Here is a 110,018-nt window from a genome sequence, read left to right on the forward strand (position 1 = left end):
GGCCGAGTTCGAGGGCAACCGGATCAAGCTGGGCCCGGTCGAACCGACCACCGAGGAATCCGTGGCTCCGGGCGCGATCCTGGTGCGGCGCAAGGAAGTCCTTGTCGGTACCGGAACGAGCCCGGTGCGTCTCGGCGAGGTGCAGGCCCCGGGGAAACGCCGGATGGCGGCGACCGATTGGGCGAGGGGAGCGCGGATCGCCGAGGGCAGCGCGTTCGACGGCGGCGCGGGTGAAGCGGAGGCCGGTCGGTGACCGCCCCGCGCGAATCAGGGACGAATCGAGTGGGAAGTCGAGCCGAGGGCAGCGCATGACACGAGAACAGCGGAAGCCGGGCGGGCGCGGACCGAGCGGGCCACCACCCCGGCCGAAGACTCCGCGCACCCCGCCGGCGAAGGATCCCGCGCGGCAGGCGGCGTTCGATACCCTGCGCGCGATCACCGAGCGGGACGCCTACGCGAACCTGGCCCTGCCCGCCCTGCTCGCCGAACGGCGGATCAGCGGCCGGGACGCGGCCCTGGCCACCGAGCTGTGCTACGGGACCGCGCGCGCGGTCGGTCTGCTGGACACCGTCATCGCCGCCTGCGCCAACCGGCCGCTGTCCACATTGGACACCGCGGTGCTCGACGGGCTGCGGCTCGGCGCGTATCAGTTGCTGCGCACCAGGATTCCCTCGCATGCCGCGGTCTCGTCCACTGTGGACCTGATCCGCGCCGAGGCGGGTTCGCGCTCCAGCGGGTTCGTCAACGCCGTACTGCGCAAGATCGCGGACAAGGACGAGGCCACCTGGCTCGACGAGCTCGCGCCCGCGGACAAGATCGAGGCACTCGCCCTGCGCACCGCGCACCCGAAGTGGATCGCGCGTGCCTTCGGTGCCGCGCTCGGGGACGGTGGCGCGGAACTGGAGGCGGCACTGCGGGCCGACGACGAGCGGCCCTCGGTGCACCTGACCGCGCGGCCCGGGGAGATCTCGGCCGACGAGCTCGCCGCGATCAGCGCGGGAGAACCCGCTCCGTACTCGCCCTACGGGGTGCACCTGGACTCCGGGGATCCCGGTGAGCTGGAACCGGTCCGCGAGCGGCTGGCCCACGTGCAGGACGAAGGCAGCCAGCTGTGCGCACTCGCGCTGCACCGCGCGGAACTCGACCAGGACGGCGGGCGCTGGCTCGACCTGTGCGCCGGGCCGGGCGGCAAGGCGGCGCTGCTCGGCGCGCTCGCCGGCACCGAGGGCGCCCGGCTGGACGCGGTCGAGCAGTCCGCGAAGCGTGCCGGGCTCGTCCGCCAGGCCTGCGAGGGGCTGCCGGTCACCGTGCACGTCGCGGATGGACGCGATCCCGGTCTCGAACCCGGTTACGACCGGGTGCTGGTGGATGCCCCGTGCACCGGTCTCGGCGCGCTGCGGCGCAGGCCCGAGGCCCGCTGGCGGCGTGATCCCTCGGATGTCAGCGAACTGACCCAGCTGCAGCGCGAACTGCTCGGTACCGCGCTCGGCCTGGTCCGGCCTGGCGGCGTGGTCGCCTACGTGGTCTGCAGTCCGCATCTGCCGGAGACGGTCGGCGTGGTCGCGGACGCGCTGCGTCGCAACCCCGAGGTGTCCGCGCTGGACGCCAGGGAGCTGTTCCCCGGGGTGCCCGATCTCGGTCCGGGACCGTACGTGCAGCTGTGGCCGCACCGGCACGGCACGGACGCGATGTTCTGCGCGGTACTGCGCCGCGGGGACGCGCGATGACCACCGAGAGCCCCGGGGAGAGCAACGGGCTGCGCCGGGAGCTGTCCGCGCGGCAGATCTCCATGATCGCCCTCGGCGGGATCATCGGAACCGGCCTGTTCCTCGGCTCCGGTCTCGCGATCGGGATCGGCGGCCCCTCGGTGATCATCGCCTACATCGGGGCCGGTGCCATCGCGCTCGCGCTCACCTACGCCCTCGCGGAGATGGTGTCCACCCATCCGGACGCGGGCGGCTTCGGCGCCATCGCGCAGCGGTATCTCGGTCCGCTCGCCGGTTTCGTGCAGCGCTGGATCTACTGGGCTGCGCAGGTGGTCAACCTGGGCAGCGAGGCGGTCGCCACCGGGCTCTACGTCCGGTTCTGGTTCCCGCAGCTGCCGCTGTGGGTGCCGGTGCTGGTGTTCTCCGTGGTGATGCTGGCGATCAACGCCGCGGCGGTGCGGTTCTTCGGCGAGACCGAGTACTGGTTCGCACTGATCAAGGTGCTGACCATCGTGGTGTTCGTGCTGCTCGGCGCCTGCTACGTGATCTTCGGTCTGCCCGATCGTTCCGCGGTCGGGTTCGGGCACCTCACCGACGACGGCGGGTTCTTCCCGAACGGGGCGGGCAGCCTCTGGCTCGCGCTGACCGTGGTGACCTTTTCCTACATCGGCACCGAGGCGGTCGCGGTCACCGCGGCCGAATCGCGCGATCCGCGGCGCACCGTGCCCCGCGCCGCGCGGTCCATGGTGCTGCGGCTGATCGTGTTCTACGTGCTCGCCACCGCGGTCGTGGTCACGGTGGTGCCCTGGCGCACCGCGGCCGGAGCGGGGGAGGCGGTGCGCCAGTCCCCGTTCGTCACGGTGTTCGCCGACGCCGGGATCCCGGTCGCCGCGGGCATCATGAACTTCGTGGTGCTCACCGCGGCGCTCTCGGCGATGAACACGAACCTCTACATCACCTCCCGGATGGCGCATTCGCTGGCCAGGGACGGCTTCGCACCGAAGGCCTTCGCCAGGACCACGCGGCACGGTGTCCCGCTGCCCGCGCTCGGTTTCTCCGCTGCCGGGCTCCTCGTGGCCTGCCTGATCTCCTTTCTGGACGCGGAGAACGCCTTCGCCGTGCTGCTCGGGCTCGCGCTGTTCGGCGCACTGGTGACCTGGCTGCTGATCTTCGCCAGCCACGTGGCTTTCCGCCGCGCGAACACCGAACGTCCTCCGGTGCGCCTCTGGGGTGCGCCGTTCACCACGGTGTTCCCCGCGCTCGTGCTCCTCGGGGTACTCGTGACCACGGCCTTCACCGACCAGTTCGGCACCGCGTGGAAGGCCGGGGTTCCGGTGCTGGTGCTGCTCGTGCTCGCCTATCTCGTGGTGCGGCGCAGGCGCGCGACCCGGTCCGGGAGCGGTGGATGATCACGGTCGTCTCGCTCGGCGGCACCATCGCCATGACCCCGAGCAGCACCGGCGGGGTCACCCCGGGCCTCGGGGCGGCCGATCTGGTCGCCGCGGTTCCCGAGCTCACGGACTTCGAGCTGACCGTGCGCAGCCTGCGTTCGCTGCCCAGTGCCTCGCTCGGCTTCGCCGATCTCGCCGAGCTGCACGCCGTCGTGGAGGCCGAACTGGCCGCCGGGGCCGAGGGCGTGGTGGTCACCCAGGGCACGGACACCCTCGAGGAGACCGCCTTCTTCCTGGATCTGACCGTGCGTGCGGACGCCCCGGTCGTGGTGACCGGCGCGATGCGGCCCCCGGCCTCGCCCGGCGCGGACGGCCCGGCGAACCTGCTCGGCGCGGTCCGGCTCGCGGCCAGTCCGAGCGCCCGCGGGCTCGGTACGCTCGTGCTGTTCTCCGACGAGGTGCACGCCGCCCGGCTGGTGCGCAAGACGCACACCGCATCTACCGGGGCCTTCGAATCGCCCGGATTCGGTCCGTTGGGACTACTGGTGGAGCAGGAGCCGCGACTGCTCACCACACCCGGCCCGCGCGCCCGGTTCCCGATCGGCTCCCGGCTCGAGGACGTACGGGTCTGCGTGGTTCCGATGGCGCTCGGCGAGGACGGGGAACTGCTCTACGGCGTGGACTCGCGGTTTTCCGGTCTCGTGCTCGCCGGGGTCGGCGCGGGGCACGTGCCCGAACAGGTCGTCCCGGTGCTCGCCGAGCTCGCGGGCACCATGCCGGTCGTGCTCGCCTCCCGGGCCGGTGCGGGCTCGATGCTGACCCGGACCTACGGGTATCCCGGATCGGAACGGGACCTGATCGCGCGCGGGCTGATCCCCTCCGGGTTCCTGGACCCCTACAAGGCGCGGATCCTGCTGCACCTGCTGCTCGCCGACGGCGCGGACCGGGAACGCCTCCGCGCCGCCTTCGCCGGTTTCAGCTGAGGTTCGGACGGGTTCACGGGGCCAGCGAGTGCGCGTACACCCAGCCCCGCCGGGTGCACGAGACCAGCCGGAATCCGAGCGCGGCGTTGATCGCCAGCATCGGGGCGTTGCCCGCGTCGTTCTCCGTCTCCACCTCGCCGACCTCGGGGTGCGCGCGGGCGATCCGCTCGAGCATCGCGATCTTGAGCAGCGCGCCGATCCCGTTCCCGCGATGACTGGGCAGCACGACCGTGGTGAGCTGCTCGGCCCGCCGGGTTCCGGTGAACACGACCAGTTCGGCGTACCCGACGATGGCCCCGGTCCGCGTCTCGATCGCCGCGGCAGTGTGCAGCACGTTGCCCTGTTTGGCCACCCGGTTGGGCAGCATCGCGAGCGCCTTCGCCGGATCGTGCAGCACCCCGGGAAGACCGCCGGAGGGCATGTCCCCGCTGTCCCGTTTGGCGGCCAGCATCGCGGGGCCCAGATCCTCGGGCGGGATACCGCGCCATTCGCGCACCGTGTAGCCGGGTACCTCCTTGGCCCGCGGCAGCGCGGCGGGCAGTCGCAGCCGCAGCCGGTTCACCGCCGAGTCGGTGCGGAAACCGTGTGCCGTGAAGAACCCGGCCGCCGGGGTTCCGTCCGTCGCGGTGCCGAACAGCTGGGAGTACCGGTGGCGGTAGGCGCCCTCCGCGCAGGTGCGCAGCAGTTCGGTGCCGATTCCGGTCCTGCGGTGCGCGGGCGCCACATCCAGGGCGACATCCGCTTCGGTGGCCATGCGCAGTGCCGCGGCACCGGCCGGACGGCCCGACAGGAAGGCGAGGTAGTGCTGTTCGCGGGCCGGGGGAGGAGCGGGCTCACCGAGCGCGAAGCCGGCGAGCAGTTCCCGTTCGATCGGACCGGGCGCGAGTATTTCCTCGATACGGCACGGGATCCGCTCCGCTGCCGTCATCGCCCCTCCAGAACACCTTCGCGCCCCATCGACGGGTGCGCACCGCAGGAACCGTAGTGCACGCCCCGTGACACACCGCGTCCGGTTGCCGGGTTCCCAGGATGTGAACGGGGAAATGCCGGTTCGCGGGCGCCGGTTCTGCAGGCCATGAGCACCGCGACGGAGAACTTCACCGAGGACTGGCGCGCCTGGCACACCGCGCGCGAACGCGAACTGGCGGCCGCACACGGCTGGCTGTCCATCACCCGCCTGGAATGGCTCGGTACCGAGCCGACCAGGTTTCCCGGCCTTCCGGGTACCTGGTGGTACTCCGGGGACACCGGACATGTGCGCGCCGAGCCCGGAGACGGCCTCGACCTCGTCGGCGAGCAGACCTACCGGCTCGGGGCGACCGCGCCGGGCGAGCTGATCGGCTGGGGCGAGCGCCGGATCGAGCTCGCCCACCGCGGCGCGGCGTACAACATCCGGGTGCACGATCCGGAAGCACCGGTGCTGCGCGACTTTCGCGGGGTGCCCGCCTACGAGCCGGACCCGGAGTGGGTGATCGAGGCCGAGTTCCTGCCGTTCGACCAGCCGAGGCCGGTGACGGTCGGCGCGGTCGTGGAAGGGCTCGCGCACGTGTACACCTCGCCAGGAGAGGTGCGCTTCTCGTACGGCGGTGCGCGCCACACGCTCACCGCGTTCAACGGCAAACACGGCGGACTCTCCATCCTGTTCACCGACGAGACCAGTGGGGTGACCACCTATCCGGCGAACCGCAGCCTGCCTGCCGCGCCGCCGCGGGAGGGCACCGTGATCCTGGACTTCAATCGCGCGGTGAACCTGCCCTGCGCGTTCATCGACCTGGCCACCTGCCCACTGCCGCCGCAGGGCAATCACCTCGGCTTCGCGGTGACCGCGGGAGAGAAGATCCCGCACGAGCGAGCCGGTTGACGACACGAGGGGCAGGGCCTGACCGCACACCTGTTCGATAGGAGTTAAGCTTGCCCCGTGTCGACCACACGCGCCGAACGGCTGGTCAACCTCGTGATCTGCCTGCTCGCGACCCGGCAGTACCTCCCGGCGGAGCGCATCCGCGGGCTGGTTGCCGGTTACGGGGACGCGCCGAGTGACGAGGCGTTCTCCCGCATGTTCGAACGCGACAAGGCGGAACTGCGTGACCTCGGCGTTCCGCTGGAGACCGGCCGCAATTCGATCATCGACCCGAGCGACGGGTACCGCATCGCCCGGCGCGACTACGAACTCAGCGATATCGAGCTCGAACCGGACGAGGCGGCGGCCGTCGCCCTCGCCGCGCGCCTGTGGGACTCCCCGCAGCTGACCGGCGCCGCTTCCGGGGCACTGCGCAAGCTGCGCGCCGCCGGGGTGGATGTCGAGGACGGCAGCGGGGCGGTGCAGCCCAAGGTGCGCACGAACGAGCCGTCCTTCGCGCCGCTGCTCGCCGCGGTCAACGAACGCAAGGCAGTCCGGTTCCCCTACCGCAGGCCGGGTTCCACCGAACCGGCGGTGCGCTCCGTGGAGCCCTGGGGCGTGGTGTCCTGGCGCGGCAGGTGGTACGTGGTCGGCCACGACCGGGACCGGAACGCGGCGCGCTGCTTCCGCCTCTCCCGCGTCGTCGGGGAGGTGCGCACGGTCGGCCGGGCCGGTGCGGTGGTCCGCCCGGACGGGGTGAACCTGCTCGACTACGTCACCGAGACCGATCCCGAACCCGTGCCGGTGAGCGTCTGGGTCGCCGAGGGCAGGGCGCACGGGGTCCGGCGCAAGGGCAACTCGCGCGGGCAGCGCACGATCGGCGGACGGGACGGCGAGGTGTTCGAACTCGAGCTCGCCCACCTGGAGTCCTCGGCGGACTGGCTCGCCGGGCACGGCCCGGATGTGCTGGTGCTCGAGCCGGAGACGCTGCGCAAGAACGTGGTCAACCGCTGGCTCGCCGCGGTCGGAGGGAAACGGTGACGGCCACGAGCGACCGGGTGCCCCGGTTGCTCGCCCTCGTGCCGTACTTCCTGGCCCGCCCGGGCATCGAGCTCGCCGAGGCCGCGCGCGACTTCGACGTGACCCCGCGGCAACTGCGCAGGGACCTCGAGCTGCTCTGGATGTGCGGTCTGCCCGGATACGGCCCCGGTGACCTGATCGACCTCTCGTTCGAGGGGGACACGGTCACGGTCACCTTCGACGCCGGGATCCGCCGCCCGCTCAAGCTCACCGCGGCCGAGGCCACCGCACTGCTGGTGGCGTTGCGCGCGCTCGCCGAGACCCCGGGGGTCACCGACACCGACGCGGTACGCAGGGCACTGGCCAAGATCGAGACCGCCGCGGGCGGGGCCGAGGCTCCGGTGGTGGTCGGGCTCACCGAGACCAGGGGAGTCGACGAGCAGGTGCGTGCCACCGTGCGTGAGGGCCTGGACGCCGGGCGTGCGCTCTGGATCCGCTACTACACGGTCGCCCGCGACGAGATCAGCGATCGCACGGTCGACCCGATGCGGCTGCTGCTCGTCGAGGGCCGCAGCTACCTGGAGGCCTGGTGCCGTAGTGCCGAGGGGGTGCGGCTGTTCCGGCTGGACCGCATCGACGAGGTACGGGTGCTGGACGAGGCCTCGGCGCCCCCGGCGGATGCGGAGCCGACCGATCTGTCCGACGGGCTGTTCCGGCCGAATCCGGCGCAGCCGGTGGCCACCCTGCTCATCGGGCCGGAGGCGCGCTGGGTCGCGGAGTATTACCCGGTCGAGGACCTGGTCGAACTGGAGGACGGTTCGGCTCGGGTGCGGATGCGGTACGCGGACGAATCCTGGATGGTGCGCCTGCTGCTCTCGGTCGCCGGGGATGTGCGGGTCGAGGCGCCGGAACAGTTGGCGGCGGCGGTGGTGCGGCGCGCGGGTGAGGCGCTCGAACTGGCCGAACTGGAGTCGGTACGGTGAACGGTACGAACGCGACGAGCGAGTGAGGAGCCGAGCAGGTTGACGGAGTCATTCCTGGTTCCCGCCCTGGTCGCGGCGGGTGGCCTGGTGCTGCTGGTGGTCGTGGCGGTCTGGCTCCTGGTGCTCGTGCGCCGGTTCACCATGATCGTGCGGTACAGCAGGGGCCGGTTCGATGGAAGGTCCCAGGCGCTGCGTGCGGAGGTAACAGGCGTGCGAAGCGCGATTGACCAGCGGAGGACGAACGGCTCCTTCCGGTTCACCGATCGAGGACGAGCGCGTACCATCACGAGTGCGCAAGAGTGAGGAGTGGGCATGTTCAGTGGTCTGCAAGGTTGGCACATCATCGTGATCGTGGTCGCGATCGTCCTCTTGTTCGGCGCCAAGCGCCTGCCGGATGCCGCCAAGGGCATCGGCAAGTCGCTGCGCATCTTCAAGTCGGAGACCAAGGCCATGCGTGAGCAGGACGGCGAGGCGGGCGCGGACGCCACGGCCCCGGCCGCCGAACAGCTGCCCTCGGCCCAGCCGAACGTCGCACCGCAGCAGCAGTACGCGGCCCCGCAGCAGAACACCGCCGCCCAGGCGGAACAGGTGTCGCAGCAGGCGCCCCAGCAGTCCGGCCAGGCACAGCCCTCGGCCGAAGCCAAGTAAACCTCAGCGGTGGATACCTCGGCGTTCCGTCCACGAGGCGGTCGCAAGGAGGCGCGCGAGCGGCGCAGCAGGCGGAAGAACCCCGACGGCTCGATGACGCTCGTCGAGCACCTCTACGAGCTGCGCTACCGGTTGAGCATGGCGCTGCTCGCGGCGCTGGCCGGTGCGATCGTGTGCTGCCTGTGGTTCAACTTCACCATCGGCTCGCTGCCGACGCTGTCCGACATCGTGATGCACCCGTATTGCAGCGGCACCACGAACACGCTGCTCGATCAGGTCGGCGGCAAGGGCTCGAAGGACTGCGGCCTGCTGCAGACCAAGCCGTTCGAGGCGTTCTCGGTGCTGCTCAAGGTCGGCATCACCACTGGTGTCGTGCTGACCAGCCCGCTGTGGCTGCACCAGGTGTGGGCGTTCATCACCCCCGGCCTGCGCAAGCGGGAGCGCCGCTTCGGCGTCAGCTTCGTGGCGTTCGGCTCGGTGCTGTTTGTGCTCGGCGCGGTCGTCGCCTACTTCGTGCTCCCGGAAGCCCTGCGGGTGCTCACCAACGTCGCGGGCACCGGGATGGTCACCGCGTTCTCGGCGAGCGACTACGTCGGCTTCCTGATCAACCTGCTGGTCATCTTCGGGATCAGTTTCGAGCTCCCGCTCGTCGTGGTGATGCTCAACTTCGCGGGCGTGCTGCGCTACGAGAAGATCAAGCGCTGGCGGCGCGGCATCTTCTTCGCGATCGTGATCTTCTCCGCACTGGTCACCCCGGGTTCGGATGCCCTGTCCATGGTGGTGCTCGGTGCGGCGCTGTGCGTGCTGTTCGAGCTCGCCGTGCAGATCTCGCGCATGCACGACAAGCGCCTGGCCAAACGGCGCAAGGACGAGGGCTGGGACCTCGAGGACCCGGACACCGCATCGCCACTGGACCACACCCCGGAACCGGTGCTGAGCGAACCGGCTCAGCCCGCCCCGGCACCGATCGCGCTCGCCGAACCGGCCCAGGAGCCGCCGCCGCGCAACCGCTGGTACGACGACGCGACCTGATATGACAGCCTTGACGCGTGGCTGAACCCGTTTCGACCCGCACTCCCGCCGAATCGTTCAGTGCCGCCCGGGAGCGCACGGCGAATCCGAAGCTCGCCGAGTTCTCCGGCCTGCTGTCCTTCGAGCTCGATCCCTTCCAGGCGCAGGCCTGCCGTGCCCTGGAGGGTGGGCACGGTGTGCTCGTCTGCGCCCCGACCGGCGCGGGCAAGACCGTGGTCGGCGAGTTCGCGGTGCACCTCGCGCTCACCGGCGGTGGCAAGTGCTTCTACACCACGCCGATCAAGGCACTGTCCAACCAGAAGTTCGCCGACCTCGTCGAACGCTACGGCGCGGACAACGTCGGTCTGCTCACCGGTGACTCGAGCGTGCGCTCGGATGCCCCGATCGTCGTGATGACGACCGAGGTGCTGCGCAACATGCTCTACGCGGGCTCGCCGACGCTCATCGGGCTCGAATACGTGGTCATGGACGAGGTGCACTACCTCGCCGACCGGTTCCGCGGCGCGGTGTGGGAAGAGGTCATCCTGCACCTGCCCGACGATGTGCGGCTGGTCAGCCTGTCCGCGACCGTGTCCAACGCCGAGGAGTTCGGTGAGTGGCTGGTCGAGGTGCGCGGGGACACCGCGGTCGTGGTGGACGAGCACCGCCCGGTGCCGCTGTGGCAGCACATGATGCTCGGCTCCGAGCTGATGGACCTGTTCGGCGGCAAGGAGGGCAAGGACGGCACCGGCATCAACCCCCGGCTCAAGCGGCGCGCCGAGGAACTGGGCAGGCGGTTCCCGCAGTTCGACCGGCGCGGACCGAAGGACAGGGGAAGGCGCCCGCCGCGGTTCCGCCCGCCGAGCAGGGTGGAAGTGCTCAACCGGCTGGACGCGGACGGGCTGTTGCCGGCGATCGTGTTCGTGTTCTCCCGTGCGGGCTGCGACGCCGCGGTGGACATGTGTGTGCGCGCGGGCCTGCGGCTGACCACGAATGCCGAGGGGGCCCAGATCCGCGAGATCGTCGAACGGCACACCCGCGACCTGCCCAAGGCCGACCTGCAGGTGCTCGGCTTCTGGGAGTGGTCGGCCGCACTGGAACGCGGGGTCGCCGCGCACCACGCCGGGCTGCTTCCCGCGTTCAAGGAAGCCGTCGAGGAACTGTTCGTCCGCGGGCTGGTCAAGGCGGTGTTCGCGACCGAGACCCTGGCCCTGGGCATCAACATGCCCGCCCGCACCGTGGTGCTCGAGCGGCTGGTGAAGTACAACGGCGAGGCGCACGTCGAGCTGACCCCGGGGGAGTACACCCAGCTCACCGGGCGGGCCGGGCGCCGCGGTATCGACGTGGAGGGGCACGCCGTCGTGCTGTGGCAGCCCGGCATGGACCCCAAACAGGTCGCCGGGTTGGCCTCCACCCGTACCTATCCGCTGCGTTCCTCCTTCCGGCCCGGTTACAACATGGCGATCAACCTGGTCGCCGCGTTCGGCGCGGACGCCGCCCGCGAACTGCTCGAACAGTCCTTCGCCCAGTTCCAGACCGACCGCTCGGTGGTCGGCATGGCGCGCAGGGTGGAGCGCAACAAGGAAGCGCTCGAGGGCTATGCCGAGGCCATGCACTGTCACCTCGGGGATTTCGCCGAATACGCGGAACTGCGGGCCCGGCTCGGCGAGCGGGAGAAGGCGCTGGCCCGCGGTGACCGGGGTACCCGCCGCGCGGAGGCCCTCGCCTCACTGGAACGGCTGCGCAAGGGCGATGTGATCGTGGTGCCCTCGGGCAGGCGTGCCGGGCTCGCGGTGGTCGTGGATCCCGGGCTGCACCCGAACAAGGAACCGCACCCGGTCGTGGTCACCGAATCCCGCTGGGGCGGCCAGCTCTCCTCGGCGGACTTCACCGAACCGGTCGAGGCCCTGGACCGGATCCGGCTGCCCAAACAGGTCAACTGGCGTTCGCCGCAGGTGCGCAAGGACGTCGCGGCGAGCCTGCGCAACAGCGACGCCCGGCCGCCGAAACGCGGCAGGTCCCGCTCGCGTGCCGCGGACGACGCGGAACTCGCCGAGCTGCGTGCGGCCCTGCGCGCGCACCCCTGCCACGGTTGCGCGGATCGGGAGACGCACGCGCGCTGGGCCGAACGTCATCGCAAACTGCGCGCCGAGACCGCGAGCCTGGAGTCCAAGGTGGCGGGCAAGACGCATTCGCTGGCCCGTTCCTTCGACCGGATCCGCGCCCTGCTCGCCGAACGCGGTTATCTCGCCAAGGGCCCGGAAGGCGAGCAGGTGGTCACCGAGCACGGCAACCGGCTGGCCCGGCTGTACTCCGAATCGGACCTGCTCGCCGCCGAGTGCCTGCGCGAGGGTGCCTGGGAAGGGCTCGGTCCCGAGGAGCTCGCCGCGGTCGTCTCGGTGCTCGTGTTCGAGGCGCGCCGCGACTCGCCGGTCGCCGCGCGGGTACCGGCTGGCGCGGTCCAGGAGGCCATCGAGGCCACCAACCGGGTGTGGTCCCGGCTCGAGGCGGACGAACGGCGGCACAAGCTGGATCGCACCCGGGAACCGGACGCGGGCTTCGCGTGGCCGGTGTTCCGCTGGGCGCGCGGGGAAACCCTGGAACAGGTGCTCTCCTCCGCGGAGGCGAACGGCCAGGATCTGCTCGCCGGGGACTTCGTGCGCTGGTGCCGCCAGGTGATCGACATGCTCGACCAGATCGATTCGGTGCTGGGCCGCGAGGATCCGCTCGGGGCGAACGCGCACCGTGCGGTGCGGGCGATCCGCCGTGGTGTGGTGGAACTCGGGACCTGACGGAGACGGGGTTCCCGGTGTGATTTGATCGCTGGCACACTCGGAGTGCAGCGGTGCAGAAGGGCGCGAGATGACGAATCCGTACGGGCCTCAGGGCGGTCAGATTCCCCCCTGGGACCGGCAACCGCCGCAAGGCGGCGGACAACAACCACAGCAACCGTACGGACAGCCGCAGCCCGGTTACGCCCAGCCCGGATATCCCCAGTCCGGTCAGCCGCAGCAGTACCCCGGCTACGGACCGGCGCCGCAGCCCGGACCACCCCAGCAGCCGCCACAACCGCAGCAGCCCTACGGCCAGCCACCGCAGGGACACGGCCAGCCCGGCGGGTTCGGTTCCCCTCATCCGTACGCCCCGCCGCCGCAACAGCAACCACAGCCACCGCAGCAGCCCTACGGTCCGCAGTACGGGCAGCAGCAGTATGCCCAACAGCAGTACCTCCAGCAGCGTTACCCGCAGCAGCAGTTCGGCCAGGGCGGGCAGCCTCCGTTCGGCCAGCAGCCGAAACCCAAGGGGAACACCAGGATCTGGGGACTCGTCACCCTCGTCGTGGTGGTCATCGCGGTGCTCGCGGTGTTGCTGTTCGCCTGGCCGGGCTGGCTGAACACCAAGGTGTTCGACAAGGCGAAGATGGAGCAGGACGTGCAGTCGGTGCTCGTCGACAAGTACAAGATCGACGGCGCCAAGGATGTCAGCTGCCCGGGGGACCAGGCGGTGGAGCAGGGCAACACCTTCGACTGCCAGGTCACGGTGAACGGCGACCAGAAGAAGGTCACCATCAAGGTCAGCGATGCGGGCAGCGCCACCTACGACGTCTCGCAGCCGCACTAGCACCGGCTAATTCCATCGCGCCCGATCGTCCGATTCGGGCAGGATGAGCGTATGCACGAGGTTCGCGTACTCCACCCCGATCAGCACCGCGCCGCCACCGACGTCTTCCTCGACACGCTGCACGAACGCCCGGTCGAGGACCGGATGTGGGAACACCACGCGGAAGCGTTCGAACCGGGGCGGATGCTCGGCGCCTACGCGGACGGGGAGCTGGTCGCGACCGCCGGTTCGTTCCCTTCCGCGGTGCGGGTCCCGGGCGGGGCGAGCGTGCCGATGGCCGCGGTCACGAACGTCGGGGTGCGCGCGGACCATACCCGCAAGGGCGTGCTCACCTCGCTGAAACGCAGCCTGTTCGGCGAGCTTCGGGAACCGGTCGCGGGACTGCACGCGAGCGAGGCCGGGATCTACGGGCGGTTCGGGTATGGCATCGCCACCCGCTCGATCACGGTGACCGTGGACCGGAACAAGGCCCGCACCAAGAACCCCGGCACCGTGCGGATGGTGCCCGTGGAGGAGGCGGCGAAGCTGCTTCCCGAACTGCACGAGCGGATCGGGTTCGCGCGCGCCGGGGCGATGCACCGCCCGGCGGGCTGGTGGACGGGCATGGCCGCGGAACGCGAGCAGCGTGGTAAGCACACGGTGGTGGTGCACCGGAACGCGGAGGGTACCGAGGACGGCTACGTCATGTACGGCATCCACCGCCCCGGCGAGCAGCGCGAACTCACCGTGAAGGAATTCTGGGCCGCCACCCCGGACACCTATGCCGAGCTGTGGCGCTACATCCTTTCGGTGGACCTCGTCGGTACGGTCGTCGCGCCCGACCGGCCCCGCGATGAGCCGCTCGACCTGCTGCTCGAGGACCCACGCGCGGCGCGGATCACCAACTCCTTGGACGAACTGTGGCTCCGGCTGCTGGATGTGCCCGCCGCGCTCGCCGCACGAACCTACGGCCCGGGTTCGGTGGTGCTCGGGGTACACGACGAATTCCTCCCGGAGAACTCCGGCAGCTATCGGATCGGCGCGGAGGGCGCCATGCGGGTCGAGGAGGACCCGGAGCTGCGCTGCGATGTGCGGGACCTCGCCACGCTCTACCTCGGCGACCGGAGCCCATCGGAGCTCGCCTTCGCCGGACGCCTGACGGGACCGGACGAGGCGATCGGTCGCGCGGACGCCGTGTTACGCACCGAGCGGCCGCCGTGGTCCGGAACGGATTTCTGAGCCGATGCGCCAACGGGTCATCGGGCTGCTCGGCGGAATGAGCTGGGAGAGCAGCGCGGAGTACTACCGGCTGCTCAACGAGCTCGTCGCCGCCCGGCTCGGCGGGCTGCACTCGGCTCGGTGCGTGCTGGCCTCGCTGGATTTCGCCGAAGTGGAACGGATGCAGGCCGATGGGGACTGGGCGGCCGCCGGTGAACTGCTCGCCGGGGCGGCACGCGGCCTCGAAGCGGCGGGCGCGGAGTTCCTGCTGGTGTGCACCAACACGATGCACAAGGTCGCGGACGTGGTGCAGGCCGCGGTCTCGATCCCGTTGCTGCACCTGGCCGACGCGACCGCCGAGGCGGTGCACGCGGCGGGGATCGGCACGGTCGGTCTGCTGGGCACCGCGTTCACCATGGAGCAGGACTTCTACCGGGAACGACTCGAACGACAGGGACTGAGCGTGCTGCTGCCCGGCGCGCGGGACCGGGCCGAGGTGCACCGGGTGATCTACGAGGAACTCTGCCGTGGCCGGGTCCTGGCCGAATCCCGGGCCTACTACCGCACTGTCATCGAACGGCTCACCGAAGCCGGGGCACAGGGCGTCATCCTCGGCTGCACCGAGATCGAACTGCTCATCACCCAGTCGGACAGCCCGATTCCGGTGTTCCCGACGACCAGATTGCACGCCGAGGCGGCGGTGCGCCGAGCGCTCGAATAGCTCCGGTTCACCGCACGGGGCGGCGTCGACGACCGCGGCGAGCACGGCAACCCGCCGCGCGCGGAATCAGCTCGCGAGCGCGGCCGGTGCCTCGGGCACCGCGGGCGCCAGGCGCGGCGGACGTTCGGCCATCTCCACCCGGTCGCGTCCGTGCCGCTTCGCGGAGAGCAGTGCCCCGTCGGCACGCCGCAACAGCTCGGGCAACGGGCTGTGGAACGCGCCGGTGTGCGTGGCCATACCGATCGAAGCGGTCAGTCCCTCGACGATCACCGGTTCGCCATCGGTGTCCAGCGCGGTGACCGGGGTGACCCGCAACTGGTGCCGGATACGGTGCGCGACCGAACATCCCTGGGTGGCGTCTCCCGGGAGCAACACGAGGAACTCGTCCCCGCCGTAGCGCCCGACGATATCGCCGCGCCGTACTCCTTTCGCGATACCGGCCGCGGCCGTTCGCAGTATCTGATCCCCGGCCAGATGGCCGTACGTATCGTTGATCTCCTTGAACCGGTCCAAGTCGATGATCAGCAGCACCTGAGGGAGAGCGCGGCGGTCGGCGAGCAGCCGCTCGGCCCGGTCCTCCCATCCCCACCGGTCGAGCAGGCCGGTCAGCCGGTCGATATTCCGTCCCTCGAATGCTTGACCGCAGTATTGACAGTGCTGTTGCGACACCGGGACCACCTCCGCTTCACTGCTTGCCACGCAGCGTTCCATCGAGCGACGACGAATCGCGGTCACTGCGCGGACAGAAGCCTGTTTCCGCAGGAAGGCACCCTTGACTAGGGGGTGAACGGCTGACAATGTCGAACGATCAGCCCTGGGTGGTACGCGCCGTACCCAGCGTATCCTCGCCGGGTTTGGGAGTGGGACGATGGCGGGTGTTGAATTCCGGATTCTCGGTGACCTCGAGGTGTCCTTCGACGGTGAACCCGCCGCGTTCGGTGGTCCCAAACTCCGGATTCTGCTCGCCACCTTGCTGCTCGAATGGAACCGCACGGTACGCCTCGCCGATCTGACCGAGCGCCTGTGGCATCCGGAACCGCCCGGATCGGCCCGGACCACGGTACAGACCTACGTGCAGCGGCTGCGGCGCCTACTGGACACCCCGGAGCGGCTAGTGACCGTCGGCAACGGTTATCGCATCCTCGCCGAGCAGTACGAGCTGGACCTCGCCCGCTTTCGGGCGGCGGTCGCGCGGGCACAGCAGCTGAGTGTTCCGGCCGAGAAGGCCGAGCTGCTGCGGGAAGCACTGAACCAGTGGCGTGGCCGCCCACTGGCGAACATCCACTCCGAGGTGATCCAGACCGTCGACGTGCCCCGGCTCGAGGAGGAATGGCTCGACACCGCGCAGCAGCGGTTCGACGTGGAGCTCCAACTCGGCAGGCACCTCGACGTGGTCCGCGAGCTGCAGACACTGGCCGGGGCACATCCGACGCGGGAGGATCTGCACGGTCAGTGGATGCTCGCGCTGTACCGGTCCGGGCGGCAGGCGGAAGCGCTCGGTGTGTTCCACCAGATCAGGAATGTGCTCGCCGAACAGCTCGGGATCGACCCGAACAAGGATCTGCAACGGCTCTATCAGCGGATTCTCAACGAGGACCCGGGCATCGACCGGCCGGTCGTGCACGAGACGATCCTGGCTCCGAGTATCGCGGTGCCCCGCGAACTGCCCGCCGATATCGGTGACTTCGTCGGACGCGAGGACATCGAGGCCCGGCTGATCACCGCACTGAGTTCCGAGCTGCGGTCGATGTTCGCGATCTCCGGTCAGCCCGGAATCGGGAAGACCGCCTTCGCCGTGCACATCGCCCACGAGGTGGGCAAACATTTCCCGGACGGGCAGCTCTACGCCAACCTCGAAGGGTATTCGGCCACCCAGCCCGTCACCGCGGTCCAGGTGCTCGCCCGGTTCGTGGTGGCCCTCGGCGTCTCCGCGCATCAGGTGCCCGTCGGCCGTGAGGAACTCCTCGCGCTGTACCGGACCCTGCTCGCCGACCGGCGCGTGCTCGTCGTGCTGGACAATGCCGCCGATCCGAGCCAGGTACGGCCGCTGCTGCCGACCGCGGGAGGGAGCGCGGCGATCGTCACCAGCCGTAACCAGTTGCGCGGCCTGACGGCCTTGCAGGGAGTGCACGCCGTTCATCTCGAGGTGCTCAGCGCCGAGCAGGGGCTGGCACTGCTGTCCGGGATACTCGGGGAACAACGGGTGCGGGCCGAACGGGACGAGGCCGCCGAGCTCGTCGAACTGTGCGGGTTTCTTCCGCTGGCCATTCGGATCGCCGCGGCCAATCTGTATTCGCGCGCCCATGAGTCGATCCACGCCTACATCCGCGAGCTGAACGGACCCGGACGGCTCGCCTCGTTCGACATCGAGGGAGATGAAGAGGCGACCCTGCGCGCGGCCTTCGATCTGTCCTACTCGAATCTCGCACCCCGCGCGGCGCGGGTGTTCCGGTTGCTGGGCGCGCTACCGGGGCAGGACTTCACCATCGAGGTGGCCGCCGCTTTCCTCGGCTCGCCCTTCCCGGATACCGCGCGGCTCCTCGATCACCTGGTGGCGGCGAGCCTGGTGAGCCACCACAGCTCCGGCAGGCTCTGGATGCACGATCTCATCCGGCTCTACGCGATCGAACGATGCGAGCAGGAGGAATCGGCGGCCGAGCTCATCAAGGCGCGCGGCCGACTCGTGGACTTCTACTTCCGCAAGACATCCGCCGCTGCCGAACTGACCCAGCCGATGCGCGCACGACTGCCGCCATCCTCGGATGAGATACAACCGGAAACCGAGTTCGCGGATGCGCAGGATGCGATGGCGTGGTTCGACGCGGAATGCACCAACATGATCGTGACGATCCAACAGCTTCGCGACACGGGGCACCGAGGACAGGTGATCAGGCTGGCTGAAGCGATCCGGCCGGTTCTGATTACCAACATGCGACATCTGCCCGAGGCGTTGGGCGCGTATCGCGCCCTGTTGCAATCGGCGATCGAGGCGGACGACGTACACACCGAGGCGGCGATGCACCACGCGATCGGTGCACTGCTGGAACGAAGCCTGGAACACGCTCCGGCGATTCACCACTTCACCAGGGAACTGCGTGCACACCGAATCGATGGATCCTTGGCGAGCCAAGCGCGGGCGTTGATCAGCCTGGGCAACGTGCTCTACATGACGGGAGAACTCGAGCGAGCCGGCGCTTGTCTCAGCGAGGGAGTCAAGCTCGCCGAACAGGCCGGGGAAGAATTCCTGCTCTCGTTCGGAAGGTTGAACCAAGCGGCCGTGGAATCCCGGCATGGACGGCTGGATGCGGCCGAGCAGGCAGCGCGCGAGGCGATCACGATCAACGAACACTCCGCGGCGCGAGCGACAGCGGATGATCCGCGCCGGATTCTCGGCGAGGTTCTGGTGCAGCGCGGCGCCTACCGGGAAGCGATCGCGGAGCTCGGGCTGGCTCTCGATTCCCTGCGGGCCACGCTCTCGCCGTATTGCCAGGCATTGACCCAATGTCAGCTGGCGCTCGCGCACAACGCGATCGGCGAGGTGGTGACTGCGCAACGGTATGCCCAAGAGGCTTTCGAGACCGCCCGCGAGGAGGAAGCACTCGACGAAGAAGCGGAAGCCTTGGTTTCGCTGGTTTCCGTGGATCCGGACATGGCTTGGCAGGCTCGCCACGACGCCCTCGAACACGCGGTGCAGCTGTGCCGCAGGGTGGATCATCGCTATATGGAGGCGACGGCCCTGTACGAACTCGCCGAGCTGCACGTAGGGATGGGGGAACACGGTCACGCCAGGATGCGGGCCGAGCACAGCATGAGGATCAGCGAAGAATTCGGTTACCAGGTGCTGCACGGCCGGGCCGAGCTCGTGCTGGCGCGGGCAGAACTGGCCGCGGGTACGGCCGGTACAGCGATCGAGCATGCCGAGCGCGCCGCAGAGGCACTCGCACCTACCGGTGCGGTGGTGGATCATGCGCACAGCCTGACCGTGCTCGGCACCGCGAAGCGGGCGCTGGGTGCCGAGCAGGACGCTCGAGATTCCTGGCAGCACGCCCTTCGATGTTTGGCGGACACGGACCTGCCGGACGGAGCGGAATCGGTGGTTGCGCTCTACTCGCTGCTCGATACCAATTCGGCGTGAGAATGCGATTCCGCTCCGAGGTGGATTATCGTTCCCGGTCGGGCGTACAGCAGCTGGTCCGAGGGAACACTGGCGAGTTCTTCGTCGCTGGTGAAGGTGCGGTATCCGGCGAAAAGATCGTGCAGTTCCATGGTGGGCTCCGTCCAATGCGAACAGATTCCATCGTGTCATGTTCGGGCGGCGATACCAATCAGCTCTCCGTGAGCTGCGGTTCGCGCGGTGTGCCGCTGAGCTGCCACACGGCCGGGAGTGCCAGCATGCCCAGGCAGGAGACCCCGACCAGCACGGCGGCGCCGATCAGTGTGGTGCGGGTGCCGACTCCGGCTGCGATGGGACCGGCAAGGGCCTGACCGAGCGGAGTGAGACCGAGTGAGACCAGCCAGTCGTAGGACATCACCCGGGACAGCGACTGGGCCGGAATCCGCTGCTGCACGGTAGTCTGCCAGAGCGCGTTCAGCACGGTGAGCCCGCCGTACATGAACCCGGCGGCCACCGCGATCACCGGAGCGGTCACCGGGACGGCGAGCAGCGCGGGCGGGACGCAGCCGAGGGCCAGCGCGAGGTTCCCCACGACCAGCGGGCGCCGCGGGCGGATACGCAGCGCCACGAACGCACCGATCAGCCCGCCGACGGCCGCCCCCTGCGCGATCATGCCCCAGGAAACCTGACCGCCGAGCATCGTCACCGCCACGAGCGGGCCGAGCGTCTGGTACGCCGAGCGGGCCAGGTTCCAGCAGGAATGCGCGATCAGGTTCGTCCAGTACCAGGTGTGCCGCCAGAGCTCGCGCCAGCCCTGGCGCAGTTCGGTCCAGAATCCGGCGCGTTCGGCGGGGACGTGCGCGACCCGCAACAGTGCGAGGGTGCCGAGGCTGATCGCGTAGGTGACCGCGTTGGCCAGCATCGCCCATCCCGCACCGACCGTCACCGCGAGTGTGGTGGCGATGGCGGGCCCGAGCACGATGCCGATCTGTTTGGAGAGCCCGAGCAGCGCGTTCGCCGAGGGCAGCTGAGTGGTCGCGACCGTGGCGGGCACGATCGCGTCCGAGGCGGGCCAGAAGAAGGCGTTCGCCGTTCCGGCACAGGCCGCGAAGATCATCAGATGCGGGATGTGCACCCCGCTGACCAGCAGTTCGGTGCCCATCGCCGTCTGGGCGGCGAGGTTGAGCACATCGGCGGAGAACATCACCCAGCGCCGGGGCAGCCGGTCCGCCCAGACCCCGCCGACCAGCAGCAGGACCAGTTGCGGAACCGCTTCCGCGGCCAGCACCAGGCCGAGGTCCGCCGCCGATCCGGTGCCCTTGATGATCGCCAGGGTCAGCGCGACGGGCAGGATCCCGTCGCCGAGCAGGGACATGGAACGGCCGATCCACAGCAGGAGGAACTTGCGGTTGCCGAGTGGCCCGGCGATTTCCCGCAGTCTTCCCACCATTCCCCCTGTTCGGCGTTGGCTCTGCAGTGTACGAGTCCGGTTACCGACGGAAGCCGGCTCCGGGAATTATGTTGCACATCACAACTCTGGGGAAGAGGTGTTCCGGTGCGGGCTGACGGGATCGATGCCGTATTCCAGCAGCGTCGCCGCCACGGTCTCCGCGCGAGTCCGGTCCGGTTCGCTGCGGGCGTGCCGGAGCAGCCCATCGGCGACGGCCAGGCAGCGATGGGTGCCGAAACCGCGGCCCGCGGCGTCCGCGAGTGGTTCCCAGGCCATCGCCAGTCCCGGTGCGAGCCGGTGCGCGAACAACGAGGTCTGCGTGCCGGTCCACGGGCCCGCGAGCGCGACGACATCGGCGAGTACGGTCCGCGCGGCCGGTCCGAGGTACAGCACGAGCGCGTCCCGGCGTGGCGACAGGCTCCGGGCCGAGACGACCTTGGCGCGATAGGGCACCGAACGTTCCTCGAGTGCGCCGAGCAGCGTCCGCCAAGCCGAGACGGTGTGTTCCGGATCGGTCAGGTGCGCGTAGACCCGCAGTAGGTGTTCACCGGTGAGGCCATGGCCACGGGAACCGTCCACGAGGAGGTACCCCGGTGAGCGGCGCGGACGGCAGGCTCCGATGCCGATGGTGACGGTGCCCGCATCGGGCCTTCCCCGCAGCGCGGCGGCGGGCACCCGGACCCGGACCCCGTCCAGCCACACGGTGAGCTCCTCCGGGGTGGCGGCAACGAGTCGCGCGTCCCGCCGGGTTTCCGCATGGGGCACGGCGGCACGCAGTTCCCGTTCGAACCCCGCGTCCGGTTCCGGGGGGTCGGTGTTCGCCGCTCCGGTGTGCCAGCGCGCGTAGAACTCCCCGGCCAGGACGGTACGCAGGTCCTCGGTGCTCGCGGCCACGAGCATCCGGCCGCCGACTCGGGCGCGGGGCGGATCGAGGTGCACCGTCTCGAGGGCCGCGGCGAGCCCGGGGGAGAGGATCAGCGGCACAGCCCCACCGCCTCGGTGAGGTCGGCGGGGGACAGCAGTGCCACGCGGCCGATCCCTACGGCGGCCCGCTCGACCGGATGCAGGCGGGCCCGGGAACGGGCGATCGCGAGCACCCGGTCGATCTGGTGCCAGCCCGCGAATGCCACCGAGCGGCGCGCGAGCTTCTCGTCGGCCCCGGTGCGGGCGGACCGGTAGGTAGACCAGAACTCCGCAACCAGGGGCCGGGTGCTCCCGAAGTCCGCGATCCCGGCCGCCGCTCCCGATCCGATCTTCCGCGCCGAGCGGTACAGCCATTCGCCGAGGAACGCGCCGATATCGCGGGCTGGATCGGTGCGACAGGCCTGATCCCAGTCGGCCAGCCAGATTCCTCCCGCGCCGAGCAGGAGCTGATCCAGCCGGAGATCCGCGTGACACGGCACCGGTGCGACCGCGCGTGCCTCCTCGGCCAGCCGGGTTGCCGCGGCCGCGAGCTCCCCGTCCCCGTGCAGTATCCCGAGCAGCTCCAGCTCTGCCCCGCTCGCTTCGAGGAAAGCGGGCAGCGTGACGGACTCGAGGAGCGCGACCGGCGGATGCGGCTGTTCGGCGGGCCGCAGTGGGCAGTCCCCGGCGACCGGGGCGCCGTGCAGCAGGGCGAGGATCCGGCCGAGCTCGGCCGCCGCGGGAACGTCGAAGCTGCCCTGCTCGGCCGCGCGCAACCCGTCGACGGTGCCGCGCAGGTGCGCGAACACGATGAGCGATTCCCGTGTATCCCAGCCGAGGCAGCGCGGCCGGGGCAGGTCCGGCAGGGTGACGGCGAACCGTTCGAAGGCCACCGCACGCGCGAACACCGCCGGATCGGTGATGTGTTTGACGAAGACTGGCGCACCCTGGCGGGTGACTCCGGTGATGGCGCGCCAGCGTCCCCGGTGCTCGGTCACCGATTCGCGGCGCAACGGACCCAGTCCGAGGCGCTCGAGCAGCGAGTCGGTCACCTGGAGCTCGGTCCGCACAGCCGCAGGCTAGTCCCGGGCGGGCCTGCGCGTCAGCCGTTGAGCGCGGCGATCAACCGGTCCACGCTGCCGCCGAGGTTCCACCGCTGCTGGAGCTCGCGCAGGGCCGCTTCGTCGGCGGGCCCATCCGGCACGGCGTCCGATGTGGACAGTTCGACCCCGGCATCCGCGGCGACCGCGACTACCTTCGGGGCCACCGCGAGGTAGTCGCCCGCGTCGAGGAAACGCTGCCGCATCTTCGCGGTGAACGGGGAACCGGGATCGGCGGCCAGTTCGATGAGCGCTTGCAGGCTGCCGTGCTCGGTGATGAGTTTCGCCGCGGTCTTCTCACCGATCCCGGCGACACCGGGCAGGCCGTCCGAGGGGTCCCCGCGCATGATGGACATGTCCAGATACGCCTTGCCGGTGCCGTGCTCGGGGAGGCCGTACTTCGCCGCCAGCGCCTGCTCGTCCAGGGTTTCGGCCTTCGCCCAGCCGCGCCCGTTGTAGATCACCCGGACCCGGGTGGGTTCGGCGCGCACCAGCTGGAACAGGTCCCGGTCCCCGGTGATCACCTCGACCGGATCGGTGCTCTCGGCCGTGGTGAGTGTGCCGATCACGTCGTCCGCCTCGAATCCCGCCGCCTCACCGGTCGCGATGCCCGCCGCGGCGAGCACGTCCAGGATGATCGGCACCTGCGGGCCGAGCGTGTCCGGCACCTCCTCCTCGGCGCCGCCGGAGCCCTCCGCGACCCGGTGCGCCTTGTAGGAGGGCAGCAGATCGACCCGGAACTGCGGGCGCCAGTCCGCGTCCAGACAGGCGACGAGCCGTTTGGGGCGCCGATCGGTGAGCACCCGGGCCACCGTGTCGGTGAACCCGCGCACCGCGTTCACCGAGGTGCCGTCGGGGGCGGTGAGCGAGTCCGGCTGCGCGAAGTAGGCGCGGAAATACAGGCTCGCGGAGTCGAGCAGGACCAGGGGAGCGTTCACCCGGCGCAGTCTACCCAGCGCCGGGGCCCGGTTCCCGGTTCGCGTGTCCGGCCGCGGGAGCACCGGCGACCCGGCGTTCGCCGCCGTTGCGCTCCTGCCAGTACGCGTAGACCGCCACGGCGGCCTCGCGGGGCTCGTAACGCATCGGCAGCCGGCGCTCGCCGTACTCCTTGGCGAACTCGGCATAGAAGGTACCCAGTTCGAAGTACTTGCGGTCGTCGACGTAGTGCGGTTCGTAGGACTCGCGGGTGGTGAGGAAGACGACCTCGTCCGGGGAGCAGTAGTACAGCGAGCCGAGGCACATCGGGCACGGGTGCGCCAGCACGTAGATCGTGGTGCCGGTCAGGTGCTCGGTGCCGAGCCGGGTGCACGCCGCGCGGATGGCGAGGATCTCGGCGTGCGCGGTCGGATCGCTGGTCTGGGCGACCTGGTTGGCGCTCTCCGCGAGCACGGCGCCGTCCTTGGCGATGACGGTCGCGAACGGGCGGCCGCCCTCGGTGACGTTCTGCCTGGCGAGGTCGATGGTGCGCTGGACGAAGTCCACGGAAGTCCTCCGGATGCCGGGTTCTGCTGGGGGAACCCTAGCGAGACCAACCACAAAGAAGTGTTTGCAAATGAGCCTTTGCGGTCGTACGGTCTTCCGCATGAACGAACGCTGGGTATCCCTCGACGCCAAACGACTCCGGGCCATGGGGCATCCGCTTCGGCTGCGCCTGCTCGGGCTGCTGCGCATGGACGGCCCGTCCACGGCGACCGCGCTCGGCCGCCGGATCGGGGAGAACTCGGCGAACACGAGCTGGCATCTGCGCCAACTCGCCGAGGCGGGCATGGTCGTGGAGGACACCGAGCGGGGCAACCGCAGGGAGCGCTGGTGGGCAGCGGCGCACGAGGTCACCACGATGGATGTGGAACAGCTCGCCGCCGATCCGGAGCTGGCGGGTTCGGTCGGTGCCTACCTGCACGCGGCGAACGCGCTGCACTACGAGTGGATGGGCAACTTCATCAGCGAGCTGCCGAGCTGGCCGCAGGAATGGCAGCGGGCGAGCGAGCTCTCCGACCGCCGGATGTTCCTGAGCGCCGAACAGGCCGAGGAACTCACCGAGCGGATGGCCGAACTGATCGAGTCGTACCACCGCGAGCCCGAACCGGGGGACGCGGAGGTGCACGTGCAGTGGCGACTGGCCCCGCTGCGCGGGTACCAGCCATGAGACCCGCGGTGGCCGGGCTCGCCGCAGCCGCGGGGATCTCCGGGCTCGGCACGGGCATCACCGCGGTCGCGCTCCCGTGGTTCGTGCTGGAGACCACCGGGCGCGGCACCGATCTGGGTCTGGTGCTGCTCGCCGAGACGGCAGGCATCGTGTTCGTGAACGCCTTCGCGGGCCCGCTGATCGACCGGCTCGGGCCACGCCGGTGCGCGGTGCTGTTCGACCTGCTCGCCTGCGTGGTCGTCCTCGCGGTTCCGATACTGCACCAGGGGGACCTGCTCAGCCTGCCGCTGCTGGTCGCGCTCGCCCTGTGCCTCGGCCTTTCCAGGGGCCCGGCGGACGCGGCCCGTGCGGTCCTCATCCCGGACATCGCGAGCCGGGCGCGCGTCCGGGTGGAGCGGGTGACCACGGGTTTCGACGCCCCGCTGCAGGGCGGCCGCGCACTGGGCGCCCCGGTCGCGGCCGCGCTCATCGCGGCGAGCGGGGCACCGGCCGCGCTGTACGCGGACGCGGCCAGTTTCGTGCTGTCCTCGCTGATCACCCTTGCCACGATCGCCGAGGTGCGCCGCGTCCGGGCGGGGGAGCCGTACCTGCGCCAGCTCCGCGCCGGGATCGCCTTTCTGCACCGGGACCGGCTGCTGCGCTCGATCCTGTACGCCGTCATGGTGATGAACGCGCTCAACGCGGGATTCAGCTCGACCCTGCTGATCGCGTACGGCAAGCAGGTGCTGCATTCGGCGACCGCGGTGTCGGTGATCCTCGCCGTCTCCGGGGCGTCCCTGATCCTGGGCTCGGTGCTGTTCTCCACGTTCGGGCTCGGACTGCGGCGCTGGCCGGTGGTGACCTTCTGCTACCTGCTCTGGTTCGCCCCGCGCATGGTGGTGTTCCTGTTCCCCGTCCCGCTGTGGGTGCTGGTGCTCGTGGTGGGCACCGCGATGCTGCTGTTCGGCCCGCTCAACCCGATCTACGACGCGGTGAAGGCCGAACGGGTGCCACCGGAGCTGCGCGCCAGGGTGTTCGGCGCGATCGGCGCGGCCGCCATGTTCGGGGTGCCGCTCGGGCAGGGAATCGCCGGTGTGCTGATGGACGGAATCGGCCTGCTGCCCGCGATCGCGGCATTCGCCGGATTCGGTGCGGTGATGTCCTTGTCTCCCTTGGTGTTCCGCGCATGGCGGGACCTGGACCGGGCACCGCTTACCGCTACAGTGGGCGGATGACGCGTTTGCAGCGGGCACGTGAGGCGGCACGGGAGCGCGGCGTGGACGCGCTGCTGGTCACCCCGGGGCCCGACCTCCGGTACCTGATCGGCGCCGGCGGGGAATCGCACGAGCGGCTGACCTGCCTGGTGCTCCCGGTCGACCGGGACCCGGTGCTGGTCGTGCCGAAGCTGGAGCACGCCGGCTACGGCGAACTCCCGGTCGCGACCCGTACCTGGATCGACGGCGAGGACCCGCACGCACTGGTCGCCGACCTCACCGGGAACGCGGCGACGGTGGCGCTCGCCGATGCGATGCCCGCCATGCACGTGCTCCCGCTCGGGCAGCGGCTCCCGGCCGCGCGCCAGGTGCTCGCCGCGCCGATCCTGCGGGAGCTGCGCATGCGCAAGGACGAGACCGAGATCGCCGAACTGGCCTCGGTCGGCGCCGCGATCGACCGGGTGCACGCGCGGGTTCCCGAGGTGCTGCGGGCCGGGCGCACCGAGGCCGAGGTCGGCGCGGACATCGAGGCGCTGATCGTGGCCGAGGGACACGAATCCGCGGCCTTCGTGATCGTGGGATCCGGGCCCAACGGAGCCAGCCCGCACCACGAGGTCTCGCAGCGGCGCATCGAACACGGCGATTTCGTGGTCGTGGACATCGGCGGGCCGAACCCGGCCGGGTACAACTCCGACTCCACCCGCACCTACGTGGTCGGTGAGCCCGCCCCCGAACGGGCCGAGATCTACGAGGTGCTGCGGCGCGCCCAGCAGGCCGCCGTGGACGCGGTCCGTCCCGGGGCCACCGCGGAATCGATCGACGCCGCGGCCCGTTCGATCATCGCCGAGGCGGGTCACGGGGAACGGTTCATCCACCGCACCGGCCACGGGATCGGGCTCGACGTGCACGAGGAGCCCTACATCGTCGAGGGCAACGGACTGGAACTCGCCGAGGGAATGGCCTTCTCGGTGGAGCCCGGCGTGTACTTCGCGGGCGAGTGGGGCGCACGGATCGAGGACATCGTCCTGGTCACCGCCGACGGGGTCCGCCCACTGAATACGCAACCACACGAACTGGTGGCGGTATGACCGAACTCGAACCGACCGACGCGGCGATCGTTCGGGCGCTCACCGAGGACGGCAGGCGCTCGTTCACCGAACTGGCCGAGCACGTCGGCCTCTCGGTTTCCGCGGTGCACCAGCGGGTGCGCAGGCTCGAACAGCGCGGAGTGCTGCGTGGCTACACCGCGCGGGTGGATCCCGAACAGCTCGGGATGCCGATGACCGCGCTGATCTCGCTGACCCCGTTCGACCCGTCCGCTCCGGACGACTACCCGAAACGGCTGGAGCACCTCAGCCAGATCGAGTCCTGCTACTCGGTCGCGGGCGACGAGTCCTACATCCTGCTGGTCCGGGTCGCCTCGCCCGGTGGCCTCGAAGAGCTGCTGCAGCAGATCAGGGCGGCCGCGAACGTCTCGACCCGGACCACCGTGGTGCTCTCCACGCCGTACGAGCACCGCTCACCGGCCGTCTAACCCGAGCGCAGCGCGTACAGCGCGATCCCGGAGGCCACCGAGACGTTCAGCGAGTCCTTGGTGCCGTGCATCGGGATCTCCAGCAACTCGTCGCAGCTGGCGCGCAATTTCACCGGGATCCCGTGCACTTCCTCGCCGAGCAGCAGCGCGAGCTTGGCCGGTGGCCGATAGCCGGCGAGGTTCACCGCACGGTCGTCCACCTCGAGTCCCGCGATCGTGTAGCCCTCGGCACGCAACTCGGCCAGCAGCGCGCTGATCCCGGGATGGTGCAGGCAGCGCACCGTTTCCTCGGCACCGAGCGCGGACTTGTGGATCTTGTGCCCGAGCCGGGAGATCAGCTCCGGTGACCGGGTGTCGTCCCGCTGCCGGGGATAGGGCGTGTACCCGGTGCAGTACACGGTGTGCACCGCGAACACATCCGCGGTACGCAGCAGGGCACCGACGTTGTACGCCGAGCGCATGTTGTGCGCGATGACGACGAGCTCGGTGCGCTCCGGGTACTCAGTCATCGGCTGGTTGGGGCTGCAGTGTCCTGTCCTCGCCCGCGACGCAGGCCGCCTTGCGGTCGGTACCCGAGACGAACGCAGACAGGCAGCGAGCGAAGGCGGCGTGCCCGGCGGCGTTCGGGTGGAACGAGGACGCGATGGCGTGGTCCGCCCTGGCCAGGACCCGCAGGTCGGTCCAGTCGACCTTGAGCCGGTTGAACCATTCGCCGTCCGGTTTCTGTTTGGGCCCGTTGTCGTTCATGGTCCCGCTGCACGCCTCGTGCCCGAAACCGGCGCGGGACATGTCCAGATAACGGGCACCGACCGCGTCCGCCGCCCGGCGCAGTCCACCGTCGAGGGAACCGACACCCTTGCCGCGCACCCAGTTCAGGTCCGGTCCGGTGAACGGGCAGCCGTTGAGATTGCGCAGCTGCTCGCGCGCGTCCGGGCCGACCGGGGCCGCATAGGACTGCACGATCAGCTGATAGGCGTCGTCCCGGTAACCGGCTTTGTGCATGACATCCCGGACACCGCGCAGCGCGCCGGTCACCTTCGGCACCATCGCGTCCACCCGGGATTTCCACTCACCGCCGAATCCTTCCGAGCACGGGGAGCCGAAGAGGCTGGCCTCGATGCACTTGGCGAGCAGCCCGGAGAAATCCGGCGCGTCATTGGCCCCGACGGTCACCACGATCGCCCCGACCGGGTGCTGTTTGGCGATCTTCGCGAGCTCGGCGGTCTGCGGGGGCTCCCGGTACCGGCCGCCCTTGGTGATGTCCGAGGAACGTGCACCCGAGCAGGCCAGGTTGTAGCGGAACGGGTAGCCATCGATCCGGGTCCGCAGCACCTCAGCCACCGTCGAGCGGTGGCAGAAGTTGCCGTCCTTGCCGTCGGTGTCCGCCGTGTAGGAGCCCGCCCCCTCACCGGAGGCCACACTGTCCCCGAGTGCGACGATCGCCTTCGGCACCGGTGGCGGAGCCGGTCTGCCGGGTCCACCGGTGCCGAGCCAGACGGCCCCGGTCACCACGATCGCGATGACGACGACGCCCAGTACCGTCCATTTCCACCATCGCGCGCGCATCGTCGCTCAGTCTACGCAGCCCGTGGCCGCCGCCGACCGTTCGGCTGCGAAGATCACCGTGTGGTGCAACCGAAAACGACCCTGCTCACCGGCGGACACATCTACACTCCCGGCGACCCGGACGCGACCGCGATGGCGATCACCGGGGACACCGTGGTGTGGATCGGCCAGGACGGACCGGCCCGTGCCCTCTATCCGGATGCCGAGCACCGTGATCTCGACGGCGCGTTCGTCGCCCCGGCCTTCGTGGACGCGCACGTGCACGCGACCGCGACCGGGTTGCTCACCGAGGGAGTGGACCTGCGCGCGGCCGGCTCGGCGCAGGACTGTCTCGCGCTGCTGCGTGCCGCGGCCGCCGGAGTGCCGGAGGGCGGTGTGCTGTGGGCGCACGGCTGGGATGAGAGCGGCTGGCCGGGCCAGCGGATCCCGAGCCGGGCCGAACTGGACGAAGCGGTCGGGCACACGGCCGTGTACGCATCCCGGATCGACGCGCATTCGGCGCTGGTGTCCGGGGCCCTGCTCGCGGCCGCTCCGGATGTTCGCGAGTCGGAAGGCTGGTCGGACGGGGGACCGGTGACCAAGGCCGCCCATCACGCCGCCCGCGCGCACGCCATCGGCGCGCTGAGCGGACCGCAGCGCGAGCGGGCGCAGCGGGCCTTCCTCGCCGAGGCCGCGGCACAGGGGATCGCCGCCGTGCACGAATGTTCCGGTCCGGAGATCGCCGGACGGTCCGACCTGGCCGCGCTGCTCGAACTCGGTGCCGGCCCGGAGTTCCCGGATGTCACCGGCTACTGGGGACAGCGCTCGGTCGCGCTTCCCGAAGGGGCGCACGGGCTCGGCGGCGACCTGTTCGTGGACGGGGCACTCGGTTCGCGCACCGCGGCGCTGCGCGAGCCCTACACCGACGCCCCGGACTCACGCGGCACCCGCTACCTGGACGCCGAACAGATCGCCGAGCACCTCGTCGACTGCACGCGGTCCCGTATCCAGGCGGGTTTCCACGTGATCGGGGACGCGGCGCTCGAGGAGATCCTCGCCGGGTTCGCGCTGGCCAGGGAACGCATCGAGGGCGTCGCCATGCGCAGGCACCGGCTCGAACACCTGGAGATGGCCGGGGCCGAGCAGATCGCCGCGCTCGCGGAGCTCGGGGTGGTCGCCTCGGTGCAGCCGCTGTTCGACCGGGCATGGGGCGGCGACTCCGGGATGTACACCCAGCGGCTCGGTGCCGACCGGGCAGCGGCGATGAACCCGTTCGCCGCACTCGCCGCTGCCGGGGTGATCCTGGCCTTCGGATCGGACAGCCCGGTCACCCCGATGCGGCCGTGGGAGGCGGTGCGCGCGGCCGTGCACCACCGGACACCGGGTTCGGGCATCTCACCGCGCGCCGCGTTCGCCGCGCACACCAGGGGCGGCTGGCGCGCGGCCGGGGTGGACGACGGGGTCACCGGAACCCTGGTTCCCGGTGCACCCGCGACCTACGCCGTCTGGGAGGTCGAGGAACTGGTGAGCGCACCCGCCGATGAACGCGTACAGCGCTGGTCGACCGATCCGCGCGCCCGGGTGCCCGCACTGCCCTCGCTCGCCGCGGACGCCGCGCCGCCACGCTGCCTGGCCACCGTGCTGCGCGGAACCGCCATTCATGCCTAGCGCTTGTTCCTGGCCAGCACCAGATCGGGAATGAAGCCGTGCTTGTAGAGCCGGTGGTTGCGCGCGTCCCTGGCGAACATCATCGCCACCCAGACGCCGCCGATCACCACGATCGCGGGCAGGTAGAACAGGAACGGGAACGAACCCGGGAGCAGCAGCAGGAGAAAGCCGGGGGAGCACTGGATGAACGAGTGCAGGGCATGCCGGAGCAACCAGGTGCGGCAGGTCAGATCGTGCAGCACCCACTGGGCGTGTTTCGGTATCGTGCCGCCGAACGCGTAGTACAACCACGGCAGCACGCCGGGACGGCCACCGGTCATGAGTCGATGGTAGTGCCGACCGTACAGTTCTGGGCATGGCGATCACCGCCGAGAATCCCGTCGAAGACCGTTCCCCGGCCGGCCGCAGGCCCCGGCTGTGGTGGGCGCTGCGGATGCTGCTCAGCCTTCTCGCCGGCGCCCTGGTCACCGTGTCCGCCCCGCCGCGAGACCTGTGGTGGCTCGCCCCGATCGGGGTCGCGCTGTTGTGCCTGGTGCTGGACGGCAGGCGGGCGCGCAGCGGGTTCGGTTACGGGCTGCTGTTCGGACTCGGCTGGACCCTGCCGCTGCTGACGTGGTTGTGGGACTTCCTCGGACCGGGCGGGTTCGGGCCGTGGCCATGGCTCGGTGTGGCGCTGATCGAATCGGTGCTGTTCGCGGCCCCGTGCGCAGTCGCGGCGCTGGTGTCCCGGCTGCGGCTGGCCCCGGTGTGGATCGCCGCGACCTTCGTGCTCGGTGAACTGCTGCGGGACACCCTGCCGTTCGGTGGGTTCCCCTGGGCGCGGCTGGCGTTCACTCAGCCATCCGGGCCGCTGCTGCCGCTGGCCTCGCTCGCGGGTGCGCCGCTGCTGAGCTTCGCGGTCGCCCTGCTCGGTGCCTCGCTGGCCAGGCTGGCGCTGCTGCGCCGCACCCCGCGACGCCTGGTACTGCCCGCGGCCGCCTTCGTACTGCCGCTGGTGCTCGGCCTCGCCCTGTGGCCGACCATCGGCAACCCGGAACCGGGCGGCACGGTGCGCGCCATGGCCATCCAGGGCAGCGGTCCGAACATCGGCATCAACCTGAACTACGCGGGCAACGTGCTGTGGCGGCGCACCGTCGAGCAGACCGAGCGCACCGAACAGGACATCGCCAAGGGCAGGACACCCCGCCCGGATGTGGTGGTCGTGCCGGAGACCGTGGTCTCGGTGAACGGAACCGGCGCCGCCGATCTGTACCCGGTCGAATCGCTGGGGAAGGCGCTCGGTGCGCCGACCGTGATCGGTGTGGCGATGAATCCGGAACAGGGCAAGCCGAAGAACAGCACGCTCGGCATCGATCCGGAACACGGGCTCACCGGCCAGTACGTCAAACAACACCTGGTGCCGTTCGGCGAGAAGGTCCCGCTGTACTGGCTCGCCAAGTACGTGACCCCGTTCCTGGACGAGATGGCGCAGCTGCAGGCGGGGGACAAGCCCGGTGTGCTGCCCGCGGGCGCGGCCCGGGTCGGTATCGCTTCCTGCTACGACCTCGGCTACGACGACGTACTGCGCGGTGCGGCCAACTCCGGGGCGAACCTGCTCGCGGTGCCCACGAACAATGCCTGGTACGGCTTCAGCGAGATGCCCTACCAGCAGGAGGCGATGGCCCGGATCCGCGCGGTGGAGCACGACCGGTCCGTCGTGGTGGCCGCGACAACCGGGACGAGCGCGATCATTCGCCCGAATGGGGACGTCGTACACCAGACCGGACTGTTCACCCCAGCCACGATCTCGGCCGAGGTGCCGCTCCGCACACACATCACACTGGCGGATACCCTGGGCCCTTGGCCGGAGTGGGTGCTGGCCGCCGTCGGGCTCGCCGGACTGATTCCCGGTATCCGCTCTCGGCGCACCCGGAAGGGAGCCCCGGCCGCCGAACTGACGTGACAGCGAAAGGGAGACGGTGATGGGCGAGTCGGGGGCTGCTCGAGGCGATGCCGTGCTTGTCGTGATTCCCACCTACAACGAGCGGGACACCATCGGCGCCGTTCTCGAGCGGTTGCACACCGCCAACCCGGACGTCGACGCGCTGATCGTGGACGACGGCAGCCCGGACGGGACGGGGGAGCTCGCCGACAAGCTGGCGGCCGCCGATCCGCGGATCACGGTTCTGCACCGGACCGAGAAGGCCGGCCTCGGGGTCGCCTACATCGCCGGGTTCCAGCTCGCGCTGGAGCGCTCCTACGACATCATCGTGGAGATGGATGCCGACGGTTCGCACCCGCCGGAGCGGCTACCCGCGATCCTCGCCGCCACCGAGCACGCCGACCTGGTCATCGGCTCCCGGTACGTGCCGGGCGGGAAACTGGTGAACTGGCCGAAGTACCGCGAACTGCTGTCCCGCGGCGCCAATCTCTACGCCAAGCTCGCCCTCGGTGTGCGTATCCGGGACATCACCGCGGGTTACCGAGCCTACCGCGCCGAGGTGCTGAAGAATCTGCCGCTGGATCAGGTCGAGTCGCACGGCTACTGCTTCCAGGTCGACCTGTCCTGGCGCACGGTGCTCGCCGGGTTCCGGGTGGTCGAGGTACCGATCACGTTCACCGAGCGCGAGTCCGGACAGTCGAAGATGAGCGGTTCGATCATGCGCGAGGCGATGTTCAAGATCGGCCGCTGGGGACTCGGGCATCGGGCGCGGCAACTGCGCGGGCTGGTCACCCGCGGCTGACAGCAGGAAAGCGGCCCGCCGGGGACATGTTCCCCGGCGGGCCGCTTCAGCTTCCCAGGAGACTCTTCCTACCGTGGTGGACGTGACAGGGCCGCCTCGCGCTGTCGCGGGAGGCGGCCCGTCCGTGGTGGGAGCAAGAGCCTTCGCTTGACCTCTTACGCCGAACGGCTGCGACGACCGCGAAGCTCCTCGAGCCGTTCGTTGAGGAGGTCCTCCAATTCCGCGATACTACGCCGTTCGAGCAGCATGTCCCAGTGCGTGCGCGGCGGCTTGGCCTTCTTCTCGTCCGGTTCCGAGCCGTCGATGATCTTCGACTCGCTCCCGTGCAGTCGACACTCCCAGGTCGGGGGGATCTCGGCGTCATCCGAGAACGGCACCTCGAAATCGTGGCCCTTCGGGCACGCGTAACTCACCGCGCGCCGCGGGGCGAGGTCGTGATTGCGGTCCGTCTCGTAACTGACGGCTCCGAGCCTGCTCCCACGAAGTACGCGGTCCGCCATGATGTGGTCCCTTCGGTCGGCCCGGACAAGGCGTATGCCTGCTTTGTCCGGTGATTGGCTCCCAGTTCGGCTACTGTGTGCAACGGTCTCTCGGGGCAGGTTATTCCGTCTCCGACGGAGCGGGTTCACCGCGGTGTCCTTTACCCGTCAACGACTGTCCACGCCAGGGGGACACCCCGGGAAGCAACTCGTGACGCGTTCGCCGCACATTCTCCAAAATATCACCCTTAACGGGGAGGTAAATTTGCGCATAGCATCTTGCTATCCCAGGTCAAACAGCCTATAGGGACGCGGGCGGTGTGTTGCCCGCCGCTCGAATAGCCTTGCGCACGTTCACCGGTATCAGCAGAACGAGCCCGAGGACGAAAAAGAAGATCAGTGAGAAGATGGCGACACGGTAGCTGCCCGTGTTCTGCAGCGCCAGCCCGAACAGCAGGGGACCGAGCGCGCTCGAGCCGGAGCTGGAGATCTCGTAGAGGCTGAAGTACTTGGCCTCGCTTCCCGCGGGGATCATCGAGGCGTACAGCGAACGGGACAGCGCCTGCGAACCGGCCATGACCACGGACAACGCGATCGCCAGCGCGAAGAACTGGGCCGGGCTGTGCGCCTGCATGAAGTAGGCGGCGACCACCACGCCGATCCAGACGATCAAGCTGTAGCAGACCACCCGCTTGGCGCCGAACCGTTCCGCGAGCTTGCCGAGCAGCAGTGCCCCGCCGAACGCGGCGAACTGCACGATCAGGATCGCGGTGAGCAGGGTCGTCTCGGGCAGTTTCAGCTCTTCCTGACCGAAATCCGCGGCCATCGTGGTCACCGTGGTGATGCCGTCGTAGTAGATGAGGTAGGCGACCAGGAACAACAGGGTGATGGGGAAGGCCTTGAGTCCCCTGATCGCGGTGCCGAGCTCGCGGAACCCCGCGGTGACCACCGATCCGCCGGTGTCCCGCCTGCTCACCCTCGGCAGCCCGCGCAGCGCGCGCACCGGGATGAGCGCGAACGCCGCCCACCACAGCCCGGCCAGGCAGAGCGCGAGCCTGGCCAGCAGTCCCGAGTCGCTGATCACGAAGGATCCGACGAAGCTGGCCGCGAGCACGATGCCGCCGCCAAGGAAGGCGTAGGCCCAGCCGACCGAGGACACCCTGTCCCGTTCATCGGCGGCCGCGAGGTCGGGGAGGATCGAGTTGAACACGACCTTCCCGCAGGTGTAGGTCACATAGGCGAACACGAGCAGCCCGGTGCCCAGCTGCCAGTCGTTCGGCCCGACGAACACCATGGCCGCCGTGCCCAGCGCGCCCGCGAAGCCGAAGCCGAGCAGCAGCTCGCGCTTGCGGCCGCTACGGTCGGCGATGGCACCGACCACGGGCATGACGAACACCAGCAGGATCGCGCAGAACGAGACCGTGTAGGCGAACAGCGAACTGGGCGCGATCGGGATGCCGAGCACGTGCAACCTGCCCTGCTCACCGACCGCAGCGCGCGCCGTCGCGGGCAGATAGCGGCTCATGAACACCGAGATCACCGAGACCTCGAAGGTGTGACTGGCCCAGCCGTAGGCGTACCACCCGAACCGCTGCCTGCGCAGTCGAGCGCCGGTGCGCCCGTCGAGCGCGGCCGTGCCGGCGTCCTGTGTCATGTGTCGACTCTCCCTCGTGCCTCGCGGCACCCTACTGGCAACGAGCGGGACCCGGTGACCGATCGGAAAAACTTTCACCGGCGCCGGTCCGCGCGGCCATATTGTGTCCCGACAGCTCGTCCGCCCAGCTCTGCCCCGGCGAATAACAGGGGTGTCATTTCCTCGGTGTGTCGCTGCCACGTGTGGTGCAGGATATGTGTGAGAATGACGTGTCGCCTGTGACTCTTGTGGTTTATGGTGCGGTTACCTAGTGTGTTGCGCATGAACAGACCTCGCACACATCGGCTCACGCGCGTACTGGCGCGGATCGTCGCGGTCACCGCGGCCACGGCGACCCTCGGAATCACCGCAGCGGATCTCGCCGGCGCGGACCCCTCGGCGTCCACCTGGTCGAAGCTCCGGCACTGCGAATCCAGCGGCAATTACCAGACGGTCTCGGCCACCGGCAAATACCGCGGCGCCTACCAGTTCGACCAGCCGACCTGGGAGAGCGTCGGCGGAACGGGACGGCCGAACGCCGCGAGCCGCAGCGAGCAGGACTACCGCGCGCTCTACCTGTACCGGATGCGCGGCTGGCAGCCCTGGGAGTGCGCGGACAGCAAGCACCTCGGACTGAGCAACGACTCGGACGGGCGCAGCAAGGTCGCGCCGAGCAGGAGCGAGTCGGCCTACATCAGCGGCGGCGGATCGTCGAGCGGCTCGGGCGGTTCGGGTGGCTCCGGTTCGGGCTCCGGTGGGTCCGGTGGATCGAGCGGGGGGAGTGGCGGCTCCTCCGGTGGCTCCGGCTCCGGCGGTTCGGGAGGCTCCGGCGGTTCGAGCGCTCCCGCGGGCACCACTCCGGAGGGCCTGCCGAAGTGGGACGGCAAGACCTACTTCAAGGGCGACTGCGCACCGGCCATCAAGACTTTCCAGGACCAGCTCAACAAGGCGGGTTCGACCTACAAGTTCAAGGCGACCGGCTGCTACCAGGAGCGCACCTTCGACGCGGTGGTCAAGCTGCAGAAGGACAACGGCATCAATCCCTCCGGCAGGCTCGGCTCCGCGACCTGGTACGCGGCGTGGAACGGCAAGGGCTTCAGCGGCCAGAACCTCTTCACGGTGCCCACGAAGGCACCCAAGTGGGACGGCAAGGTGTACTTCAAGGGCGACTGCTCGGCCTCGCTGCGCACCATCCAGCTACGGCTCAACAAGATCGGCGCCGAACCCACGTTCAAGGGCACGAGCTGCTACGACGAGAACACCTTCGCGGCGATCGTGAAGCTGCAGAAGGCCAATGGCATCAACCCGTCCGGCAGGCTCGGCCCGAAGACCTGGGAGGCCGCCTGGAACGGTAAGAGCCTGACCTGACCGCGGCGCACCGGAATGTGGCGCTGTTTCGGCGAGGTCTCAGTGCCACATTCCGCGTTCGCGCAACACCGCACGTAGTACGTCCGGCGCGTCCGTGACCAGTCCGTCCACCCCGAGGTCGAGCAGTTCGGTCATCTCGGGTTTCCCGTCGATGGTCCACACGTGCACCTCGATACCCCGGCGCCGCGCGGTACGCAGCAGCTGCTTCGTGACCAGGCGCAGCAGCCCCCGGCGCGGTGGGATCTGGGCCGCTGCTCCGGCGAGCGTTCCGCCGAACGGATTCACCGGCAGCCAGGAGTTCAGCAACAGGGAGAACACCGCACGCGGACCCATCGAGGTGAGCAGCTTCTCCCCACCGGACCCGCGTAGCCTGTGCAGCCGATCATCGGAGAACGAGGCGAGGCAGACCCGGTCGTAGGCCTTGGTCGCGCGCAGTGCCTCCAGCACCGGCTCCACCGCGGCGTCGGCCTTCACGTCGATGTTGAAGAAGGTGTCCGGAAGCTCCTCGAGTAGCGCGGTCAGGGTGCACACCGGCTCCCGTCCGGCGATCTTCGCCCGGGAGACCGCACTGAACGGCAGCTCGGCGATCGCCCCCGCGGAATCCGTCGTCCGATCCAGGCGTTCGTCGTGCGCCACCACGACGACCCCGTCCGAGGTGGCGTGGACATCCGTCTCCACGTACCGGTAGCCCTCGGTCACCGCCGCGCGGAACGCGGAGAGCGAGTTCTCCATACCCTCGGTGGCGCCGATGTGCCAGCCGCGGTGCGCGAACGCACGCGGATGCGGTCCGCGCAGGAAGGGGTGCATCGTGATCATCTCCTCCAGTCTGTCTGCCCGGCGTGGCACGGCGGCGACGAGAAGGTTGCACACTAGTCTCGGCGACGTGTCCAGTACCGAACCGATAGCCCGGCGCACACGTCGCGAACCGCGGCACTGCGGCTGGTGCGGCCGGAGTCTCCCGGAAGCCGAACGGGGCGGCCGCCCGCGCAGGTACTGCGGACAAGCCTGCCGGCAACGCGCCTACGAACGGCGCACCGCCGCGGAACGGACCGGGATCCCCGACGACGCTGTCGTGCTGTCCTCGGCAGAGCTCGGCGATCTCCAGGACCGGTTGTTCCAACTACGTTGCGCCGCCGAGGATGTGCACACCGCCGCTGCCGAAGGAGCCGAGCTCGCGGAACTGCGCGACCTCGCCGAGCGCCTGGTCACAACGGTACGCGAGCTCGAGTATCTGCGCTGAGCTTCGTGCGGCGCCTGCCGAACCCGACCGCCACGAGCACCGCGGCCAGGAAGCCGGGTCCACAGTGGACAGTGAGCACACCGGCCAGGCTCGGTCCGCCCCACGCGTTCGCATAGCTGGACGGGGCACCGAAATCCAGCACGAACAGCTCGGTGATCGCCCGGACGACGAAGTACGCCGCGAGCACCAGTCCGAGGAAGATTCCGAGTTTCCGCATGTTCCGATCCTGGCTTCCCGAACCGGCTCGCACCATCCGGTAACACCCCGGGTTCCCGGTGGGGCTGGCCCCCGCATGGAAAACCGTTATCCTGCGCGGGGCCCAGCCTGCATGAGGAGTAGGCGCTCGATGAGGAGAGTCGATGACTGTACGGATTGATCACGTGGTGACCTCGGGGACGTTCTCGCTCGATGGCGGAACCTGGGAAGTCGACAACAATGTCTGGATCCTGGGGGACGACACCGAGGCGATCGTCATCGACGCGGCACACGACGTGGAGGCGATCATCCACGCGCTCGGCGAGCGCACACTGACCGCGATCGTGTGCACCCACGCGCACAACGACCACATCGACGCCGCGCCGGAACTCGCGAAGCGCACCGGTGCACCGATCCTGCTGCACCCGAAGGACTGGTTCCTGTGGGAGCAGACCCACGGCGATCGGGCCCCGGACAAGGAACTCGGCGACCGGGTCAGCGTCGCCGGTACCGAACTCAGCGTCCTGCACACGCCGGGACATTCGCCGGGTTCCTGCTGTCTCTACTCGGCCGAACTGGGCACCGTGTTCTCCGGGGACACGCTGTTCTCCGGCGGCCCGGGCGCGACCGGGCGCTCGTTCTCCGATTTCCCGACGATCATCGAGTCGATCCGCGAGCACCTGTTCACGCTGCCGCCGGAAACCGTGGTGCGGACCGGACACGGGGACGGCACGACCATCGGTGCCGAATCGCCGCAGTTGGCAGAGTGGATCGAACGCGGGCACTGATTCTGCCTCCCGGGAACCCACCCTGCTTTCGTCACAGTGACGCAATAAGGGTGGGTTCGCGCCTGCGCCGGGAGGGCGGTCCGGCCGAGCCGTCCGGGGCGTGAAAGCAGAAACCGCGGCGGCGGTAACGAGCACGGATGCGCGCACCGGACGACTGGACGATGGAGCGCGCATCCCGCGGGTCACAGCCTGGCAGGCCGGACAAATGACCAGGTCGGCACCGTTCGGGAGGTAGCACTGAGCGGCTTTCGAGCACTCTTCCCTAGCTCCCATAATGTGCCGATAAGCTACATTATGTCAAGTAAGATCCGGACTGGCCCGGTTCGAAATAGCGCCCCTCTTCCAGGCGCGCGAGCAGACCGATCTCGGACGGAGTCAGCGTCACCGAGCGCGTCCCCGCGGCCTCGACGAACCGCCGCCGACGCCGCCGGGCGAACGCCTGACGGGTCACCGGTTTTCGCCGAGTACCACGGTCGCGGCGCGTTCCTCGTCGTGCAGCACGACCGGCTCGAGTCCGTTCGCGGTGAACGATTCGGCGAGCGCGTCGGACTGGCGCGTGCTCGTCTCGATCAGCAGCGAACCGCCCGGGGCGAGCCAGTGTCCGGCGCGAGCGGCGATGCGGCGCGCGATGTCCAGCCCGTCCGGGCCACCGTCGAGCGCCCGGTTCGGTTCGTGCTCGCGCGCCTCGGGTGGCATGAAGGCGATTTCCGCGCTGGGCACATAGGGCGCGTTGGCGACCAGCACCCCTACGCGCCCGGCGAGTTCACCGGGCAGCGGCTCGTCGAGGTCACCCTCGTGGACCCGCGCGCAGTTGCGGCGGGCGTACCGGACCGCTTCCGGGTCGAGTTCGGCGGCGTGCACCCGCGCCTCGGGCACGGCGGCGTGTACCGCGGCGGCGATCGCCGCGCAGCCACAGCACAGCTCGACCACGACGGTTCCCGGCCGGGTGCGCTCGATTGCTTGCCGGGCAAGGAATTCGGTGCGTTTCCTGGGCACGAACACGCCGGGCCCCACGGCGAGGCGCATACCGAGGAACTCCACCCAGCCGAGCAGCTGCTCCAGCGGCAGCCCTTCGATCCGCCGCGCCACGAGCGATTCGAGCTCCCCCGGCGATCCGGCTGCCTCGGAAAGCAGCTGCGCCTCCTGTTCGGCGAACACGCAGCCCGCCGCGCGCAACCGGTCGACGATCGCGGTCATGACGCCGCATCACTCCCCTCGCCCAACAAGGTGAGCAGCGCGCCATAGGTGTCCTCGAGAGGGTTCCGCGCGTCGAGTGTGCGCGCTGCGGGCCGGTCCAGTCCGGTGAGCCGGTCGTACATCGCCGAGAGTTCCGTTGCTCCCCCGTTCGCGGCGACCACCGCGCGCAGATGTTCGTGCAGCGGTTCCCCTGTCCGGTCAGCGAATCGCCGCAGGGCGGTCTCCTTCGGGCAGTGCAGCAGGATCTCCACGAAGGCGGCTCCGGATTCCCGCGCTACCGCGGCGAACTTGGCGATCTCACTCTCCCTGCCGAGGTACTGCGGGAGCAGCACGTCGAGACCGGCACGCAGATGGGCGCCCGCCATGGCGAGTGCCAGGGGCCGCACCAGTTCACCGGTCCGGCCGAAGCGCTCCCGCCAACCGCCGATCAGCGGGCGCAGCCGGTCGGTGTCGAGATCGAGCACGCCGGGATGTCGCTCGGCATACCGGGCTGCGAGGGTGGATTTCCCGGCTCCCGGCGGTCCGTTGAGGTGGATCAGGCGCGGCATACGCTGGCAGCATAGCCGTATGACCGAGAAGAAGCCGCGCGATATGCCGTTCGAGTCCTGGGTGGACAAACAGGTCCGCGAGGCGAGCGAGCGCGGTGAGTTCGACGATCTGCCCGGGTACGGCAAACCGCTGCCCGGGGCCGGTGAACGGTACGACGAGCTGTGGTGGGTCAAGGACAAGATCCGCCGGGAGAACATCACGCATCTGCCCGGGCCGTTCGCGATCCGGAAAGCGGCCGAGGACGCCCATCGTGCGGCACTCGAGGCGAAAACCGAGCGCGGTGCCCGGGAGATCATCGAGACCGTCAACGACCGCATCCGCGAGGAACTGCGCCGTCCCAGCGACGGGCCGCCGCTCGGGGTTCGCCCCTTCGACGTCGACGCGGTGCTGACCGAGTGGCGCCGAGCCCATGCCTGACGCCACTCGCTTGCGTGCCCTCGCACTCAGTCTTCCCGAGGCGTTCGAACGCGAAACCTGGGGCAAGCCGACCTTCCGGATCGGTGCCAAGCTGTTCGCCACGCTCGCCGCGGACGAGCAGAGCGTGGTGCTGCGCGCCACGTACGAGGAACAGGCCGCGATGCTGGCACACGATCCGGACACTTTCGCGGTGGCGCCTTATCAGGGACGGTACGGCTGGATCCGGGTGCGGCTGGCCACGATCGCCGAGGACCAGCTGGCCGAGCTGGTGACCGAGGCGTGGCGGCAGGCCGCACCGAAACGGCTCGCCACCGGATGAGCTACAGCTCGAACAGCGCGGGTTCGAGTGCCCCTTCGATGGTCAGCATGCGGCGCTTGGTGTGCACGCCCCCGTTCGCGCTGAAGCCGTGCATCGAACCGTCCGAGGCCAGCACTCGGTGGCAGGGCACGATGATCGTGACCGGGTTGTTCCCGAGTGCCCGCCCGACAGCCTGCGCGGCACCGGGTTCCCCGACACGGCCGGCGATCTCTCCGTAGCTGACCGTCGTTCCCGGTGACACCGCCCGGGTCGCGCGGTACACCGCGATGGCGAACTCCGGTACATCCGTGTAGTCGACCGGGATATCGGCCAGGTCGTCCCGCTCCCCCTCCAGCAGCCGGGTCACCCGGCCCGTGGCGGTGCTCACCCAGTCCGGTGGCCGCGGTTCGTTGTCCTCGGCACCCGCCAGGTGCAGGGTTCGTTCCGGGGTCGACTCCGGCAGCCGCAGCGTGCGCACCCCGGCATCGGTCCAGGTGATCGCGCACTGGCCGATCGCCGTCGGGAAAAGATAGCCACGCATCACCGGTATCCGTTTCATTCGGTTCGCCCCTTGCGCATTCTAGCCCGCTGCGTGCAGGCTACTGCGCGGCTCGTGCGACGAAGGGCGGCTTGGGTGGTACTCGAACACGGTGATGCTGAGCAGTCCCTGCGCGCGGGCGAGGACACCCGCGCCACCCGCTCCCAGGTGCGCAGGGCGGCAGCGGCGAGCGCGATCGGCACCACCATCGAGTGGTACGACTTCTTCCTCTACAACACGGCGAGCGCGCTGATCTTCCCGGCGCTGTTCTTCCCCGCCTCCAGCGAATACGCCGGGATCATGCAGTCCTTCGGGACCTACGCCGTCGGATTCGTCGCCCGGCCGATCGGCGCCGCGATCTTCGGCTACTGGGGTGACCGGCTCGGCCGCAAGACGACGCTGATCATCACGCTGCTGCTGATGGGGATCGCCTCCGGCATCATCGGCGTGCTGCCCGGGGCGGGCACGATCGGGCTCTGGGCTCCGCTGCTGCTCGTGCTGCTGCGCGTCGTGCAGGGCATCGCGGTCGGCGGGGAATGGAGCGGTTCTGTGCTGCTCACCATGGAATGGGGCGCGCAGGGCAAGCGCGGGTTCTTCGGCAGTTTCGCCCAGGTCGGCGTGCCGATCGGGCTCGTGGTGGGCACCGGCGGGATGACGCTGGTGTCCTCGGTGATGGATCCGGAGTCGTTCGCTTCCTGGGGCTGGCGGTTGCCGTTCCTGTTCAGCCTGGTGCTCGTGGTGATCGGGCTGGTCATCCGGCTCTCCATCCTGGAGACCCCGATGTTCGCTCGGGTCATCGCGGAGAAGCGGACCGCGCGCAAGCCGGTGACCGAGGCGATCCGGAAACATCCCAAGGAAATCCTGCTCTCCGCGGGACTGCGGTTCTCCGAACAGCTGCCGTTCTACCTGTTCTCCAGTTTCGTGCTCACCTACCTCGAGGATCAGGGCTTCTCGAAGTCCTTCGCGCTCACCGCGCTGATGGTCGCGGCGGCTTTCGAATTGATCACGATTCCGTTGTTCTCCTCGTTCTCGGACAGGTTCGGACGCAAGCGGATCTACGCCATCGGAGCGGTCGGCATCATCGTGATCGCGGCCCCGTATTTCGCCGTTCTGGACAACGCGGGACCCGTGGCCGTGTTCGCGATGGTGATCATCTCGTTCATTCCGCACGCGCTGCATTATGGCCCGCAAGCTGCGCTGATCAGCGAAAGTTTCCCGACGAGGCTGCGCTACGGCGGAGCGGGTCTCGGCTATCAGCTGGCGAGTGTGTTCGCCGGTGGTCCCGCTCCCCTGCTGGCGACCTTCCTGCTGCACGAGACCATGACGCCGTACGCCATTTCCGGGCTGATGGTGTTCACCGCGATCGTTACCTTGATCTGTTTGTGGCTGCTTCCCGACCGTTCGCGCGCCGATATCGATGACGAGAGCCTTTACCGCAAGGCGACACGGTGACCGATAACGGAGAGTTCCATGGGCAGGATCATCTCGCACTTCTTCATCTCGCTCGACGGCGTCGTCGAGTCCCCGGACAAGTGGCACTTCCGGTACTTCAACGAGGAAATGGGCGCGGCGATGGACCGGAGCATCGCTTCCACGGAGGCGATGATGATGGGCCGGCTACTGTACGACGAGTGGTCGGTGCACTGGCCGGAGAATCCATCCGGGGATCCGTTCGGTGAGTTCATCAACAGGATCCCCAAGTACGTGGTGTCGAACTCGATCACCGAGCCGGCATGGCCGAACACGACCGCGCTCGCCGTGGACGTCGCGGAGATCGAGAAGGCCAAGGCGCTGGTTCCCGGCGATATCGGGATCTCCGGCAGCGCGACGCTGGTGCGCTGGCTGCTGTCGAACGGCCTGCTCGACGAGCTGAATCTGATGGTGCATCCGATCGCGGTCGGCGAAGGGCAGCGGCTGTTCGACGCGGTCGGTATCCACCCGATGCGGCTCCTGCACCAGGAGACGTTCTCGACCGGCGTGCTCGACCTGCACTACGCACCCACGGATGTGCCCCGACCCTGAGAAAGTTCAGGGTCGGGATACGGCCTGAACCTGATGCGCGGGCGTACCGGTGTGCCGATCATTGATGGCATGAGTACGCCAACCGAACCCGCAGGCCAGCCGCGTGTGGTCGCCGGCGAGTACCGCATCGGGGACGTGGAGCGCGAGCAGGCCTCGCGGCAGATCATCGCCGCGGTCGGTTCCGGTCACCTCACCGTCGCCGAAGCCGATCAGCGCATGGCCGATGTGTACGAGGCACGCTGGCCGAGCGATCTGCTGGCCCTGCTCGGTGATCTGCCACCGGCGGGCCAGCAGCCACCGCCGCCCCCACCGCCGCCGGTGCAGCACGCCTATCCGGCTCCGCCCCAGCACCGCAACCGGGTGCCGCTGTTCCCGGTGCTGCTGCTCGCCTTCGGCGTATCGGTGTTCTTCGGCCCGGTGCTGCACGAGTGGATCCTGCCGCTGTTCCCCCTCGTCCTCGGCGGGCTGCTGCTGGTGCGCTGGCAGCTGAACAACAACCAGCAGTCCGATGCCTGAGCTCGGCGAGCTGCGGGTCTACGAGGTCCGGGTGCACGGCTGCACCAGCGACGAGGAACAGCTCGCGGTGAAGGAACCGATCGCGCGCACCCTGTGCCCGGACGAGTGGCACGCGAGCCCGTGCCCGGTGCCGTGGGGGTTCGGGGTCGCCGACGACGATCTCGCGCTCGGAATCCTCGCCACCCCGTACACCGCGCTGGAGGTGACCGGCTGGGTCCGCTCGATCGTGGGCGACACCCGGACGGTGAGCCTGCACCGCGCCGCGGAGGACGAGTTTCCCGAACTGCTGGAGCAGTACCACGCCGAGCACGGCCTGAACTGAACCACAGCGCAGACACGAAAGCGGGCGGGGTACCAGGTACCCCGCCCGCTTTCGTCGGATCGGTTCCGTCGGCTCAGCTCAGTCGGACAGCTCCGGTGAACCGCCTCCGGTGGCCGGCGGCTGCTGCGGACGCTGATAGGGCTGGTGCCCCTGGTACGGCTGCTGACCGCCGCCCTGCTGCGGCCATCCCTGCTGGGGCTGCTGCCCCTGGCCGGGGTGCGGCTGCTGGTAGGGCTGCTGCTGCGCGGGCGGCGGCGGAGTCGGGTGACCCTGCTGCGGCGGAAGCGGCGGGTACTGCTGCTGGCTCGCCGGTTTCGCGGCCTCCACCTGCTGCGGTGCCTCCGGAGCGGCCTGCTGCTTCGGTTCGGCCTTCTTGGGCTCACCCTCCTCGGCGCCGAGTGCGCGCTTGGCCGCACCGCTTGCCTTCGGCTGGTCCAGCGGGCTCTCCACTTCCTGCCGCGCGACCGCCTCGGCGGCGGCCACCGCTTCGGCGACCCGCGGGTCGGTCGAGGTGTCGAACCAGTGCTTGATGGTCTCGTCCTCGTCCTCGGCCTGCTCGCTCGGCTGCTCGTAGGCGGGCGGTTCGTAGCGGAACACCCCGTCCTCGCCGGGCGCACCGAGCATCTTGGCGAACCCTTCCAGCGCCTTGCCGTAGTCGGTGGGCACCATCCAGACCTTGTTGGCGTCGCCCTGCGCCATCTGCGGCAGGGTCTGCAGGTACTGGTAGGCGAGCACCTCCGGGGTCGGGCGGCCCTGCTTGATCGCCGAGAACACCTTCTCGATGGCCTTCGCCTGTCCCTGCGCCTGCAGGTAACGGGCGGCGCGGTCACCCTGGGCGCGCAGGATCCGGGACTGCCGTTCGGCTTCCGCGTTCAGGATCGCGGCCTGCTTGGCACCTTCCGCGGACAGGATCTCGCTCTGCTTCTGACCTTCCGCGGTCTTGATCGCGGACTCCCGCTCACCCTCGGCGTTCAGGATCATCGCGCGCTTCTCCCGGTCGGCGCGCATCTGCTTCTCCATCGAGTCCTGAATGGACGGTGGCGGGTCGATCGCCTTGAGCTCCACGCGCGCGACCCGGATACCCCAGCGCCCGGTCGCCTCGTCGAGCACCCCGCGCAGCTGCTGGTTGATCTGGTCGCGGGAGGTCAGCGTCTCCTCGAGGCTCATCCCGCCGACCAGGTTGCGCAGCGTGGTGGTGGTCAGCTGCTCCACACCGACGATGTAGTTCGAGATCTCGTACACCGCGTCGTGCGGGTTGGTCACCTGGAAGTACACCACCGTGTCGATGGAGACGGTCAGGTTGTCCTGGGTGATCACCGGCTGCGGCGGGAAGGAGACGACCTGTTCGCGCAGATCGATCCGGGCACGCACCCGGTCCAGGAACGGTACGAGGAAGTTCAGACCGGGCGTCGCGGTCGCCTTGTACCGCCCGAGCCGTTCGATCACCGCCGCCGTCGCCTGCGGGATCACGATCACCGCCTTGACGACGATGATGAGCACGATGATGACTACGACGGCTATTACGATCCAAGCGCCGACACTCACGTCAATTGCTCCCCTATCAAGACTTGGCGATCACGACGGCGGTGGCGCCGGATATCTCCACCACTGTCACGTCCGCACCGGGTTTGATTACTTCGCTTTCCAGGCTGCGTGCCGACCACACGTCCCCGCGGATCTTCACCCGGCCATCCTCATTGGTCACCTCGGTGATCGCGACCGCGTCGGCTCCGACCAGAGCATCGGTGTTGGTCTGGGTGATCGTGCCGGCGTGGAACCGCCGCTTCACCACCGGCCGGATACCGAGCACCATCGCCACCGACAACACGGCGAACACGATCGCACTGATCAACGGGTTCGCGCCGAGCGCGCCCGCTCCCGCCGCACCGAGCGCCCCTATTCCGAGCATGACGAGCACGAAGTCGCCGGACAGGGTCTCAGCGGCGACGAGCACAAGCCCGAGAACGAGCCACACGATCGGCCACATGCGCACATCGTGGCAGACACGGCAAGGGCACGGTTCAGGGACGCAGGGTGCGTAACCGGAGCGTGATCTTCACGCGGTCAGTCGAGGACGGTGACGTGATCGATGAGCCGTTCCACCGCGCCGATGAGCGGGGTTTCCACGTCCCGGTAGGAGGAGACCGCGGCGAGCACCCGGCGCCAGCCTTCGGCCGGTTCACCCCAGCCGAGCGCGGCGCACACGCCTTCCTTCCACGGTGTCCCCTTCGGAATCACCGGCCATTCCCGGATCCCGAGCGCCGCGGGTTTGACGGCCTGCCAGATGTCCACATAGGGGTGCCCGGTGATCAGCACGTTGTCCTGGCGGGCCCGCTCGACGATGTGCCACTCCTTGGTGCCCTCCAGGAGATGGTCCACGAGCACGCCGAGACGCCTGCGCGGGGCGGGACCGAATTCGCCGATGAGCCCGGCCAGATCGTCCACGCCGTGCAGGGGCTCCACGACGATGCCCTCGACCCGCAGATCGTGTCCCCAGACGCGTTCGACGAGCGCGGCGTCGTGGATACCCTCCACCCAGATCCGGCTCGCCTTCGCGGTACTCGCGGTGTGCCCTTCCACGCGTACCGAACCGGAGGCGCTCATCCGTGGTTTCGCCGCGGCGGCCTTCGGTTTGACCAGGGTGACGGGTTTGCCCTCCAGCAGGAAGGCCGCCGGGCGCAGTGGGAACACCCGGTGCTTGCCGAGCCGGTCCTCGAGCACCACGCCACCGGCCTCGATGCGGACGACGGCCCCGCAGAAGCCCGATGCCGGGTCCTCCACGACGAGTCCCGCCTCCGCCGGGACCTCGGGGATCTTCTTGCGTCCCCGGCCGCTGCCGAGCACATCGGGTCCATAGTTCCTGGCACGCACGAGCCGCGAGATTACCGTTCGGCGAGCGCCTCGACCGGCTGCGACACCCGTACCTTCCGGGGTTGCCGGGAGGAAAGCCAGAGCGCGGCCACCACGATGGCGCAGCCGAGCAGTTGCACCGGACCGGGCCGCTCGCCGAGTACGAGGGCACCCCAGCCGACCGCGAGCACCGGCTGCAGCAGCAACAGCACCGCACCGGTCGCCGAGGAAAGCCCGGGCAGTCCGGCACCGACCAGGACCCAGCCGAGTACCTGCCCGGTGACCGCGAGCACGAGCAGCCAGCCGAACGAGGCGGCGCCGGGCAGGTGGAAGGAACCGGTGATCGTTCCGGCGAGCAGGCCGACGAGCGCGGTGGCCACGGTCGCGGTGGTCACCGGGATGAACTTGCCGGAGTCCTTCGCGGTGCGGCGCATGATGACCAGGTAGCCGCTGTAACAGACCCCGGCCCCGAGCGCGCACAGGCTGCCGCGCAGCGTGTGCTCCCCCGGCGCGGTCAGCCCGGAGGCGAGCACCACGCCGGTCAGCGCGACCGGTGCGATGACCAGGAACCGGCGGTCGATGCGCTCCCCGCTGAGCCTGGCCAGCAGCGGCACCACGATCACCTGCACGTTCACCAGCACCGTGGAGATACCCGCGCCGATATCGGCGATCGACTGGCTCCACAGCACGAAATCGCAGCCCAGCAGCGCGCCCGCGCCGAGGTGGGCGGGCCAGCGGCGGCCGAAGCCGATGCGCCTGATCTCCCAGAGGGCCAGCGGAATCAGGAACGGAAGGGCGAGCAGACAACGGAACACCGTCGCGATCGCCGGTGTGGTCGCGGCCAGCGCGATGAACATCCCCGAGCAGGAGATGTTCACCGTGCCCGCGATCACCAGGGCGCGCGGGTTCGAACGCAACGTAGAGAGGCCCATGCATTCCATGGTGGGGGCCATTCGAATGTAGCACAAGTGAATCTTTCTACCCACAATCCAGTAGAATCACTACCGTGTTGAATGCGGAACGACTACGGGTACTGCTGGCGGTCCGGGACCACGGATCGGTGGCCGCGGCGGCGACCGCGCTCTCGGTGACCCCGAGCGGGGTTTCCCAGCAGCTCGGCAAGCTGGAGCACGAGGCGGGGCATGCGCTGACCGCCCGCGACGGACGCTCGGTGCGGCTGACCAACGCGGGCGTGGTGCTCGCCGACCGGGCCGAGCGGATGACCGCCGAACTGCGCGAGGCCGAGCGCGAACTGGCCGATCTGGACCGGGAGGTGCTCGGCCCGGTGCGGATCGGTTCGCTCGGCAGCTCGATCCGGCTGCTCGTCGCACCCGCGCTCGCCGAGTTGACCGCCGAACATCCGCGGGTACGCCCGAGCGTGTTCGACGGCGAATCGCTGGAGCACATGCCGCTGCTGCAGGCGGGCAAGCTGGACCTGATCGTCGGCGAGCGGTGGCCGGACATGCCCTCCCCCATGCCCGCGCCGATCGAGTACCAGGTGCTCATCGAGGAGGAGGTGCACGTGGCGCTCGCCGAGAATCATCCTTATGCCGACCGGCCGGTGCTCGACCTCGCCGAGGCGGCGGACCTGGTCTGGGTGTCCTGCCCGGAAAGCGACATCCGCAACGCCCTGGTCGCGGCGCTGGCGAGTCAGCACATCGAGCCGCGGCTGGACTACAACATCGTGGAGCTGCCCACCCAGGCCGCGATCGTGCGTGCCGGGCTCGCGGCCGCCCTGATGCCCGCGATCTCCATCGGCGAGGTCCCCGACGGCGTGGTCGGACGTCCGCTTCGGCCACCGATGACCAGGCAGATCTACGTGGCCTGGCGGCGCGGCTCGGACCGGCCGGTGGTGCGCGCCTTCGTCCGGACACTGCAGCGGGTCGCGGCCGGGCTCAAGACCTGAATCCGCAGAGGAGCGGCTGATGAACGTGCGCACCGACTTCGACTCCGAACTGCGGCGCTACACCCAGGTACTGCTCCGTGCGTGCGGAATCCGGGTCCGTGATCGGGTCCTGGACATCGGTTGCGGGGCCGGGCAGACGACCCGGCACGCTGCTCGCCGGGCAAGGGAAGGCAGCGCGCTCGGCGTCGACGTCTCCGCGCCATCGATCGACCGCGCCCGCGAGCTTGCCGCTCCGGAGCAGCTCGGCAACCTCGTCTTCGAGCACGGTGACGCACAGACCCACCGCTTTCCCGCTGCCCGCTTCGACGTGGCGATCAGCAGATTCGGCACCATGTTCTTCGCCGATCCCGCCGCGGCCTTCGGCAACATCGCCCAGGCACTCCGCCCGGACGGGCGGCTGGTGATGCTGGTCTGGCAGTCCCGGCAGCGCAACGAATGGATCCGCGCCATCGACCGCGCGCTCGCCGTGCTCCCAGCGGCCGAAGCGCTGGACCCGTTCTCGCTCGCCGAACCGCGGACGGTGACCGAGATCCTGGAGACCGCAGGCTTCAACGGCATCGACCTCACCGACATCCGCGAGCCCGTCTGGTACGGCGTGGACGTTCCCGCGGCCCTCGACTGGATCCGCGGACTCACGTGCACGAGCGCGGCGTTGCGGCGGATGGAGCCCAGGGCCGCGGACCACACCATCGAGCGGTTGCGCACCATGCTCGCCGCGCACGCCAGCGCGGACGGCGTGTGGTTCGACTCGAGCGCCTGGCTGATCACGGCGCGCCGGGCCTGAGCGTATGGCGTGAAAGGTGGGTTTTCCGACCTTGATGCCAGGACTGCCGCGGGCCAGGATCGAAGGCATGCGCAGCGTGCTCATTCCCCTGTTCGACGGCGTGCAGAGCCTCGACGTGACGGGCCCGCTCGAGGTGTTCACCGGCGCCCGCACCGCCAAGGGTGAACGCGCCTACCGGGTGGCCACGGCCGGACTCGACGGCGGACCGGTGCGCACATCCGCCGGACTGCACCTGCTCCCGGACACGGACCTGCGGGCCTGCGGAACGCCGGATATCCTGCTCGTTCCCGGCGGTCCGGGAACGAAAGCGCCCGATCCGGCGCTGCTCGACTGGCTGCGCGAGGCCGGACCGGCCGCGGAGCGGGTGCTGTCGGTGTGCACCGGAGCCTTCCTGCTCGCCGAGACCGGTCTGCTGGACGGGCGCCGGGCAACGACGCACTGGTACCACTGTGCGGCCCTCGCCGAGCGGTACCCGGATGTGCGCGTCGATCCGGAACCGATCTTCGTCCGGGACGGCCCGGTGGCCACCTCGGCTGGGGTGACCTCGGGGATCGATCTGGCGCTCGCGATCGTCGAGGAACACCACGGCAGGGAGACCGCGCTGCGGATCGCCCGCGCACTGGTGATGTTCCTGCGCAGGCCGGGCAACCAGGCGCAGTTCAGTGCCCAGCTCGACGCGCAGCTCGCGCAGCGGGACCCCGTTCGTCGCACCCAGCAGTGGATCCTCGAGCATCCCGAGGCCGATCTCTGCGTCACCGCGCTCGCCGAACACGCCAGCCTGTCCCCGCGCCAGTTCACCCGCGCGTTCACCGCGGAGGTCGGAGTTCCTCCCGGCCGGTTCGTCGACCAGGTCCGGCTCGAGGCGGCGCGCCGCGGGCTCGAGGACACCGGTGCCGGTATCGAGGAGGTCGCGCGCGACTGCGGTTACGGCACCCCGGAAGCCATGCGCAGGGCGTTCATCCGCGCCCTCGCGGTCAGTCCCGCCGAATACCGCAGGCGGGTTTGTTGAGGACGAAAGGTAACCCCATGGAGATCGCCATCCTGCTGTTCGACCGGTTCACCGCGCTGGACGCGGTCGGTCCTTACGAAGTGCTCAGCCGGATCGGTTCGGTGCGCTTCGTCGGCACCGAAACCGGCCCGGTGCGCACCGACAACGGCATGCTCGCCCTGTCCGCGGACGCCACGCTCGCCGAGGTCGGCGCGCCGGATGTGGTCGTGGTCCCCGGCGGGCCGGGCCAGACCGAGCAGATGACCGACGGCCCGGTGCACGAATGGCTGCGCGCGGTGGACGCGGGCAGCACCTGGACCACCGCGGTGTGCACGGGCTCACTGGTGCTCGCCGCCGCGGGGCTGCTGCGCGGCAGGCGGGCCACCTCGCACTGGCTGGCCACCGACCAGCTCCCCCGCTACGGGGTGACGCCCACGGACGAGCGGGTGGTCGTGGACGGCAAGTACGTCACCGCGGCCGGGGTCTCCGCCGGGATCGACATGGGCCTGGCCCTCGCCGCGCGGATCGCCGGGGAGGACGCGGCCCGCACCGTTCAGCTCGGCATCGAATACGACCCGCAACCACCGTTCGACGCCGGTTCGCCGCACACGGCACCCGCGGAGATCGTCGAGCGGCTACGGGCCAACAGCAGGTTCGTGCTCACCGGCGACGCTGAGCAAACCGGCAGCGCCTAGAAAACCGGCCACGGGATCGCGCGCCACTGATTGCCCGGTTCGGGATAGGTGTCGGCGGCGCGCAACAGCCGGGTGCGGGTGCGCAGCGCGTGCAGTTCCTCGGCGGTGAGGTACCCGGCGAGCGTGCTGCCGAGCTCACCGTCGAGTTCCCGGCTCAACCGTTCGAGGCCGGCGCGCACCCGGTCCCCGAGCGGTTCGTCCATGAACCCCCACAGGATCGTGCGCAGCTTGTCCTCCTGGTGCAGGCAGATGCCGTGATCCACGCCGAACACCCCGGCCGCGGTGTTGAGCACGTGCCCGCCCTTGCGGTCGGTGTTGTTCACGACCACATCCAGGGCCGCCATCGCGCGCAGCTCCGGGACATCGGCGTGCGCGAGCACCGCGGGGTTGCCCGCCCCGTCCTCGGCGCGCAGGATCGGCCGCCAGCCCTCCGGAACCTCGTCCGGGGCGGTGATGTCCACCAGCTCGGATTCCTCATCGGTGTCCACCCACAGCTGCACCATGCCGGGACCGAACGGGCCCTCGCGCAGCACGGTCGGCGGCACGACGTGGAACCCGGCCGCCTCGGACACCAGGTAGGTGGCGAGCTCGCGCCAGGCGAGGTGGCCGTCCGGGAAGTCCCACAGCGGCCGTTCCCCGCTGATCGGCTTGTAGACGCAGTGCGCCTGCACACCGTCCGCGCTGAGCCCGCAGTACAGCGTGGCGTTGGACGCGTCCACGAGCCGTCCCTCGACCTCGATCTCGGCACGGTCGAGGAACTCGGTCGCGCACGGGTCGGCCGGGGTGAGCTCCGTGCTCACCTCACTCCTCGGACTCGGCGAGGTCGCGCCGGTACCCGTTCTGCCGCGGGCAGATGTGCCCGGCCGGGTCCAGCGGCTCCGAACACAACGGACAGGGTTTGCGCCCCGCGTTGACCACCCGGTCGGCGCGCTCGGCGAAGGCTCGTGCCGCGGTCGGGGTCAGGAACACGCGCAGCGCGTCCGGGCCCTCCTCGGCGTCATCGAGCACGACGGACTCGTCGACCTCTTCCTCGGTGACCGCCAGCAGCTCGATCACCACCGCGCTGGCCTCGGCATCCCAGCCGAGTCCCATGGTCCCGACGCGGAACTCCTCGTCGATCGGGACCTCGAGCGGATCGGAGTCGAGCAGTTCCGCGGCCGAATCGGGTACTTCGGCCCCGAACTGCCGCTGGATCTCCTCGAGCAGTGAGCCCAGGCGTTCGGCGAGCACCGACACCTGCTGTTTCTCCAGGGACACGCTCACCGTGCGCGCCTGCTCGCTCGCCTGCAGGTAAAACGACCGCTCTCCTGGCTGGCCCACCGTGCCCGCCACGAACCGGTCGGGTTCGCGGAATACGTGAATGACTCGAGACATGACACCATCGACCCTAGGTCATGCGCGCGCTGTGCGGCATCGGCCACCCGCCTCGGCCCTGGGCCCACCGGGGTGTGTTCGCGTACAGCGAACTCGGCGCAGCATCCGGGCGGGCTCGGGAGCCTCTACTAATGTGCGCGGACATGACCCGAACCGAACGCCCGTACGGCGCATGGACCTCCCCGATCACCGCCGAACTCGTCGCCGAGGCGGACAACCGGCCGTCCTGGCCCGCCTGGCACGGTGACCGGCTGGTCTACGCGCAGGCGTTACCCGGGGAAGGCGGCCGGGTGGGGTTGTTCGCCCACGGCGCGGACGGACCGGTCGAGCTGCTGGCCGCCCCGTGGAACGTGCGCAACCGGGTGCACGAGTACGGCGGCCGCCCGTGGGTGAGCGTTCCCGGGGCGATCGTGTTCACCAACTGGGACGACCAGCGGTTGTACGCACTCGAGGACGGGGCCGGGCAGCCGCGCCCGATCACCGCGGAGCCGCAGCGCCCGCACGGGGCGCGGTACACCGATCTGCATCCCGGCCCGGACGGTTCGGTGTGGTGTGTCCGCGAGACCGTGACGGGCGACCGGCCGACCGACGTCACCCGCGATGTGGTGGCGGTACCGCTGGACGGCGGCGAACCGCGCACGGTGCTGGCCAGCCACCATTTCCTCACGGTCGCCAAGGTCTCCCCGGACGGCCGCCATCTCGCCTGGCTCGGCTGGAATCACCCTGCCATGCCGTGGAACGGCACCGAGCTGTGCGTGGCCGAGCTGCGGGCGGACGGGACGGCGGGCGAACACCGGGTGCTCGCCGGTGGTCCGCAGGAGGCGGTGTGCCAGTTCGAGTGGGAGGACTCGGACAATCTGGTCGCGCTCACCGATCCGACCGGCTGGTGGAACCTGTGCCGGGTGCCGCTGACCGGGCAGCCGCGCAACCTCACCCCGCTCGACGCCGAATGCGGTGGCGCGCTCTGGGTGGCGGGCAGCCAGTGGTTCGCCCAGCTCGGCGACGGCCGGTTCGTGCTGCTGCGCGGTGGCGCCCCGGTGCTCGTCGGGGAGAACGGGATCACCGAGCTCGGCGGCCTCGCGGACATTCCGGTGTTCTCCCCGATGCTCGCGGTGCGCAACGGAACCCTCTACGCGACCGCGGCGGGTCCCGCGCGCAAGTCCGCGCTCGTTGCGGTGGATCTCGAACGCGGCGGCTACACCGAGCTCACCGGGCAACCGGCCGATCTCCCCGATCCGGCCTATCTGCCGACACCCGAGTCCCGGATGTTCACCGACGAGGCGGGCAACGACATCCCGGCGATCGTCTTCCCACCGGCCAATCCCGGGTTCACCGCCCCCGAAGGGGAACTTCCGCCCTTCGTGGTGCACGTGCACGGCGGGCCGACCGGTGCGGTGGCCCCGGTGCTCTCCCTGGAGTTCGCCTATCTCACCAGCAGGGGAATCGGTGTGGTCGCGGTCAACCACGGCGGCTCCACCGGCCACGGCCGGGCCTTCCGGGAGCGGCTGGAGGGACAGTGGGGTGTCGTCGACCTCGCCGACTGCGCCACCGTCGTCGCGGCACTCGGCAGGGAGGGCGCCGCCGATCCGGGCCGGATGGCGATCCGCGGCGGTTCGGCCGGCGGATACAGCGCGGCACACGCGATCGCGACCACCGACATCTACCACGCGGCGACCGTGCGCTTCCCCGTGATCGACATGCTGCGCTTCGCCGAGGGAGACACCCACGACTTCGAGTCGCAGTACCTGCACTCGCTCGTCGGCGCGCTTCCCGGGCACGAGCAGCGCTACCGGGACCGGTCCCCGATCACCCACGTCGGAGAGGTCCGCGATCCGGTACTGGTGCTGCAGGGCGACGAGGACGCGATCTGCCCGCCGGAACAGGCCCGGGCGTTCAGCTCGGCGCTCGACGGTACCGGGATCCCGCACGCCTATCTGGAGTTCGCCGGGGAACAGCACGGATTCCGCAAGGCCGCCAACATCATCACCTCGATGTGTGCCGAATTGTCCTTCTACGGCCAGGTGTTCGGGTTCGTCCCGCCCGCCGTGGAACCGATCGAGCTGCGGAAGTGACCGCGCGCCTGCCGCGGTTGCATCCCGGTGACCAGATCGGGCTCGTTGCCCCGTCCGGACCGCTGCCGCCGGGACAGCTCGAGGAAGGCGTGGCACACCTGCGTTCCTGGGGCCTGGAGGTGGTGCTCGGCACGCACCTGAACACGCGGCACGCCGAGCTCGGTTATCTGGCGGGCACCGACGTCGAACGGGCGCGGGACCTGCACGAGCTGTGGACCCGGCCGGACATCCGCGCCGTGTGCTGTGCGCGGGGCGGCTACGGCAGTCAGCGGATGGCGACCGCGCTCGACCTGACCACGCTGCGGGCGGCGGGCAACCGGCTGCTGATCGGGTCCAGCGACGCCACCCTGCTGCACGAACATCTCGCCGCCCGGTTCGGACTCGCCAGCCTGTTCGCGCCGATGCCGGTCACCGACGCGTTCCGCACCGAACCCGAGGTGCGCGAACACCTGCGCCGCGCGCTGTTCGAACCGGCCCCGGTCGTGCTGCACGGCGAACCGCTCGGTCCCGCTCACCAGGTGCGCGGGCACACGGTCGGCGGCACCGCGAGCCTGCTCGTGTCCACCGTGGGCACCCCGCTGCAGGTGCGGCCGCAACCCGGTTCGATCGCTCTGCTGGAGGACGTGACCGAATCCCCCTACCGGCTCGACCGCATCCTCACCCAGCTCGTGCAGTCCGGCTGGTTCGACTCGGTGGCCGGGATCGGGATCGGCAGCCTGCACGACTGTGGTGCACCGGCTGCCGTGCGGGCCGCGGTGTGCTCGGTGCTCGAACCGCTGGACCTGCCGATGCTGTGGGGCCTCGAATTCGGGCACGCACCGGGGCAGCACACCGTTCCGCTCGGCGCGCCCGCGGTCCTCGATCCCCGCGCGGGGACGCTCACGATCGAACCGGCCCTGCAGGCATAGCCGGGCGATCGGCTGGTGACCCCTTCGGCTGGCCCCGTCACGGCGGAGGGGCTCTCGATGCGTTCTCGATCCACGGCGCGGATCTCGGCGGGTTCGGGGCCTGAGGAACTGGAGCGGCACTTCTTCCTGGATCACTGCGCGACCCGTCGGGGCCCCACGAGGTCGAGAACGATCAGATGCCGGTTCGGGGGGTGCCCGTGCCAGAGGGCGCGAACACCCCCGAACGGAAATCAGGCGATCTCGTGGATCTGTTCGGCAATCAGTCCCACGGAAGAGCTTCGGCTAGCCGGATCGTTTCACTGGGGATGGACTCCTCGTGCGTTCACGCGGTGTGAGCGGTGGCAGCGGACTTCTCCCGCCAGGGTGCCAGGTCGTCGTGCAGCTGGTCGATCTTGACGTGCAGCCGTTCGATGGCGTCCTGTCCCAGCGGCAGATGGGTGGGCAGCTTGTCCTGGCTGGTGACCTCGTAGATCAGGGCCGCGCCCTTGATCGGGTCGCCGAGCTGGGTGTGGTTGGCCTCGCCGACCCAGTCCAGGGTGGTGTGCGCGGGGGTGCCGTCGTAGGCGGCGATGCGATTCGCCGGCACGGACAGCGAGGTCTGGTCGAGGAAGTCGGTGCGGAACACGCCGGGCTCGACCACCATGCTCTGCACTCCGAACGGGGCCATCTCCACCGACAGGGCCTCGCTGATACCCGCGACGGCGAACTTCGACGCGCTGTACATGCTCACGCCGGGCTCGCCCTCGTAGCCGGAGCGGGAACCGATGTGCACCAATTTGCCGCTGCCCTGGGCCCGCATCACCGGCAGCACGGCGCGAGTGACGTTGAGCAGACCGAAGACGTTGAGGTCGAATAGCGACCGGGTCTCCGCGTCGGTGATCTCCTCCAGCGCACCGAGCAGGCCTCGGCCTGCGTTGTTCACCAGCACGTCGATGCCACCGAAACGGTCGACCACGGACTGTACCGCCGCCGGGATGTGCTCGGTGCGGGTCACGTCCAGCGCTACGGCGAACACGCGCTCGGAATTCCGAAGATCGTCCGGGATGCGGTCCGGATTGCGTACCGCGACCGCGACGTTGTCGCCGCCGGCCAGCGCCGTGCGAGCGATTTCCGCGCCGAAACCGCGGGCGGCGCCGGTGATGAACCAAGTCGACATGACAGTCCTTTCTGGATTTCCGGGTGAGCTGTCTTCGCCGCTCACCTCTGTCACTCAACCAACCGATGGCCAGGAAATGGGGGCCGAAGAGGGCCTTGGTTATCGAGGGACAGACAGGGCCACCCTCGGTGCTCACACAGCAAAGGGCCCGCTCCGTCTGGGAGCGGGCCCTGGTGGGGTGTCACTGGGTTTCGAGCGGGATGTCAGGCCGTTTTTGGTCGTGCCAGTGGGCCAGCAGCCGCAACGAGGTTTCCGAGTCCGAGCCCGGTTGCGTGGTGTAGACGAACAGGGTTTGATCCGCGTCGCCGGCGGGATGCAGGGCCTGGTATTCGACGGTGAGCTCACCGACCAGCGGGTGGCGGTAGGCCTTCGCTCCGGTTGTGCGTTGGTGCACCTTGTGGTCCGACCACCACCTGCGGAACTCCTCGGAGTGGATCGACAGCTCTCCGATCAGGGCGGACAGTTGCGGGTCGTCCGGGTAACGTCCGGCGTCCAGCCGTAGCATCGCCACCGTGTCCGCTGCGACGGTCGCCCAATCGCCGTAGAGCTCGCGGGCATGCGGGTCGAAGAACACAAACCGGGCCTGGTTGCGGCGTGGTGCGGGCAGCGTGCGGAACTCGGTGATCAGCGCGCCGGCCAGCCGATTGTGCGCCAGCACGTCCAGCCGCCGGCCCAGGACGAAAGCCGGGCAGTACACCTCATCCAGTGTCTCGATCAGCCGCAGGGTCGCGGGGTCCACCCGCTGCGGGCGGGCGCGGCGTTTGCGCTTGGCGGGTTCAGGACGGGCGAGGTTGAACAGGTGCTGACGCTCGGCCTCGTCCAGACGCAGCGCCACCGCGAGCGCGTCCAACACGTCGACTGAGGCACTGCGGCTGCGGCCCTGCTCCAGCCGCGTGTAGTAGTCCACGCTGACCCCTGCCAGCCGCGCCAGCTCCTCCCGCCGCAGACCCGGCACACGGCGGCGTGTGGATTCCGGCTCCAGACCGACCTGGTCCGGGCTCACCCGCGCGCGGCAGGTGCTCAAGAACTCCGCGAGCTCCGAGCTGTCCATAGCGTTCATACCAACCCAGTCTGCCCGTCCGCGTCCTGGGCACGCGCGGCGAAGGTGGCCCATTTTGTCCCCCGATACGCACGGTCGGCGCCTCGTGCAGCTCCCGGCTTCTGGACAACCACGAACCCACCGCCGCCTGGCCCGCAGCGTGTCCAGGGCCTCGCTGACCTCGACCGTCGGTCACCGTCGGCAGCGGCCGCCGGAACCCGCGTCAGCCGCCCACCGTGACCAACGCGGGCTCAGCGCACGATCCGCCAAGGACCGCGATCACCGGCCGCTCGCGGAACGTGCCCGTCACGGTGACGGGTGAAGTCAGCTGACGAGTAGTCCGGCACGGTCCGCTGTGTAGTACTGGCAGGACCAGCCAGGCCCTTGGTGCGCGGCTCGGCGGAGAGCAGACTTCAGTCATGGGCAACAACGACTTGGGCGAGTTCCTGCGGGCTCGCCGTGCCGGACTCACCCCGGAGGCGGCCGGGCTGCCGGTCGAGTTCGGCACCGGCCGCCGGGTCACCGGTCTGCGGCGCAGTGAGGTGGCGCAGCTGGCCGGGGTGAGTACCGAGTACTACACCCGCCTGGAACAGGGCCGTGCCCGGCAGCCCTCCGAGCAGGTGCTGTACGCCCTCGGCGAGGCGCTGCGGTTCGACGACATCGAGCGGCGGCACCTGTTCGCCCTCGCGGTCAGCACCACCGGGCACCGGGACCGGCCCGAGCCGACGGCACGACTGCGACCGGCCCTGCGCCAGGTGCTGGACTCGATGGATCTGGCTCCCGCCTTCGTCAACGACCGGAACCTCACCGTCCTCGGCGGGAACACCTTGTGGGCCTTGCTGTTTCCCGATGTGGCCGCCATGCCGCGCCGGGAACGCAGCATGGCGCGCTGGACACTGCTGGATCCGGGAGCTCGCCAGGTGTGGCGTGACTGGGAACGGGTCGCCCGCGACTACGTGCACGGCTTGCGGCTGGCTGCCGCCGCACAGCCGCGCAACCAGCACATCGCCAACCTGATCGGTGAGCTGATGATGCGCTCCCCCGAATTCCCGGCCTGGTGGTCGGAACACCGCGTCCAGGAACGCAGCACCGGGCTCAAACGCCTCCGCCACCCCGTCGCCGGTGACCTGGAGCTGCAGTACGAGATCTTCACCGCGGTCGCCGACCCGGGCCAGTCGCTGGTCGTCTACAGCGCACCGGCCGGATCGCCCTCTCAGGAACGCCTGCGGCTGCTGGCCAGCTGGGGCAGCGAACCCGCCGCCGCGAGGGACACCGCCGCCGAGTCCTGACGCTCGCCGGAGGCACCGACACCACCCAGACCCGGCCCCGCCGTATCCGCGGGGCCGATGCCGCCGTGCCCACGCACGCCCTGCGGCCGAACACCCATCCACGAAAGGAAACCCGTAGTGAGCAAGACATTCCTGATCACCGGCGTCAGTACCGGTCTCGGACTGGCGATCGCCCGGCGCGCCCTTGCGGCCGGACACCGGGTCGCCGGCACCGTGCGCACCGAGCAGCACGCGGCCGAGTTCCGGGCGCTGGACCCCGACCGCGCCAAGGCCTTCATCCTCGACCTGTCCGATACGGACCGGATCGAGACCACGGTGCGGGCCGCCGAAGCGGAGCTGGGGCGGATTGACGTGTTCGTGGCCAACGCGGGGTACGGGCTCGAAGGCACCTTCGAGGAGTCCTCGATCGCCGAGCTGCGCCACCAGTTCGAGATCAACGTGTTCGGCACGGTCGCGACCCTCCAAGCGGTTCTGCCCGGCATGCGAGAACGGCGGGACGGCCAGATCTTCGTCATCACCTCCATGGGCGGACACACCACCTTCCCCGGGCTCGCCTTCTACGAGGGCAGCAAACACGCCATGGAAGGGATCACCGACACCCTCGCCCAGGAGGTCGCCCAGTTCGGCATCCGGGTCACCGCCGTGGCACCCGGAGCGTTCAAGACCGACTGGGCGGGCCGATCGCTGGTCCGCGCGCCACGCAGCATCGCCGACTACGACGAACTGTTCGACCCGATCCGCACCCGCCGCCAGGCCCTCGCGGGTCAGGGCATCGGCGACCCCGACCGTGCGGGCGATGCCATCCTCACGCTGCTGGACGTGCCAAAGCCACCCGTGCATCTGCTGCTCGGTTCGGACGCGCTGCGCTTGGTCAGCGCCGGGCGCAGGCGCGTCCAGGACGACATCGACGCCTGGGAGGAACTCAGCCGCTCCACCGACTCCACCGAAGGCGGAGTGACGGTCGGCTGAATACGTCCGCGGCGGTCAGCCGACCACGAGCAGCGTCTTCCCGGTCGTGGCACGGGATTCGATCGCCGTGTGCGCCTTGGCGGCTTCGGCGAGGGTGAACCGCTGTCCGATCACCGGATGCAGTATCCCGGCGGCCGCCTGCCGCAGCGCCGCCCTGCTGAGGGCGCGCATGTCGTCCGGATCGGGCACCTTCCAGGGCACCACGGTCGGCCCCGCGTCCTCGGGCACCTGTGCGGGGCGGCCGCTGGATCCGCCGTACGGCACGAACCGGCCGCCTTCACCGAGCGCGGTGAAGGCGGCCTCGCCGAGTTCCCCGCCGACGCCGTCGAACACCACATCGACCGGCCCGATCCCCCTGGCCCAGCCGGGCTCGCGGTAGTCGACGCCCTGCGCGGCGCCAAGTTCCCGTGCCATGGCGAGCTTCTCCGGGCCGCCCGCGGCGGCGATCACCTGGGCGCCCTCCTCCGCGGCCAGCTGGACCAGCAGGTGCCCAACCCCGCCCGCCGCGGCGAGCACGAGCACCCGCTCCCCTTTCCTAATGCCCGCCTCGCGCGCCACATGGTTGGCGGTGCGCCCGTCGGCGAGCAGTGCGGTCGCCTCGTCGAGCCCGAGCCCGTCCGGCACCGGGATCAGCCCCGCGGCGGGCACCGCGACCTCCTCGGCGTACCCACCGGTTCCCCCGGTCGCGGTGACCACACGGGAGCCGAGCCAATCGGGATCGGCTCCCGGCCCGAGCCGCGTGACGATCCCGCCGACCCCGTTACCCGGTACGAAGGGCGGCCGCAGTCGTGCGAACGGACCGATCGCCTGCCCCGCCCTGGTGACGGTCTCCACGAAGGTGATGTTCGCGAACGACACCCGCACCACGACCTGTCCGGCCTCCGGGACCGGATCCGGGGCGGTGCCGATCCGGAGCATCTCGGCGGGCCCGAACTCCCGCAACCACACGGCATCCATACCCGCAAGCCTGGTTCCTCAAGTGCGGTGGAGGTCAATGAGCGGGCGGGGAGAGCTGGCTCACCTCGACGCCCGCGGTCTCTGTGGTGTCCGAGGTGTCCGCGACCTCGGCGGCAAGCCGTTCCAGGGTTCCGCTGATCTCCGACTGAGCCTGCTCGACGGCGGCCGCGATCCGGGCCCGCTCGTGTCCGGAAAGCTCCTCCTGCTGCTCGCAGGCGTAGCCCACTTCGACGGGCACGATCGCGGCGACCGGGCGCCGGTTCGCCCCGCGGACGATGAACGTGACATGCCCGGCCCGGGCGTCGTCCCACACATCCATCTGCTGGCTCTTCAGCTCCGTGGAAGTCAGTTCCCGAGGGGCGATCTTCTGGCGCGCGGCTCCGGTAGGCATGACCGGATCGTACTACTCGACGGCCGAGAAGTCCGTATCAGACCTTTCGACATGTGAGTCGGTCATACGGTCTGTCCCACACATAATCCCGGTTATGTCGAGTTCAGACCAAGAGACCTGAGGGCGAACCTCAAGGACAGTTGGTTCGACAAGTACTTGTGAGACATGTGTCTCTGGGCATCGATAAAATCGTATACTGATCGTATAAGAGTATTCCTCAAGTTTGATTCAAGGAGTCATACCGCTCCTTTGGTTCATCGTTGACACCAAGGACAGCCGATTCAAATATCTGGTACACCAAAATTGAAAAGCTGACATGCAAGGTATTGACAGACCGTTGTTCGAATCCAAACCCTCCCCTCACTCTCATTACGGCGTGTCAATCATGAAAGAATGTACGGCTCGCAGGAGTCGAATCGTCGAACGTTCACTATCGATCGGTTAGGATACTTATTGAGCAGACCAGACAGACGTCTCGTTCTTTAAGGGCCTATGGTCGGACTACTTGCGATGATAGTCGGTTACGATACGATCCGGAGTAGCGACATCCGGTACGTTTGTTCAAAACGGGGAGGCCATACCGATGACCGATCTGCCGTTCCTGCCCGGACCGGCGACGGAACCCCCGCGGCCGGTGGAGATCTACCTGCCGCCCACCGGATACCGCCTCGATCAGCTCGTGGCGTCCTTCCTGGCGGATCCGCGATTCGGGGCGAACACGGCCGAGGCCTATCGTCGCGACCTGCGGACTTTCCTGCAGTGGTGCGACCGGAACGAACTCGACCCACTGACCCTGGGGCTACCCGAGATCAACGTGTTCAGCACCTGGCTGAAGCAGACCCCGAGCGAACGCACCGGCAGGGTTCGCTCCGATCGCACGATCGCCCGCGCGGTGAACGCGATCTCGAGTTTTTACACCTACCTGAACCGCGCTGGAGCGATGCACTATCAGCCTGCCGCTGGGGCCGGTCGCCCCAAGGTGGAGCGCAAGCAGTCCAGGACCCGTCCGCTCACCGAGCAGCAGGCCGCGTCCCTGTGCCGGCTCGCCCCGGACGAGGCTCCGCGTACCTGGCCGCCGCTGTGCGCCCAGCTGACCATGCACCTGCTGGTGGACCTCGGCGCGCGAGTTTCGGAGCTGTGCAACGCCGACCTCGGGCACCTCGGCTACCGGGTGGACGGGACCGGCACCGAATGGCGGGTGATCGAACTGCGCATGAAGGGCGGCAAACTCCGTTACCGGCCCGTCCCGCTGCAGCTCACTCCCCTGCTCGATGCCTGGCTCGCCGCACGGATCGCCGCGCCGGACCAGCAGGCACTGCTCGTCGACCGGGACGGTGACCGCGTCACCCGCGCCCGAGTGGACACCCTGGTGAAGACCCTTGCCGCGGCCGCGAATGTGCCGCAGCCGCACGAGATCAGTCCGCACTCGGCGCGGCACGCGTTCAACACGATCGCCCGGCTGCGTGGGGCCTCCCTGGAAGGGCGCCAGCACGCGCTCGGTCACGCCTCACCGGAGACGACCCAGCTCTACGATCACGCGGGCGAATCCCTGGCCGCCGATCCGGCCCATCTGGTCGCCTCCGCGACGTTCACCGGACCGACCGAGCGGTAGGGCGAGCGCAAGCTCTCGATCATGCGGACCGGCGAGTTGTCCAAGCACACCGGGGCGAGTCCGCGTTCCCCGCGGCACCAGGAAGCGCAGGGTCTGCTGACCAGCTCGCGCCCGGGCAGAGCCGCGACCGTGGCGCGGTGGCCGCAGCAGCTGTTCGGCGCGGGCCTGTCCAGCCGAGTGATCGCGACCGTGCTGCCGTGCGTGCAGGCCCCGGCGATGCGGGCGTAGCCGACCTCGCGTTCGAGACGATGACGCGCCAGCGTGAGCGGATCGCCGCCGAGAACGCGCATCTGCCCGAGACCCCAGCGCCGAGGATCACGGCGGTACACCCACGCTCCGCCGCTCCGGCCGCCCCGCGACCGTCGAGAACGGCCAGGCTTCGGGCAAGGTCGTCATCACAAGGCCCTGAACGGGAGCGAGCTCGACAATCCCCCGGAGACCTCGATCACGAAGGTTTCATACCTATACCCCCTAGGGGTATAATGAACCGAGATCGAAGGAGGTCGCCATGTCCGAGGCATCCGCCACTTGGCGGAACACATCCTGGAAGAGCGCCGCACAGGCCACCCTGCACTGCCTCACCGGCTGCGCCATCGGTGAGATCGTGGGCATGGTGATCGGTACCGCGGCCGGGTTGAGCAACGGTACGACGATCGTGCTCTCGGTCGCCCTCGCCTTCGTGTTCGGTTACGCCCTGACCATGCGCGGGGTGCGGCGCAGCGGCCTGAGCCTGCGCCAGGCGCTGCGCATCGCGCTCGCCGCCGACACGGTGTCGATCCTGGTGATGGAGCTGATCGACAATCTGTTCATGGTGGTCGTTCCCGGGGCGATGAACGCGGGCCTGCTCACCGCGCTGTTCTGGTCGTCCCTGGCCGGTTCCCTCGTGCTCGCCTTCCTCGTCACGACCCCGGTCAACCGCTGGATGATCAGCCGGGGCAAGGGACATGCCGTGGCACACGCGCACCATCACGGCCACGCACACGCCTGAGCGGAGCGGTATTTCGAGAACGGGTTCAGACCCCCGGCGAGCCGGAGCAGTTCTTCCGTCTGGACAAGAAGGCGCTGGGTCTGGCGCGAGCGAAGCTCCGTCCGGCGACAAGACTGGGGTGGGCCGTGCAGTGGGGCACGGTGCGGATCTTCGGGATCTTCCTGATCGAGGACTCCACGATGGTCCCGGCCTCCGCACGCTCGCGCCGATCGGACGATGACTGTTCTCGGCGCCAACCGCTGTGCTGATGTTCCCCGATGCCTGGAAGGCCTCGTTCAGCGCCGAGCGATTCCCGTGTCCGTGGAACGGAGCGCCGCATCGAGGAGGCCCGCACCAGGGCCCGCCAGCCAGCGGTCGAAGCGCAGCAGGAACGGGAATTCCTTGCGCAGGGCGTCTAGGTTCGCGTTTCCCACCAGCCTGCCGTCGTCTACGAGTGCTTCCAACTTGCCGAGGACCTCGTCCTGTGCCTGCGGGATCGTCGGCAGGCGGCTGTAGCCGATCGGTCGACCGGCGGCCCGGGTCAGCTGCCCGGCCAGGGCGTTGCCGGTGAGAGCGTCACCGGCGATCTCCATGGTGCGGCCGGCGTAGCTTTCGGGTGAGCCGAAGACCGCGGCGACGATGCGGCCGATGTCGCGTACCGCGATGAACTGCATGGCCTGGTCGGGGCGCATCAGGAAGGACAGGCACCCCCGGTCGAGGCCGATTTCGGGGGTCACCAGGAGGTCCATGAACGTGGCTGGCCGAATGATGGTGCTGGCGATGCCCAGATTCCGGACATGGGCCTCGATACGGCTCTTGGTGTCGAGATGGTCGACGCCCGTTGTCGAGCCCGCGGTGACCGCCGAGCTGTAGACAAGGTGGGCGACGCCGCAGCGCTCGGCGATGTCGGCCACCGCCGTGCCGAAGCGGACCTCGTCCTCGTTGGTCACACCGGCGCCGGCCTGGCCGGAGTTCGGCTGGACACTGAAGACACCGTGGGCGTCGGCGAAGGCCGCGCGAAGCGACTCCGGATCCCCAAGGTCGCCGCGGACGGTTTCGACGCCGGAGGCGGTGAGGGACCGGGCCCGGGAGCCGGACGGATCGCGCACGACCGCGCGCACCGCCCAGCCGTCGGCCCGCAGCGCAGCGGCGACCGATCCGCCCTGCTGCCCCGTGGCGCCCAGGACGACGACGGTTTTGTCGATGTTGGTCATGCCGACCACGCTGCGCTTTCGGCGATCACGGACGTGTTCCTGATAAACATTGCTGACTCTTCCCGGGATTCTGCGGGGTGAGTCGGAGATGTGCTGGTCACAGGTGTGCTCCAGAGTTTCCAAGGGGTGGTTCGCGCCGTGTCCGCTACGCTAAAACCTGACGCCGACGTCAGGTGCAAGCCAGACGTGGAGTCGAGTCAGGAGGCCGGGATGCGGATCGGAGAGGTCGCCGCGAAGGCGGGCGTCAGCGTCCGGGCGCTGCGCTACTACGAGCAGCAGGACTTGCTGCACTCCACCCGGAATCCGGGAGGCCAGCGCCAGTATCCCGCCGGTGCCGTCGAACGGGTCAGGCTTATCCAACAGCTCTATTCCGTGGGCTTGCCCAGCAGAACCATCCGCGAGGTGCTGCCGTTCGCCGACTCCGGTGAGATGTCACCGGAACTGCTGGAGCTGCTCGCGGCCGAACGCGACCGCCTCGACCGGCAGATGACGGACCTGCGAGAGGTGCGCAACCGGCTGCACGACTGCATCACCGAGGCGCGGAATCAGGCCGGAGCAGGAAGTCCATCCTGAAGCAGGGGCGGCCACACTCGCACGGCCCGGACGGCGGTCGTTCTCCCCGATAACCGTTGTACCGATGTTCCCCGAGGCCGTGATCGAGAACGCGTGCCGGGTTCATCCGGAGGAATACGGCGGGCCCGGTCTGGTCGTCATGGCCGAGCGCCCCGGCTGACGATCGTCAGGAATCGAAGCGGCAAAGGCTCTTCTGCCGGGACTCACCACCTGACGCCACCGCCATCTTCCGTTCGGATACTCCCCGAGGGCCGCTCAGTGCTCGCCGGTACGCGCGGCGAGCCCGTTCTCGATGAGCCGCAGCACGATGTTCCCCATCTGTTCGAAGCCCGCGCCGACGGTGCCCCCGGTGCTGAACCGGTAGTGAATGCCTTCGAGGATCACCGCGAGCTTGTAGCAGCCGAGCGCCACGTACCAGTGCAGTTCGCCGATATCGGTGCCGGAATAGCGGGCGTAGTGCTCGGCGAGCTCGGCGAAGGTCGGGAATCCCGAGCGTTTGGTGAGCCCGCCGGTGATCGGGTCCGCCGAGCTGTCCGACTCCCCCGTTCCCGTCCAGTAGACGTACAGCAGGCCGAGATCGGCGAGCGGATCGCCGAGCGTGGCCATCTCCCAATCGAGCACCGCGGTGATCTCCAGGGGATCCGCCCGCACCAGCGCGTTGTCCAGGCGGTAGTCCCCGTGCACGATCGCGGCCCTACGTGATTCCGGAATATTCGCGCGCAGCCAGGAGGCCAGTTCCTCGATCCCCGGGAGTTCCCGGCTGCGCGAGGATTCGAGCTGCTTGCCGAACCGGTCGAGCTGGCGGCGCAGATAGCCGTCCGGTTTACCGAACTCGCCGAGGCCGACCCGATCCGGATCGATGGCGTGCAGCTCCGCCAGTACCTCTACCAGCCGCAGGGAGACCGCGCGGGCCTGTTCGTCGGACATCCAGGCGGCATCCTCGAGGGAGCGCATCGCCACCCCGTCGACCCGCTGCATGAGATAGAACGGTGCACCCAGCACCTCGGCCTCGGTGCACAGCAGTTCGGTGTGCGGAACCGGAACCGGGCTCGCTTCCAGAGCGCTCAGCACCCGGAACTCGCGACTCATGTCGTGCGCGGTCGCCAGCACGTGCGACAGCGGCGGACGGCGCAGTACCAGTTCCCGCTGCCCATCGGTGACCACGTAGGTCAGGTTCGACCGCCCGCCCGCGATCAGGCGCCCGGAAAGCTCACCGGTGAACAGGCCCGGTCGCGCGGTATCCAGGTATCCACGGAGTGCGGCAAGATCAAGTCCGGGCAGCGCGGAGGCGGTGTCCTCTGTCATGGACGGACACGGTACCGACCAGCCGGTATGTCCGGCAAGAGAGGTGGTGCACGAGGTGAGTGATGCGGTGCTGCTGCGTGGCGTGCGAGTCGGAAGCGAGGGACCGGTCGCGGATGTGCGACTGGCCGATGGGCGGATCGCCGCGATCGAGGAACCCGGCGCCCGGACGGACGGCGCCGAGGTGCTCGAGGGCGGCACCCTGCTCCCCGGACTGGTCGACGGGCACGCGCATCTGTTGCAGTGGGCACAGTTCCGCCATCGGATCGACCTGTCCGGTGCCGCTTCGGCCGCCGCCGCGGCACGGCTGATGGCCGCGGGGCCACACGACGGTGAGCTGCTGCTCGGCGCCGGGTTCACCGACGGTCTGTGGCCGGACAGCCCGCACAAGAGCACTCTCGACGCGGTCCTCGGCGATCAGCCCGCGGTGTTGTTGAGCAAGGATCTGCACACACTCTGGTGCAACTCCCCCGCCCTGCGACTGCTCGGCAGGGACCATCCGAGCGGGGTGTTCGTGGAGGACGAATGCATGCGGATCACCGCGGAACTGCCCCGGCCCGCGCTCACCGTCACCGACGAATGGGTACTGGAGGCCACCGAGGCCGCTGCCGCGCGCGGGGTCACCGCGATCAGTGACTACGAGTTCACCGATACCGTCACCGACTGGACCAGGCGCCTGGAGATCCGCTCGCCGAGTACCCGGGTGCGGTGCGTGCTCGCCAGGTATCTGCTCGAGGAGGCGATCGAGCGCGGGCACCGTACCGGGACGCCGATCGCCGAACTGCTCACCGTCGGCCCGTACAAGCTGTTCGTGGACGGCTCGCTGAACACCAGGACCGCGTACTGCCTGGAGCCGTATCCGGACACCGAGAGCACCGGTGAACTGGTCACGCCGCCCGCGGAACTCGAACCGCTCGTGCACCGTGCCGTCGCCGCGGGCATCACCCCGGCGCTGCACGCCATCGGGGACGCCGCGACCCGGATCGCCCTGGACGCCTTCGAGCGCTGTGGCAGCGGCGGGCGGATCGAGCACGCTCAGCTGGTCGCCGAGGCCGACCTGGCGCGGTTCGCCCGGCTCGGAGTGATCGCGAGCGTGCAGCCCGGGCACTGCCCGGACGACCGGGATGTGGCCGAGCGGTACTGGGCGGGCCGGACCGCGCTCGCCTACCCCTACGCGGCCCTGCACCGTGCGGGTGCCCGGCTGGAGTTCAGCTCGGATGCGCCGGTCGCCCCGCTCGATCCCTGGGACGCGATCGCCTCGGCGGTCACCAGGACCGATGACGAACGCCCGCCGTGGCATCCGGAGCAGTGCCTGCCGCTTGCGGTCGCCCTGGCCGCGGCGGCCGGCGGGCGTACCGCGATCCGCGAAGGAGACCCCGCCGATCTGGTGCTCACCTCGGTGGATCCCGCCGAGCTCGATCCGCACGGACTGCGCGAGATTCCGGTCCGCGCGACCTTCCTGGCCGGGGTACCCAGCTATCGCGGCGAGGACTGAGCGGCACACCGAAGGCACCGGTGCCGATCACCCCCATCAGGTCGGCACCGGCGTCTTCGGTGGGTGTCCCGCTCCCCCGTACCGACCGGGACATCCGCGCCGGTGACTGCTACCGGCGCTGACGGACCAGCAGGGGCGCCAGTCCGCGCGAAGGAATACCGTCAATCTGACTGGTATACTTGACACCGCTCAATTAACGTATGGTGTACCTGACTAAATGTCAAGTATGCCGTACATGTGAGGTATCGCGTATGGGTATCACGACGCCCATGCGGGTGAGAGAGGGGTAACCGGATGGCCGGGGAAGAGGAATCGGAGAACGCCTTCGCCTCCAGACTTCAGCGTCTCTTCGCGAGCGTGCGGCGCGAGGACGGCTCGAAATACGGTAAGGCGGAGGTCGCGGCGGCCGTGGGAATTTCGCGCGGATACCTCTACGAGTTGCTCAACGGGAAGTACGATCCGGGCTACACACTGGTAGAAAGGATCGCCGGCTTCTTCGAGGTTCCGCTGGAGTACTTCAGTTCCTCCGCGAAGGGGCAGGAACTGAATCGCCAGTACGAGCTGCTGGCCAAGCTGGGGGCGGAGAAGGTCGACCGGCTGGCCACCCGGGCCAGTCAGCTCTCCCCGGAAGGCTTGCGGTCCGTGCTCGAATACATCGATTTCCAGGCCAGCCGAGACCGAGGAGAGGCCCGTGAGTGAAGTGCGGTCGGGGACCGTGGATGTGCGTGGCGCCCAGCTCTACCACGAGGTGTGCGGGCAGGGTGATCCGCTGCTGCTGATCCAGGGCGGGATCAGCGACGCCGCGGCCACCGCACAACTGGCCGCCGAGCTCGCCGAGCAGTACCAGGTGATCAGCTACGACCGCCGCGGGATCTCGCGCTCGACCGCTTCGGGGGATGTGCCGGTCACGATGACCCAGCACGCCGAGGACGCGGCCCGGTTGCTGGAAGCCTGCACCGATCGGCCGGCGCGGGTGCTCGGGTCCAGCATCGGCGCCGTGATCGCACTGCACCTGGCCGCCGAACATCCCGGGCGGGTGGCGACCGTGATCGCCCACGAACCGCCGCTGTCCAGTGTGCTGCGCGAGCCGGACCGCGAGGCGGAACTGGATACCGTCGCGGAACTGGCCCGTACCGATGTCCGCGGCGCGATCCGGCACATGGTGGCCATCTCCGCGCACCAGGGCGAACCCGAGGAGGGCGCCCGGCCGGGCAAGCCAGCCGGTGACCCGAACGCCAATCTGGAATTCTTCTTCGCGCACGATTTCCCGGCCGTGCGTGCCTCCGCGCTGCGTGCCGAACAGCTCGCCGCGGTGCCGGTGACCGTCCGGCCGACCGGCGGAAGTCAGGGGGTGAGCCGCTGGGAGTATCGCTGCGCGCAACAGCTCGCGAAGGAACTGGACGGCACGTTCACCGAGATACCGGGCGGGCACATGGCACCGAGCAGCCATCCGCGGGGTACCGCCGAGGCGGTACGGCGACTCCTCGCCGAGTGATCCCGTGCGGGCGGGCAGCGGACGGCGCTGGCGCAACGATCTGCAACTGCGACAGGGCGTCAAGCAGTTGCTGCGGGAGCTCGAGATCGGCGCGCCGCTCGACGTTCCGCTGCTGTGCGCCAGGCTGGCCGCGCACCGCGGTCGCCCGATCCGGCTGATGCCCTATCCCCTGCCGACACCGGGCGCGTTCGGCCTGTGGATCGGGACCGCCGAGGAGGACTACGTCCTCTATCAGCGCGATACGACGGCGGCACACCAGGAACACATCATCCTGCACGAGCTGGGCCACATCCTCAGTGATCACGGCAGTGACGAGGACGATGACGACATCTGGGCGCAGATCTTCCCGGACATCCCCATCGAGGTCGTGTTGCGGGCGCTGCGCCGCGAAGGGTACGACGCGGTCGCCGAACGTGAAGCCGAGATGGTCGCGACCGTGATCAAGGAATGGGCGGTCCTGCTCGACCGGCTGGACACCAGGCGCAAACACCGGACGGATCCGGTCAGCGGCGCGTTCGACGATCACCAGGGGTGGCTGTAGATGGTGGCCGCCCTCGTCATGTGGTGCGCGGCCCTGGCCGCCGCGGTTTGGAAGGGTTCGCAGCTGGCGCGCATGCCACGAGATCGCGGCCTGCTCATCGTCACCGTCTGCACCTTCCTGGTCGTGGCCGCGCTCACCGCGCAGCTGATGGTCAGCATTCCCGCCCTGGCCGGAGGTTTCCCCCGGCAGACCCCGGTGCTGATCGAGTTCGTCCTGCTGACGTTCTTCTTCGCGCTACTGCTCGGGCTCCTGCGGTCGGTGCGCGCCTCGTCCGCTTCCGGGGCGCGCGGCTATGTCGAGCTCGGTGTGGCGCTCGCGGTCAGCGTGGCCCTGGCCGGGGTCTTCTTCGGCACGGCACCGGCCGGCGGGGCGGACTATGGCGATTACACCGAGACCACGGGCCCCGCCGGGGTGCTCGCCTTCCATCTGATCGGGAACCTCTACATGGCCTACGCGACCGCGCGCGGCGCCTACCTCTCCTGGTCCGCGGCCGCGGTCTCGGTCGCACCGCCGACAAGGCTCGGGCTCCGCGTCGCCGCCGCGGGACTGCTCGTCTGCTGTCTCGGCACGCATCTGCCGAGGGTGCTCTCCGCTGGCGGACGGCTGGTGTTCGGCACGTCCCTGCTCCCGGGCACCGCCGTGTGGACCTCGCCGCTGCTGGCGATCGGAGTCGGCGTGTTCTTCCTCGGTGTCGGCTATCCCGGCGCCCGGACCGGTATCGCCAAGGCCCGGATGTGGGTCGAGGCGCGGCGGCACTACGCCCAGCTGGGGCCGCTGTGGGCGGCGCTCTATCGGCAGTTCCCCACCATCGCGCTGTTCCCGCCCGCCGGTCCGGTCCGGGAACGGCTGCGGCTACGGCACATGCGGCTGCGCTATTACCGGCGGGTCATCGAATGCCGGGACGGACTGGTGTGCCTGAGTCCGTACATGACCGCCCCGGTACAGGCGAGCGACTCCCCCGCCCGGCAGGCGAGTCTGGTCCGCGAAGCGTTGGGCCGCCGCAGCCCGGACGGGGACCTCGCCGCCCCGTCGGTCATCGCGCCGCCCGAGGGCACCGGAATGGACAGCGACGTGCGGGCGATTCTCGCGCTGTCCCGGGCGCTGGACCGAGCCGAGCGCGCGAAGGCAGGGCAATCAACGACTTAGGGTCACAGCTTTCCGAGATCGATGGCCCCGGCCATAGCGCGGTAGCCGCGGTCGTTCGGATGCAGCGCGTCCCCGCTGTCGTAGGCGGGATTCAGCTTCTTCGGATGGGCGGGATCGCGCATCACCCGGTCGAAATCGACCACCGCGTCATACGCGCCGGAATGCCGGATCCAGTCGTTGACCCGTTCCCGGACGAGTTCGCCCTGCGGGCTGTAATAGGAGGCGCCCTGGTACGGCAGCAGGGTCGCGCCGAGCACGGTGATCCCGCGCGCCCGTGCCGCGTGGATGAGTCGCTGGTATCCGGCGATCAGCTGCCGGTCGGTGACCCTCGTGTTCGGCAGGAAGCATTCCGAAGGCTGCGCGCTCGCCCCGATGTCGTTGATCCCCTCGAGAATGATGGTGCTCCGGACACCCGGCCGGTCGAGCACATCACGGCCGAACCGGGCCAGCGCCCGCTCGCCGAAACACGGGGAATCGTGCAGCACCCGGTTCCCGCTGACCCCGGAATCGAGCACGGTGTCGGTGCTGCCCGCCGCCCTGAGCCGTTCGGCGAGCTCGTCCGGATAACGGTTGTCGGCGTCCACGGTCGAATTCGTCCCGTCGGTGATCGAATCCCCGAACGGCACCACGGCAGCCCGCTGCCCGGCCGTGCGTACATCCACCTCGTCCAGGAAATACCAGGAGGTGCGGTGCTCGGTGAATGCCGAAGCCCCGGTGTCCTCCGTGTGGTCGCCCTTCGCCCGGTAGCTGGTGGCGCGCGCCTCTGGATGGTTGGTAGCCGGTCCGGTCGCTCCCGCGAAGTAGAGGTTCACGGTCAGGGAATCCAGCTGGCGCACCGGGATCGCGACCGGATCGCTGCGCAGCTGGGCTCCCTCGGGCACCACCGTGGAACGCGAACCGCCGAAGGTGAGCGGTCGCGGATCGATCAGCGCTCCCGCTTTGCCGGTGTAACCGATGCTCGCCCCGGTCAGCCGCAGCGGCGTGGGGCCGTATCGGTTGGACAGCCGCACCCGGACCTGTGGACCGCCCGCATCGACCCGGATCACCTGGCGGATCGTGTCGTTCCGGAAGCCCTTCGCGGAGCCGTTGTCGGTCAAGGCGGGCTGCGGCGCACTGTCCGGGACCGCCCAGCCCGCGCTCCAGGACTGCGCGGGCAGGGGTGCCGCGCTCGCACCGCCACCGGCGAGCAGAACCACACCGAATACCGCTGCCAGATACCGAGAACGACGCATTTCCGCACCCCAAACGCAGTCCGAACAGTCCCCGGCGATCGTAGGCGAGCGCGACGGGAAAGGGAATGTCCCGGAATTCAGTTGAACTCAACCATACTTGAGGTTCTATCGTCGGCCGCATGACCAATGCGCTGATCGTCGTGGACATGCAGAACCTGTTCGTCGAGCTCGTGTCCGGAGAATTTCCCAAGATCGTGCACGCGGTGAACGAGCAGATCGCGGGTGCGGTCGCGCGCGGTGATCCGGTGTTCTACAGCCGGGACTACGCGCCGGTGGATCTTCCCGAGGGCGATCCACACGGGCGGACCCTGCTGCATCCGGAATTGGATGTACGTGGCGAGATGTTTGAGAAGGGCCCGGGCAAACGGGGCAATTTCTCCGCATTCCTGCTCGCCCCGGTTCTCGAACCGCAGCAGCCATGCGCCGAGGGCAGCTTCGGCCCATTGCTCGAGGCACTGACCCAGTTCCGGCCGGATTCGGTCACTGTGGTCGGTATCGCCGCGGATGTCTGTGTCGCGGCCACTGCCCGCGATGCGGTGCGGCTCGGCTATCCGGCCGCGATCCCGCTCGAAGCGACCGCGTTCGTGCACGCGCATCCGGACGGGGACGCCGCCTCGGTCGCCGAGCTGCGCGCGGCCGGAGTCATGGTGACGCAGGACGCACATCGAAACGGTTGAGTTTCGATAGGGGTGGGCGTAACTTGGCTAAGTGTACGAAACCGTTTCGGTTCGTTAGGGGTGAAGGGAGCAGCCGTGGAGAGCAAAACCGCACGCAAGACCCGGCTGACTCCGGAACGCGAGGCCGAGCTCTACGAGGCCGTGCTCGCCGAGCTCTGCGAGATCGGCTACGAGCAGCTGACCATGGACGCGGTTGCCGCGCGCTGCCGGTGCAGCAAGGCGACGCTCTACCGGCAGTGGAGCGGTAAACCGCAGCTGGTCGCCCAGGCCGTACGGCACAGCAAGCGCGGGGAGCTGTTGTCCTACAAGGACACCGGCTCGCTGCGCGGTGATCTGCATGCGATCGCGAGCCGGTTCGCCAAGGCCAAGGCGAAAAAGGACCTCGCCGTCGTCCGGGCGATCTCACCCGCGATGCGCGACTGCGCGGACCTGCGGGACGCGATGCGCGAAACCATCTTCGAGCCCGAGCTGGAGGTCATCCGCTCGGTGGTGGACCACGCGGTGGCACGCGGCGAGCTCACCGAGGGCGCGAAGACCAACGACTATCTGCCACATCTGCTTTTCGGGGCCGTGTTCACCCGCCCGTTCATCGAGGGCCGCGAACCCGACACCGCCTACCTGCTGCGCTACGTGGACGACGTGGTGCTGCCCGCTCTCACGCGGAACTGAGAACCACCGGCGCGATGAAGCGCCAGACATCGAACCGGAGGACCCGTATGTCTGCTACGACCATGGAACACGCGCCGCCGGGCAGCAAAGCGCCCGGCACGCGCAAACACACGCCGAGCCGCTGGTGGGCGCTCGCGGTGATCGGGCTCGCCCAGCTGATGGTGGTGCTGGACGCGACCATCGTGAACATCGCGCTCCCCTCGGCACAACACGACCTCGGCTTCACCAATGACGCGCGCACCTGGATCGTGACCGCGTACTCGCTCGCGTTCGGCAGCCTGCTGCTGCTCGGCGGGCGGCTCGCGGATCTGTTCGGGCGGCGCAACACCTTCATCATCGGCATCATCGGTTTCGGCGCGGTCTCCGCGCTCGGTGGTGCCGCGAACGGGTTCACCATGCTGGTGATCGCCCGCGCGCTGCAGGGGATGTTCGGCGCCCTGCTCGCTCCGTCCGCGCTGTCCCTGCTCACCACCACGTTCACCGATCCGAAGGAACGCGGTCGCGCGTTCGGTGTGTTCGGTGCGATCGCCGGTTCCGGTGGCGCGGTCGGCCTGCTGCTCGGCGGGGTGCTCACCGAGCACCTGGACTGGCGCTGGACGATGTACGTGAACTGCGTGATCGCGGTGGTCGCCATCCTCGGCGCGCTGGTGTTCATCCGCCGCCAGGCCCCGGCCGAGCGGCCGAAGCTGGACCTGCTCGGCACGGGTCTCGTCGCCGCGGGGCTGTTCTCCCTGGTGTTCGGGTTCTCCAATGCGGAGACCTACGACTGGAGCGACCCGATGTGCTGGGCGTTCCTGGCCGGGGGCGCGGTGCTGATCGCGCTGTTCGCGTTCTGGGAGACCCGTGCGGCCCATCCGCTGCTGCCACTGCGCATCCTCGGTGATCGCAACCGCGCGGGTTCCTACCTGAGCGTGTTCATCTCGGGTGCGGGCATGTTCGGGGTGTTCCTGTTCCTGACCTACTACCTGCAGACCACGCTGCACTACACGCCGATCCAGACCGGGCTCGGCTTCCTGCCCATGGTCGGCATGATGATGCTGGTCTCGCAGTTGTCCACGAACGTGCTCGTGCCCTATGTGGGCCCGAAGGCCACGGTCCCGGTCGGGATGGCGCTGGCCGCGGGTGCGCTCGTGCTGCTGACCGGTCTCGGCCCGGACAGTTCGTATGCCGCGCACGTGCTGCCCTCGCTGCTGATGCTCGGGGCGGGCCTCGCACTGGTCATGCCGGTCGCGATGAGCCTGGCCACGCTCGGGGTCGCCAGCCACGACCAGGGGGTCGCCTCCGCGACGGTGAACACCATGCAGCAGGTCGGCGGTTCCATCGGTACCGCGCTGTTCAACACCATGGCGGCCACCGCGGCCGCGGACTACTTCGCCGAGCACCGCACCGACGCGGATGTCGCGGTGCAGGCCGGACTGCACAGCTACGCCTACGCGTACTGGTGGGCCGCGGGCTTCTTCGCGGCCGGGCTGCTCATCGCGGTGCTGATCTACCGCAAGGGCCGCCCCTACGGCCAGCGCAAGAAGGAGCAGGAGCCCGCGCAGCAGGTCCCTGCCGACCTCGCGGAGCCCAAGCACGCACTGCGCGCGGAGACCAACGGCAGCGGGGTTTCGGTGCACGGCAAGGTGTTGCACGGCAGGCAGGAGCCCGCCGCCGGTGCGGTGGTCACGCTCATCGACCAGGCCGGGCGCCAGATCGACCGCATCACCGCCGACCAGAACGGACGGTACGCGGTGCTCGCGCCGACCAGCGGGAACTACGTGCTGCTCGGCGCCGCTCAGGGGCACGAGCCGAAGGTCACCCCGCTCGCGGTGGGCACCACCCCGCACGCCTTCGACATCGTGCTCAGCGAGAACACCGGGGAGCTCGCCGGCAGGGTGGCGGACCGTTCGGGCCCGATCGCCGGTGCGCTGACCGTGGTCACCGATGAGCAGGGCAGCGTTTCCGGGTCCGCGCTCACCGAGACCGACGGCGGCTACCGGCACACCGAGCTCGTGCCCGGCACCTACACGCTGACCGTGACCGCGGACGGCTACCAGCCGACGGCGGGACCGGTCACCGTGGCCGCCGGTGAGCCGACCAACCGGGATGTGGAACTGCGCGATGCCACGCGGTTGCACGGCACGGTGCGCGATGCCAGCGGTGCCCCGCTGCACGATGCGCACGTCTCACTGCTGGACGAGGCGGGCGCCCTGGTGAACCGGTACCGGACCGGCGAGGACGGCAGCTTCGCGTTCGCCGACCTCTCCGGAGGCAGCTACACCATCGTGGCCAGCGGCTACCCGCCGGCGTCCAATGCGGTGACCCTCACCGGAACCGGGCGCGACGACGTGGAGCTCACGCTGAGCCACGCGGACTGAGAGCGATCGTGTTGCGGTGCGCGCTCTCAGTGCGCGTACCGCAACACATCCAGTAGATCCTTCTCGGTGCTCGGGGCCTCGGCGAGGCATCCGCGCAACCGTTTCTCGATGCCCCCCGCATCCAGCGCGCGGCCGATCAGTACCAGATCGGTCGCGCGCTGTTGTCCGTGCGGCCACGGCTCCCGGCGGAACCGCAGATGCCGTCCGACGGTCTGCAGACCGAACCGGTCCGGGTAGCCGGGCACATCGAAGTGGGTGTATCCCTTGACCCGGAACAGTTCCGGCGGCCGGTCGCGCAGGAATTCCATCAGCAGCACCGGATCGAGCGGTTCCTCGGCATGGAAGGACACCGATTCGTAGGTCTCGTGCGCATGGCCCTCGTGCGAGTCCGGTTCCTCGAGCTCGTCGAAGGACAGTTGCCGAGGACCGGTCTCGGCGCTGCGGTCGAAGAGCAGCTGCGGATCGAGCGCACCGCCCACGGTCTCCACGATCGGCACCGTGGCGCCGATCCGTTCCCGCACCCGGCGCAGTGTGGCCTCGTCGGCGAGGTCGATCTTGTTCAGCACCACGAGATCCGCGAACGCCAGATGCCGTTCCAGGTCGGGATTCTGCTCGGCGACCCGTTCGAACTCGGCCGCGTCCACCACCTCGAGCATGCCGCCGTACTCCAGCCGCTCCCCCGCGTTCGCCAGCACCAGACGCACCACGGCCTGCGGTTCGGCCAGCCCGCTCGGTTCCACGAGCACCACGTCGACATCGGCCTCCGCGAGCCCGGCCAGCGTGTCGCCCATGTCCTCGGTGTCGATCGCGCAGCACAGACAGCCGTTGCCGAACGAGACCATGGTGTCCACCTGGGCCGAGATCGCCATGGCATCGATGTTGATCGCGCCGAAATCGTTCACCACGACCCCGACCCGCACCCCGTTCCTGTTGTGCAGCACGTGATTGAGCAGGCTCGTCTTGCCGGAACCGAGGAACCCGGCGACCACGATGACCGGAACCCGCACACTGTCCTCCTCGCTCGATTCTCCGGGCCGCAACGGTACCGTCCGATTCCCGCCAGCACGCCACCCGCCGGTGCTGCCACGCTGATCCGGTCCACCCGAGCCGGAGCGAGGTGCGCACCATGCCGCTGCCCAACCGCGTCACGCCGTACGGGGAGATCGTGCGCGCCCCGGAACGGGGCACGCTGCTCGGCAACCGCGGGCGGCTGCACCGGATCACCCCCGATGGCGATCCCGAGCTCGTCCGCAGCCACCGCACCCGGAACTGGCTCGCCTGCCTGCTCGAGTTCAACGGGCGGCGGCGCACCGTCATGGGGCCGCGTTCCTATACCGAGCTGTTCTTCCTGGACGAAGTCACGGCGCTGGCCGCGGGGCACCGGCCGTGCGCCGAATGCCGCAACCGGGACCTCGGCCGGTTCAAGCGTGCCGTGGGCCTGACCGCGGCCGCGCAGGTCGACCAGTGCCTCGCCGCGGACCGGATGACCGCACAGGGCACCCAGCGCACCCGGCCGATGGCCTTCGCCGAACTGCCCGAGGGCGCGCTGTTCGACTGGCAGGGCGCACCCTGGCTGCGCTGGCACGGGGACGTGCTGCGGTGGAGCCTCGGCGGCTACCGGGAACGGTGCGCCGATTCCCTGGCGCCCGCCGAGGTCACCGTGCTCACCCCGCTGCTCACCGTGCGGGCGCTGCGCGCGGGCTATGTCCCCGGCGTGCACCCCAGCGCGGAGGAACTCAGTCGATCTTGAGCTCGCCCATCTCGCTCCACCAGGTGGCGCCCTCGATCTTGGTGCTGACGATGTCCGGGGTCCGGCTCACCATGGGGCGCATGGTTTCCAGGCCCGCCCGGAAGTGCTCCGAGTTCACGTGTGCCTCGGCCGCGTCATCGGCGAACGCCTCGACGAGCACGAAGGTGTTCTCCTCCTCGACGCTGCGCGACCACTCGAACCACAGGTTGCCCGGTTCCGCCCGGGTGGCCTTGGTGAACGCGTCCACGCTGTCCAGCCAGGTGTCCGTGTACTCGGCCTTGACCCGGAATTTGACCACGATGAAAATCATCGCCCCAGTTTAGGCGGCCCGGTCTAGGTGGCGCCGCCCGCCAGCCTGCCGAGCAGCTCGCGCAGCTGCTCGCGCTCCGTGGAACTCAGCCGGGACAGCAGCGCCTCGTCCACCCCGTCGGCGAGCACCTTGTGCGCCCGCAGCGCCTGTTCGCCCACCGAGGTCAGCCACACCGTCCGCCTCCGGCGATCGGCCCCGATCTCCCTGCTGATCAGCCCGCGCTGTTCGAGCCGCAGCAGCAGGCTGGTGAGGGTGGCCTTGTCGATGGCGGCCCGTTCCCCCGCGGTGGCCTGGTCGAGCCCCGGTTCCGCGGCGAGCACGGTCAGCACCGCGTACTGCGGTTTGGTCAGCTCGCCGAGCGTGGCCTGCCAGCGAGCCGCGTGCTCCTGCATCACGCGGCGCATGAGATGGAATACCGCTTCCTCGATCGCGGCCATGGGAGCATGGTAGTCTGTGATAGTTAGTTCGTATACGAACTAATCCGCCGAGTTTTGACATCGGCGGAAAGGCGACCGTGGGAGCCACGATGCGACTGGTCATCGGGATCACCGGCGCGACGGGTGCCCCGTTCGGCATCCGCCTGCTCGAGACCCTGCGCGAACTGCCCGATGTGCAGACCCATCTGGTACTCAGCCGGTGGGCGCGCACCACCATCGAACTCGAGACCCCGTACCGGGTCGGTCAGGTGCGCGAACTCGCGGATGTGTCCTACGGGCCCGGGGATCAGTCGGCCGTGATCTGCTCGGGATCGTTTCGCACCGATGGGATGATCGTGGCTCCGTGCAGCATGAAGACCCTCGCCGGGATCCGTACGGGCTACGCCGACGGACTGATCGGGCGCGCCGCGGATGTGGTGCTCAAGGAACGGCGCAGGCTCGTGCTCGTGCCGAGGGAGACCCCGCTGCACGAGATCCACCTGGAGAACATGCTCGCCCTCTCCCGCATGGGAACCGTGATCCTGCCGCCCATGCCCGCCTTCTACAACGCCCCGGAGACGATCGAGGACATGGTGGACCACGTGGTCACCAGGGTGCTCGACCAGTTCGACCTTCCCGCGCCGAACGCCGCGCGCTGGACCGGACTACCGCGATAAGGAGTGAGCACCCATGGCATACGACGATCTGCGGTCCTTCCTCGACACCCTCGACCGGGAGGGCCAGCTGCTGCGGGTCGGCGAGCGTGTCGACCCCGAACCTGATCTGGCCGCAGCGGCGAACGCCGCGGCCCGCCTCGGGGATACCGCGCCCGCGCTGCACTTCGACAACATCACCGGATTCACCGGGGCACGGGTCGCGGCGAACGTGCACGGTTCCTGGGCCAACCACGCGCTCGCGCTCGGACTGCCGAAAACAACTGGGATCCGGGAACAGGTCGAGGAGTTCGTCCGCCGCTGGGACCGGTTCCCCGTTCCGGTGGAACGGCGCGCCGATCCGCCGTGGGCCACCCACGTGCTCGAGGGCGAGGATGTGGACCTGTTCCAGGTGCTGCCGCTGCACCGGCTCAACGAGGGCGACGGCGGTTTCTATCTGGACAAGGCCGCGGTGATCTCCCGCGATCCCGAGGATCCTGAGCACTTCGGCAAGCAGAACCTCGGCGTGTACCGGATGCAGGTCAAGGGAAAGGCGCGGCTCGGTCTGCAACCGGTGCCCATGCACGACATCGCGCTGCATCTCGGCAAGGCGGAGGAACGCGGCGAGGATCTCCCGGTCGCGATCGCCATCGGCAACGAACCGGTGATCTCGATCGTGGCCGCCACCCCGATGGCCTACGACCAGAGCGAGTACGAGATGGCCGGTGCCCTGCGCGGGGAACCGGCCCCGGTGAGCACCGGAGGACTGACCGGGCTGGACATCCCGTGGGGCGCCGAGGTGGTGCTGGAGGGGGTCGTGCTGGGCAGGGAACGCGAGATCGAGGGCCCGTTCGGCGAATTCACCGGGCACTACTCCGGAGGACGGCGGATGCCGGTGATCCGGGTGGACCGGATCTCCTACCGCACCGATCCGGTGTTCGAGACGCTCTACCTCGGCATGCCGTGGACCGAGGTGGACTACCTGATCGCGGCGAACACCTGCGTCCCGGTCTACCAGCAGCTCAAGGCCGAGTTCCCGGAAGTGCGGGCGGTCAACGCGATGTACACGCACGGCCTGCTGGCGATCATCTCCACCAGGCAGCGGTACGGCGGTTTCGCCAAGGCCGTCGGGATGCGCGCCATGACCACACCGCACGGCCTCGGTTACATCAAGACCGCGATCATGGTCGACGAGGATGTGGATCCCTTCGATCTGCCGCAGGTGATGTGGGCGCTGTCCACGAAGATGAACCCGGCAGGCGATCTGGTGAACATCCCGAACCTCCCGGTGCTCTCCCTCGATCCGGGTTCCCAGCCCGCCGGGATCACGAACAAGATGATCCTGGACGCGACCACCCCCGTCCCGCCCGACGACCGCGGCCATTTCGGCCAGCCGGTGCAGGACCTTCCGGAGACCGCGGACTGGATCAGCAAGCTGGCCGCACTGCGAGAGGAGAATCCGCGATGACCTGTCCACGTTGCGCAGAGCAGAGGATCGAACGGCTCGCCGTCTCCCCCGTTCCCGGGGCTTGGGAGGTGTACTGCTGTGCCCGCTGCGGGTACAGCTGGCGCAGCTCCGAACCGGCCCGGCGCACGGACCCGGAGCAGTATCCCGAGCGGTTCCGGCTCACCGCGGAGGACATCGCCGCGGCCACCGAGGTTCCCGCGATCCCGCCGTTGCGGGGCCGGTCATGAACGACACCCTGATGTGGGAGGTGCGCGCCAGCGAGGGCAACCGGGACGCGCTGCTGGCCTGGGTGCGGGACACCGGCCTGCCCGCGGTCACCGCGAGCCCCGGTTTTCTCGACGCGCGCATCTACCTCGGCGGACAGGACCGGGTCGTGGTGATCGCGCACTGGTCCGGTGAACCCGTACGGTTACCGGATCCGCCGCAGGAATGGCTCGCCCGGCCGATAGCGCAGTGGCCGTTTCAGCGGTATAGCTGAAACGGTGCGCGTGTTCGTGACCGGGGCGACCGGGGCCATCGGCGGTCATGCCGTCCCCGCGCTGGTGCGCGCCGGTCACGAGGTCACCGCGCTGGCCAGGTCCGGGCAGAAGGCCGCAGTACTCGCCGATCAGGGCGCGCACCCGGTATCGGTCTCGCTGTTCGACGCCCGCGCCCTCGCCACGGCGTTCAGCGGTATGGACGCGGTAGTCAACCTCGCCTCCGCGATGCCGAGCACGCTGCGGTTCCCGCTCTACCGCGCCTGGCAGGAGACCGAACGGGTGCGCACCGAGGGTTCTGCCGCCGTGGCCGAGGCGGCCCGCACCGCCGGGGTCGGCAGGCTCGTGCAGGAATCGGTCGCGATGCTGTACCGGCCGGGCGGGTCCACCTGGATCCGCGAGGACTGGCCACTGGACGAATACCCGCAGACCCGGGGGAACCTGGCCGCCGAGGCGAGCGCCCGCCGGTTCACCGCAGCCGGCGGCATCGGAACCGTGCTGCGCCTCGGCCTGTTCTACGGACCGGGCGCCGCGCATGCCGAGCAGCTCTATGCCCTGGCCCGGAAGCGGATCGGGGTGCGGTTCGGGCCGCCGGGGAACTACCTCTCGCTCATCCACCTCGCCGACGCGGCACGAGCGGTGGTCGCCGCGCTGACGGCTCCGGCGGGGCCGTTCAACGTGGTCGACGACGAACCACTGACCCAGCGCGCACAGCTGGCCGCGCTCGCCACCGCGGCCGGTCGCACTCCGCTGCTGCGCGGTCCGGGACGGGCCGGGCTGCTGCTCGGTTCCCGGCTGACCTCACTGACCCGCTCACTGCGGGTCAGCAACGCCGCATTCCGCGCGGAGACCGGCTGGGCGCCGCGCTATCCCAGTGCCCGGGCGGGATGGCTGGCCACGGCCGCGGTACTGGAGCAGCGAATTAGGCAAGACTGACCCCAAAGAGCAGATTGACGATACAGTCGACGGTCGGACTCCGCGGCGCGATCAAGGAGTGGGTATGGGGAACCTCAGCGGCAAGATCGCATTGGTCACCGGTAGCAGCCGGGGAATCGGACGAGGGATCGCCGAACGCCTGGCCAGGGACGGCGCCCTGGTCGGCGTGCACTACGGCAACAACGAGGCGGCCGCCAAGGAGACCGCCGCACTCATCTCGGCGGCAGGTGGCCGGGCCTTCATCGTCGGCGCGGAACTGGGCGTGCCCGGCGATATGGACACGCTCATGGCCGGACTGGTCGCCGGGCTCGAGGCGCACGGCGAGTCCGCGATCGACATCCTGGTGCACAACGCGGGACTCAACTTCATGGGCCGCTCGATCGAGGTGCTGACGCCCGAGGAGTTCGACCGGATGATCGCGGTCAACGTCAGGGCCCCGTTCTTCCTGACCCAGCGACTGCTGCCCCGGCTGCGCGAGGGCGGCCGGATCATCAACATCTCCTCGGTCTCCACCCGGGTGGCCTCTTCCGGGGACAGCATCGGTTATCCGCTCAGCAAGGGCGCGCTCGATGTGTTCAGCCACGCACTGGCCAAATACCTCGGACCGCGGCGAATCACCGTCAACGCCGTGGGAGTGGGCTACACCGACACCGACATGACCGCCGAGGTGCTGGCCGATCCGGCACACGTCGAGCGCAATATCGGCAGAACCGCGCTCGGCCGCATCGGCCAGGTGCCGGATATCGCCGACGCGGTCGCCTTCCTCGCCTCCGACGAGGCCCGCTGGATCACCGGGACCAAGCTCGATGTCAGCGGGGGCGTCGGACTCTGAGGTTCACGGAACCGGGTGCAGCCAGCCGTCCGGATCCTTGGCGCGGCCGTACTGGATGTCGAGCAGGTGCTCGCGCAGGCCGAGCGTGGTCTTGCCCGGAACACCCGCACCCACGGTGAATTCCCCTTCCCTGCCCCGGAATCCGGTGATCGGGGTGACCACGGCCGCGGTTCCGGCCGCGAACACCTCCGTGACGGTGCCCTCGCGGCAGCCCGTGCGCAGTTCGTCCAGCCCGATGGCCCGCTCGACCGGGGTGAGGCCGTGCTCCTCGGCGAGCGCGAGCAGGCTCGCCCGGGTGACGCCTTCGAGGATGGTGCCGAGTTCCGGGGTCACCAGCTTGCGGTCCGAGGTGACCAGGAAGATGTTCATGGTCCCGGATTCCTCGAGTTTGCTCCGGTCCGCCGCGTCCAGGTAGAGCACCTGATCGCAGCCGTGCTCCCGGGCTTCCTGTTGCGCGGCAAGGCTTCCCGCGTAGTTGCCACCGCACTTGGCCGCCCCGGTCCCGCCCTTGCCCGCGCGGGTGTACTCCTCGGTGATCCACAGCTGCACCCCGGAGTCGCCGGAGAAGTACCCGCTCGAAGGGCTGGCGATCACCGCGTAACGCGCCTCGGTGGCCGATCGGACGCCCAGGAACGCCTCGCTGGCGAACAGGTACGGGCGCAGATACAGGCTCTGTTCCCCTTCACCCGCGGGCACCCAGTCCGCGTCCGCGCGCACCAGCGCCTCGAGGCTGCGCACGAAGTCGGCCTCGTCGAGCGGCGGAAGGGCCAGCCGTCGCGCGGAATCGGTGAACCGGCGGGCATTGCGCCACGGACGGAACAACCGGATCCCGCCGTCCTCGTGCCGGTAGGCCTTGAGTCCTTCGAAGATCTCCTGCGCGTAGTGCAGTACTCCCGCGGCGGGGTGCAGGCTGAACGGGGCGAGCGCGGTCACCCGCCGGTCGTGCCAGCCCGTATCCGCGGTCCAACTCGCGACCGCCATGTGATCGGTGAAGTACGCACCGAAACCGGGATCGGCGAGAATGGCGGCGCGCCGGTCGGCCGGAGTCGGATCCGGATGGGGCTCGAGCGGGAAATCGGCAGTCATGGTCCCGATTCTAGGCCGGGCCCGGGTTTTCCGGGCTGTTGACAGTTCTCAAGCGTCGAAGTCCACGGTGATCCGCTCGGATACCGGAAGCGACTGACAGGTCAGCACGAATCCCTGGTCGACCTCGGCCTCCTCCAATGCGAAATTGCGCCGCATGTCCACCTTGCCCTCGGTGACCTTCGCCCGGCAGGTACCGCACACCCCGCCCTTGCACGCGAACGGCAGATCCGGCCGGGCGCGCTGGGCACCGTCCAGGATCGGGCTGTCGTACCCGATCGGCGCGGCGGTGGCGCGCCCGTCCAGCAGCACGGTCACCTCGCTCTGTGCCCCGTCCGGCTTCGGTTCCTCGTGCCGCACCGGGGCGGGCGGTTCGGCGTCCACATAGAACAGTTCCTGATGGATCCGTTCCTTGGGCGCTCCGGTCTCCAGCAGCAGCGCCCGGGCCTCGGTGACCATCTCGAACGGCCCGCACAGCCACCAGTGGTCCACCTCGGCCGGGACGATCGCGAGCAGTTCGCGCAGTTTCTCCGCATCGAGGCGCCCGGTGAACAGTTCCGCCTCGCGGGGTTCCCTGGACAGCACATGCATCAGTTCGATGCGGGCCGGATAACGGTCCTTGAGGTCGGCGAGTTCATCGGCGAACATCACCGTCTCGGCGCGCCGGTTGCCGTAGAGCAGTGTCACGGTGCTCTCCGGATCCCGCAGCACCGTCGCGGCGATGGAGAGCACCGGGGTGATCCCGGAACCCGCCGCGATCAGCACATGATGACCGGGGCTGGCCAGATCCGGGGTGAACTTCCCGGTCGGCGCGCCCACCTCGATCTCCTCCCCCGGGCGCACCTCGTTGACCAGCCAGGTGGAGAACAGCCCCTCGGGCACCTCGCGCACACCGATGCGCGGCGCGGATCCGGCGGGTGCGCAGATCGAGTAGGAGCGCCGTTCCTCGCGGCCGTCCACGGTGCGCCGCAGCGTCAGCGACTGCCCGGCGCGGAAGGTGTAGGTCTCGCTCAGCTCCTCGGGCACCTCGAAGGTCACCGCGGCCGCGTCCCCGCACAGCCGGTCGATGCGCGCGACCTTGAGCGGATTGAACTCCCTGGCCATCAGAACTCCTTGAAGTACTCGAACGGTTCGACACAGCTGCGGCAGCGATACAGCGCTTTGCACGCGGTCGCACCGAACCGGGACAGCTGCTCGGTGTCCGGCCCGCCGCAGTGGGGACAGCGCACCGCGCGCACCGGGGAGCCGAGGGTGAGCGGAACCGGTCCGCCTGCCCTGGCCGGTGCGGCGCCCGGCGGGGCGATCCCGGCCTCGGCGAGCCTGCGCCTGCCCGCGGCACTGATCCAGTCGCTGCTCCACGGCGGATCGAGCACGGTGCGCACCTCGACCTCGGCGAAACCCGCCGCACGCAAGGCATGCACCAGATCGTCGCGCATCGTGTCCATCGCCGGGCAGCCGCTGTAGGTCGGGGTGATGGACACGATCACCCGTCCGTCGCATTCGGACACCTCGCGCAGCACGCCGAGATCGGCGAGGGTGAGCATCGGCAGCTCGGGATCGGTCACGGTGGCGGCGATCGCGTAGGCATCGCGCAGCGGGGTCACGGTGCTCACCAGCTCGCCTCCGGATGCGCGCGTGCCACGCTCTGCAGTTCGGCGAGCACATACCCCATGGCCTCGGTGTGCAAGCCGTCCCGTCCGGTGCGCCCGGCCACCCCGGCCAGTGGGGCGCGCTCCGGGAGGCTCAGTCCCGCGGCCGCGCAGACCTGTGCCAGTACCGCGTCGAACTCCGCGCGGGTCTCGGCGGGATCCACCGCGACACCCGCGAGCGCGCGCTCCACCTCGTGGGTGGCGAACAGTTCCCCGACCAGTGGCCAGATTCCGTCCAGTGCGCTCTGCATCCGCTGGTGCGAGACCGCGGTGCCGTCGCCGAGCCGGACCACCCAGTCCGCGGCGTACTCCCGGTGATAGGTCAGTTCGGGTACCGCCTTCGCCGCGATGGCCGCGAGCACCGGATCCCGCGAGTCCCGCAGTCGCTGCATGACCGCGAGCCGCCAGGTACCGAACACCAGGACCGTGGCGAGCAGTTCGGCGAAGTCCCCGTGCGCGTGTTCGGTGAGCCGGACATTGCGGAACTCGGACTCGGCTCGGAAGAACGCGTACTCGTCCTCGCCACGCCCGGATCCGTCCGCCCGGCCCGCCCTGGTCAGCAACAGCCGCGCCTGGCCGAGCAGATCGAGGCCGATATTGGCGATCGCGACCTCGTCCTCGAGCTCCGGCGCCCTGGTGCACCACTGCTGCAGGCGGTGCGAGGCGATCAGCGCGTCATCCCCGAGCATCAGGCAGTAGGCGGCGAGCGCCGCACCGTCCACATCGGACGGCACGCTGGTGTCCACACCGGACAGTGGGTCGTCGAAGCCGGTGCCGAACGCCCAGCGCGCGTCGTCCTGTGCCTCGGCGAGCGCCTCGTAGGCATTGTCGAAACTCATGGCTCACCTACATGTGGGGAACGTTGTCGGGGATCTCGTAGAAGGTCGGATGCCGGTACACCTTGTCCCCGCTCGGCGCGAAGAACGGGTCCTTCTCGTCCGGGCTGGACGCGGTGATGTCCGCGGCGGCGACCACCCAGATGCTCACGCCCTCGTTGCGCCTGGTGTAGAGATCCCGCGCGTTGCGCAGCGCCATCCGGTCGTCCGCCGCGTGCAGCGAACCGACGTGCACATGGTTGAGGCCGCGCTTGCCGCGCACGAACACCTCGTACAGCGGCCAGTCCTTCCGCACTTCACTCATGCCGCGCTCCTTTCCCGATCACGCTGCTTGGCGGCGTGCGCCGCGGCGGCCTCGCGGACCCAGGCCCCGTCCTCGTGCGCGGCCCGGCGCTTCGCGATCCGCTCGGCATTGCACGGGCCGTTGCCCTTGAGGATCTGTTTGAACTCGTCCCAGTCGATGGCACCGAAGTCGTAGTGCCCGCGCTCGGCGTTCCAGGACAGTTCCGCATCGGGGAGGGTGACCCCGAGCGCCTCGGCCTGCGGCACGCTCATGTCCACGAACCGCTGGCGCAGCTCGTCATTGGTGTGCCGCTTGATCTTCCAGGCCATGGACTGCTCGGTGTTCGGGGAGTCCGCGTCCGGCGGGCCGAACATCATCAGCGAGGGCCACCACCACCGGTTCGTGGCCTCCTGCACCATCTCCCGCTGTGCCTCGGTGCCGCGCATCATCGTCATCAGCAGCTCGTAGCCCTGCCGCTGGTGGAAGGACTCCTCCTTGCAGATCCGGATCATCCCGCGCGCGTAGGGCCCGTAACTGCTGCGGCACAACGGAACCTGATTGCAGATCGCCGCCCCGTCCACCAGCCAGCCGATCACCCCGACATCGGCGAAGGTGACCGTCGGATAGTTGAAGATCGAGGAGTACTTCTGCGCCCCGCTGATCAGCTTCTCGGTCAGCTCGGTGCGGTCCGCGCCGAGGGTTTCCGCCGCGGAGTACAGGTACAGCCCGTGCCCCGCCTCGTCCTGCACCTTCGCCAGCAGGATCGCCTTGCGCCGCAAGGAAGGCGCGCGGGTGATCCAGTTGCCCTCCGGCTGCATGCCGATGATCTCGGAGTGCGCGTGCTGGGAGATCTGGCGGATCATCGTCTTGCGGTAGCCCTCCGGGACCCAGTCGCGCGGTTCCAGCCGCTGGTCCCGGGCGATGGTGTCCTCGAACCTCCGCTCCAGTTCCTCGGTCATTCCGTCGCCTCCTTGCTGACCAGTGTGAGCAGGTCGTACTTGGCCACCGATTCCTCGTTCTGGTTGGTGACATCCACATCCCAGCGGACCTCGCCGTAGTCCGCGTTCTCCCGCGGCGTGATCCGCTTGGCCGTCAGGGTCACGGTGAGCGCGTCTCCCGGTTTGACCGGGGTGAGGAACCGGAGGTTCTCCAGCCCGTAGTTGGCCAGTACCGGACCGGGTTCCGGCGAGACGAACAGGCCCGCGGCGAACGAGACCACCAGGTAGCCGTGCGCCACGATCCCGCCGAAGAGTTCGTTCACGGCCGCGGCTTCCTCATCGGTGTGCGCGTAGAAGGTGTCCCCGGTGAACTCCGCGAAATGGTCCACATCCGCGCGGGTCACCGTGCGCGGCGCGGTGACCACCGAGTCCCCGATCCGCAGCGTGGCAAGGGATTTCCGGAACGGGTGCGGGCCATCCGCCTGCCGCCGCGCGCCGGGGACCCATTGCCCGCCGACCGCGGTGAGCACATCCGGGGAACCCTGTACGGCGGTGCGCTGCATGTGGTGCAGCACGCCGCGGATCCCGCCCATCTCCTCGCCGCCGCCCGCGCGCCCGGGCCCGCCGTGCACCAGCGCGGGAAGCGGGGAACCGTGCCCGGTGGACTCCTTCGCGTCGGTGGCGTCGAGCACGAGCACTCGCCCGTGCCATGGCGCGAGGCCGCGAACCACGGTGGCCGCGAAGGCGGGATCCCCGGTGACCACCGAGCCCGCGAGGCTGCCCCGTCCGCGGGCGGCCAGCTCGATCGCCTCCTCGGCCGACTCGTACGGGATCAGCGTGGCGACCGGTCCGAACGCCTCGACCTTGTGCGGTTCGGCGCGCCCGGTGTCCTCGGCGCGCAGCAGCACCGGAGACACGAAGGCCCCTTGCTCGGCGTCCCCCTCGATCACCTCGGCCCGCTCGGGATCCCCGTACACCACGCGGGCCGCGCCGAGCAGTGCCTTGAGCGAGCGGCGGACTTCCTCGCGCTGCTCCAGGCTCGCCAGCGCCCCCATCCGCACCCCTTCGGCATCCGGGTTGCCGACCGTGACCCGCCCCAGTCGCTCGGCGGCCGCCTCCCCGACCGCGTCGATCAGCGCGGCGGGCACGATCGCGCGCCGGATCGCGGTGCACTTCTGGCCCGCTTTCACGGTCATCTCGGTGACCAGCTGCTTCACGAACAGGTCGAATTCAGGCGTGCCGGGCTGGGCATCGGGGCCCAGGATCGAGCAGTTGAGCGAATCGGCCTCGGCGTTGAACCGCACCGCGCCGCGCACGATGGCCGGGTGCGCGCGCAGTTTCCGCGCGGTGTCCGCGGACCCGGTGAACGAGACCACGTCCTGTTCGGTGACATGGTCGAGCAGATCCCCCGCGCCGCCGCAGATGAACTGCACGGCGCCTTCGGGCAGGATCCCGGATTCCACGATCAGTTCGACCAGCCGCGCCGTCAGGTAGGCCGTCTGGCTCGCGGGTTTGATCACGCTCGGCACTCCGGCGATGAAGGCGGGCGCCAGTTTCTCCAGCGGGCCCCAGACCGGGAAGTTGAAGGCGTTGATCTGCACCGCGACCCCGGGCAGCGAGGTCGCGATGTGCTGGCCCAGGAAAGTGCCGCCCTTGGACAGTGGTTCGATCCCGCCGTCCAGATAGACGGTGTCGTTGGGCAGCTCCCGCTTGGCCTTGCTCGCGTAGCCGAGTAGTGCGCCGATCCCGCCGTCGATGTCGAACTTGGAGTCCCCGAGGGTCGCCCCGGTGCGTGCGGAAAGGGCGTAGAGCTCTTCACGGTGTTCACGCAGGTGGCTGCCGAGCGCCTTGAGCAGGGCGGCCCGCTGGTGAAAGGTCAGTTCGCGCAGCGCGGGTCCGCCGACCCGGCGCCCGTAGTCGAGCACCGCCCCCATGTCGATGCCCGCCGAGGAGATGCGCGCGACCTCCTCCCCCGTCGCGGCGTCGCGCACCGGCGTGCCGTCCGCGGGGACGTGCCATCCGCCTCGCACATAGCTGCCTGCCACCGGAGCCATCCGCACCGACCTCCAATTACCAACCGAATGTTCAGGAAATAGGGTAACGCCGGTGGGCCGATAGCGAAACCCCGTACTTGACAAGCGGCAGGTATCGGGCAGACATTGATAACCGTCCAATCGGTCAGTTTGCAAGGCGGTGTTGCCTCTTGTCTCGTCCGGAGACCGTGGTGCGGTCCATGTACGACAACGACCTGGCCTCCCAGGCGCTCGGGATCGAGCTCGGCGAGGTGGGCACCGGTACGGCGGCCGCGCGGATGCGGGTCACCGAGCGGATGGTCAACGGGCACGACATCGCGCACGGCGGCTACCTGTTCCTGCTCGCCGATTCCGCCTTCGCCTTCGCCTGCAACAGTCACGGCCCGGTGACCGTGGCCTCCGGCGCCGAGATCAATTTCGTGACCTCGGCCCGGCTCGGCGATCAGCTGCTCGCCGTCGCCGAGGAACGCACCCGCTACGGGCGTAACGGGATCTGCGATGTGACCGTCTACCGCGAGAACGGCGGCGAGCGCGAGGTGATCGCGGAGTTCCGGGGCCGCAGCCGGGTGATCGAACGAGAGCAGAGGAGCTGACAGATGACCGCCACGAGAAGGCTCGGCGACGCACCGGCACCGGATTCGCTCAGCGATGCCGAGCGGATGAGCGTGGACGAACTGCGGTCCCGTCAGCTGGAGCGGTTGCGCTGGACCCTCGAACACGCCTACCGGAACGTGCCGTTCTACCGGGAACGCTTCGACGCGTTCGGGGTACGGCCGGAGGACTGCAAGGAACTCGAGGACCTGGCGAAGTTCCCCTGCACCACCAAGAAGGATCTGCGCGACCACTACCCCTTCGGCATGCTGGCCGTCCCGGAGCGGCAGCTGCGCCGCATCCACGCATCCAGTGGCACCACCGGGAAACCGACCGTGATCGGCTACACCGACGGGGACCTCGAGGTCTGGGCGGGAGCACTGGCCCGTTCGATCTTCGCCGCGGGTGGCCGGGCCGGGGACAAGATCCACAATTCCTACGGCTACGGACTGTTCACCGGTGGGCTCGGCGCGCACTACGGCATCGAGAAGCTCGGCGCCACCGCGATTCCCGCCTCCGGGGGAATGACCGCGCGGCAGGTGCAGATCATCACCGACTTCCGCCCGGACGGGATCATGGTGACCCCCTCCTACATGCTCACCCTGCTCGACGAGTTCGAGCGCCAGGGTGTGGATCCCGCGTCCTGTTCACTGCGTTACGGCGTGTTCGGCGCGGAACCGTGGACCGAGCAGATGCGCCAGGAGATCGAACAGCGGCTGGACCTGCATGCGGTGGACATCTACGGACTCTCCGAGGTGATGGGGCCCGGTGTCGCCCAGGAATGCGTGGAGTCCAAGGACGGACTGCACATCTGGGAGGACCACTTCTACCCGGAGATCGCCGATCCCGTCGAGGGCACGGTCCTGCCCGACGGGGAGTACGGCGAGCTGCTGTTCACCTCGCTGACCAAGGAAGCGATGCCCGTCATCCGGTACCGCACCCGGGATCTGAGCACGCTGCGCCCGGGCACCGCGCGGCCCGCGTTCCGGCGTATGGACAAGGTCACCGGGCGCAGCGACGATATGATCATCCTGCGCGGGGTGAACATCTTCCCGACCCAGATCGAGGAGATCGTGCTCGGCGTGCAGGGCATGGCACCGCATTTCCAGATCAAGCTCTCCTCGAAGGGGCGGATGGACCACATGGAGGTACACGTGGAGGCGAGCCCCGCGACCGGCGCGGACCGCCGCCGCACCGCTGCCGAGGAGATCGCCGCACGCATCAAGGACGGGATCGGCATCAACGTCGGCGTCGAGGTCGTCGATCCGGACACCCTGGAGCGTTCGGTCGGCAAACTGCGCCGGGTCGTGGACAACCGCACGTGACGACGGCGGCGAAGCGCGGAAGGCCCGGCTACGACCTCGAGTCCCTGCTCGCGGTCGCCGTCACGCTGTTCAACGAGCGCGGCTACGACGGCACCAGCATGGAGGACCTGGCGCGCAAACTCGGCATCACCAAGTCCGCCATCTATCACCACGTGCCGAGCAAACAGGAGCTGCTGCGGCTGGCCGTGAACCGCGCCCTGGACGGTCTGTTCGCCCGGGTCGGCGAGCTGGAATCGTTGCCGGACAAGGCGATCGAGCGCCTGGAGTATCTGGTGCGCGGCAGTGTGCGGGTGCTCGCCGAACAGCTGCCGTTCGTCACCCTGCTGCTGCGCATCCGGGGCAATACCGAGGTGGAGCGGGCCGCGCTGGCCCGGCGCAAGCAGTTCGACAGGATCGTCGCGGATCTGGTCGAGCGGGCCGCGCGGGATGGCGACCTACGCGCCGACGTGGACCCCGCGACGGCTGCGCGCCTGCTGTTCGGCATGGTCAACTCGCTGGTCGAGTGGTACCGCCCGCGCAGCAATGGGGAGCTGGACGGGGCCGCCCTCGCCGACACCGTCGCCGCCGTGGCCTTCGACGGCCTGCGTACCCGGAACCCGTGACCATCGCCTGGAATCCGAGGAGTCCTGAAGTGCACCCGCTCGTTCATCTCGGCAGGCTCACCTTCGAGACCGACGACGAGGCGCTCGAACGGGAGATCCGTGCCGTTCTCGCGCCGGAGGCAACCTTGCGCCTCAACGGCAGGGAAACCGACCTCGCCGGATACCTCATGCACGTCCGGGAGCTGCGTTCGGGCATACGGGACGGCACGCTCACGGTGATCGACGAGATCCGGGCCGAAGACGCTCTCGCGGCCCGGGTCGCCGTGCGGATGCAGCTGACGGACGGATCCGCGGTGCACGGTGAATCACATCTGATCGGCCGCATCGGTGCCGACGGCCGGCTCACCAGGATGACCGAGATCGGCCGCCTGATCGGCGAGACGGACGATCCGGCCTAGGCTCACTGCCCCTGCGCGCTGCAGTGCGGCGTTCCCGCGGGCACATCCAGGCTCGGGTTGCGGTCGAAGAATCCGTACGGTTTCAGGGTGAATCCGCAGCGGTCGACCGGCATGATCGGCCAGTCCTCCGGGCGCGGGAAATGGGTGAGCCCGAAGGTGTGCCAGACGACCAGATCGGTGCCCTCCAGGGATTCGTCGCCCGCCACGTATTCCGGTAGCCCGGTGCCCCCGCCGCTCTGATTGACGAACTCCCCTGCCGGCCACCGCTGCCCTTCCCGGTACCGGCTGACCCACAGATGGTGGCGGGCGAACGCGGCCCGGCCCGCGATGGAGGAATCCGGATCCGCGAGCATCGTCGGCTGCCCTTGCGGGTAGAGCGCGTAGCCGACCGGTTGCCCGAGCCGGTTGGTACGTTCGGGGTTCACCACGTGCCAGACCCGGCCCGCTCCCGGATCGGCATCCCGGCACGCCGCGAGCTCCGAATCCAGGCGGCGGCTCGTGCTGGTGAACGCGTTGCCGTACGGATTGTCCGCACCGCGCGGGACCCTGGCCGCCTGCACCTCATCGACGGCATTGGACTCACCGTCGACCATCATGTCCAGCCGCGCGCAGAACAGGTGCTGGTGGTACGGCGCACCGAGGCCGGGGGCCACCTCGTTCGCCCAGCGATACCCTTCGCCCTGGTACGCCGAGGTGAACACCACTCCGGTCGCCTTGCACTCCAGTTCGATCGTGCCGTCCAGGTAGAGGTACCAGTAGAAGCCGTAGTCGTAATTGCCGACGGTGACGAAGAAGGAGATGACCAAGCGCCGCTGCCGTTGGGTGCGCGCGGATCCGGTGAACACATCGGTGTGCTTGCTCAGCACCCCGGCGTCCTCCTCGTGCATGCAGATCGCGTTCTCGATCGTGCGAGGCTCCCCGTGGTCGTCGGCGAGTACCGCGTCGAAGTAGTGGATCTCGCCGAGACAGTCACATCCGAGCCGCAGTGCATTGGTCTGCTTGCCGAGCAGGTACTCCCCCGCGTCGAAGTAGTTCTGCCAGAACCGGACCGGGCTCGGATCACCGTAGGGCACCACCATCTCCGCGACGGAGGCACGGTAGACGATCGGGCGGCCACCGAAACCGAGCTGGTGCAGCACCAGACCCTCGCGCGGATCGAACCCGATGCGCAGATCCCATTCGTGCCAGTGCACCGCGTCCCCGTCCACGGTGAAGCTCGGCCCCTCGGGCTGTTCGATGTGGATCGGGCGCAGATCGGTGCGCGGAGCCCCGGCCTGTTCCGGATCGTCGAAATTCCCTTCCTCGCGCGGAATCGGGTGCACGGCCTCGTCGATCACCTGCAGTACACGCCCGGCGATCAGGTCCACATAGGCGACAAGCCCGTCGATCGGGTGCGCCCAGGGATGATCGGATTCGCGGTGCCGCAGGAAACCGAGCACCCGCAGCATCCGCTTGCCGCGCTCCCCCTCGATGCCGAAGCTGCCCGCGGACAACGGACAGGCGCACACCAGGTCCGTCTGCTCGATCCCGCGCCGGGCGAGTGCGGCGCTCCAGCGTTCGTCGGCGGCCACGATCTCCCCGACCCGCTCGAATTCCCCGTCCAGAATGGGCGGCTGCCCCTCGGTGGCCACGTCGATCTCGCGCACCGACTCCACCGCGCCCGCACCGAGCGAGACGATCGCGTGCCGTGCCGTTCCGGTGGCCGTGTCCAGCAACAGCACCTCGGTCCTGCGCTCGGTTTCGCGCGCATCGAGCACCGCGGACTTCGGCGGTTCGAGCAGGCCGAGGAACGGGAACCGGGTGCTTTCCGTGACGAGCCCTGCCTTGTCCAGGACGGTCCGGGTGTCCCGGATCTCCTCCGCGCTCAACCGGTCGAGTGGGTGGGCCATCGTGCTCGCTCCTCCGATGCTGGTGTGTCCTCATTGCCACGTAGCGATGGCCGTTTATTCTACGGTCGTCCGGTCAAAAATCAAGAGAGGTCACCGATCCCCGGAACCGGCCGCACTCCCGGCGCTTAAGCTGCATCCATGCCCAAGCTCGTCGACCACGAGGCCAAGCGCCGGGAGATCGTGCGCGCGGTACTGCGGATCACCAAACGGGGCGGCCTGCACACCGCGACCATGCGGGAGATCGCCACCGAGGCGGGTCAGGCCAACGGCGGCATCGCGCACTACTTCCGGAACAAGGAGGAACTGCTCGTCGCGGCGTTCGAGCACATCTTCAGCGAGACCAACCGCAGGGCCTATGCCGCGATCGGCGAGGCCGAAGGACTCACCGCGGTACGCAGGCTGTGCCTGGAGATCATGCCACTGGACGAGCAGCGGATCGCCGAAGCGCGCATCGCGGTGAGCTTCTGGGGCCGCGCGGTGCACGATACGGAGATGTCCGCCCTGCAGGACGCCGATATGCGCGCCTGGCGGGCCCAACTGCACAGCTACCTCGTCACCGCGCGGGACAACGGCGAGATCCGCGCGGATGCGGAGCTGCAGCCCGTTGTCGACGAGCTGCTCGCCACCACGATGGGGTTCCAGGCGAACGTGCTGATGAATCCGGAGGCGACCACCCCGGCGCGGCAGATCGCCGTGCTGGACGCGATCCTGTCCCGGCTCCGCTCGGGTGGCCTTGGCGCGGCATCTGGGTAGAGTGGCGCCGTGTCTGAGCTGAAGCAGCTGGATGCAGGCCATGCCCCGGCGGTCCTGGCCTTCGAACTGGCGAACCGTGCCTACTTCGCGACCTCGATCTCCGACCGGGGCGACGCGTTCTACGACCGGTTCACCGAGCGGCACAGCGCCATGCTCGCTGAGCAAGAGACCGGTAGCTGCGCCTTCTACGTACTGGTCACCGAGGATGGATCCGTTCTGGGCCGATTCAACCTGTACGACGTCAAGGACGGCACTGCCAACCTCGGCTACCGGGTCGCGCAGCACGTCGCCGGCCGCGGCGTTGCGACCGCGACGGTCCGGGAGTTGTGCCGGCTGGCGGCGACACGGCACGGGCTGCACAGACTGCGCGCGGTCACCTCACACGCCAATGCCGCGTCCCAGAAGGTCCTGACCAAGGCCGGGTTCGTGCCCGCCGGCCCGGCAGATCCGGCCGACCTCGGCGGCAAACCAGGCACCTGGTATCTGCGCGACCTGGCACTCACGCCGTCCACCGGTTCCACCGACCCGCGTTGACCAGCAAGTGTGTACTTGCGTAACGTTCTGTTCGTGGGAGACGTGTTCCGGGCGTTGGCCGACCCTACGCGGCGTACCATTCTCGACGAGCTCATCGGCCGGGACGGTCAGACACTGTTCGAACTCTGCGCCCGGCTGACCACCAAGCATGGGCTCGGGTCCTCCCGGCAGGCGATCTCGCAGCATCTGGATGTGCTCGAGTCCGCCGGTCTTGTCGAGGCCCGGCGCGAGGGCCGGTACAAGTTCCATTACATCGACACCGCACCGCTGCGGCAGATCTTCGAGCGGTGGCCGGAGCAGAACACACCGAAGAGGGGACCGACATGCGAATCAACCTGACGAGCGTGCTCGTCGACGACCAGGACAAGGCCCTGCGGTTCTACACCGAGGTACTGGGCTTCGTGAAGAAGCACGACATCCCGATGGGCGGGCCCCGGTGGCTGACCGTGGTCTCCCCGCAGGAGCCCGAGGGCACCGAGCTGGTGCTCGAACCGAGCGGGCATCCGGCTGTGAAACCGTTCAAGGACGCGCTCGTCGCCGACGGGATCCCGTACACCTCGTTCGCCGTCGAGGATGTGCACGCCGAACACGCGCGGCTGCGCGAGCTCGGCGTGCGGTTCACCCAGGAACCGGTCGATATGGGCACCGTGACCACCGCCGTGTTCGACGACACCTGCGGCAACCTGATCCAGATCGCGCACCAGGCAGCTTAGGTGATCCTCGAGACGGATCGCCTGCTGCTGCGGCCGTGGCGGGAGGCCGAGGCGGTGGTGCAGCGGGAACTGTGGACCGAACGCGATCCACGCGTGCCGCCGCATCGCCGGATCGACGCGGCCGGGCGCCCCACCCTCGCGGAGCTCGAGGAGTCGATCCGCACCGAACGGCTGTGGGCGACCGGCTTGCCCGCGATCGAGCGGAGAACCGAGCGGGATGTCATCGGCTACTGCGGGCTGGTCGACAACGACCGGGGCCCCGCCGGGGAACCGGAACTCGCGTTCGAGCTGCTGCGCCGGACCTGGGGGCGGGGATACGCGACCGAGGCAGCCTTCGCGGTGCTGGACTGGGCACGGGCAGCGGGACACGAACGGCTGTGGGCGACGGTCTGGGACTGGAACACCGCCTCCCGCCGGGTGCTGGCCAAGCTCGGATTCACCGAGACCGCGCGGCACGAAGCGCACCCGCTGCACGGGACCACCCTGGTCACCACGAGAGAGCTCTGAACTCGGTCACGGCACCGCCGTGCACGTGCGACCACTCGGTCAGCACGGCGATCGGCGGCAACAGCGTCCTGCCGAGCTCGGTCAGCAGGTATTCGACCTTCCCATCCGTGGCACGCCGTTCGACAAGTCCGTGTCCCTGCAACCGCCGCAACGTCTGGGTCAGTACCTTCCGGGAGATCCCGCCGATCGCCTCGACCAGCTCGCCGTGCCTGCGGGGTTCCCCGCGCAACGCGTAGAGCACGACAACGGCCCATTTGTCGGCGATGATCTCGACCGCCAGCCGGGCTGGGCAGTCGGCGAGCAGGTCGCTCCCGGGATACGCGGGCATATCTCGACGGTAGCCCTCCGCCAGGAACCGGGAGGTACCCGGCGCCCCACTAGCGTCCGCGGTGCAGGCCATTCCCCACGCAGCAAGGAGCATGATCATGAACCGCGTTCTCGTCATCGGCGGGACCGGGGCGATGGGCCGTCACGTGGTACGGCATCTGCTCGCCACGACCGACGCCGCTGTCACCGTCCCCACCCGTGCTCCGGAATCCGCGCACGCGACCGCACTCGGCGCGATCGCGCCCGAGCGCGTGGAACTCGTCCGCTCCGACCCGGCGGCGATCCACGCCCTGTTCCGGAACGCCGACCACGCCTTCGTCAACACCGACTTCTTCGCGACCGGCAGCGCCGTCGGCGAATACCGGCAAGGTGTCGAACTGCTGGCTGCGGCGAAGGCGGCGGGCGTGGCCCGGGTCATCTGGTCATCGCTGGACAGCGCGGTGTCCCTGACCGGGCATCCCGTCCCGCACTTCGACAGCAAGGCAGCCGTGACCGCCCACATCCACCTGATGCGGTCCGAGGAAATGCTCCGCGAGGAACACGACGGCTGGTATACGAACCACGTCTCGGTGCTGACCACCGCGCCGTACTTCGAGAACCTGTGCTCGCGCCTCGCTCCCCGACCGGACGGCCGCGGTGGCAGACAGTTCCGGCTCCCGCTCGGCACCGCCCGCTATCCACTCATCGCGCTGGACGACATCGCCTGGTTCGCCGGGCACCTGCTCGGCAACTGGCAGTCCTGGGGCGCACGCGATCTCTCGGTGATCGGCGACAGTCTCACCGGTGCGCAGCTCGCCGAGACGTTCACCCGCGTCACCGGCATTCCCAGTGGCTACGTTCCGATGCCCGAGGCAGAGCTGCACGCCGCTCAACCCCGGTTCGGCCACGATTACGCCGCCATGTTCCGGTTCTTCGCCGAGCGCGACCTCTACGCCCGGGACCGGGACGTCGCCTTCCTGCGCCGCCTGCACCCGGAGCTGATGACGTTCGAGGACTGGCTGCGCCACACCGGATGGACGGCGGACTGAGCACCCGCACCGGTGCCAGGCGGACCGGATTCGCCCGCTCGTCGTCGCGCACGAATCCGGAAAGCACAAGGAGACAGCCGTGCGAGGTGGTGCAGAGATTTATCGGTTCGCCGGAGTGGTTCGGGGGGCCGGGGCTGCTCGCTTCTCGGAGCGCAGCCGGTAGCGTTGCAGCTTCCCGTTGCTGGTACGCGGCAGTTCGGCGCGGAACTCGATCGCCCGCGGGTACTTGTACGGCGCGATCACCCGCTTGCAGTGCGCCTGCAGCTCACCGATCTTCGCCTCGTTCCCGGGAACCCCTTCGGCGAGCACCACGAAGGCCTTGACGATGTGCCCGCGGCGCTCGTCCGGCTCTCCGATCACCGCCGCGTCCACCACATCCGGATGCCGCAGCAGCGCCTGCTCCACCTCGGGCCCGGCGATGTTGTATCCGGAGGAGATGATCATGTCGTCGCTGCGCGCCTGATACCAGAAGTATCCCTCGGCATCGCGGATGTAGGTGTCCCCGGTGAGGTTCCAGCCGTCGCGCACATACGTCCGCTGCCGCTCATCGGCGAGGTAACGGCACCCGGTCGGTCCCTTGACCGCCAGCAGTCCCGGGGTGCCGTCCGGCACCTCGGCACCGTCCATGTCGAGCACGGTCGCCACGAATCCGGGGACCGGACGGCCGGTGGATCCCGGGCGGATGTCGTCCCCGGCCGCGGAGATGAACACGTGCAGCATCTCGGTGGCTCCGATCCCGTCCACGATGCGGATCCCGGTCCGTTCGTGGAACTGCCGCCACAGTGCCTCGGAAAGCTGCTCGCCCGCGGAGACGCAGCGGCGCAGCGATCCCAGCTGCTCGGCCTTGCCCTCGGCGAGCATCGCCTTGTACGCGGTCGGAGCGGTGAACAGCACGCTGACCCCATGCTCGGCGATGGCGTCCGCGAGCTCGGCCGGGCTCGCCTTCTCCAGCAGCAGCGTGGCCGCGCCGAACCGCAACGGGAACACCACCAGCCCGCCGAGCCCGAACGTGAAGCCCAGCGGCGGGGTCCCGGTGTACACATCCGCCGGGTCCGCGCCGACGATGTGCCTGCCGAAGGTATCGGCATTGGCCAGCACATCCCGGTGGAAGTGCATGGTCGCCTTGGGCCGCCCGGTCGTGCCCGAGGTCGGCGCGAGCAGGGCGACATCCTCGGACGAGGTCTCGACCGGATCGAATTCCGGCGCCACGGCGGCACATTCGGCCACCAGGTCATCGGATTCCCCGGAACCGTAGGTCAGCACCGGAATGCCTACCGGATCGAGTTCCGCACGGTAGCGGTGATCGCACACGGCGAGGACGGGGCCGGTGATCTCGGCGAGCGTCTCCAGTTCCTCGGTACGCAGCAAGGGCATCGTGGTCACCACGACACCACCGGCCCGAAGCACCCCGAACCACGCGGCGACCAGCCAGGGGTTGTTCGGCCCGCGCAGCAGTACCCGGTTTCCCGGAACCAGCCCGTGTTTCTCGGTGAGCAGCCGCGCGACCCGGTTGGCCTGATCGCGGAGTTCGCCGTAGCTCCATGTCTGGCCGGGGCTGTACAGGCAGGGGCGATCCGGGCCGAACTCGGCGATCACGTCATCGAGCAGCGCCACCGCGCAGTTCAGCCGCTCCGGGTAGGCCAGCTCGGGCAGTTCGAAGCGGAATTCCGGCCACTGCTCCCGGGGCGGGAGGTTGTCCCGGCAGAACGTGTCGACGTGCGCCGAGGGATGAAGCGGTCGCACCACACCCTCCCTTCCTTGGAACGGGTACGCCCTTAGTATTACTCTTTTGTGACGACAGTCAAGAGTTCGGCATAAGAGCTAGGCTGGCGGAGACCGGGCGAACACGAAAGGTGGCGGAATGAGTCCATTTCGAGGATCGGTGGCCGGAACCGAACGCTGGGAACACTTCGGATTCACGTGCGCGGACGGGATCGCGACGGTCACGCTGGACCGGCCGGACAAGCTTAACGCGCTGACCTTCGAGGCATACGCGGATCTGCGCGACCTGTTCCACGAACTGCCCCAGCGTGGCGACGCCCGGGTGCTCGTGCTGCGCGGCAGCGGCACCGCCTTCTGCTCCGGCGGGGATGTCAACGAGATCATCGGCGAGACCCTGGCGATGGAGCCGGACCGGCTGCTCGAGTTCACCAGGATGACCGGCCAGGTGGTCAAGGCGATGCGGGAGTGCCCGATCCCGATAATCGTGGCGCTGCAAGGGATGGCGGCGGGCGCCGGGTCAGTGCTCGCACTGGCCGCCGATTTCCGCATCGGCACCCCGAAGGCGAAGTTCGCCTTCCTGTTCACCAAGGTCGGTCTCTCCGGGGCGGACATGGGCTCGGCCTATCTGCTGCCACGCATCGTGGGCCTCGGCAGGGCGACCCAGCTGCTGATGCTCGGTGACACGGTGCGTGCCGAGGCCGCCGAACGCTACGGGCTACTCACCGAACTCGTGGCGGCCGAGGAACTGGACGACCGGGTCGGCGAACTCGCCACCCGGCTGGCCACCGGGCCGTTCCAGGGCTATGCGCAGACGAAGGCGCTGCTGACCAGGGAACTCGACATGGACCTCGGTTCCGCGGTCGAGCTGGAGGCGATGACCCAGGCGCTGCTGATGAAAACACAGGACTACGCGGAATTCCACGCCGCCTTCAACGCGAAGCGCGAGCCTCGCTGGCAGGGTCGCTGACCTCCGCGGCGCCCATGGGCTGGGTACCGAGCACGGAAAGCAGCGCGAGCCGCTGCGCGTCCTCGGTGTCTGGCTCCGCGGTGTAGACCATCACCCGCAGATCGCTTCCGGCGACGCTGAGCAGATCGCAGTCCAGGGTCACCGGGCCGACCTCGGGATGGTCCACGATCTTGCGCGAGACCTCCTGCCTGGCGACGGTCCCGGCATCCCACAGTTCGGTGAACCGTGGGCTGTGCGCGTGCAGGTCCGCGATGAGCCGCTGCAGCCGCTGGTCGTCCGGATAGCGGCTCGCGGTCCGGCGCAGGTCCCCCACCAGGCCCGCCTCGAAGGCGTGCCGCGCCTCCGGAGTGTGCCGGACCCGTGTGCCGCTGCCGAGCAGATTGCGCCACACCGCATTGCGGTCCCGGCCGCGCAGCTCGCCGAACAGCGCCGTGTACATCGGGTTCGCCACGAGCAGGTTCAGCGCGGCGTCGTAGACCGCGACCGGCGTTCCGGTGAGCCGGTCGAGCATCCGCTGCACGCTCGGGGTCAGATAGGCGGGCACCGTACCCTGGCCCGGCGGGACCAGACCGGCGAGCCGGAACAGGTGCTCGCGTTCGTTCGGGTGCACCCGCAACGCCCTGGCCAGCGCCTCCACGATCGGCACCGAGGGATGCCGGGAACGGCCCTGCTCCAGGCGGATCACGTAGTCGACCGAGATGCCGGCGAGCATGGCCAGCTCCTCCCGGCGCAGCCCCGCCGCGCGCCGCTTTCCGCCGAGTGGCAGCCCCACCGTCTCCGGGGAGACCCGCTCGCGCCAGCCGCGGACCGCCCGGCCGAAATCCGAACCCGTCATGTCCCCAGTGTGCGCCCGCACGCGCCGCACGTCCTGGTACGCGTGGTCCCAGGATGTCCGGCCACTGGCCGGCGCGCCGGGCCGGGCGCATTCTCGGGGCATGACGACAACACTGATCACCGGGGCAAACAAGGGCCTCGGCTACGAAACCGCCCGTCGCCTGCTCGCCGAGGGACACACCGTCTATCTGGGCAGCAGGGATCCCGAACGGGGCCGCCGGGCCGCCGAAACGCTCGGGGCCCGCCCGGTGCAGCTCGATGTGACCGAGGACGATTCCGTCCTGGCCGCGGCGAAGACCGTCGAGGCCGAAGGCGGGCTCGACGTGCTGATCAACAACGCCGGGGTCGAGGCACGCAAGCCCGACGGGAGTGTGCCCGCGCCCGCCGAGACCACCGCCGACCACGTGCGCGCGGCCTATGAGACCAACGTCTTCGGACCGGTCCGGGTCACCCACGCCTTCCTTCCGCTGCTGCGCCGCTCGGCATCTCCGGTCATCGTGAACATCAGCAGCGGGCTCGCCTCGCTGGCCCTGGCCACCGACAAGGATTTCCCGGGATCCTGGTACCCGGGCCTGGCCTATCCCTCCTCCAAGACCGCGGTCAACATGCTCACCGTGCAGTACGCGAAGGCGTTCCCGGAGATCCGGATCAACGCCGTGGAACCCGGTTTCACCGCAACGGATCTGAACGGGCACACCGGGACCCAGACCGTCGAGGAGGGCGCCGAGGTGATCGTGCGGATGGCGACCATCGGACCCGATGGCCCGACCGGAACCTACCGCCACCTCGGCGGCCCGCTGCCCTGGTGAATCAGGCGAGGCAGGCGACGGATTGCCCGATCGAGGCTCCCGCCTCGCGGGCCGCCTCGTCCCGGCGGCGATGCTGTTCGGGTGATTCGGCCTCCCCGTCGTGGAGCAGGATCAGGTTCGAGCCAGAAGTCTCCAGGTAGCCGCCGATACCGTCGACGAGTGTGGTGCGCATCGCGTTCGCGTACCCTCGCCGCTCGTACAGATCCGGCCCCGCACCACCGATCCCGACGAAGTAGAGGTTGCGCGCCGCGGTGAGTTCGATCCCGGCTCCGGTGTCGTCGTAGGCCCAGCCCCGGGTGAACACCCGGTCAATCCACCCCTTCAGTGCCGCGGGCAGCGACCACCAGTGCACCGGGAACACCAGGACGATCAGGTCGAACCCCTCAAGGAAGCGCTGTTCGGCGCGGACATCCGCGGGCAGCGCGGTATCACCTCGATACGCGTGCAGGTCCCCCGCGCCGAACACCGGGTCGAATCCGGTCGCCACCAGGTCCCGGTGCACGACCTCGGTGCAGCCGTTCCCGCGCAGCCCCTCGCGCACGGCGGATGCCGTGCCCATCGTGGCGGAGTGTGGATCCGGGTGTGCGGTGACGATCACCGCTCGAAGGCCGTTCGGCTCGCTGCTTGTCATACTGACAAGCATGAACTCTGACATCAGTGTCACAGTCAAGCCAGTTAAGCCAGGCAGGTCCGAGGGGATGCGGATCGGGGAGCTGTGCGCCCGCACGGGCACCACCCCGCGGATGGTCCGCCATTACGAACGGGCCGGAATCCTTTCCCCCGCACGGGAATCCAACCGCTACCGGACGTTCACCGAGGAGGACGTCGAGCTGGTGCTGGATACCCGCTGTCTGCTCGACGCGGGCCTTTCGCTCACCGATGCAGCCGAGATCGTGCGGACCGTATGCGGGGCCGAATCCGCGCCGCTGGAATCCCTGGACAAGGCACTCGACCGGATCCGGGACCGGCAACTCCGAATAGCCACCAGGATCGACGAGCTCCTCGGCATGCAGGGCAAACTCGACGAGCTCTATGAGTTGACGAGTTCCGCGCGGCTCAGCCGAGCTGGCGGGCGATGATGGAGCGCTGCACCTCACTGGCCCCCTCGTAGATCCGCGGTGCGCGCACCTCGCGGTAGAGGTGCTCCAGCAGGTGTCCCCGGCGCAGCGCCCGCGCCCCGTGCAGCTGCACCGCACTGTCCACGACGAACTGGGCGGTCTCGGTCGCGTGCAGCTTCGCCATCGCGGAACTCTTGGCGATCTGCCGGTTGCCGGAGTCGTACGCTCCCGCCGCCGCGTACACCAGCAGCCGGGCGGCTTCGGTGCGGGTGGCCATCTCGGCCAGGGTGTGCGCCACGGTCTGCAGCTCGGCCAGCGGAGCGCCGAACGCCTCTCGTTCCCTGGTGTGCGCGACCGTCGCGTCCAGCGCGGCCTGCGCCATCCCGACCGCGAACGCGCCGACGCTCGGCCGGAACAGGTCCAGGGTGCGCATCGCGACCCGGAATCCGCGGTCGAGCTCGCCGAGCAGATCGGCGCGGGTGACCGGGACCCCGTCGAAGCGCAGCGTGCCGATCGGGTGCGGGCTGAGCATGTCCAGGTGTTCCCCGCTCAGCCCTGCCCGGTCGGCGGGCACCGCGAAGGCACTCACTCCCCTGGCACCCGCGCCCTCGGTGGTACGGGCGAACACCGTGTAGAAATCGGCCTCGGGCGCGTTCGAGATCCAGGTCTTCTCCCCGTACAGCCGCCAGCCGTCCCCATCCGGTTTCGCGGCCAGTTCGAGTGCCGCCGCATCCGAACCGGCTCCCGGTTCGGAGAGGGCGAACCCGGCGACCGCGGAACCCGCTGCCACAGCGGGAATCCAGCGCTGCACCAGTTCCGCGCCGCCCGACTGCAGCACCGGATAGCTGCCCAGCCCCTGCAGCGCGAGCGCGGTCTCCGCCTCGGTGCTCTCCCGGGCCAGCGATTCGCGCAGCAGACACAGATCCATCGCGGCGGCGTCGGTCGGCTGGTCCGTTCCGGAGAACAACCGCCGCAGCAGGCCGAGCTCGCCCAGTTCGGCGAGCAGTTCCCGGTTCACCCTGCCGGGCGCGCCCCGCTCGGCCAGCGGCCGCAATCGGTCCGCGGCCAGCGAACGCACCCGTTCGGCGAACTCGGCCTGCTCGGTGCTCAGCGCGAACGCGGTCATCGCGAATCCTCCTGTCCCGGGCGCCACCTGCCGTGCGCGGTGCCCTGGCTGCCTTCCCGGATCAACTGCAGCCGCGGCCGCGGTTCGTCCATCCGCCCGGCGCGCGGTTTCCTGCTGCCCGCGGCGAACTGCTTCGGCCACTCCGCTCCTGGCCCGCTGTAGTCCTGCTCGGCAGCCGCGTGCAGTGTCCACTGTGGATCGTAGAGGTGCGTCCTGCCGACCGCGCACAGATCGGCCCGCCCGGCGAGCAGGATCGAGTTCATGTCGTCGTAGGAGGAGATCGCCCCGACCGCGATCACCGCGACCCCGTACTTGCGGCCGATCTCGTTGCGGATCCGGTCGGCGTACGGGGTCTGGTAACTGCGCCCATAGGCCGGTTTCTCCGCCTTGAGCACCTGCCCGGTGGACACGTCGATACCGGCGACTCCGTGCTCGGCGAAAGCGCGGGCGATCTCCACCGCGTCCTCGGCCTCGATCCCGCCCTCGTGCCAGTCGGTCGCCGAGATGCGCACGGTGATCGGCCGCTCGGCCGGCCAGACCGCGCGGATCGCGTCGAGTACCTCGAGCGGGAACCGCAGCCGATTCTCCAGGCTGCCCCCGTAGCGGTCGGTGCGCCGGTTGGAAAGCGGGGAGATGAACGAGGACAACAGGTAGCCGTGCGCGCAGTGCAGTTCGAGCACGTCGAACCCGGCGCGCGCGGCCGCCCGCGCGCTTTCCGCGAACTCCTCGGTGATCGTGGCGAGCTCGGACTCGGTCAGCTCTCGCGGCGTCTGGTTGTCCGCGGAGTACGGGATCGCCGAAGGACCGACCACCTCCCAGTTCCCGTCCGGCAGCGGTTCGTCGATGCCCTCCCACATGAGCTTCGTGGAGCCCTTGCGCCCGGAGTGCCCGAGCTGGATACCGATCTTGGCCGCGGTGTTCCCGTGCACGAAGTCCACCACCCGCGTCCAGCCCGCCTCCTGTTCCGGGGTGCGCAGACAGGCACAGCCCGGCGTGATCCGCCCGGTGTCGGAGACGCACACCATCTCGGTCATCACCAGGCCCGCCCCGCCGAGGGCCTTGCCGCCGAGGTGCACCAGATGGAACTCACCGGGTATCCCGTCGGTTGCCGAGTACATGTCCATGGCCGAGACCACGACCCGGTTGCGCAGTTCGAGCTCCCCGAGCCGGGCCGGGTGGAACATGGGCGGGCGCACCGATCCGTCCCCACCGGGAACCTCGCCGGTGAACCACTCGTCGATGCCCGCCACGAACTCGGGATCGCGCAGCCGCAGATTGTCGTAGGTGACCCGCCTGCTCCTGGTGAGCAGGTTGAACGCGAACTGCTCCGGCTCCTGGTGCACGTAGCCCTCGATGTTCTCGAACCACTCGAGGCTGGCCTGGGCCGCGCGCTGAGTGGATTCCACCACCTGGCGCCGCTCGGTCTCGTACTCGGCGAGCGCGGTGCCGAGCTCACCGTGTTCGTGCAGGCAGGCCGCCAGCTCCAGGGCATCCTCCATGGCCAGCTTGGTGCCCGAGCCGATGGAGAAATGCGCGGTGTGCGCGGCATCCCCGAGCAGCACGATGTTGTCCTTGCGCCAGCTGGTACAGCGCACGGTGGCGAAGGTGAGCCACTTCGAGTTGTTGGCCACTACCTGGTGCCCGCCGAGCACATCCGCGAACAGTTCCCGGATCCGGGCGATCGAACGTTCATCGCTGTGCCCAGGCGGCAGCTGTTCGGGTGCGCACTCGGCGAATCCCGCACGCCGCCACACATCCTCGTGCATCTCCACGATGAAGGTGCTCGCGTCCCTGCTGTAGGGATAGCCGTGGATCTGCATCACCCCGTACGGGGTCTGGGCGATGTAGAACTTGAACGCATCGAACACGCGATCGGTGGAAAGCCAGATATAGCGGCAGTTCCGGGGTTCCACCGTGGCCCCGAACTCCTCGGCGCCGGCAGTGCGCACCGCCGAGTTCGCCCCGTCGCAGGCGACCACGAGATCGTAGTCCCGGGACAACTGCGACAGCTCCGGCGCTTCGGTACGGAAATGCGCGCGCACCCCGGTCTCGGCGCAGCGCCGCCGTAGGATGCCCAGCAGGCTCTTGCGGCTCACCGCGGCGAAGCCGTGCCCGCCCGAGGTGAAGGTAGTCCCGGCGAAGTGCACGTCGATGTCGTCCCAGCGGGCGAACTCCTGCTGCATCGCGGCGGCCACCTCGGGGTCGGCGTGCGCGATCCCGCCGAGGGTCTCGTCGGAGAACACCACGCCGAAGCCGAAGGTGTCGTCCACCGCATTGCGCTCCCACACCGTCACCTCGTGCGCCGGGTTCAGCTGCCGCACCAGCGTCGCGAAGTACAGGCCCCCTGGGCCACCGCCGACGACGGCGATCCGCAATCCATCCATGACCCACAGGCTATGCCGTATTTGATACGACCGTCAAGATAACGTAATATCAACCCGGTGACGACATCGAGGATATGCGTGGTGACCGGGGCCGGACGCGGTATCGGGCGGGCCGTGGCGCACCGGCTCTCGAACTCCGGCCACCAGGTGGTGCTCACCGCACGCACCCGGGACCAGCTCGCCGAGGTCGCGGCGGAACTACCCGGACCCAGCCTGTGCGTGCCCGCCGATGTGACCGATCCGGAAGCGCCGCAGGCCATCCGCGACCAGGTGGCGGCCGAATGGGGACCGATCGAGGTTGCCGTGCTCGCGGCGGGTACGGCCAGTTCCGCGCCGCTGGCCAAGACCACCGATGCGCAGTGGCGCGCCGCCATGGAGGTCAACCTGGACGCGCCCTTCCGCTTCCTGCGCGCCCTCGCTCCGGGAATGGCCGAACGCGGCTGGGGGCGGATCGTGGTCATCGCCTCGATGGCGGCCAAGCACGGCGATCCCTACGTCAGCGCCTACACCGCGAGCAAACACGGGGTACTGGGCCTGGTGCGCGCGACCGCGGCCGAACTCGCCAGGAGCGGTGTGACGGTGAACGCTGTCTGTCCCGGATTCGTGGACACCCCGATGACCGAGGAGAGCATCGCGAACATCAGCGCGACCACCGGCCGGGACGCGGCGAGCGCGCGGGCCGCACTCGAGGCACGGCAACCGATCCGGCGGCTGATCAGCGCCGGGGAGGTCGCCGAGGCGGTGGAATACTGCGTGGCCAGCGCGGCCACCACGGGGCAGGGCATCAACGTCGACGGAGGAGCCGTTCAGTCATGAGTCGCGAAGACGACGATCGAGTGAGGACCGGAGCGAGCCGGGAGTCGAGCAGGAGCATCGAGTACGTCAACCCCGCGGAGCTCGGCAAACCGTCCGGGTTCACCCACGCCGTCACGGTGCGCGGCGGGCGCACCGTGTACCTGGCCGGGCAGACCGCGCTGGACGCGGAGAACCGGATCACCGGTGGCGATGTCGTCGCCCAGTTCGAGCGCGCGCTCGGCAATCTGCTCACCGCGCTCACCGCCGCCGGTG

At 69.4% G+C, this 110,018-nt stretch carries 122 protein-coding genes (1 of these 122 running past the window's edge); 74 read left to right on the forward strand and 48 right to left on the reverse strand.

Features of this window, described 5'->3' with window-relative positions:
* The 4 genes in view from fmt to AD72_RS07990 are tightly spaced (at most 55 nt apart) and all read left to right on the forward strand, a layout consistent with a single transcriptional unit that may run on beyond the window.
* A protein-coding gene (gene fmt / locus AD72_RS07975) for a methionyl-tRNA formyltransferase (protein WP_037345144.1) crosses the window boundary here: on the forward strand, positions 1–253 show its 3' portion. Its footprint begins 701 nt before the window's first position; the window shows 253 of its 954 coding nt (coding positions 702–954); the start codon falls outside the window, past its left edge; it ends in the stop codon at positions 251–253.
* Between the two features lie 55 nt (positions 254–308).
* Positions 309–1,727, forward strand: a complete 1,419-nt coding sequence (locus AD72_RS07980; protein WP_031465773.1) for an RsmB/NOP family class I SAM-dependent RNA methyltransferase — start codon at positions 309–311, stop codon at positions 1,725–1,727.
* Entirely contained in the window at positions 1,724–3,115 is a 1,392-nt protein-coding gene (locus AD72_RS07985) for an amino acid permease (RefSeq protein WP_031465774.1), read from the forward strand. The genes AD72_RS07980 and AD72_RS07985 overlap by 4 nt, the downstream gene beginning before the upstream one ends.
* The gene (locus tag AD72_RS07990) at positions 3,112–4,080 is read left to right on the forward strand and encodes an asparaginase (protein WP_031465775.1); all 969 of its coding nucleotides are present in this window, start codon (positions 3,112–3,114) and stop codon (positions 4,078–4,080) included. The genes AD72_RS07985 and AD72_RS07990 overlap by 4 nt, the downstream gene beginning before the upstream one ends.
* Before the next feature lie 13 nt (positions 4,081–4,093).
* Here the strand turns inward: AD72_RS07990 and AD72_RS07995 are convergent, their stop codons facing one another.
* A complete protein-coding gene (locus AD72_RS07995; protein WP_031465776.1) occupies positions 4,094–5,008 on the reverse strand; it encodes a GNAT family N-acetyltransferase in 915 nt (304 codons plus the stop codon).
* 147 nt (positions 5,009–5,155) lie between these two features.
* Here AD72_RS07995 and AD72_RS08000 point away from each other — a divergent pair, with 147 nt between their 5' ends.
* The 10 genes from AD72_RS08000 (at position 5,156) to AD72_RS08045 (ending at position 15,121) form a co-directional block, all read left to right on the forward strand.
* Positions 5,156–5,941, forward strand: coding sequence for a DUF1684 domain-containing protein (locus AD72_RS08000; protein WP_031465777.1), 786 nt, complete (start codon positions 5,156–5,158; stop codon positions 5,939–5,941).
* A gap of 57 nt (positions 5,942–5,998) precedes the next feature.
* On the forward strand, positions 5,999–6,961 hold the full coding sequence (locus AD72_RS08005; protein ID WP_031465778.1) for a helix-turn-helix transcriptional regulator: 963 nt from the start codon (positions 5,999–6,001) through the stop codon (positions 6,959–6,961).
* Complete coding sequence (locus tag AD72_RS08010; RefSeq protein WP_031465779.1) at positions 6,958–7,923, forward strand: helix-turn-helix transcriptional regulator; 966 nt, start codon at positions 6,958–6,960, stop codon at positions 7,921–7,923. Before AD72_RS08005 ends, AD72_RS08010 begins: the two co-directional genes overlap by 4 nt.
* Before the next feature lie 39 nt (positions 7,924–7,962).
* Positions 7,963–8,226, forward strand: coding sequence for a hypothetical protein (locus tag AD72_RS08015; RefSeq protein ID WP_031465780.1), 264 nt, complete (start codon positions 7,963–7,965; stop codon positions 8,224–8,226).
* A gap of 9 nt (positions 8,227–8,235) precedes the next feature.
* Positions 8,236–8,571 (forward strand): Sec-independent protein translocase subunit TatA, encoded by a 336-nt coding sequence (gene tatA / locus AD72_RS08020; protein ID WP_031465781.1) that lies wholly within the window; start codon positions 8,236–8,238, stop codon positions 8,569–8,571.
* Positions 8,572–8,664: 93 nt separating this feature from the next.
* A complete protein-coding gene (gene tatC, locus AD72_RS08025) occupies positions 8,665–9,603 on the forward strand; it encodes a twin-arginine translocase subunit TatC (protein ID WP_031465782.1) in 939 nt (312 codons plus the stop codon).
* A gap of 17 nt (positions 9,604–9,620) precedes the next feature.
* Positions 9,621–12,374, forward strand: coding sequence for a DEAD/DEAH box helicase (locus AD72_RS08030; RefSeq protein ID WP_031465783.1), 2,754 nt, complete (start codon positions 9,621–9,623; stop codon positions 12,372–12,374).
* Between the two features lie 70 nt (positions 12,375–12,444).
* Positions 12,445–13,203 carry a DUF4333 domain-containing protein gene (locus tag AD72_RS35240; protein WP_082468806.1) on the forward strand — a complete coding sequence of 253 codons (759 nt, stop codon included), beginning with the start codon at positions 12,445–12,447 and terminating at the stop codon, positions 13,201–13,203.
* A 51-nt stretch (positions 13,204–13,254) separates the two neighbouring features.
* Entirely contained in the window at positions 13,255–14,421 is a 1,167-nt protein-coding gene (locus tag AD72_RS08040; protein ID WP_031465785.1) for a GNAT family N-acetyltransferase, read from the forward strand.
* A gap of 4 nt (positions 14,422–14,425) precedes the next feature.
* Positions 14,426–15,121 carry an aspartate/glutamate racemase family protein gene (locus tag AD72_RS08045; protein WP_031465786.1) on the forward strand — a complete coding sequence of 232 codons (696 nt, stop codon included), beginning with the start codon at positions 14,426–14,428 and terminating at the stop codon, positions 15,119–15,121.
* A 66-nt stretch (positions 15,122–15,187) separates the two neighbouring features.
* Here the strand turns inward: AD72_RS08045 and AD72_RS08050 are convergent, their stop codons facing one another.
* Positions 15,188–15,820, reverse strand: a complete 633-nt coding sequence (locus AD72_RS08050) for a GGDEF domain-containing protein (RefSeq protein ID WP_051898184.1) — start codon at positions 15,818–15,820, stop codon at positions 15,188–15,190.
* 169 nt (positions 15,821–15,989) lie between these two features.
* Between AD72_RS08050 and AD72_RS08055 the strand changes: the two genes are divergently transcribed.
* Positions 15,990–19,256 carry an AfsR/SARP family transcriptional regulator gene (locus AD72_RS08055; protein ID WP_051898187.1) on the forward strand — a complete coding sequence of 1,089 codons (3,267 nt, stop codon included), beginning with the start codon at positions 15,990–15,992 and terminating at the stop codon, positions 19,254–19,256.
* Here the strand turns inward: AD72_RS08055 and AD72_RS36405 are convergent.
* The 6 genes from AD72_RS36405 to AD72_RS08080 all read right to left on the reverse strand — a co-directional run bounded on the left by AD72_RS36405 (position 19,226) and on the right by AD72_RS08080 (position 24,170).
* The gene (locus AD72_RS36405; RefSeq protein ID WP_156365083.1) at positions 19,226–19,387 is read right to left on the reverse strand and encodes a hypothetical protein; all 162 of its coding nucleotides are present in this window, start codon (positions 19,385–19,387) and stop codon (positions 19,226–19,228) included. The genes AD72_RS08055 and AD72_RS36405 overlap by 31 nt on opposite strands.
* Positions 19,388–19,446: 59 nt before the next feature.
* Entirely contained in the window at positions 19,447–20,685 is a 1,239-nt protein-coding gene (locus tag AD72_RS08060) for an MFS transporter (protein WP_051898192.1), read from the reverse strand.
* A gap of 78 nt (positions 20,686–20,763) precedes the next feature.
* The gene (locus AD72_RS08065) at positions 20,764–21,669 is read right to left on the reverse strand and encodes a T3SS effector HopA1 family protein (protein WP_051898194.1); all 906 of its coding nucleotides are present in this window, start codon (positions 21,667–21,669) and stop codon (positions 20,764–20,766) included.
* On the reverse strand, positions 21,660–22,658 hold the full coding sequence (gene lxmK, locus AD72_RS08070; RefSeq protein ID WP_082468808.1) for a class V lanthionine synthetase subunit LxmK: 999 nt from the start codon (positions 22,656–22,658) through the stop codon (positions 21,660–21,662). Before lxmK ends, AD72_RS08065 begins: the two co-directional genes overlap by 10 nt.
* A 32-nt stretch (positions 22,659–22,690) precedes the next feature.
* The gene (locus AD72_RS08075) at positions 22,691–23,626 is read right to left on the reverse strand and encodes a 5'-3' exonuclease (RefSeq protein ID WP_037345164.1); all 936 of its coding nucleotides are present in this window, start codon (positions 23,624–23,626) and stop codon (positions 22,691–22,693) included.
* A gap of 10 nt (positions 23,627–23,636) precedes the next feature.
* Positions 23,637–24,170: a nucleoside deaminase gene (locus AD72_RS08080; RefSeq protein WP_051898197.1), complete on the reverse strand. Its 534-nt coding sequence runs from the start codon at positions 24,168–24,170 to the stop codon at positions 23,637–23,639.
* Between the two features lie 100 nt (positions 24,171–24,270).
* Here AD72_RS08080 and AD72_RS08085 point away from each other — a divergent pair, with 100 nt between their 5' ends.
* The 4 genes from AD72_RS08085 to AD72_RS08100 are packed head-to-tail and all read left to right on the forward strand — an operon-like array spanning position 24,271 to position 27,561.
* Complete coding sequence (locus AD72_RS08085; RefSeq protein WP_031465794.1) at positions 24,271–24,834, forward strand: winged helix-turn-helix domain-containing protein; 564 nt, start codon at positions 24,271–24,273, stop codon at positions 24,832–24,834.
* Complete coding sequence (locus tag AD72_RS08090) at positions 24,831–26,048, forward strand: MFS transporter (RefSeq protein WP_197284900.1); 1,218 nt, start codon at positions 24,831–24,833, stop codon at positions 26,046–26,048. The genes AD72_RS08085 and AD72_RS08090 overlap by 4 nt, the downstream gene beginning before the upstream one ends.
* On the forward strand, positions 26,045–27,115 hold the full coding sequence (locus AD72_RS08095; RefSeq protein ID WP_156365085.1) for a M24 family metallopeptidase: 1,071 nt from the start codon (positions 26,045–26,047) through the stop codon (positions 27,113–27,115). Before AD72_RS08090 ends, AD72_RS08095 begins: the two co-directional genes overlap by 4 nt.
* Positions 27,112–27,561, forward strand: coding sequence for an Lrp/AsnC family transcriptional regulator (locus tag AD72_RS08100; protein WP_031465797.1), 450 nt, complete (start codon positions 27,112–27,114; stop codon positions 27,559–27,561). The genes AD72_RS08095 and AD72_RS08100 overlap by 4 nt, the downstream gene beginning before the upstream one ends.
* Here the strand turns inward: AD72_RS08100 and AD72_RS08105 are convergent.
* On the reverse strand, positions 27,558–28,070 hold the full coding sequence (locus tag AD72_RS08105; protein WP_031465798.1) for a TrmH family RNA methyltransferase: 513 nt from the start codon (positions 28,068–28,070) through the stop codon (positions 27,558–27,560). The two genes, AD72_RS08100 and AD72_RS08105, sit on opposite strands and share 4 nt — an antisense overlap.
* Positions 28,063–29,127, reverse strand: coding sequence for a GDSL-type esterase/lipase family protein (locus AD72_RS08110; protein WP_031465799.1), 1,065 nt, complete (start codon positions 29,125–29,127; stop codon positions 28,063–28,065). Before AD72_RS08110 ends, AD72_RS08105 begins: the two co-directional genes overlap by 8 nt.
* A 60-nt stretch (positions 29,128–29,187) precedes the next feature.
* On the opposite strand from AD72_RS08110, the gene AD72_RS08115 reads away from it, so the two are divergent.
* Positions 29,188–30,774, forward strand: a complete 1,587-nt coding sequence (locus tag AD72_RS08115; RefSeq protein WP_031465800.1) for an amidohydrolase — start codon at positions 29,188–29,190, stop codon at positions 30,772–30,774.
* On the opposite strand, the gene AD72_RS08120 is transcribed toward AD72_RS08115, so the two are convergent.
* Positions 30,771–31,094, reverse strand: coding sequence for a DUF5313 family protein (locus AD72_RS08120; RefSeq protein ID WP_051898204.1), 324 nt, complete (start codon positions 31,092–31,094; stop codon positions 30,771–30,773). The genes AD72_RS08115 and AD72_RS08120 overlap by 4 nt on opposite strands.
* A gap of 35 nt (positions 31,095–31,129) precedes the next feature.
* Here AD72_RS08120 and lnt point away from each other — a divergent pair, with 35 nt between their 5' ends.
* Both lnt and AD72_RS08130 read left to right on the forward strand, forming a co-directional pair.
* The gene (gene lnt / locus AD72_RS08125) at positions 31,130–32,716 is read left to right on the forward strand and encodes an apolipoprotein N-acyltransferase (protein WP_031465802.1); all 1,587 of its coding nucleotides are present in this window, start codon (positions 31,130–31,132) and stop codon (positions 32,714–32,716) included.
* 19 nt (positions 32,717–32,735) lie between these two features.
* A complete protein-coding gene (locus AD72_RS08130) occupies positions 32,736–33,497 on the forward strand; it encodes a polyprenol monophosphomannose synthase (protein WP_031465803.1) in 762 nt (253 codons plus the stop codon).
* 155 nt (positions 33,498–33,652) lie between these two features.
* Here the strand turns inward: AD72_RS08130 and AD72_RS08135 are convergent, their stop codons facing one another.
* Together AD72_RS08135 and AD72_RS08140 are read right to left on the reverse strand one after the other, a co-directional pair.
* Positions 33,653–33,997, reverse strand: a complete 345-nt coding sequence (locus AD72_RS08135; RefSeq protein WP_020501988.1) for an RNA polymerase-binding protein RbpA — start codon at positions 33,995–33,997, stop codon at positions 33,653–33,655.
* Positions 33,998–34,277: 280 nt separating this feature from the next.
* Positions 34,278–35,630, reverse strand: a complete 1,353-nt coding sequence (locus tag AD72_RS08140) for an MFS transporter (protein ID WP_031465804.1) — start codon at positions 35,628–35,630, stop codon at positions 34,278–34,280.
* Positions 35,631–35,891: 261 nt separating this feature from the next.
* On the opposite strand from AD72_RS08140, the gene AD72_RS38160 reads away from it, so the two are divergent.
* A complete protein-coding gene (locus AD72_RS38160) occupies positions 35,892–36,977 on the forward strand; it encodes a peptidoglycan-binding protein (RefSeq protein ID WP_063890719.1) in 1,086 nt (361 codons plus the stop codon).
* 39 nt (positions 36,978–37,016) lie between these two features.
* Here the strand turns inward: AD72_RS38160 and AD72_RS08150 are convergent, their stop codons facing one another.
* Positions 37,017–37,793 (reverse strand): glycerophosphodiester phosphodiesterase family protein, encoded by a 777-nt coding sequence (locus AD72_RS08150; protein WP_031465806.1) that lies wholly within the window; start codon positions 37,791–37,793, stop codon positions 37,017–37,019.
* A gap of 67 nt (positions 37,794–37,860) precedes the next feature.
* On the opposite strand from AD72_RS08150, the gene AD72_RS08155 reads away from it, so the two are divergent.
* Complete coding sequence (locus tag AD72_RS08155) at positions 37,861–38,217, forward strand: hypothetical protein (protein ID WP_031465807.1); 357 nt, start codon at positions 37,861–37,863, stop codon at positions 38,215–38,217.
* Here AD72_RS08155 and AD72_RS08160 read toward each other — a convergent pair.
* Positions 38,183–38,434: a hypothetical protein gene (locus AD72_RS08160; protein ID WP_063890720.1), complete on the reverse strand. Its 252-nt coding sequence runs from the start codon at positions 38,432–38,434 to the stop codon at positions 38,183–38,185. The two genes, AD72_RS08155 and AD72_RS08160, sit on opposite strands and share 35 nt — an antisense overlap.
* A 142-nt stretch (positions 38,435–38,576) precedes the next feature.
* Between AD72_RS08160 and AD72_RS08165 the strand changes: the two genes are divergently transcribed.
* A complete protein-coding gene (locus tag AD72_RS08165; protein ID WP_031465809.1) occupies positions 38,577–39,200 on the forward strand; it encodes an MBL fold metallo-hydrolase in 624 nt (207 codons plus the stop codon).
* Positions 39,201–39,647: 447 nt separating this feature from the next.
* Here the strand turns inward: AD72_RS08165 and AD72_RS08170 are convergent, their stop codons facing one another.
* Positions 39,648–40,397: a putative protein N(5)-glutamine methyltransferase gene (locus AD72_RS08170; protein WP_031465810.1), complete on the reverse strand. Its 750-nt coding sequence runs from the start codon at positions 40,395–40,397 to the stop codon at positions 39,648–39,650.
* Complete coding sequence (locus AD72_RS08175) at positions 40,394–40,945, reverse strand: ATP-binding protein (RefSeq protein WP_031465811.1); 552 nt, start codon at positions 40,943–40,945, stop codon at positions 40,394–40,396. The genes AD72_RS08170 and AD72_RS08175 overlap by 4 nt, the downstream gene beginning before the upstream one ends.
* Positions 40,946–40,964: 19 nt before the next feature.
* Here AD72_RS08175 and AD72_RS08180 point away from each other — a divergent pair, with 19 nt between their 5' ends.
* Positions 40,965–41,363 carry a DnaJ family domain-containing protein gene (locus AD72_RS08180; RefSeq protein WP_031465812.1) on the forward strand — a complete coding sequence of 133 codons (399 nt, stop codon included), beginning with the start codon at positions 40,965–40,967 and terminating at the stop codon, positions 41,361–41,363.
* A complete protein-coding gene (locus AD72_RS08185; RefSeq protein ID WP_031465813.1) occupies positions 41,356–41,682 on the forward strand; it encodes an MmcQ/YjbR family DNA-binding protein in 327 nt (108 codons plus the stop codon). Before AD72_RS08180 ends, AD72_RS08185 begins: the two co-directional genes overlap by 8 nt.
* Position 41,683: 1 nt before the next feature.
* Here the strand turns inward: AD72_RS08185 and AD72_RS08190 are convergent, their stop codons facing one another.
* Entirely contained in the window at positions 41,684–42,220 is a 537-nt protein-coding gene (locus tag AD72_RS08190) for a methylated-DNA--[protein]-cysteine S-methyltransferase (RefSeq protein ID WP_231644755.1), read from the reverse strand.
* A 108-nt stretch (positions 42,221–42,328) separates the two neighbouring features.
* On the opposite strand from AD72_RS08190, the gene AD72_RS08195 reads away from it, so the two are divergent.
* The 4 genes from AD72_RS08195 to AD72_RS08210 all read left to right on the forward strand — a co-directional run bounded on the left by AD72_RS08195 (position 42,329) and on the right by AD72_RS08210 (position 45,059).
* Entirely contained in the window at positions 42,329–43,651 is a 1,323-nt protein-coding gene (locus AD72_RS08195; RefSeq protein WP_031465815.1) for an MFS transporter, read from the forward strand.
* Between the two features lie 18 nt (positions 43,652–43,669).
* The gene (locus AD72_RS08200; RefSeq protein WP_031465816.1) at positions 43,670–44,221 is read left to right on the forward strand and encodes a dihydrofolate reductase family protein; all 552 of its coding nucleotides are present in this window, start codon (positions 43,670–43,672) and stop codon (positions 44,219–44,221) included.
* Between the two features lie 69 nt (positions 44,222–44,290).
* Positions 44,291–44,737 (forward strand): DUF1707 SHOCT-like domain-containing protein, encoded by a 447-nt coding sequence (locus AD72_RS08205; RefSeq protein ID WP_197284901.1) that lies wholly within the window; start codon positions 44,291–44,293, stop codon positions 44,735–44,737.
* The gene (locus AD72_RS08210) at positions 44,730–45,059 is read left to right on the forward strand and encodes a hypothetical protein (protein WP_037345148.1); all 330 of its coding nucleotides are present in this window, start codon (positions 44,730–44,732) and stop codon (positions 45,057–45,059) included. Before AD72_RS08205 ends, AD72_RS08210 begins: the two co-directional genes overlap by 8 nt.
* 78 nt (positions 45,060–45,137) lie before the next feature.
* Here the strand turns inward: AD72_RS08210 and AD72_RS08215 are convergent, their stop codons facing one another.
* From AD72_RS08215 to AD72_RS08230, 4 genes are all read right to left on the reverse strand, one after another.
* Positions 45,138–46,604 (reverse strand): SPFH domain-containing protein, encoded by a 1,467-nt coding sequence (locus AD72_RS08215; protein WP_037345149.1) that lies wholly within the window; start codon positions 46,602–46,604, stop codon positions 45,138–45,140.
* Positions 46,605–46,620: 16 nt separating this feature from the next.
* Complete coding sequence (locus AD72_RS08220; protein WP_031465819.1) at positions 46,621–47,046, reverse strand: NfeD family protein; 426 nt, start codon at positions 47,044–47,046, stop codon at positions 46,621–46,623.
* Positions 47,047–47,123: 77 nt separating this feature from the next.
* Complete coding sequence (locus AD72_RS08225; RefSeq protein WP_031465820.1) at positions 47,124–47,930, reverse strand: DUF3097 domain-containing protein; 807 nt, start codon at positions 47,928–47,930, stop codon at positions 47,124–47,126.
* Between the two features lie 11 nt (positions 47,931–47,941).
* Positions 47,942–48,841, reverse strand: coding sequence for a DMT family transporter (locus AD72_RS08230; RefSeq protein ID WP_231644756.1), 900 nt, complete (start codon positions 48,839–48,841; stop codon positions 47,942–47,944).
* Positions 48,842–48,915: 74 nt separating this feature from the next.
* Between AD72_RS08230 and AD72_RS08235 the strand changes: the two genes are divergently transcribed.
* The 4 genes from AD72_RS08235 to AD72_RS08250 all read left to right on the forward strand — a co-directional run bounded on the left by AD72_RS08235 (position 48,916) and on the right by AD72_RS08250 (position 52,282).
* On the forward strand, positions 48,916–49,815 hold the full coding sequence (locus tag AD72_RS08235) for a LysR family transcriptional regulator (RefSeq protein WP_031465822.1): 900 nt from the start codon (positions 48,916–48,918) through the stop codon (positions 49,813–49,815).
* Positions 49,816–49,834: 19 nt separating this feature from the next.
* Entirely contained in the window at positions 49,835–50,599 is a 765-nt protein-coding gene (locus tag AD72_RS08240; RefSeq protein ID WP_031465823.1) for a class I SAM-dependent methyltransferase, read from the forward strand.
* Between the two features lie 67 nt (positions 50,600–50,666).
* The gene (locus AD72_RS08245) at positions 50,667–51,608 is read left to right on the forward strand and encodes a GlxA family transcriptional regulator (protein WP_031465824.1); all 942 of its coding nucleotides are present in this window, start codon (positions 50,667–50,669) and stop codon (positions 51,606–51,608) included.
* Between the two features lie 17 nt (positions 51,609–51,625).
* On the forward strand, positions 51,626–52,282 hold the full coding sequence (locus AD72_RS08250) for a DJ-1/PfpI family protein (protein WP_031465825.1): 657 nt from the start codon (positions 51,626–51,628) through the stop codon (positions 52,280–52,282).
* Here AD72_RS08250 and AD72_RS08255 read toward each other — a convergent pair.
* Together AD72_RS08255 and AD72_RS08260 are read right to left on the reverse strand one after the other, a co-directional pair.
* A complete protein-coding gene (locus tag AD72_RS08255; RefSeq protein ID WP_031465826.1) occupies positions 52,279–53,082 on the reverse strand; it encodes an SCO1664 family protein in 804 nt (267 codons plus the stop codon). The two genes, AD72_RS08250 and AD72_RS08255, sit on opposite strands and share 4 nt — an antisense overlap.
* Position 53,083: 1 nt before the next feature.
* On the reverse strand, positions 53,084–53,656 hold the full coding sequence (locus tag AD72_RS08260; RefSeq protein ID WP_031465827.1) for a DUF3090 domain-containing protein: 573 nt from the start codon (positions 53,654–53,656) through the stop codon (positions 53,084–53,086).
* 143 nt (positions 53,657–53,799) lie between these two features.
* Here AD72_RS08260 and AD72_RS08265 point away from each other — a divergent pair, with 143 nt between their 5' ends.
* Positions 53,800–55,728 carry a S9 family peptidase gene (locus AD72_RS08265; RefSeq protein WP_031465828.1) on the forward strand — a complete coding sequence of 643 codons (1,929 nt, stop codon included), beginning with the start codon at positions 53,800–53,802 and terminating at the stop codon, positions 55,726–55,728.
* The gene (locus tag AD72_RS08270; RefSeq protein ID WP_031465829.1) at positions 55,725–56,636 is read left to right on the forward strand and encodes a S66 peptidase family protein; all 912 of its coding nucleotides are present in this window, start codon (positions 55,725–55,727) and stop codon (positions 56,634–56,636) included. Before AD72_RS08265 ends, AD72_RS08270 begins: the two co-directional genes overlap by 4 nt.
* Before the next feature lie 322 nt (positions 56,637–56,958).
* On the opposite strand, the gene AD72_RS08275 is transcribed toward AD72_RS08270, so the two are convergent.
* On the reverse strand, positions 56,959–57,837 hold the full coding sequence (locus tag AD72_RS08275) for an SDR family NAD(P)-dependent oxidoreductase (protein WP_231644757.1): 879 nt from the start codon (positions 57,835–57,837) through the stop codon (positions 56,959–56,961).
* Positions 57,838–57,973: 136 nt separating this feature from the next.
* Positions 57,974–58,843 carry a helix-turn-helix transcriptional regulator gene (locus AD72_RS08280; RefSeq protein ID WP_031465831.1) on the reverse strand — a complete coding sequence of 290 codons (870 nt, stop codon included), beginning with the start codon at positions 58,841–58,843 and terminating at the stop codon, positions 57,974–57,976.
* Positions 58,844–59,250: 407 nt separating this feature from the next.
* Here AD72_RS08280 and AD72_RS08285 point away from each other — a divergent pair, with 407 nt between their 5' ends.
* Both AD72_RS08285 and AD72_RS08290 read left to right on the forward strand, forming a co-directional pair.
* The gene (locus AD72_RS08285) at positions 59,251–60,120 is read left to right on the forward strand and encodes a helix-turn-helix transcriptional regulator (RefSeq protein ID WP_031465832.1); all 870 of its coding nucleotides are present in this window, start codon (positions 59,251–59,253) and stop codon (positions 60,118–60,120) included.
* 117 nt (positions 60,121–60,237) lie between these two features.
* Positions 60,238–61,089, forward strand: coding sequence for an oxidoreductase (locus tag AD72_RS08290; RefSeq protein WP_031465833.1), 852 nt, complete (start codon positions 60,238–60,240; stop codon positions 61,087–61,089).
* 15 nt (positions 61,090–61,104) lie between these two features.
* On the opposite strand, the gene AD72_RS08295 is transcribed toward AD72_RS08290, so the two are convergent.
* Both AD72_RS08295 and AD72_RS08300 read right to left on the reverse strand, forming a co-directional pair.
* A complete protein-coding gene (locus tag AD72_RS08295) occupies positions 61,105–62,046 on the reverse strand; it encodes a zinc-binding dehydrogenase (protein WP_031465834.1) in 942 nt (313 codons plus the stop codon).
* A 34-nt stretch (positions 62,047–62,080) separates the two neighbouring features.
* A complete protein-coding gene (locus tag AD72_RS08300) occupies positions 62,081–62,437 on the reverse strand; it encodes a hypothetical protein (RefSeq protein ID WP_031465835.1) in 357 nt (118 codons plus the stop codon).
* Positions 62,438–63,020: 583 nt separating this feature from the next.
* On the opposite strand from AD72_RS08300, the gene AD72_RS08305 reads away from it, so the two are divergent.
* The 4 genes from AD72_RS08305 (at position 63,021) to AD72_RS38165 (ending at position 65,285) form a co-directional block, all read left to right on the forward strand.
* The gene (locus AD72_RS08305; RefSeq protein WP_051898216.1) at positions 63,021–64,049 is read left to right on the forward strand and encodes a tyrosine-type recombinase/integrase; all 1,029 of its coding nucleotides are present in this window, start codon (positions 63,021–63,023) and stop codon (positions 64,047–64,049) included.
* A 21-nt stretch (positions 64,050–64,070) separates the two neighbouring features.
* The gene (locus AD72_RS36410) at positions 64,071–64,277 is read left to right on the forward strand and encodes a MerR family transcriptional regulator (protein ID WP_051898220.1); all 207 of its coding nucleotides are present in this window, start codon (positions 64,071–64,073) and stop codon (positions 64,275–64,277) included.
* A 280-nt stretch (positions 64,278–64,557) separates the two neighbouring features.
* The gene (locus AD72_RS08315) at positions 64,558–65,037 is read left to right on the forward strand and encodes a DUF4396 domain-containing protein (protein WP_031465837.1); all 480 of its coding nucleotides are present in this window, start codon (positions 64,558–64,560) and stop codon (positions 65,035–65,037) included.
* Positions 65,034–65,285, forward strand: coding sequence for a DUF4158 domain-containing protein (locus AD72_RS38165; RefSeq protein ID WP_425480757.1), 252 nt, complete (start codon positions 65,034–65,036; stop codon positions 65,283–65,285). The genes AD72_RS08315 and AD72_RS38165 overlap by 4 nt, the downstream gene beginning before the upstream one ends.
* A gap of 27 nt (positions 65,286–65,312) precedes the next feature.
* Here the strand turns inward: AD72_RS38165 and AD72_RS08320 are convergent, their stop codons facing one another.
* A complete protein-coding gene (locus AD72_RS08320) occupies positions 65,313–66,230 on the reverse strand; it encodes an NmrA/HSCARG family protein (protein ID WP_031465838.1) in 918 nt (305 codons plus the stop codon).
* A gap of 186 nt (positions 66,231–66,416) precedes the next feature.
* On the opposite strand from AD72_RS08320, the gene AD72_RS08325 reads away from it, so the two are divergent.
* A complete protein-coding gene (locus AD72_RS08325; RefSeq protein ID WP_231644758.1) occupies positions 66,417–66,803 on the forward strand; it encodes a MerR family transcriptional regulator in 387 nt (128 codons plus the stop codon).
* A 255-nt stretch (positions 66,804–67,058) separates the two neighbouring features.
* On the opposite strand, the gene AD72_RS08330 is transcribed toward AD72_RS08325, so the two are convergent.
* Positions 67,059–68,108, reverse strand: coding sequence for a phosphotransferase family protein (locus tag AD72_RS08330; RefSeq protein WP_031465840.1), 1,050 nt, complete (start codon positions 68,106–68,108; stop codon positions 67,059–67,061).
* A gap of 43 nt (positions 68,109–68,151) precedes the next feature.
* Between AD72_RS08330 and AD72_RS08335 the strand changes: the two genes are divergently transcribed.
* From AD72_RS08335 to AD72_RS08355, 5 genes are all read left to right on the forward strand, one after another.
* Complete coding sequence (locus tag AD72_RS08335) at positions 68,152–69,600, forward strand: amidohydrolase (RefSeq protein ID WP_031465841.1); 1,449 nt, start codon at positions 68,152–68,154, stop codon at positions 69,598–69,600.
* 294 nt (positions 69,601–69,894) lie between these two features.
* Positions 69,895–70,299: a helix-turn-helix domain-containing protein gene (locus AD72_RS08340; protein WP_031465842.1), complete on the forward strand. Its 405-nt coding sequence runs from the start codon at positions 69,895–69,897 to the stop codon at positions 70,297–70,299.
* Positions 70,292–71,095 carry an alpha/beta fold hydrolase gene (locus tag AD72_RS08345; protein WP_051898222.1) on the forward strand — a complete coding sequence of 268 codons (804 nt, stop codon included), beginning with the start codon at positions 70,292–70,294 and terminating at the stop codon, positions 71,093–71,095. The genes AD72_RS08340 and AD72_RS08345 overlap by 8 nt, the downstream gene beginning before the upstream one ends.
* Before the next feature lie 4 nt (positions 71,096–71,099).
* Positions 71,100–71,636 (forward strand): hypothetical protein, encoded by a 537-nt coding sequence (locus AD72_RS08350; protein WP_031465844.1) that lies wholly within the window; start codon positions 71,100–71,102, stop codon positions 71,634–71,636.
* A complete protein-coding gene (locus tag AD72_RS08355; protein ID WP_031465845.1) occupies positions 71,637–72,782 on the forward strand; it encodes an MAB_1171c family putative transporter in 1,146 nt (381 codons plus the stop codon).
* A 2-nt stretch (positions 72,783–72,784) separates the two neighbouring features.
* Here the strand turns inward: AD72_RS08355 and AD72_RS08360 are convergent, their stop codons facing one another.
* Entirely contained in the window at positions 72,785–74,014 is a 1,230-nt protein-coding gene (locus AD72_RS08360) for an SGNH/GDSL hydrolase family protein (RefSeq protein ID WP_031465846.1), read from the reverse strand.
* Positions 74,015–74,133: 119 nt separating this feature from the next.
* Between AD72_RS08360 and AD72_RS08365 the strand changes: the two genes are divergently transcribed.
* The 3 genes from AD72_RS08365 to AD72_RS08375 all read left to right on the forward strand — a co-directional run bounded on the left by AD72_RS08365 (position 74,134) and on the right by AD72_RS08375 (position 77,720).
* The gene (locus AD72_RS08365) at positions 74,134–74,691 is read left to right on the forward strand and encodes a cysteine hydrolase family protein (RefSeq protein WP_031465847.1); all 558 of its coding nucleotides are present in this window, start codon (positions 74,134–74,136) and stop codon (positions 74,689–74,691) included.
* A 75-nt stretch (positions 74,692–74,766) separates the two neighbouring features.
* Positions 74,767–75,360 (forward strand): TetR/AcrR family transcriptional regulator, encoded by a 594-nt coding sequence (locus AD72_RS08370; RefSeq protein ID WP_031465848.1) that lies wholly within the window; start codon positions 74,767–74,769, stop codon positions 75,358–75,360.
* Positions 75,361–75,407: 47 nt separating this feature from the next.
* The gene (locus tag AD72_RS08375) at positions 75,408–77,720 is read left to right on the forward strand and encodes an MFS transporter (RefSeq protein WP_231644759.1); all 2,313 of its coding nucleotides are present in this window, start codon (positions 75,408–75,410) and stop codon (positions 77,718–77,720) included.
* Between the two features lie 26 nt (positions 77,721–77,746).
* On the opposite strand, the gene AD72_RS08380 is transcribed toward AD72_RS08375, so the two are convergent.
* A complete protein-coding gene (locus AD72_RS08380; RefSeq protein WP_031465850.1) occupies positions 77,747–78,727 on the reverse strand; it encodes a CobW family GTP-binding protein in 981 nt (326 codons plus the stop codon).
* Between the two features lie 119 nt (positions 78,728–78,846).
* Between AD72_RS08380 and AD72_RS08385 the strand changes: the two genes are divergently transcribed.
* The gene (locus tag AD72_RS08385) at positions 78,847–79,470 is read left to right on the forward strand and encodes a hypothetical protein (RefSeq protein ID WP_031465851.1); all 624 of its coding nucleotides are present in this window, start codon (positions 78,847–78,849) and stop codon (positions 79,468–79,470) included.
* On the opposite strand, the gene AD72_RS08390 is transcribed toward AD72_RS08385, so the two are convergent.
* Positions 79,457–79,780 (reverse strand): putative quinol monooxygenase, encoded by a 324-nt coding sequence (locus tag AD72_RS08390; protein ID WP_031465852.1) that lies wholly within the window; start codon positions 79,778–79,780, stop codon positions 79,457–79,459. The two genes, AD72_RS08385 and AD72_RS08390, sit on opposite strands and share 14 nt — an antisense overlap.
* Positions 79,781–79,803: 23 nt before the next feature.
* Positions 79,804–80,217, reverse strand: a complete 414-nt coding sequence (locus AD72_RS08395; protein ID WP_031465853.1) for a MarR family winged helix-turn-helix transcriptional regulator — start codon at positions 80,215–80,217, stop codon at positions 79,804–79,806.
* Positions 80,218–80,306: 89 nt separating this feature from the next.
* Between AD72_RS08395 and AD72_RS08400 the strand changes: the two genes are divergently transcribed.
* The 6 genes from AD72_RS08400 to AD72_RS08425 all read left to right on the forward strand — a co-directional run bounded on the left by AD72_RS08400 (position 80,307) and on the right by AD72_RS08425 (position 84,561).
* Complete coding sequence (locus AD72_RS08400) at positions 80,307–80,873, forward strand: non-oxidative hydroxyarylic acid decarboxylases subunit B (RefSeq protein ID WP_031465854.1); 567 nt, start codon at positions 80,307–80,309, stop codon at positions 80,871–80,873.
* A gap of 13 nt (positions 80,874–80,886) precedes the next feature.
* Positions 80,887–82,317, forward strand: a complete 1,431-nt coding sequence (locus tag AD72_RS08405) for a non-oxidative hydroxyarylic acid decarboxylases subunit C (RefSeq protein WP_031465855.1) — start codon at positions 80,887–80,889, stop codon at positions 82,315–82,317.
* The gene (locus AD72_RS08410) at positions 82,314–82,544 is read left to right on the forward strand and encodes a non-oxidative hydroxyarylic acid decarboxylases subunit D (RefSeq protein WP_031465856.1); all 231 of its coding nucleotides are present in this window, start codon (positions 82,314–82,316) and stop codon (positions 82,542–82,544) included. Before AD72_RS08405 ends, AD72_RS08410 begins: the two co-directional genes overlap by 4 nt.
* Positions 82,541–82,795: a hypothetical protein gene (locus AD72_RS08415; RefSeq protein WP_031465857.1), complete on the forward strand. Its 255-nt coding sequence runs from the start codon at positions 82,541–82,543 to the stop codon at positions 82,793–82,795. Before AD72_RS08410 ends, AD72_RS08415 begins: the two co-directional genes overlap by 4 nt.
* Before the next feature lie 4 nt (positions 82,796–82,799).
* Entirely contained in the window at positions 82,800–83,729 is a 930-nt protein-coding gene (locus AD72_RS08420) for an NAD-dependent epimerase/dehydratase family protein (protein ID WP_031465858.1), read from the forward strand.
* 64 nt (positions 83,730–83,793) lie between these two features.
* Positions 83,794–84,561, forward strand: a complete 768-nt coding sequence (locus AD72_RS08425) for an SDR family NAD(P)-dependent oxidoreductase (protein ID WP_031465859.1) — start codon at positions 83,794–83,796, stop codon at positions 84,559–84,561.
* A gap of 3 nt (positions 84,562–84,564) precedes the next feature.
* Here AD72_RS08425 and AD72_RS08430 read toward each other — a convergent pair whose 3' ends face one another.
* The 7 genes from AD72_RS08430 to paaZ are packed head-to-tail and all read right to left on the reverse strand — an operon-like array spanning position 84,565 to position 91,404.
* Positions 84,565–85,647, reverse strand: coding sequence for a branched-chain amino acid aminotransferase (locus AD72_RS08430; protein ID WP_031465860.1), 1,083 nt, complete (start codon positions 85,645–85,647; stop codon positions 84,565–84,567).
* A 48-nt stretch (positions 85,648–85,695) separates the two neighbouring features.
* Complete coding sequence (paaE, locus tag AD72_RS08435) at positions 85,696–86,748, reverse strand: 1,2-phenylacetyl-CoA epoxidase subunit PaaE (protein WP_031465861.1); 1,053 nt, start codon at positions 86,746–86,748, stop codon at positions 85,696–85,698.
* A complete protein-coding gene (gene paaD, locus AD72_RS08440; protein ID WP_156365088.1) occupies positions 86,748–87,239 on the reverse strand; it encodes a 1,2-phenylacetyl-CoA epoxidase subunit PaaD in 492 nt (163 codons plus the stop codon). Before paaD ends, paaE begins: the two co-directional genes overlap by 1 nt.
* 14 nt (positions 87,240–87,253) lie before the next feature.
* Positions 87,254–88,132, reverse strand: coding sequence for a 1,2-phenylacetyl-CoA epoxidase subunit PaaC (paaC, locus tag AD72_RS08445; RefSeq protein ID WP_031465863.1), 879 nt, complete (start codon positions 88,130–88,132; stop codon positions 87,254–87,256).
* Between the two features lie 7 nt (positions 88,133–88,139).
* On the reverse strand, positions 88,140–88,433 hold the full coding sequence (gene paaB / locus AD72_RS08450; RefSeq protein ID WP_020502051.1) for a 1,2-phenylacetyl-CoA epoxidase subunit PaaB: 294 nt from the start codon (positions 88,431–88,433) through the stop codon (positions 88,140–88,142).
* Positions 88,430–89,371: a 1,2-phenylacetyl-CoA epoxidase subunit PaaA gene (gene paaA / locus AD72_RS08455; protein ID WP_031465864.1), complete on the reverse strand. Its 942-nt coding sequence runs from the start codon at positions 89,369–89,371 to the stop codon at positions 88,430–88,432. The genes paaB and paaA overlap by 4 nt, the downstream gene beginning before the upstream one ends.
* The gene (paaZ, locus tag AD72_RS08460) at positions 89,368–91,404 is read right to left on the reverse strand and encodes a phenylacetic acid degradation bifunctional protein PaaZ (protein WP_031465865.1); all 2,037 of its coding nucleotides are present in this window, start codon (positions 91,402–91,404) and stop codon (positions 89,368–89,370) included. Before paaZ ends, paaA begins: the two co-directional genes overlap by 4 nt.
* Positions 91,405–91,583: 179 nt before the next feature.
* Between paaZ and paaI the strand changes: the two genes are divergently transcribed.
* Genes paaI through AD72_RS08480 form a run of 4 tightly spaced genes read left to right on the forward strand, consistent with a single transcriptional unit; the run spans position 91,584 to position 94,299 of the window.
* The gene (paaI, locus tag AD72_RS08465) at positions 91,584–91,976 is read left to right on the forward strand and encodes a hydroxyphenylacetyl-CoA thioesterase PaaI (RefSeq protein ID WP_031465866.1); all 393 of its coding nucleotides are present in this window, start codon (positions 91,584–91,586) and stop codon (positions 91,974–91,976) included.
* Positions 91,977–91,979: 3 nt separating this feature from the next.
* The gene (paaK, locus tag AD72_RS08470) at positions 91,980–93,299 is read left to right on the forward strand and encodes a phenylacetate--CoA ligase PaaK (protein WP_031465867.1); all 1,320 of its coding nucleotides are present in this window, start codon (positions 91,980–91,982) and stop codon (positions 93,297–93,299) included.
* Positions 93,296–93,901 carry a TetR/AcrR family transcriptional regulator gene (locus AD72_RS08475; protein WP_031465868.1) on the forward strand — a complete coding sequence of 202 codons (606 nt, stop codon included), beginning with the start codon at positions 93,296–93,298 and terminating at the stop codon, positions 93,899–93,901. Before paaK ends, AD72_RS08475 begins: the two co-directional genes overlap by 4 nt.
* Before the next feature lie 29 nt (positions 93,902–93,930).
* Entirely contained in the window at positions 93,931–94,299 is a 369-nt protein-coding gene (locus AD72_RS08480; protein WP_031465869.1) for a hypothetical protein, read from the forward strand.
* Between the two features lie 2 nt (positions 94,300–94,301).
* Here the strand turns inward: AD72_RS08480 and AD72_RS08485 are convergent, their stop codons facing one another.
* Complete coding sequence (locus AD72_RS08485; protein WP_031465870.1) at positions 94,302–96,188, reverse strand: primary-amine oxidase; 1,887 nt, start codon at positions 96,186–96,188, stop codon at positions 94,302–94,304.
* A gap of 138 nt (positions 96,189–96,326) precedes the next feature.
* Between AD72_RS08485 and AD72_RS08490 the strand changes: the two genes are divergently transcribed.
* From AD72_RS08490 to AD72_RS08510, 5 genes are read left to right on the forward strand one after another with little or no spacing between them, the layout of a single operon-like run.
* On the forward strand, positions 96,327–96,941 hold the full coding sequence (locus tag AD72_RS08490) for a TetR/AcrR family transcriptional regulator (protein ID WP_031465871.1): 615 nt from the start codon (positions 96,327–96,329) through the stop codon (positions 96,939–96,941).
* Between the two features lie 9 nt (positions 96,942–96,950).
* A complete protein-coding gene (locus AD72_RS08495) occupies positions 96,951–97,475 on the forward strand; it encodes a GNAT family N-acetyltransferase (RefSeq protein WP_031465872.1) in 525 nt (174 codons plus the stop codon).
* Between the two features lie 33 nt (positions 97,476–97,508).
* On the forward strand, positions 97,509–97,814 hold the full coding sequence (locus tag AD72_RS08500) for an ArsR/SmtB family transcription factor (RefSeq protein WP_031465873.1): 306 nt from the start codon (positions 97,509–97,511) through the stop codon (positions 97,812–97,814).
* The gene (locus AD72_RS08505) at positions 97,799–98,188 is read left to right on the forward strand and encodes a VOC family protein (RefSeq protein WP_031465874.1); all 390 of its coding nucleotides are present in this window, start codon (positions 97,799–97,801) and stop codon (positions 98,186–98,188) included. The genes AD72_RS08500 and AD72_RS08505 overlap by 16 nt, the downstream gene beginning before the upstream one ends.
* Entirely contained in the window at positions 98,189–98,695 is a 507-nt protein-coding gene (locus tag AD72_RS08510; protein ID WP_031465875.1) for a GNAT family N-acetyltransferase, read from the forward strand.
* Here the strand turns inward: AD72_RS08510 and AD72_RS08515 are convergent.
* On the reverse strand, positions 98,676–99,023 hold the full coding sequence (locus AD72_RS08515) for a winged helix-turn-helix transcriptional regulator (protein ID WP_031465876.1): 348 nt from the start codon (positions 99,021–99,023) through the stop codon (positions 98,676–98,678). The two genes, AD72_RS08510 and AD72_RS08515, sit on opposite strands and share 20 nt — an antisense overlap.
* 97 nt (positions 99,024–99,120) lie before the next feature.
* Here AD72_RS08515 and AD72_RS08520 point away from each other — a divergent pair, with 97 nt between their 5' ends.
* The gene (locus AD72_RS08520; protein ID WP_031465877.1) at positions 99,121–100,050 is read left to right on the forward strand and encodes an NmrA family NAD(P)-binding protein; all 930 of its coding nucleotides are present in this window, start codon (positions 99,121–99,123) and stop codon (positions 100,048–100,050) included.
* 99 nt (positions 100,051–100,149) lie between these two features.
* Here AD72_RS08520 and AD72_RS08525 read toward each other — a convergent pair whose 3' ends face one another.
* A complete protein-coding gene (locus AD72_RS08525) occupies positions 100,150–101,796 on the reverse strand; it encodes an AMP-binding protein (RefSeq protein ID WP_031465878.1) in 1,647 nt (548 codons plus the stop codon).
* A gap of 115 nt (positions 101,797–101,911) precedes the next feature.
* Here AD72_RS08525 and AD72_RS08530 point away from each other — a divergent pair, with 115 nt between their 5' ends.
* Positions 101,912–102,739: an enoyl-CoA hydratase family protein gene (locus tag AD72_RS08530; RefSeq protein WP_031465879.1), complete on the forward strand. Its 828-nt coding sequence runs from the start codon at positions 101,912–101,914 to the stop codon at positions 102,737–102,739.
* On the opposite strand, the gene AD72_RS08535 is transcribed toward AD72_RS08530, so the two are convergent.
* Positions 102,702–103,574 (reverse strand): helix-turn-helix transcriptional regulator, encoded by an 873-nt coding sequence (locus AD72_RS08535; protein ID WP_031465880.1) that lies wholly within the window; start codon positions 103,572–103,574, stop codon positions 102,702–102,704. The two genes, AD72_RS08530 and AD72_RS08535, sit on opposite strands and share 38 nt — an antisense overlap.
* Before the next feature lie 100 nt (positions 103,575–103,674).
* Between AD72_RS08535 and AD72_RS08540 the strand changes: the two genes are divergently transcribed.
* A complete protein-coding gene (locus AD72_RS08540) occupies positions 103,675–104,382 on the forward strand; it encodes an SDR family oxidoreductase (protein WP_031465881.1) in 708 nt (235 codons plus the stop codon).
* Position 104,383: 1 nt separating this feature from the next.
* Here the strand turns inward: AD72_RS08540 and AD72_RS08545 are convergent, their stop codons facing one another.
* Complete coding sequence (locus AD72_RS08545; RefSeq protein ID WP_031465882.1) at positions 104,384–105,013, reverse strand: NAD(P)H-dependent oxidoreductase; 630 nt, start codon at positions 105,011–105,013, stop codon at positions 104,384–104,386.
* A 67-nt stretch (positions 105,014–105,080) separates the two neighbouring features.
* Between AD72_RS08545 and AD72_RS08550 the strand changes: the two genes are divergently transcribed.
* Complete coding sequence (locus tag AD72_RS08550) at positions 105,081–105,461, forward strand: MerR family transcriptional regulator (RefSeq protein WP_037345152.1); 381 nt, start codon at positions 105,081–105,083, stop codon at positions 105,459–105,461.
* Here AD72_RS08550 and AD72_RS08555 read toward each other — a convergent pair.
* Together AD72_RS08555 and AD72_RS08560 are read right to left on the reverse strand one after the other, a co-directional pair.
* A complete protein-coding gene (locus AD72_RS08555; RefSeq protein ID WP_031465884.1) occupies positions 105,439–106,566 on the reverse strand; it encodes an acyl-CoA dehydrogenase family protein in 1,128 nt (375 codons plus the stop codon). The two genes, AD72_RS08550 and AD72_RS08555, sit on opposite strands and share 23 nt — an antisense overlap.
* On the reverse strand, positions 106,563–108,941 hold the full coding sequence (locus tag AD72_RS08560) for a bifunctional salicylyl-CoA 5-hydroxylase/oxidoreductase (RefSeq protein ID WP_031465885.1): 2,379 nt from the start codon (positions 108,939–108,941) through the stop codon (positions 106,563–106,565). Before AD72_RS08560 ends, AD72_RS08555 begins: the two co-directional genes overlap by 4 nt.
* Positions 108,942–109,007: 66 nt before the next feature.
* Here AD72_RS08560 and AD72_RS08565 point away from each other — a divergent pair, with 66 nt between their 5' ends.
* Both AD72_RS08565 and AD72_RS08570 read left to right on the forward strand, forming a co-directional pair.
* Entirely contained in the window at positions 109,008–109,766 is a 759-nt protein-coding gene (locus AD72_RS08565) for an SDR family NAD(P)-dependent oxidoreductase (protein WP_031465886.1), read from the forward strand.
* Positions 109,763–110,018, forward strand: a 256-nt coding sequence (locus AD72_RS08570) for a RidA family protein (protein ID WP_231644760.1), incomplete at its 3' end; no start/stop codon positions are given. The genes AD72_RS08565 and AD72_RS08570, both read left to right, overlap by 4 nt.

It is taken from the genome of Sciscionella sediminilitoris, from assembly GCF_000737195.2.
GTDB lineage: Bacteria > Actinomycetota > Actinomycetes > Mycobacteriales > Pseudonocardiaceae > Sciscionella > Sciscionella sediminilitoris.

What these genes read in the sequence shown, in the direction of transcription:
- paaI (WP_031465866.1), top strand. Translation starts at nt 91,584, where the DNA reads ATGTACGACAACGACCTGGCCTCCCAGGCGCTCGGGATCGAGCTCGGC.
- AD72_RS08520 (WP_031465877.1), top strand. Translation starts at nt 99,121, where the DNA reads ATGAACCGCGTTCTCGTCATCGGCGGGACCGGGGCGATGGGCCGTCAC.
- AD72_RS08160 (WP_063890720.1), bottom strand. Translation starts at nt 38,434, where the DNA reads ATGCGGAAACTCGGAATCTTCCTCGGACTGGTGCTCGCGGCGTACTTC.
- AD72_RS08230 (WP_231644756.1), bottom strand. Translation starts at nt 48,841, where the DNA reads ATGGGCCTCTCTACGTTGCGTTCGAACCCGCGCGCCCTGGTGATCGCG.
- AD72_RS07995 (WP_031465776.1), bottom strand. Translation starts at nt 5,008, where the DNA reads ATGACGGCAGCGGAGCGGATCCCGTGCCGTATCGAGGAAATACTCGCG.
- AD72_RS08055 (WP_051898187.1), top strand. Translation starts at nt 15,990, where the DNA reads ATGGCGGGTGTTGAATTCCGGATTCTCGGTGACCTCGAGGTGTCCTTC.
- AD72_RS08340 (WP_031465842.1), top strand. Translation starts at nt 69,895, where the DNA reads ATGGCCGGGGAAGAGGAATCGGAGAACGCCTTCGCCTCCAGACTTCAG.
- AD72_RS08390 (WP_031465852.1), bottom strand. Translation starts at nt 79,780, where the DNA reads ATGATTTTCATCGTGGTCAAATTCCGGGTCAAGGCCGAGTACACGGAC.
- AD72_RS08545 (WP_031465882.1), bottom strand. Translation starts at nt 105,013, where the DNA reads ATGACAAGCAGCGAGCCGAACGGCCTTCGAGCGGTGATCGTCACCGCA.
- AD72_RS36410 (WP_051898220.1), top strand. Translation starts at nt 64,071, where the DNA reads ATGCGGACCGGCGAGTTGTCCAAGCACACCGGGGCGAGTCCGCGTTCC.
- AD72_RS08060 (WP_051898192.1), bottom strand. Translation starts at nt 20,685, where the DNA reads ATGGTGGGAAGACTGCGGGAAATCGCCGGGCCACTCGGCAACCGCAAG.
- AD72_RS08265 (WP_031465828.1), top strand. Translation starts at nt 53,800, where the DNA reads ATGACCCGAACCGAACGCCCGTACGGCGCATGGACCTCCCCGATCACC.
- AD72_RS08395 (WP_031465853.1), bottom strand. Translation starts at nt 80,217, where the DNA reads ATGGCCGCGATCGAGGAAGCGGTATTCCATCTCATGCGCCGCGTGATG.
- AD72_RS08180 (WP_031465812.1), top strand. Translation starts at nt 40,965, where the DNA reads ATGACCGAGAAGAAGCCGCGCGATATGCCGTTCGAGTCCTGGGTGGAC.
- AD72_RS08140 (WP_031465804.1), bottom strand. Translation starts at nt 35,630, where the DNA reads ATGACACAGGACGCCGGCACGGCCGCGCTCGACGGGCGCACCGGCGCT.
- AD72_RS08430 (WP_031465860.1), bottom strand. Translation starts at nt 85,647, where the DNA reads ATGACTGCCGATTTCCCGCTCGAGCCCCATCCGGATCCGACTCCGGCC.
- AD72_RS08120 (WP_051898204.1), bottom strand. Translation starts at nt 31,094, where the DNA reads ATGACCGGTGGCCGTCCCGGCGTGCTGCCGTGGTTGTACTACGCGTTC.
- paaB (WP_020502051.1), bottom strand. Translation starts at nt 88,433, where the DNA reads ATGAGTGAAGTGCGGAAGGACTGGCCGCTGTACGAGGTGTTCGTGCGC.
- AD72_RS08240 (WP_031465823.1), top strand. Translation starts at nt 49,835, where the DNA reads ATGAACGTGCGCACCGACTTCGACTCCGAACTGCGGCGCTACACCCAG.
- AD72_RS07980 (WP_031465773.1), top strand. Translation starts at nt 309, where the DNA reads ATGACACGAGAACAGCGGAAGCCGGGCGGGCGCGGACCGAGCGGGCCA.
- AD72_RS08170 (WP_031465810.1), bottom strand. Translation starts at nt 40,397, where the DNA reads ATGACCGCGATCGTCGACCGGTTGCGCGCGGCGGGCTGCGTGTTCGCC.
- AD72_RS08090 (WP_197284900.1), top strand. Translation starts at nt 24,831, where the DNA reads ATGAGACCCGCGGTGGCCGGGCTCGCCGCAGCCGCGGGGATCTCCGGG.
- paaA (WP_031465864.1), bottom strand. Translation starts at nt 89,371, where the DNA reads ATGACCGAGGAACTGGAGCGGAGGTTCGAGGACACCATCGCCCGGGAC.
- AD72_RS08530 (WP_031465879.1), top strand. Translation starts at nt 101,912, where the DNA reads ATGAGTCCATTTCGAGGATCGGTGGCCGGAACCGAACGCTGGGAACAC.
- AD72_RS36405 (WP_156365083.1), bottom strand. Translation starts at nt 19,387, where the DNA reads ATGGAACTGCACGATCTTTTCGCCGGATACCGCACCTTCACCAGCGAC.
- AD72_RS08220 (WP_031465819.1), bottom strand. Translation starts at nt 47,046, where the DNA reads ATGTGGCCGATCGTGTGGCTCGTTCTCGGGCTTGTGCTCGTCGCCGCT.
- paaK (WP_031465867.1), top strand. Translation starts at nt 91,980, where the DNA reads ATGACCGCCACGAGAAGGCTCGGCGACGCACCGGCACCGGATTCGCTC.
- AD72_RS08415 (WP_031465857.1), top strand. Translation starts at nt 82,541, where the DNA reads ATGAACGACACCCTGATGTGGGAGGTGCGCGCCAGCGAGGGCAACCGG.
- AD72_RS08400 (WP_031465854.1), top strand. Translation starts at nt 80,307, where the DNA reads ATGCGACTGGTCATCGGGATCACCGGCGCGACGGGTGCCCCGTTCGGC.
- AD72_RS08245 (WP_031465824.1), top strand. Translation starts at nt 50,667, where the DNA reads ATGCGCAGCGTGCTCATTCCCCTGTTCGACGGCGTGCAGAGCCTCGAC.
- AD72_RS08175 (WP_031465811.1), bottom strand. Translation starts at nt 40,945, where the DNA reads ATGCCGCGCCTGATCCACCTCAACGGACCGCCGGGAGCCGGGAAATCC.
- AD72_RS38160 (WP_063890719.1), top strand. Translation starts at nt 35,892, where the DNA reads ATGAACAGACCTCGCACACATCGGCTCACGCGCGTACTGGCGCGGATC.
- AD72_RS08150 (WP_031465806.1), bottom strand. Translation starts at nt 37,793, where the DNA reads ATGATCACGATGCACCCCTTCCTGCGCGGACCGCATCCGCGTGCGTTC.
- AD72_RS08210 (WP_037345148.1), top strand. Translation starts at nt 44,730, where the DNA reads ATGCCTGAGCTCGGCGAGCTGCGGGTCTACGAGGTCCGGGTGCACGGC.
- AD72_RS08360 (WP_031465846.1), bottom strand. Translation starts at nt 74,014, where the DNA reads ATGCGTCGTTCTCGGTATCTGGCAGCGGTATTCGGTGTGGTTCTGCTC.
- tatC (WP_031465782.1), top strand. Translation starts at nt 8,665, where the DNA reads ATGACGCTCGTCGAGCACCTCTACGAGCTGCGCTACCGGTTGAGCATG.
- paaC (WP_031465863.1), bottom strand. Translation starts at nt 88,132, where the DNA reads ATGAGTTTCGACAATGCCTACGAGGCGCTCGCCGAGGCACAGGACGAC.
- lnt (WP_031465802.1), top strand. Translation starts at nt 31,130, where the DNA reads ATGGCGATCACCGCCGAGAATCCCGTCGAAGACCGTTCCCCGGCCGGC.
- AD72_RS08355 (WP_031465845.1), top strand. Translation starts at nt 71,637, where the DNA reads ATGGTGGCCGCCCTCGTCATGTGGTGCGCGGCCCTGGCCGCCGCGGTT.
- AD72_RS08040 (WP_031465785.1), top strand. Translation starts at nt 13,255, where the DNA reads ATGCACGAGGTTCGCGTACTCCACCCCGATCAGCACCGCGCCGCCACC.
- paaZ (WP_031465865.1), bottom strand. Translation starts at nt 91,404, where the DNA reads ATGGCTCCGGTGGCAGGCAGCTATGTGCGAGGCGGATGGCACGTCCCC.
- AD72_RS08385 (WP_031465851.1), top strand. Translation starts at nt 78,847, where the DNA reads ATGCCGCTGCCCAACCGCGTCACGCCGTACGGGGAGATCGTGCGCGCC.
- AD72_RS08505 (WP_031465874.1), top strand. Translation starts at nt 97,799, where the DNA reads ATGCGAATCAACCTGACGAGCGTGCTCGTCGACGACCAGGACAAGGCC.
- AD72_RS08045 (WP_031465786.1), top strand. Translation starts at nt 14,426, where the DNA reads ATGCGCCAACGGGTCATCGGGCTGCTCGGCGGAATGAGCTGGGAGAGC.
- AD72_RS08200 (WP_031465816.1), top strand. Translation starts at nt 43,670, where the DNA reads ATGGGCAGGATCATCTCGCACTTCTTCATCTCGCTCGACGGCGTCGTC.
- AD72_RS08555 (WP_031465884.1), bottom strand. Translation starts at nt 106,566, where the DNA reads ATGACCGCGTTCGCGCTGAGCACCGAGCAGGCCGAGTTCGCCGAACGG.
- AD72_RS08320 (WP_031465838.1), bottom strand. Translation starts at nt 66,230, where the DNA reads ATGACCAACATCGACAAAACCGTCGTCGTCCTGGGCGCCACGGGGCAG.
- AD72_RS08130 (WP_031465803.1), top strand. Translation starts at nt 32,736, where the DNA reads ATGGGCGAGTCGGGGGCTGCTCGAGGCGATGCCGTGCTTGTCGTGATT.
- AD72_RS08425 (WP_031465859.1), top strand. Translation starts at nt 83,794, where the DNA reads ATGGGGAACCTCAGCGGCAAGATCGCATTGGTCACCGGTAGCAGCCGG.
- AD72_RS08330 (WP_031465840.1), bottom strand. Translation starts at nt 68,108, where the DNA reads ATGACAGAGGACACCGCCTCCGCGCTGCCCGGACTTGATCTTGCCGCA.
- AD72_RS08085 (WP_031465794.1), top strand. Translation starts at nt 24,271, where the DNA reads ATGAACGAACGCTGGGTATCCCTCGACGCCAAACGACTCCGGGCCATG.
- tatA (WP_031465781.1), top strand. Translation starts at nt 8,236, where the DNA reads ATGTTCAGTGGTCTGCAAGGTTGGCACATCATCGTGATCGTGGTCGCG.
- AD72_RS08485 (WP_031465870.1), bottom strand. Translation starts at nt 96,188, where the DNA reads ATGGCCCACCCACTCGACCGGTTGAGCGCGGAGGAGATCCGGGACACC.
- AD72_RS08205 (WP_197284901.1), top strand. Translation starts at nt 44,291, where the DNA reads ATGAGTACGCCAACCGAACCCGCAGGCCAGCCGCGTGTGGTCGCCGGC.
- AD72_RS08515 (WP_031465876.1), bottom strand. Translation starts at nt 99,023, where the DNA reads ATGCCCGCGTATCCCGGGAGCGACCTGCTCGCCGACTGCCCAGCCCGG.
- AD72_RS08405 (WP_031465855.1), top strand. Translation starts at nt 80,887, where the DNA reads ATGGCATACGACGATCTGCGGTCCTTCCTCGACACCCTCGACCGGGAG.
- AD72_RS08300 (WP_031465835.1), bottom strand. Translation starts at nt 62,437, where the DNA reads ATGCCTACCGGAGCCGCGCGCCAGAAGATCGCCCCTCGGGAACTGACT.
- AD72_RS08540 (WP_031465881.1), top strand. Translation starts at nt 103,675, where the DNA reads ATGACGACAACACTGATCACCGGGGCAAACAAGGGCCTCGGCTACGAA.
- AD72_RS08185 (WP_031465813.1), top strand. Translation starts at nt 41,356, where the DNA reads ATGCCTGACGCCACTCGCTTGCGTGCCCTCGCACTCAGTCTTCCCGAG.
- AD72_RS08250 (WP_031465825.1), top strand. Translation starts at nt 51,626, where the DNA reads ATGGAGATCGCCATCCTGCTGTTCGACCGGTTCACCGCGCTGGACGCG.
- AD72_RS08000 (WP_031465777.1), top strand. Translation starts at nt 5,156, where the DNA reads ATGAGCACCGCGACGGAGAACTTCACCGAGGACTGGCGCGCCTGGCAC.
- AD72_RS08410 (WP_031465856.1), top strand. Translation starts at nt 82,314, where the DNA reads ATGACCTGTCCACGTTGCGCAGAGCAGAGGATCGAACGGCTCGCCGTC.
- AD72_RS35240 (WP_082468806.1), top strand. Translation starts at nt 12,445, where the DNA reads ATGACGAATCCGTACGGGCCTCAGGGCGGTCAGATTCCCCCCTGGGAC.
- AD72_RS08135 (WP_020501988.1), bottom strand. Translation starts at nt 33,997, where the DNA reads ATGGCGGACCGCGTACTTCGTGGGAGCAGGCTCGGAGCCGTCAGTTAC.
- AD72_RS08110 (WP_031465799.1), bottom strand. Translation starts at nt 29,127, where the DNA reads ATGCGCGCGCGATGGTGGAAATGGACGGTACTGGGCGTCGTCGTCATC.
- AD72_RS08490 (WP_031465871.1), top strand. Translation starts at nt 96,327, where the DNA reads ATGCCCAAGCTCGTCGACCACGAGGCCAAGCGCCGGGAGATCGTGCGC.
- AD72_RS08365 (WP_031465847.1), top strand. Translation starts at nt 74,134, where the DNA reads ATGACCAATGCGCTGATCGTCGTGGACATGCAGAACCTGTTCGTCGAG.
- AD72_RS08550 (WP_037345152.1), top strand. Translation starts at nt 105,081, where the DNA reads ATGCGGATCGGGGAGCTGTGCGCCCGCACGGGCACCACCCCGCGGATG.
- AD72_RS08105 (WP_031465798.1), bottom strand. Translation starts at nt 28,070, where the DNA reads ATGACTGAGTACCCGGAGCGCACCGAGCTCGTCGTCATCGCGCACAAC.
- AD72_RS08295 (WP_031465834.1), bottom strand. Translation starts at nt 62,046, where the DNA reads ATGGATGCCGTGTGGTTGCGGGAGTTCGGGCCCGCCGAGATGCTCCGG.
- AD72_RS08260 (WP_031465827.1), bottom strand. Translation starts at nt 53,656, where the DNA reads ATGTCTCGAGTCATTCACGTATTCCGCGAACCCGACCGGTTCGTGGCG.
- AD72_RS08190 (WP_231644755.1), bottom strand. Translation starts at nt 42,220, where the DNA reads ATGAAACGGATACCGGTGATGCGTGGCTATCTTTTCCCGACGGCGATC.
- AD72_RS08100 (WP_031465797.1), top strand. Translation starts at nt 27,112, where the DNA reads ATGACCGAACTCGAACCGACCGACGCGGCGATCGTTCGGGCGCTCACC.
- AD72_RS08315 (WP_031465837.1), top strand. Translation starts at nt 64,558, where the DNA reads ATGTCCGAGGCATCCGCCACTTGGCGGAACACATCCTGGAAGAGCGCC.
- AD72_RS08095 (WP_156365085.1), top strand. Translation starts at nt 26,045, where the DNA reads ATGACGCGTTTGCAGCGGGCACGTGAGGCGGCACGGGAGCGCGGCGTG.
- paaE (WP_031465861.1), bottom strand. Translation starts at nt 86,748, where the DNA reads ATGGCCAGGGAGTTCAATCCGCTCAAGGTCGCGCGCATCGACCGGCTG.
- AD72_RS08280 (WP_031465831.1), bottom strand. Translation starts at nt 58,843, where the DNA reads ATGGACAGCTCGGAGCTCGCGGAGTTCTTGAGCACCTGCCGCGCGCGG.
- AD72_RS08375 (WP_231644759.1), top strand. Translation starts at nt 75,408, where the DNA reads ATGTCTGCTACGACCATGGAACACGCGCCGCCGGGCAGCAAAGCGCCC.
- AD72_RS08285 (WP_031465832.1), top strand. Translation starts at nt 59,251, where the DNA reads ATGGGCAACAACGACTTGGGCGAGTTCCTGCGGGCTCGCCGTGCCGGA.
- AD72_RS07985 (WP_031465774.1), top strand. Translation starts at nt 1,724, where the DNA reads ATGACCACCGAGAGCCCCGGGGAGAGCAACGGGCTGCGCCGGGAGCTG.
- AD72_RS07990 (WP_031465775.1), top strand. Translation starts at nt 3,112, where the DNA reads ATGATCACGGTCGTCTCGCTCGGCGGCACCATCGCCATGACCCCGAGC.
- AD72_RS08165 (WP_031465809.1), top strand. Translation starts at nt 38,577, where the DNA reads ATGACTGTACGGATTGATCACGTGGTGACCTCGGGGACGTTCTCGCTC.
- AD72_RS08305 (WP_051898216.1), top strand. Translation starts at nt 63,021, where the DNA reads ATGACCGATCTGCCGTTCCTGCCCGGACCGGCGACGGAACCCCCGCGG.
- AD72_RS08535 (WP_031465880.1), bottom strand. Translation starts at nt 103,574, where the DNA reads ATGACGGGTTCGGATTTCGGCCGGGCGGTCCGCGGCTGGCGCGAGCGG.